The following is a 93,152-nucleotide window of genomic DNA, read 5'->3' on the forward strand; positions in this document are numbered from 1 at the left end:
ATTTAAATTCTCAATTAAGGTTTTTCCAAATGGATTACTGATGGTTAAATTCTTAAAGATCACGTCAGTTTCATGTTCGTGTAAATGCGAAGTAGATTGACGGTTTGCCATATCAATCGCATAACTAAAGCCCGTTAAACGATCTAATGTGGCTTTGTATCCAGCAAAACCATCGTAAGAATTACGGAAAAACGAAAGATTTGAATGCAACTTACCAAATACTTGTAGCGTTTGCATCAGATCGCCGAGTTTAATTTGCTTCTCGAAATAACGCCCCACTTGAATTAACAAAGGGAACACCACGGAAACTTGGCTGACCACTAAGTTAAAACCAGAGAATTTTAAGGTTCGATAAACAATATCCCACATGTTATTGATCACTGCGCCAAATTGTTTATAAAGTTGGCTACTCTCAACTTTCTCACCCGCATAAAATGCCACACTTTCCGCATATTCTTTGATGCGAATTAAAGAATAACGATAGTTAGCGTTTAAGCGTTCGTTGACGAAATTCAGCATAATTAACGGACGCCCTAAACGGAATGCAATCGCGGTAGTGATAATCACATAAGCAAATACCAAGAACACCATCATGCGTGGAATTTCAGTACCCAATACCATCATTGGTCCCGCTAATCCCCACAATAAGATCGTATAAGAAATCATAGAGGTGACGGCATCAATCACCCCAGTACTTAAAGAGAGCGTAGTTCGCACATAGGATTGCACATCTTGTTGAATACGTTGATCGGGGTTATCTAAGTTAGCGGAAACATACTGCGTTTTATAGTACGCGCGATTATTCATCCATTTATCCACTAGCTGACCATTCAACCATTCGATCCAATCAATAGAAAAACGTTGCTCTAAATAATAACTCAGCAATGCGGCAATGACTGAGCTTGTCGCAATCACACAAAACAGCACCATTTGATCCCAAAACACAGGTTCATTAAATTCCTGCAAGGATGTGTACATATTGTTATACCACTCAGAATGCACCAAGCTAATACGCACACTGACTAATGTCATCGCCACAATTAATAAGAAAAATAGCAAAGGTTTAATACTTCGACGTGGTGAAAGATACCCGCCCGCAAATTGCCAAAATTGTTTACCCCAGTGGGTAAAACGGACTAATAAGAAAATACCAAAGCTAAACACAACAGCCGTCATCGCTAATGTTTTTACTATCCATAAAAGCGAATTAATGGCCTCTTGAGCGTAATCCATAATCAACCTATAAAATCAAAAAAGTGCGGTCATTTTAGGCGGTGTTTATTTTTAAGCAAGAAAAAATGTGATGGAGATAACATTTTTTGACTTTGTCACAAGCGGGTAAGAAATCAAGTTGATATAATCCAAAATAGTTAAATTTTTAATAAATTAGAGGTCGGTATGAGTGAAACTGCGATTACCATTAGTTTGCTTGCCCTCGTTGCCGTGATTGGCCTATGGATCGGGCATTTTAAAATTAAAGGTGTAGGTCTGGGTATTGGGGGCGTGCTATTTGGGGGTATTTTCGTCGCCCATTTTACCACCCAATATGGCATTAAATTAGATAGCCATACATTACATTTCGTGCAAGAGTTCGGCTTAATTCTGTTTGTTTATACGATTGGTATTCAAGTGGGGCCGGGCTTTTTTGCTTCCTTACGAAAATCAGGCTTAACCTTAAATGGGTTAGGCATTTTAATCGTTACACTTGGTGCAGTGGTGACAATTCTTATTTATAAGCTTGCGGATATTCCTCTTGATGTGGCGCTTGGTATTTACTCTGGAGCAGTTACCAATACCCCATCTCTCGGTGCGGGTCAGCAAATTCTTTCTGAATTAGGCATGTCGCAAACGACGTCTAACATGGGGATGGCCTATGCAATGGCTTATCCTTTTGGGATTTGTGGTATTTTGCTTTCTATGTGGCTTATTCGTCTTTTCTTTAAAGTTAAAGTGGATGAAGAAGCGGCAAATTTTGAAAAAGAAAGTGGTCACGATAAAGAAGCGCTCAAAAGCATGTCTTTGAAAGTCACCAATACTAATCTCAATGGCATCCATTTGATTGAGATTCCTGGTTTTGATGATGAAGATGTCGTATGCTCTCGCTTGAAACGAGGTGAGCTCGTCATTGTGCCTAAAGCGGATACAGATGTTCAACTTGGCGATATTTTACATTTGGTCGGTAATCCTGAAGGCTTGAAAAAAATGCACCTCATTATTGGGGAAGAAGTAGATATCCCTGTAGCAAGCTTGAGTGGCGAAATTCGTTCTGAACGCGTGGTCGTGACAAATGAAAAGGTTCTAGGAAAACAAATTCGTCATCTTGGCATTCATCAAAAATACGGTGTCGTCATTTCACGTTTAAATCGTGCGGGCGTGGAACTGGTACCAACTGCACATACCACCCTTCAATTTGGTGACGTATTACACATGGTGGGAAAAACTGACATTCTCAACCAAGCTATTTCAGTAATCGGGAATGCCAAACAGAAACTGCTACAAGTGCAAATGCTGCCGGTATTTATTGGGATTGGCTTAGGGGTATTACTCGGCTCCATTCCTTTCTATATTCCAGGCTTCCCTGTAGCATTAAAATTAGGGCTAGCAGGTGGACCATTAGTCGTCGCATTGATCTTGGCTCGAATTGGCTCTATCGGTAAACTCTATTGGTTTATGCCACCAAGTGCTAACTTAGCTTTACGCGAAATTGGTATTGTGCTCTTCCTTGCTGTAGTGGGTTTAAAATCTGGGGGTAGCTTTGTGGACACACTCACCAATGGTTCCGGTCTTGAATGGATGGGCTACGGTATTTTCATTACTCTTGTACCATTAATGATTGTAGGTATCATTGCACGTTTATATGTAAAATTAAATTATCTTTCACTTTGTGGCCTATTAGCAGGTTCGATGACGGATCCACCAGCGCTTGCTTTCGCCAATGAACTGAAAGAAGGAAGCGGTGCCGCTGCACTCTCCTATGCGACAGTCTATCCACTTACAATGTTCTTACGGATTATTTCACCGCAATTATTAGCCATTCTTTTATGGGTTTAATACCCTCTAAAACTTGGGGCAGAATAACTGCCCCAAGTTTTATTACTAAGCACCGTTACAACCATAAAACAATTCAAATAAAATCTGCTCCAAGCCTACCCCTTTCCCTCATTCAATGATAGAATTCATCGCTTTATTTAAATAGGAAAAGAAATGTCATTAGTTGAATTTGTAATTGATAAACTCGATGATTTAAAAGGCACCGAAATTGTGCATTTTGATGTAAAAGGCAAATCATCGATTACTGAAAATATGATTATTTGTACCGGTACATCTAGCCGCCAAGTCGCCGCTATGGCCGATAACCTTATCGCAGAATGTAAAAAAGCCGGTTATGAAACCTTTGGTGAAGAAGGTCGCAATACCGCAGATTGGATCGTGGTTGATCTCGGTCAAACCATCGTTCACATTATGCAGCGCGATGCACGTGAAATGTATCAATTAGAAAAACTTTGGGCATAAAGTGCGGTCAATTTTGACGGTGTTTTGAAAGGGAAAAGGATGAAAATTACATTAATTGCAGTGGGAACGAAAATGCCGGCTTGGGTTACCACCGGATTTGAAGAATACCAACGTCGTTTTCCTAAAGACATGCCTTTTGAACTCATTGAAATCCCTGCAGGCAAGCGTGGAAAAAATGCGGATATTAAACGCATCTTAGAGCAAGAAGGCAAAGCGATGCTCGCAGCTTGCGGAAAAGGCAAAGTAGTCACATTAGATATCCCAGGCAAACCTTGGACAACACCACAACTTGCTGAGCAATTAGAGGGTTGGAAAAATGATGGTCGTGATGTGTGCTTACTCATTGGCGGACCTGAAGGTTTATCCCCTGAATGCAAAGCGGCAGCAGAACAAAGTTGGTCACTGTCACCACTCACACTGCCCCATCCATTAGTGCGTGTTGTCGTGGCAGAAAGTTTATACCGTGCGTGGTCACTGACGACAAACCACCCCTATCACAGAGAATAACGTATTACATTACCGATGAATTTAAAAAAATTCTTTTCTGCACCAACCAATGAACCGATCCGCGATAAAAAAGCGGAACGGAACTTGTTTGCGCGTCGGACATTGGTGGCATTCATCGGTATTTTAGCCCTAAGTGGCGTGCTATTTGCCAATATTTACCATCTTCAGGTGGTGAATTACGACATGTACCAAACTCGCTCTAATGGTAACCGTATTAAATTGCTTCCGCTTCCTCCTACTCGCGGATTAATTTACGACCGTTACGGCGAATTACTGGCTGAAAACCTCACCTTTTTCGGTTTATATATCGTGCCGGAAAAAACGGAAAATTTAGACCACACTTTTGAGGAATTGCGCTATGTTGTGGGACTCACAGATGAAGACATTGAGCACTTCAAAAAAGAGCGTCGTCGTGGTACTCGCTATACGCCGATTTTACTCAAGCCTAGCCTAACGGAAGAACAAATTGCCCGTTTTGCGGTAAATCAGTATAAATATCCAAGCCTTGATGTACGTCCTTATTTCAAACGAAATTACCTATATGGCGAAGCCATGACTCATATTTTGGGTTATGTTGGACGCATTAATGACCGAGATGTTGAGCGCCTAAAAAAAGAAGAAAAATTTGCTAACTATTCCGGTTCTACAGACATGGGGAAACTGGGTATTGAACGTTATTACGAAGAACAACTCCATGGTACAACCGGTTTCGAAGAGGTTGAAATTAATAACCGTGGTAAAGTTATTCGTAAACTACGTGAACAACCCGCCACCGCGGGGAAAAGTATTCATCTGACTATCGATTTTACTCTTCAACGCTATATTATGTCGCTCCTTTCAGGTCAAAAAGGCGCTGTTGTCGTGCTTGATCCAAAAGATAATAGTGTATTAGCGATGGTTTCAACACCAAGCTACGATAATAATTTGTTCGTCGATGGCATTTCTTCTAGTGATTACAAACGTTTACTCGAAGACCCTACTCGACCACTTTACAGTCGTGCGACACAAGGTGTGTACCCGCCTGCCTCTACGGTAAAACCATTCGTTGCTGTTGCGGCATTAACTGAAGGGGTGATTACTCCTAATACCACAATTTTTGACCCAGGTTACTGGACATTACCAAACTCAACAAAGCGTTTCCGAGATTGGAAAAAAACAGGGCATGGTTATACGGATTTAAACAAAGCCATTACTGAATCATCGGATACCTTCTTCTATCAAACCGCCTTTAATTTAGGTATTGATCGTTTCTCCATGTGGATGAAACGTTTTGGGTTTGGTATGCCGACAGGTATTGAAATTCAAGAAGAAGCCACGGCCAATATGCCGAGTAAAGAATGGAAACAAAAACGTTATAAAAAACCGTGGGTGCAAGGCGATACAATCTCTGTAGGGATTGGTCAAGGTTATTGGACAGCAACACCATTACAAGTGGCAAAAGCAACCTCTATTGTGGTCAATAACGGTAAAATTCATACGCCACATTTAATGAAATCAGTTGAAGGTGCCACCATTGAGCCGTATCAAGACCCGCTTTTATATGAAGATATTACCGAACCGAAACAAGCTTATTGGGATGCGGCTAAGCGCGGCATGTTCAATGTGGTGAATTCAGGTGCAGGGACTGGACGAAAAGCCTTTATCGGCACGAATTACCACGTAGCAGGGAAATCGGGTACCGCACAGGTATTCAGCTTAAAGGAAAACCAAAAATATAATGCAGCGGGATTGAAAAAAGAATTACATGACCATGCTTGGTTTACGGCTTATGCGCCTTATGAAGATCCGAAATTAGTTGTGACGATTATTTTAGAAAACGCGGGTGGTGGTTCAAGTAATGCAGCACCAATTGCACGTCAAATTATGGATTTCTATTTGAATAAACGCTTGCCACAAATTGAACGTCAAGAAAATGCTGAAAAAGAGAAAAAGACGAACCAAACTGATTTAGATGCGCCAGCACTAGAATCTCAACCAAGTGAGAATGAATAATGGAAGAAAAAGTGCCTTTATGCTTGCGATTATGGCAACGCTTACATATTGATTTTTTATTATTTATTGGATTAGCCGCTATTACAGCTTATGGCATGCTTGTGCTTTATAGTGCATCAGGCGCCAGTGAAGTCATGTTCCAAAATCGTATTATTCAGGTCATATTAGGTTTTGCCGTGATGATGATTATGGCGCAACTTCCCCCTAAATTTTATCAGCGACTCGCCCCTTACTTATATTTGGTGGGTTTTATCATGCTGATTTTGGTTGATGCTATCGGTACAACCAGTAAAGGGGCACAACGTTGGTTAGATCTTGGATTTATTCGCTTTCAGCCTTCTGAAATTGTCAAACTCGCGGTACCATTAATGGTTGCGGTATATTTAGGTAACCGTCCGCTACCACCGAAAATGAGTGAAACCTTTATTGCTATCGCCATGATTATTGTGCCAACTTTACTTGTGGCTATTCAACCAGACTTAGGTACATCAATTCTGGTTAGTGCATCGGGCTTATTCGTGGTATTCTTAGCAGGGATGAGTTGGTGGCTTATTCTTGCTGCAGTAGTTGGATTAGCAGCATTTATTCCTATCATGTGGATGTATTTAATGCATGACTACCAACGCATGCGTGTATTAACCTTACTTGACCCCGAGAAAGATCCACTTGGGGCAGGTTACCATATTTTGCAATCCAAAATTGCTATCGGTTCAGGCGGTATATCTGGCAAAGGATGGATGCAAGGGACACAATCCCAATTAGAATTTTTGCCTGAACCACACACTGATTTTATTTTTGCCGTGATGAGTGAAGAACATGGAATGGTCGGTTTTCTTATTCTGATGGCAATTTATTTGTTTATTATTATCCGTGGCTTAATAATTGCGGTAAATGCAGAAACCTCTTTCGGGCGTATTCTTGCTGGTGCAACCACACTGATATTCTTCGTTTATGTCTTCGTGAATATTGGTATGGTGAGTGGCATTTTGCCTGTTGTAGGGGTGCCTTTACCACTCTTTAGCTACGGCGGTACCTCATATGTCGCCATCATGGCAAGCTTTGGTTTAGTGATGTCCATTCATACTCACAAACCTCGCTTTATGAAAGGGAACTAATTTCCCTTTTGGCTTTCTTATGAAGAGCACCGATAATCTTGAAAGTAATAAGTATGACATTAAAAAATATCTTAAAAACGACCGCACTTTTCACCTTGATAAGCAGCTCAAGTTTTTCTGCTTTTGCCGATACGCAAAAAATGTATGGTATTCAAGGGGATTCGCTGTCGATTACTACGACCGTTCAAGCGCCACAAAGCTATGAAGTGAATGGTAAAACATATACCACACAAGGTGATGAGGCAAAGTCCTATTCAAAAGAAGGGACAGCAAGTTATTACCACCATAAATTTAATGGTCGTAAAACAGCTAATGGTGAACGCTATGATTCGGCACTTTTCACTGCCGCACATAAAACCTTACCTTTGAATTCTTATGCGGTTGTTACAAACTTACATAACAATCGCAAGGTGATTGTGCGAATTAATGATCGTGGTCCGTTTAGTGAGAAACGTATCATTGACTTATCTCATTCTGCCGCAAAAGAATTAGGCCTTATTGCTCGTGGTACAGGGCAAGTAAGAATTGAAGCTTTACATGTGGATCACAAAGGTCAAATTTCAGGTGCGGGAGCAAAAACGCTTGCCAAGCATGCTAAAACGCAAGAAGCCAGTGAGCGTTTAGTCGTCAATAAAAATAGCGAAAAAAAAAATCAAAACTTAGACAGCACAAACGATGCAAAAACTGTTTTCAAGCTAAAACTACTCGCGCTGTCGTCAAAAAGCCAAGCAGAAAGCATCATCACAAAACTCGCGTTAGATGACATCAAAACGGAAATTAACCAAAATGGGCAAAACTATGAAATCCATTTTGGCCCATTAGCGGATCAAGCGGATATTAATCAATTAAAAACAAAATTACAAAAAACGATCAATGGGCAACCCGTAATCGTTTATACTTATAAAAACCAATAAGCTATTAAAGGAAATGCTATGTTAAAACAATCTGCAAAATTGAAAAAAATTGTACTCTTCTCGGGATTAATAGCAGCGTCAACATTTGCTGCCGCTGAAGATATTCAATACGGTATCGCAGTACCGGAAGTGAATGCGCAAACTTATGTTTTAATGGATTACAATTCTGGTGCGGTACTTGCATCACTTAACCCAGACCAACGTCAATACCCTGCTTCATTAACAAAAATGATGACTAGCTACGTAGTTGGTGCAGCATTAAAACAAGGTAAAATCCATAATGAAGATATGGTGACAATTAGCGAAAGCGCTTGGGGTAGAAATTTCCCTGATTCGTCAAAAATGTTCTTAAATTTAAATCAACAAGTGTCAGTGGGTGATTTAAACAAAGGGATTATCATTGTTTCTGGTAATGATGCCTGCGTTGCTGTAGCTGAACATATTTCGGGTACCGTGGCTAACTTCGTTGATACCATGAATAAATATGTTCAACAATTTGGCTTAAAAAATACTAACTTCACCACACCACATGGTTTAGACGATCCAAACCAATATTCAACTGCACGTGATATGGCGATTATTGGTGCACATATCATTCGTGATTTACCGGAAGAATATAAAATCTACGCAGAAAAAGATTTTACTTTCAACAAAATCAAACAACCTAACCGTAATGGCTTATTATGGGATAAAACCATTAACGTTGATGGTATGAAAACCGGACACACAAGCCAAGCAGGTTATAACCTTGTCGCATCAGCAACAAGTCCAAACAATATGCGTTTAATTTCTGTTGTCATGGGTGTACCAACCTATAAAGGCCGTGAAGTAGAAAGTAAAAAACTCTTACAATGGGGTTTTGCTAACTTTGAAACCTTAAAAACTCAAAAAGCAGGTGAAGAAATTTCAAAACAATCTGTTTACTACGGTGATAAAGGTGACGTTAAACTTGGTGTATTAGAAGATGGTTTTATCACTGTGCCAAAAGGTAAACAAACTGACTTAAAAGCACGTTATGAATTAGATAACAAATACTTACAAGCACCTTTAGCAAAAGGTCAAGTGGTGGGTAAAATCGTTTATCAATTAGATGGCAAAGATGTCGCTACCGTAAATCTTCAAGCATTAGAAGATGTACAAGAAGGCGGCTTCTTAGGTAAAGGTTGGGACTGGTTAGTGTTAACAGTTAAAGGATTATTTGACTAAACACCTTGAAAATTAACCGCACTTCCCCATTTATATCACATCAATAAATTCGTAAGGTGTGTGAATTTAGCTGATTCACGCACCTTATTCTTAAATTAAGGAAACAACATGGCAACCGAAAACGATTATGAAAAACTAAAAGAAGTAATGGAATTCCCCGCTGCAATGACATTTAAAGTCGCAGGTGTTAACCGTGAAGGTTTAGCGCAAGACATCGTAGCAGTGATACAAAAATATTTACCGGGTGATTATATTCCAAAGGAAAAACGCAGTAGTAAAGGCACGTATAATTCAGTTTCGATTGATATCGTCGCGCAAAACTTTGAGCAAGTAGAAACCCTTTACAAAGAACTTGCAAAAGTTGAAGGCGTCAAAATGGTTCTCTAAGATGAGCAATACTGATTTAATTGTCCGTCAATTAGGATTACAAGATTATCAGGAAATCTGGCATAAAATGCAGGAATTCACGGATAATCGAAATGCAGAAACCACCGATGAAATTTGGCTAGTTGAGCATCATCCTGTTTTCACACAAGGCCAAGCTGGCAAACCGGAACACTTATTACAACGCAGTGATATTCCTGTTGTACAATCGGATCGTGGTGGTCAAATTACCTACCATGGTCCTGGTCAGCAGGTCATGTATGTGCTCATTGATATTAAACGTCATGAACATTTAAATGTTCGCCAATTAGTGACTGCACTTGAACAATCTGTTGTAAAAACCCTTGCAGACTATGGTATTGAAGGTTATCCCAAACCCGATGCACCTGGTGTGTATATTGATGGCAAAAAAATCTGTTCATTAGGTTTACGCATTCGAAAAGGCTGCTCTTTCCATGGGCTTGCGTTTAATATCAATATGGATCTCAATCCTTTCCACTACATTAATCCTTGCGGCTATGCAGGGCTTGAAATGTGTCAGCTTGCTGATTTTATCGGTAAAGAAGAGGCAACACTTGACAAGGTTTCCCCAAAATTAATTAAACACTTTGCCGAACTTTTGGGCTATAATGTTACAAATTTATAACATTCACTTTTATAACACATTTAAAAATGCCTGAATCAGGCATTTTTCTTTAGGAAAGAACAATGTCAACGCCTTTTAAAATGGAACGCGGTGTGAAATACCGTGATGCAGCCAAAACATCAATTATCCCTGTTAAAAACATCGATCCTAATCAAGAATTATTGAAAAAGCCGGAATGGATGAAAATCAAATTGCCGTCTAGCTCATTAAAGATCGAGACCATCAAAAACGGGATGCGTCGTCATGGGCTACATTCTGTCTGCGAAGAAGCGTCTTGTCCAAATTTACACGAGTGCTTTAACCATGGTACAGCAACCTTCATGATTTTAGGGGCGATTTGTACTCGTCGTTGCCCTTTCTGTGACGTTGCACATGGTAAACCATTACCACCCGATCCGGATGAACCACGTAAATTAGCTGAAACTATCCAAGATATGAAGTTGAAATATGTGGTGATTACCTCTGTAGACCGTGATGATTTACCTGATCGTGGTGCAGGTCATTTTGCTGAATGTGTAAAAGAAGTGCGTGCATTAAACCCTGGCATCAAAATTGAGATTTTGGTTCCTGATTTCCGAGGACGTATTACTCAAGCCTTAGAAAAATTAAAAGACAATCCACCAGATGTGTTCAACCACAACTTGGAAAATGTGCCACGTTTGTATAAAGAAATTCGTCCGGGCGCTGATTATCAGTGGTCCTTAAAATTACTTCATGATTTCAAAGAAATGTTCCCAAACATCCCAACGAAATCAGGTTTAATGGTTGGATTGGGTGAAACCAATGAGGAAATTCTTCAAGTGATGGAAGACTTACGTGCAAACGGCGTAACCATGCTTACACTGGGTCAATATCTCCAACCAAGTCGCCATCACTTACCGGTTGCACGCTATGTGCCACCAGCCGAATTTGATGGGTTCCGTGATAAAGCCAACGCAATGGGCTTTGAACACGCAGCCTGTGGCCCATTTGTTCGTTCTTCCTACCATGCTGATTTACAAGCAAGTGGTGGATTAGTGAAGTAATCAAAAACAGATAAAAAAATGACCGCACTTTGAATCTCAAGTGCGGTCATTTCTTATATTATCCTTTCAACTAGTCAGTTGCTGCTGGCTTATCTTCTTCACCCTCATCAGTCTCCATCATGCTTTCTTGACGAAGATCTTCAAGGGTGCGACCATTAATTAAGTAGCCATTTTCCGTTTTTTCCACTCTAGAAACGTAATTATCACCTTCTTCCACAAATTCTCGGTGAAGTTTTCCATCATGTTTCACAAAGCTACTTAAATATTGCCAAAAGTATGAATTTTCCTTAATGGCTAAGGCTTTTTCATTTTGATCATCAAACAACATTTTACTTAATGTCAGATTAAATGTGCCTTCAATATTATCTGGAATCATGTCTGATGAATCATCTTCGGGCACTTGGGGCACAATACCACTCACTTCCAATTTAACTGGATAAGCATTGGTCTCCGGATAAGTATTAAGATTCAAATTCAACGTTGCATTATCAACGATTAAATCAAGCTCTTTCCATGAGTTTTTGATGTATTTATCAAATGTGGCTGACGTTAAATGCGTGCTGCATAAGGCCCCATAAAACGGCGCTGAGCAAAATCTTGCTGATAAATGCGCTTTGCTGTGATTAATTTTAAATGGTGCATCAACCGCTAATTTTTCAAATTGGAACCCTGCACTTGGATAACTGGCTTTATTCGCAGACAATGTGATATGTTCATTATATTGATCATTGTCTAGTGTTTCCGTCTTATCACTGGCTGATACCTCATCAAGCACTAAATCGGCCATATTAAATGATTTTAAGGCTGCCTCAATATTGGTTTTGCCACTAAATTCTTTCACCCATTTATCTTTGGCATTCAAGAAGTCTTTATTGTCTTTTGATGGTGCCTCTTTCTCAGCAAAAGCATCTAATAAAAACGGTACAAACGCCAATTCGTTTGCCACGTTGTAATCATCTAACTGAATATTAACTTTACCGCCTTTAGCTTCCCATTTACGCTCTTCATCGGCAGGGGTTTGCTTCACACTATCAACATTCAGTTTAAAATCTACATTAGCCTTGGTTAAATCCGTATTCGCCAACTTAAGTTCAAGACCGGCATTTTGTAAGTTAAAGTAAGGTTGATTATTTTTAGGCACATTGACAGAAAGCACGGATAATGAACCATCAAAACGATCGTTTTGTGTAAAAATTTTCGTTAACAAATTGACGCCATCTTTAATGTCTAGTGAGCCATCACTTAATTTTTTAAATTCATGATGAAAATTGACTGCACTTGGCACGCCATTTTGTTTAATCAATAAATTCAAACCACCAGCTGTTGCTTGGCTTTCTTCTGTCGTACGGCTTTTATTGGCAATACGTAAAATATCACTACTGAATTTCGTACTCAGATCACGCTTATCTGCCTCACCTGATTTCACGTCAAAGTGGTACGTCGCATTTTTCATATAAACATGGGTGTTTTCGCCATTTAACAACGCCACTTCGGCATTTTTCGCGGTTAAGTCAATACTTGATAGATCGTATTGATTTGCGCCGACAGGTACTAGATGAGCTTCACCTTCAATTTGTTCCAGTTTAGTGTCTTTATCGTAATTAAAGCCACTTAAGGTTGTTTTCAGCTCAACTTCTTTATTTTTTAAGAAATTAAGACCGATAGAAAGGTTTTGGGACTTATTCGCAAAATCACGGAATTCCGTCAAAATATCAGACTGTAAATAATCCCCTACCGGCGAAAATTTACTATTAATCGTGTTTTTATCAATCGTGATATTTAATGTTTTATTTAATTGACGAACTAATTGATCAGATAACTGAGACTCCGCTGTAATGAAGAAAGGCAGCGCCGTGAGCTTAGTTGAAATCACATTTGTGGTTTTCGCATCACTATCTTTTACACTAAAGATCAACTCACGAATAAAAAAGTTTTTCGCGGTTTGCGTCACATTCAATGTTGCTTGGTTATCCAAAGAATAAGGGAAATTTTTTAACACCAGATCGATTTTATGATTGGTGTAAAATTGTGCGCCGATCCCAAGTGCCACTGCGATAGCCGAAATCGTCAATGCTATTGTTCTTTTCTTGCTCATAATGTCCCCAAATACGATCTCAATTTACGATCTCAAAATCCTTTTGAAAAATTAACCGCACTTTTATCTTCAAAGTGCGGTCAGTTTCCAGTCTATTTTAGCCTAAGATTTTATCTAACTCTTGGCTTACTTCTTCCACTTTTTGAGTACCATCTAAACGGAAATATTGCGTATTACCTGCTTTTGCTTCAGCTTGGTAATAATCAATTAATGGGCTGGTTTGTTTGTGGTAAACCGCTAAACGATCTAACACAGTTTCTGGTTTATCATCCGCACGGATAATTAAATCTTCACCCGTTACATCGTCTTTACCTTCCACTTTTGGTGGGTTGTAAACGATGTGATAAGAACGGCCAGATGCTTGGTGTACGCGACGACCACTCATACGTTCAACGATCACTTCATCCGGTACATCAAACTCTAAAACGTAGTCAATTTTCACGCCAGAATCTTTTAATGCATCCGCTTGTGGAATCGTACGTGGGAAACCATCTAATAAGAAACCATTTGCACAATCTGGTTGAGAAATACGATCTTTTACTAATGCAACGGTTAATTCATCCGGTACTAATTTCCCTTCATCCATTAATGCTTTTGCTTGTTTACCTAATTCTGTCCCCGCTTTAATCGCTGCACGGAACATATCCCCTGTTGAAATTTGTGGGATGCCAAACTTGTTCATAATAAATTGTGCTTGTGTGCCTTTTCCTGCACCTGGTGCACCTAAAAGAATAATTTTCATACGAATCTCCAATAAATAATAGACCTGTTTAAAATACCGTTAAAGCCTTGTTTGGTCAAATGATTTTGCTGTTAATTTTGACCGCACTTTATTTTATTTTAAGCTTTTTCATTTCCTTTTTCATTCCATGGCGCCACCCAGAATAAACAAATCATTCCTGGGATAGCGAGGAATAAACAAATCCAGAAAAAATGATAGTAACCTACTGCTTTGACCAAGTAACCCGATAACATACCAAGCCCTTTACTCGGTAAAGCAGAAAGACTGGTAAATAAGGCTAACTGAGTGGCAGTATAAAGCGGATTGGTTTCACGAGCCATAAAAGCAACAAAGGCAGCAGTGCCCAGACCAACACCGATATATTCCCCCGCAATCACGAAACCTAATTTCCAAAGTTCAGCTGCACCGATTTGGTCAAAATGCCCAAATGCAGCTAACCAAATAAATCCACCAATAGTGATTAATTGGATAAAACCAAATACCCATAATGCGCGGTTAATGCCTAGGCGCAACATAATCACGCCCCCCACGAGACCGGCAGAGATACTTGCCCAAAGTGAAGTGCTTTTTACCACCAACGCAATATGCTCTTTTTCAAAGCCCATGTCATAGACGAATTTAGTTTGTAACGTAGTAGCAAACGAATCACCAAATTTATACAAGAACAAAAAGAGTAAAAAACCGATGGCTTGGGCGACACCTTTGCGTTGGAAGAACTCTTTCAAGGGTATCCAAAACACCATATAGAAAGGTTGCTCACGATCGACCTGTGCAATCTGCGGTTCTTTCGCTAAAAAGAGCGTCATAAATATGCCCGCTAACATACAAAGTGCGGTCAATAAAAAGACGGTTTCCCATGGATAAATCGTCGCTAAATAAAGTGAGAGTCCCCCAGGAATTAAACCTGCAACACGATAAGCATTGATATGGATGGTGTTTCCCAATCCTAATTCATTATCGGTCAAAATTTCACGGCGATAAGCATCAAGCACAATATCTTGTGTCGCAGATACAAAGGCAATAAATGTCGCAAGTTTAGCCACTGTTCCCAACTGTGCCACAGGATCAAACTGACTAATCGCATAAAGCGAAATCAGCAAAATCACTTGAGAAATCAATAACCAACTACGACGACGCCCTAAAAAATGCGGAAAATAGCGATCTAATAACGGTGCCCATAAAAACTTCAAACCATATGGCACCATCACCCCTGTCAATGCACCGATTAATTCAACGGAAAGCCCTTTATCTGTCAGCCATACCGGCAACATTTGCAATAACACAAAAAGTGGTAAACCTGAGCTAAATCCAGTGAAGACACAGATCAGCATTTTGCGGGTAAATATTTGACTAGAAAGGGATTGTTCTGACATAAAGTGCGGTTATTTTTGAGCGTGTTTCATCTGATTAAAATATTAAGGGCGGAATGATACTCCGCCCAACAAGAGTGAGATTAATCTCTGTATCCTTTCGGATTATTTTTTTGCCAATTCCAGGTATCTTTCATCATTTGCTCAAGGCCTCGCTCAGCTGTCCAATTTAACTCTTTTGCAGCAAGACTTGGATCGGAATAGCATGTTGCAATATCACCAGGGCGACGCGCAACAAGACGATACGGGATTTCGATATTGTTCGCTTGTTCAAACGCTTTCACCATATCAAGCACAGAATAACCCGTACCTGTACCCAAGTTATAAATGTGTAAACCTGCGTCATTTTCATGGCGATTTAATGCTTTTAAGTGACCAATCGCTAAATCCACCACATGGATATAATCACGTACCCCTGTGCCATCATGAGTATCATAATCGCTACCAAACACCGAAAGTTGTGGTAATTTACCAATGGCAACTTGGCTAATGTAAGGTAATAGATTATTTGGAATGCCGTTTGGATCTTCACCAATCAAGCCGCTTGCATGCGCACCCACTGGGTTGAAATAACGTAAGATTGTCATACTAAATTGCGGTTCAGCTTTTGCAACATCGGTCAGGATTTGTTCCACCATGTATTTAGATGTACCGTAAGGGTTGGTTGTACCGCCCACTTTGCAGTCTTCTGTGATTGGAATAATTTCTGGATCACCATAAACCGTTGCAGATGAACTAAATACAAAGTTCCACACGCTTGCTTTTTTCATTTCTTGAATCAAAACAATCGTGCCTGACACGTTATTCATATAGTATTCAGCTGGCTTTTGAACACTTTCACCTACAGCTTTTAAACCCGCAAAATGGATGACCGATTGAATGCTATTCTCAGCAAAGATTTTTTGTAATAAAGCACGATCTAAAATATCGCCTTCATAAAATTTTACGTCTTTGCCAGTGATTTCTTTGACACGTTCTAAAGATTTTGGGGAGGAATTGCATAAATTATCCAATACCACCACTTCTTTATTTGCATTTAATAATTCCACTACAGTGTGTGAACCGATATAGCCTGCGCCACCCGTTACTAAAATAGCCATGAGTTACTCCTTAATCATTTTGTTCGCGAATTATAACATTGATTTCGACGATACATAAATTTATCCCCTCTTTTGACCGCACTTTGGTGTGATCGTTGTCACAGAATAAACATTTTTCTGTAGGAATTTGATTTGGGTCATTGAAGCGCCTCACGATGAAGCGAATAATAGCCTGCGAAAATCAAAAAGATAAAGGAAGACAATATGAAACCTCAAACACTTCAAAAAACCGCACTCGCACTACTCGTTGGTTGGTATGCCGCCAATGCAGCCGCTTATTCTGAACAAGGCCAAGTCGGTAATACCAAAAGTTGGGAAAGCGCTGAATACCTCAAAGACTGGGGCTTAACCTCAATGAATGCCTCCACGGCTTATGCTCTTGGCTTTAATGGTTCAGGCGTAAAAATCGGCGTGATGGATTCAGGTGTGCTATTAAACCACCCTGAATTTCAAGACGGTCGAATCCACGTTGTAAAAACGGAAGGGACTTATAGTAAAGATGGCATGCGTTATCCCGATGCATCGGTAGGAAATGGTCCAATTAATAAAAATGAACCGGTAAAAAACGGTAAACGCAATTTCGATAAAACAGATAATGGCATCTTCACTAAAGGTGAAGCCTTCAATATTGACGGGGCATGGCATAAATATACCAATGATGCGCACGGTACGCATGTTGGCGGTACAATGGCGGCAAGCCGTGACGGCAATGAAATGCATGGTGTAGCATTCGGTGCTAACCTCTATTCTGCCAATACTGGTGGTAACGACAACATGACCTATGGCCCAAACCAAGACTATAGTTTCTTCTTACAGGGCTACTCTGCCCTAGCAGATGCCGGTGCCAAAGTAATTAATAACAGTTGGGGTTCAAACCGTCGTGTTAATTCATCCTTTGCCGGTGCCTTAGGCTATAAACCCAAATATGATTGGCGTGATGTGCCTGAATATGGCGTGCAATATTATGATGTACCCAAAGCACCTGAGCCAATTTCCAGTCCTGCGGCACATATTTATTTAAGTAACTTAGGCGAAGCTGAAAAAGCTTATTATCAATTTGTCACCAGTGGTGAGAAAAACTTTGTTGATGCAGCTTATGAAGTGGCAAAAAATAAACAAGTAATTCAAGTTTTTACAGCAGGTAACCGTAGTATGATGGCGGAATCCTTTACACGTGCGATGTTGCCTTATTTTAGACCTGATGCAGAAAAATACTGGGTAAACGTCACGGGGCAAGTGGGTGGTGAAGGCTATCCGAATGATTCGAATGACGATGTGAGTGATGAAAAAGCAGGCGCAGATATTCAAGAATTTAACCTCGCCGGCCATTCAAAATGGTGGACGATTGCGGCGCCATCCGCCAATATCTATTCCTCCTACATTCAATTACAAGACAACAATACTTATGGTAACCCTATTTACAAATCAGCTGGTGGTACTTCAATGGCTGCCCCTCACGTAAGTGGTGCATTAGGTGTCATCTTTTCTCGCTATCCATACATGACAACCGATCAAGCGCGCGATGTCATGCTCACTACGGCACGACAAACTACGCTTCGTAAAGGGCTTGAAGGTAAACCATTAGAACGTTGGGAAACTGAACAAGGTGTACCAAGCAACGTTTGGGGTTGGGGGATTTTAGATCTTGGCAAAGCGATGTTTGGCCCAGGTCAATTCTTAGGAAACATGAAAATCAACCTCAATCAAAATGATGTTTGGTCAAATGATATTAGCGATAAAGCCATCAAAGCACGTCAAGTCGAAGATCAAGCTGAAGCCGCCACTTGGGCTACACACAAAGCAGAATTACAAGCATTAATGCAAAATCGTGCAGGCGCGACAGCTGAAGAAAAAGCTGAATATCAAGTAGGTTTAGCACGTGAAGCCGCTCGTAATGAACGTGCTACACAAGGCTATGTCGGTGCATTAACTAAAAATGGTTCTGGCACCTTAACCCTCACCGGTAATAACAGCTTCACTGGTGAAATTACTGTGAATGAAGGTCAGCTTTCAGGGTTAAATCAATCTCTTGGTTCAGCACAACAAGTCATCATAAAACAAGGTGCAACATTGGAAGTGTTACCGAAAGCGGAAGTCACTAAACCAAGTGAGCATGGATTTGTTACCGAAACCTTAACCAGCACCGCAAAAACAGTCACTGCGACAGTGGAAAAAGGTGGTCGTTTCTTACTGAATAATGGTATTGCTAACGTCAATGCCACCTTTGCAGCGGGTTCTGTTTTAGTGCCAAATAAATTTGATGAAGAAATTCTGCCTCAATTACAACAAGATCCACAAAAAGCAGTTTCCGTGCAAGGTACTGGCTCATTTGTGGGGGCTGAAAATGCGCTAGTTGAAACACCTCGCACTTATGATTTCTTTGCGGTTAAAAATGAAAGTAATGCAAATACGTTGAAAGTGACCGTTCAGAAAAAAGCCCTTTCATCGGCGGCGACGACTGAAAATGAAGTGGCTATCGCCAATGCCTTAGATGCAGCAACAAATAGTGCAACGTATCAAAGTCTTATTTGGGGAACAAAAGAGAATGCTCGCCAAGCCTTTGCTAGTTTAAGCTATGATGAAGATCTCGCTGCCGAACAACACAATGTGTTAAATGGCTTATTACTTCGTCAGCAACTTGCCCAACCTAGTGCAGTAAGAGCACAACTTAATACCGGCACACAAATTTGGACAAGTGGCACCTTCACCCACTTCAGCACGGATAGTTTAAGCAGTCATGCGTACAATCAACTTGTGGGTATTGATGCGACCATTGATACAAACAAACATGTAGGTGTATTTGTTGGTTCAACACAAAATAGCCACAAAATTGACCGCACTTCGAAAGATCGTGCCGTGCATTTAGGCTTAACAGCTGAACATCGTTTCAACGTGTTAACACCGAAAATTGGCTTTATTCAAAGCTGGGATAAACACGAACAACGTGCTGAATTTGCACAAGGGGTGAAAAGCCATAGCCAAACACAAAATGTCTTTGCTGAACTTGCCTACACAGGCTTAAAAGGCGAACATTTTGCGCTTGAACCTTATGCTGGCGTAAGCTATATGCACATCAAAAACAAAGGTGTGACAAAAGGCGAAGTGCAATTAAAAGACAACAATCGTGATTTAATCGTCACCTCTGTAGGTTTACGTCCATCCATTCCATTTGCAATTGGTGGCGTTCAATTAAATCTATTAGGTGATGTGGCTTATCATCGTTTCCATAAAGATAAAGCCGCTGAAGGCAGCTTGGTTATCAATAATCAAGGCATAGCAAATCTTTATGGTAAAGAATTGAAAAATGTCGTCACGACAGGTGTGGCATTACAAGCTCAATTTACACCAGTATTGAGTGTGAAAGTCGGCTATCAAGGTGCTTACAACCACGATACGAAAGCGAATAATGTTAATGCGGAATTACGTTTCTCATTTTAATGATATTCAATAAGACAAAAAGTGCGGTCAGTTTTCGAGAGGTTTTAAAACTCTTGGAAAATTGACCGCACTCTCAACCATTAAATTCTACGAATATTTTTTCATTAATTCATAAATTGGTTTTAAATTAGGCTCATTCTCTGTAGGTTTATAACTTTCAAGAATGGTTTCATCCTCATTTACTAAGTAATGCACATTTGCCCCTTTTTGAAGCATAAGCTCTAAAACATCCAATCTATCGGGGATATATCCAATCATAGACAAAGGGATTAAACCATCTTGGTTCGGTAAATTAGGATTTGCTCCTGCTTTGAGCAGCGCTATCGCCGCCTCAGCATTTTTACTTCGTAATGCATAATGCAAAGGAGTCATTCCGTACATATCTTGCGCATTAATCTCCACTCCATGTTTTATATAAAACTCCACAACCGACAACGGAGCCGCACAAATTAAATTACACTGGTGTAGCCAATTCCATTTATCTGCCGATACATAGTGAATATCTAACTTTTTACTTATAAAGAAAATATCTTCCAGCATTGCGATATTTCCTTCTCCATCTGCTATCGCAACAAGCATCTTAGGGTCATCTTTATATTCTTCATATAAATTTGTCATATTAGTTTCCTCTTTGTTTTAAAAACAATTCCATATTCTCTTTAATTTTTTGAATATCACCATTTCCCGACATTTCATTTCTATGACTTCGATTTTCAGAACGATTCTCTAATCTAAAATTCTGCAGTCTAGCGTTAACGTAATCATTAAATTCCTATCTTGTTAAGCCCAATTGTTTAGCAGCCTCTTCTAATCTTCTATGCTCCCATCCTGGAATATGCCCTATATCAAACGGACCATTCACTATTTCACCTGTGTCTTTATGAAGTAATACATTATCTGAAACCTGCTCATATTGCGAAAGAATATTTTTTCTTATAGTGAATAAAAACAAAAGGCATCAATCTGATGCCTTTTAAATTCATTAACATGAAAAATTAACGTTCATTCCAACGTTTGATTGATTCACGAATCACTTCTTTCGCCTCTTCTACATCGCCCCAGTGAGTCACTTTAGTTGAACCTGGTTTTTTCAATGCTTTGTAGTTATTGAAGTGGAATTCAATTTGTTTGATTAATTGCGCAGGCACATCTGCAAGGCTGTTGTATGCATTGCCGGTATCGCGATCATCTGCTGGTACACAAACGATTTTATCGTCCACTTCGCCATCATCAACGAATTTCATCACACCGATTACTTTTGCTTCAAGGAATACACCAGTTGCAAGTGGTTGGCGAGTTAATAATAAAACATCTAACTCATCGCCATCTTCGTCTAAAGTTTGTGGAATGAAACCATAGTTAGTTGGTTTTGCGAAGATCGCTGGCTCAACACGGTCTAATTGGAACGCGGCAACTTTACGGTTCCATTCGATTTTGTGGCAGCTACCTTCTGGAATTTCATTTACCACATTGATAATACCAGCATCTACATCGCCTGGCGTTAAAATTTGATTAAAATCAGCCATTGTTTTTCCTTTTTTGATTGCGTTAAAAACTCTCAGAGTATAGCAGTTTTTAGCCGATAAAAAAATATGCGAAAAACATCCTCAAAAGCGACCGCACTTTTCCATCCAACTTCTATAAAACAATTACGCAAACGTTTACTTTTAAATGATTTACTATAAAATAGCACATCTTTTTGATTATTAACCTAGGGGACTTTATGTCAAGTTTAGAAAAAACCTTTGAACTCAGTAAACGCGGTTCAACGGTTCGTCAAGAAATCATTGCGGGTTTAACCACCTTCTTAGCCATGGTGTATTCCGTAATTGTTGTGCCTAAAATGCTTGGTGATGCAGGCTTTCCGGCAGAATCTGTCTTTATCGCAACCTGTTTAGTGGCGGGTCTTGGATCGATTTTAATCGGCTTTTGGGCAAATGCACCAATGGCGATCGGTTGTGCCATTTCATTAACTGCTTTTACCGCATTTAGCTTGGTGATTGGTCAACATGTTTCTATTCCTGTGGCATTAGGTGCCGTATTCCTCATGGGTTTGGTGTTCACCTTAATTTCTGCAACAGGTATTCGTTCATGGATCTTACGTAACTTGCCATCAAGTATCGCACACGGTGCAGGGATCGGGATCGGCTTATTCTTACTCTTAATCGCCGCAAATGGCGTAGGCTTAGTGGTCGGCAACCAAGCGGGTTTACCGGTTAAATTAGGTGATTTCACTTCGTTCCCTGTAATGATGTCTTTAATTGGCCTTGCATTCATTATCGGCTTAGAAAAAATGAAAGTGAAAGGCGGGATTTTATGGGTCATCATCGCGATTACTATCGTTGGTTTAATCTTCGATCCAAACGTAACATTCAATGGCCAAATCTTCAAAATGCCAACCTTTGGTGAAAACTCACTTTTCTTACAATTAGATCTCCAAGGTGCATTACAACCTGCCATTTTACCGATTGTCTTTGCGTTAGTGATGACGGCTGTATTTGACGCAACAGGTACTATTCGCGCAGTTGCAGGACAAGCTGACTTATTAGACAAAGACGGACAAATCATCAACGGTGGCAAAGCTTTAACCTCTGACTCCGTAAGTAGCTTATTCTCAGGTTTATTCGGTACTGCACCAGCCGCCGTTTATATCGAATCTGCAGCAGGTACAGCCGCAGGCGGTAAAACCGGTATCACCGCTATCGTAGTCGGCGTATTGTTCTTATTAATGTTATTCTTCCAACCACTTGCATTCTTAGTGCCAGGTTACGCAACTGCCCCGGCATTAATGTATGTGGGCTTATTAATGTTAAGCAATGTGAGCAAATTAGACTTCGATGATTTCGTGGGCGCAATGAGCGGCTTAGTTTGCGCGGTATTCATCGTGTTAACGGCAAACATCGTAACGGGTATCATGCTTGGCTTTGCGGCATTAGTGATTGGTCGTATCGTGAGTGGCGATGTGAAAAAACTCAACATTGGCACAATCATTATCGCCGTTGTACTTGTCGCATTCTATGCTGGCGGCTGGGCGATTTAATTAAATATCATCATGATAAGGCGAACGAATAGTTCGCCTTTTTTATTTCTAGCCTAAAAAACAATCGAAAAACCAACCGCACTTTTACTTTACAAATCCCTAAATCCGCCTAAAATACAGGCCTTTAATACGGCTTGCCAAAAGCAAGCTACTGACCTGAAATCAGACAAGAGAACATTATGACAACCCCATTTAAACCTGAATTACTCTCCCCTGCGGGCTCCCTCAAAAACATGCGCTACGCTTTTGCCTATGGCGCAGATGCTGTTTATGCAGGCCAACCACGTTACAGCTTACGTGTACGTAACAATGAATTTAATCACGCCAATTTAAAAATCGGCATCGATGAAGCCCATGCGCTTGGCAAAAAATTCTATGTGGTAGTGAACATTGCACCGCATAACTCTAAACTCAAAACCTTTATCAAAGATTTACAACCAGTGATCGACATGGGTCCTGATGCCTTAATTATGTCTGACCCAGGCTTAATCATGTTGGTGCGTGAAAACTTCCCGGATATTGATATTCACCTTTCTGTACAAGCGAATGCGGTAAACTGGGCAACCGTCAAATTTTGGAAACAAATGGGGCTAACTCGTGTGATTTTATCGCGCGAATTATCCATTGAAGAGATCGCTGAAATTCGCCAACACGTGCCCGATATCGAACTCGAAATTTTCGTACATGGTGCGTTATGCATGGCATATTCTGGCCGTTGCTTGCTTTCTGGCTATATCAACAAACGCGACCCAAACCAAGGCACTTGCACTAATGCTTGCCGTTGGGAATACAAAATGGAAGAAGGCACCACTGATGAAGTGGGCAACATCGTGCCAAAAATCGACCCTGCTCAACAAATCGAAGTGAAAAATGTGGCGCCAACCCTGGGTGAAGGTGCAGTAACAGATAAAGTCTTCCTTTACACCGAATCACAAAAGCCAGATGAGCAAATGACCGCGTTTGAAGATGAACACGGCACTTACTTTATGAACTCGAAAGATCTGCGTGCCGTACAACACGTGGAAAAATTGACCGCACTTGGTGTTCATTCTTTAAAAATTGAAGGTCGTACTAAATCCTTCTATTACTGTGCGAGAACCGCACAAGTTTATCGCAAAGCGATTGATGATGCAGCTGCAGGCAAACCATTTGATGAAAGCTTAATGGATACCTTGGAATCCCTTGCTCATCGTGGTTATACCGAAGGATTCTTACGTCGCCATACGCACGATGAATACCAAAATTACGAATACGGCTACTCTATCTCTGAACGCCAACAATTTGTCGGTGAATTTACTGGTAAACGTAATGAACAAGGTATGGCTGAAGTGGCGGTGAAAAACAAATTCTTGCTTGGTGATGAAGTGGAAATGATGACTCCACAAGGCAACATCGTCTTTAAAATTGAAAAAATGCTCAATCGTAAAAATGAAAATGTGGAGGCCGCACTTGGCGATGGCCACTTTGTCTTTTTAGATGTGCCACAAGACATCCAACTTGATTATGCATTGTTGATGCGTAACTTGGTCAACACCAACACACGCAATCCACACAACTAATTTGTTAAAAAAATGTTGCATTTGTTAATAAATGTACTATAATACATTCCATACCTGATTTGTTAATTCAACAACTCATAGTATGACTCCAAATATTTTGCCCTTTCACCTTTTTGAAAGGGCTTTTTTTATGTCCTAAAAAGACACTCCAAAATGATATAAAACACTCCATTCTTAAAATTAATTAACTTCATATTATTTATCGAAAAATATCTAAAAAATTATCATTGACATAAAAATAAGGTTAGGAGTAAATTAAGCAACTATAATTAAAAATAGTCATATATAATGGATTATATTATATTTACAAAATTTCCATGCTACGCCTATTCTGCAAAGGTAAATTCAGTAAATATATTCCTCCTATCTTCTGTTTTTTTTATGATTTGTTTGTATTGATGTAACAATATACTATCGATTATTAACTCAATAAGAATAAGCACTTCTCGAAGGCTAATTAGAAAGCAACGAGCAAGGCTAAGAATAAAATAGATAAACTAAGGAATGAAAATGCAAGCAAGAATTACATTTTATAAAATCAATCGTTGTGGGCTTTACACTCGTTCAAGAAACGGCACCGCTTTACAACCTAAGTTTTTAGGTACAAAAGAATTATTAGCTGATTTAAGTCAATGGGCAATCGGCAAGACATTAGCTCACACTGATGTATTTAAAAACTCCCAAAATCAAGGCTTCTGCACCTATTTGGCAGATATAAAGTCAAGCACACACTCCACAATATTAGTTGTGTGGAATCAAGTACCATATACCGACGCTGGCGTCTTATCTTTACCGAATAATTCTACCGTAGGTAGCATTCAACAGGCAGATGCAAATTCCATTATGGCAGATTCGATTCCTGGATATCCTACCTACTTTTGGTTTATTCCTAGTTTAAATGTGTTTGCAACGATTTGTTTTAGTACTATTGTGAATGGTCGTGCGGCAATGGAAAGCTACATAAAACAGTTTATGAAATTATATTCGCAGCACGTTGTTAAAGAATTAGACCAGCAAACAAATACACTTGTTGTAAAGGGATACTCAAAAGATCCAACAGACCCACAAGAAACTGTATTCAAATATCCACCTGTATTTTCTTCACATCTTTATCCTTTACCACAAGGTTTAGATGTACTAAAAAATAAAGCCCCTGAAATAAAGAAAATCACGAAAAAAGCAACTGCTGAATACAGAACTAAAATAAGTAAAAGCCTATTTCAAAAGGCATTAGGAGCATTTAAAGGTATTCAGCGAAATCCTATGGCTTCAGATGTATTTACCGTAAAAACAGAAATATCAATGTCTAACGGCTTAACCGCTAAAGAAGTGCAAACTCTCTATGATGAATGGAGAAATGATGTAGGTTCTTTGCATTCACTTGATTATGGTTTTGTGATTGATAATGAACAATTTTGGTTTAGCCACGCCTTGGCTAAATGGGAAGGTGATCTTGCTCTTTCATTTACTGAACAAAATTCATTTGCTAATATAGGTTTATTACTTTCTGAACTAGAAAGTAAAAAATCAACTATCTTATCAATTATTAGCTAAATGACACTATGTGAAAAAATCGTTCTTGGTATATCACTAACGTTCTCCGTTATAGCGGCATGCTTTGTGGGCGATAAAATAACATTCTCTGAACAATGGGGACTTTACGAAACACTACGCACGACTGCTTCAATTATTTTTGCAGTAGTTGGGGCGTGGTTCGCAATTGTCTATCCAGAAAAACTTAGAGCACCATTTAGAGAAATGAGTTCTAATCAAGCAAATTCGGATACTCGTTTTGGCTCATTGTTTTCACCAATAGTAAATTCTACCGTGATCTTATGCTTGATTTTATTTATCGGTATCTTAGCTCCTGTGTTAAAACAAATTCCAATCTTGCTAGAATATAAAGGTTATTTACGTGCAGTAAGTTTTGGTTTGTTGTGTTGTTTAACTTTTTGGCAAATTTGGACTGTATTTATTACTTTAATACCTGCAGATATGTTGAAATATCAATCTGAAGTTGATATAGCAAGACAAAATAATATCGACCATTTAATGGGGCGGCGTTAGTTGATTTTATAAACAAGTTTAAAACCAGCTATTATCTATCATGTCTACAACATTCCCCCTTGTTTTTCCCCCTTATTAGCTCTAGACTATGCCCCATTTTTAGCTTTCATGATTTACAATTATGCGTGTTTCTGACTTTCATTTTGACTTACCTGATGAGCTGATTGCTCGTTACCCTAAAGAAGATCGCTCTTCTTGCCGTTTGCTACAGCTTAATGGTGAAAACGGGGAAATTTCTCACCGCACTTTTACCGATGTATTGGATTTAATCGACGAAGGTGATTTGTTGATTTTTAACAATACGCGCGTGATCCCTGCTCGTATGTTTGGTCGCAAAGCCAGTGGCGGGAAAATTGAAGTGTTGGTGGAACGTGTTTTAAGTGAACATCATTTCTTAGCGCATATTCGTTCATCAAAAGCCCCGAAAGAAGGCGCAGAATTATTTTTAGGCGAAGATAAACTGGGTGAAAATAAGGGCGTAAAAGCGATTATGGTAGGGCGTCAAGATGCCCTTTTTGAAGTGGAATTAGCGGATAAAAGTCGCAATGTGCTTGATGTGTTGCAAGAAATCGGTCATATGCCTTTGCCGCCTTACATTGATCGCCCTGATGAAGAAGCAGATCAAGAATGCTATCAAACCGTGTATAACAAAGTGCCTGGTGCAGTGGCTGCGCCAACGGCTGGCTTGCATTTTGATGATGAGCTTTTACAAAAATTACACGAAAAAGGCGTTAATTTTGAATTTGTAACTTTACATGTGGGCGCCGGTACATTCCAACCCGTACGTGTTGAAAATATTGAAGATCACATTATGCATGCAGAATATGTGGAGCTTTCTCAAGAAGTCTGCAATGCCATTATTGAAACGAAAAAAGCGGGCAAACGTGTCATTGCTGTGGGGACAACATCAGTGCGTTCTGTCGAAACCGCTGCCCTATCTGCGGAAGAAAATGGCAACCCAGATTTAATTGAACCTTATTTTTCTGATACGTCCATTTTTATTTACCCGGGCAAATCATTCCGTGTAGTGGATGCGTTGATTACCAACTTCCACTTGCCAGAAAGTACATTGATTATGTTGGTGTCTGCCTTTGCTGGCTTTAGCCACACCATGAATGCCTATAAAAGTGCGGTCGAAAATCGCTATCGTTTTTTCAGTTATGGCGATGCAATGTTCATTACCAAAAATCCCAATGTGAAAGGCTTAGAATAAGTGGTTTGACTTATTTTCAACCAACTCATAAAATACCTATCAAGAAGCCTGTACTAACAGGCTTTTTTATTGAACAACAACCTACGAACTGTTTATTCGTTGAGGAAAGAAAATGAAATATGAATTAGATAAAACCAGCGGCAGTGCGCGTCGTGGTCGCTTGGTGTTTGAACGTCCACAAGGCACGTTCACCGTTGAAACCCCCGCATTTATGCCAGTGGGGACTTATGGCACGGTAAAAGGCATGACACCAGAAGAAGTGCGTGCGACGGGTGCTGAAATTTTATTGGGTAATACCTTCCATTTATGGCTTCGTCCAGGCCAAGAAGTCATGCGTAAACACGGTGATTTACATGACTTTATGCAATGGCATCGTCCGATTTTGACTGACAGTGGCGGCTTCCAAGTATTCAGTTTAGGTAAATTACGTAAAATAACCGAAGAAGGCGTGAAATTCCAAAACCCAATTAACGGTGAGCGCATTTTCCTTTCACCTGAAAAATCCATGGAAATTCAATATGATTTAGGTTCTGACATCGTGATGATTTTCGATGAATGTACGCCTTATCCTGCGACTTTTGATTATGCGAAAAAATCCATGGAAATGTCTCTTCGTTGGGCAAAACGCAGCCGCGATCGCTTTGATGAATTAGGCAATAAAAATGCGCTATTCGGTATTATTCAAGGCGGCGTATTTGAAGAATTACGCAAAGTATCACTAGAAGGTTTAGTGAATATTGGCTTTGACGGTTATGCGGTGGGCGGTTTAGCGGTAGGCGAACCAAAAGAAGACATGCACCGTATTTTAGAATACATCTGCCCACAAATTCCAGCTGACAAACCGCGCTATTTAATGGGCGTGGGTAAGCCAGAAGATTTAGTGGAAGGCGTGCGTCGTGGCATTGATATGTTCGACTGTGTAATGCCAACCCGTAACGCTCGTAACGGTCATTTATTCGTGACAGACGGCATTGTCAAAATCCGTAATGCAAAATATCGTGATGATACGAGCCCGTTGGATCCAGAATGTGATTGCTATACCTGTAAAAACTACACCAAAGCGTATTTATATCATTTAGATAAGTGTGGTGAAATTTTAGGTGCACGCTTAAATACCATTCACAATTTACGCTATTATCAACGTTTAATGGCGGAAATTCGCCAAGCTATCGAAGACGATCGTTTTGATGATTTTGTGGTGGAATTCTATGCTCGCATGGGCAAACCTGTTCCCCCATTACAATTAGCAGATAAATCATAATTGATGAAAGTGCGGTAGAAAAGTGATTCGTTTTTTGACCGCACTTTTTAACAAAGGAAACCTTATGCAAATCCTTGAACCTCAGCAATTTGCCACTTGGAATGAGCCGATTGATATGCTTTACGCCTGTCATAGCAAGGTGAAACGCTTTTGTAAGCAGCTCACCATTCTTCCAGGCTATTTAGAAAAGAATGACGTGAATCAAGCCGTATTAAATGATGTGAAAACCATTTTGCAGTATTTTAATCACGCGGCGCCACTTCATCATGATGATGAAGAAAAAGATTTTTTCCCTGCTTTAATTGAAAAAGCGCCTCAAGCGAAAGAATCGGTAGATGAATTAGAACGCCAACATGTTACTTTGCATGAAAATTGGGCAAAGCTTTCGGAGCAGCTGGAAGAATTGATTGCAGAGAAACGCACTGATGTAGATGAAAGGCTGATTACGCTATTTGTAGCAAGTTATGATAGACATCTTGCCCTTGAAGAGCCGCTATTTGAGCTTGGTAAGCAATATTTATCCGCAGAACAACTCACAGCTATGGGCAAAATTATGTTTGCTCGTCGCCAAGCTTAAACCATGAAATATCAATTAAATTTGACCGCACTTTCCTGCCCGATTCCGCTTTTAACGGCGAAGAAGGCTTTGGCAAATTTAGCGACGAATGATGAATTAGTTTTGCAATTAAATCGTCAAAGTGCGGTGGAAAATTTTGTTGTTTTTTGTGAAGAAAATCAATGTGAATTAGTGGATCAACATTGGCTTTCCGAACAAATCTTCGAAGTTTGCTTGAAAAAAATCAATTAATCCAAAAATTCTCGTTGTTATTGCCTTCCTCGGCTTTTACTGAATGCCGTTTTATGGTATTTTACGCACACTTTTAACTTTTCATTTTATAAGGAAAACACAATGGAAGCACAAAGCCCAATGTCCACGTTATTTATTTTCGTGATCTTCGGTTTAATTTTTTATTTTATGATTTACCGCCCACAAGCGAAACGTAACAAAGAACACAAAAAATTAATGTCTGAATTAGCGAAAGGCACTGAAGTATTAACCGCTGGTGGTTTGATTGGTAAAATCACTAAAGTCACTGAAGGTGCTGAAATTGTTATCGCTTTAAACGATACTACTGAGATCACGATTAACCGTAACTACATCGTTTCAGTATTACCGAAAGGTTCTGTAAAATCTCTCTAATTTAAATTCCTAAAGGGAAAACTATGTTAAATCGTTACCCATTATGGAAGAATCTAATGGTGATCCTTGTGGTCGCCATTGGTGCTTTATACTCTCTTCCAAATATCTATGGTGAAGATCCTGCGGTGCAAATTTCCGGTACACGCGGACAACAAGCAGACACCACCGCATTAACTGAAGTACAAAATGTACTGAAAGAAAATAACCTTCCAACCAAATCTATCGTTCTTGAAAATGGCTCCATTCTTGCCCGTTTCACCAACACAGATGACCAACTTCTTGCCAAAGATAAAATTGCAGAAAAACTAGGCAACAACTACACCACGGCATTAAACCTTGCACCGGCAACACCGGCTTGGTTAAGCAGCATTGGGGCTAACCCGATGAAATGGGGTTTGGACTTACGTGGTGGTGTACGCTTCTTAATGGAAGTGGACATGAATTCTGCGCTTGCTAAACGTCAAGAACAGTTACAAGACACATTACGCAACGAATTACGTAAAGAAAAAATTCAGTTTACGGCGATTAAAAATGGCGACAAATTTGGTACAACGGTCACATTAGAAAACGCAGACCAAATGTCAAAAGCAGCGCGTATTATTCGTCAGTTACACCCAACATTAGACGTGTCTGACATTGGTGACAACACCTTAAACCTTGCCCTTTCTGAAGCGGCATTAACAGAATCACGTAACTTAGCGATCGAGCAAAACTTAACGATTTTACGTAAACGTGTCGCTGAATTAGGCGTAGCTGAAGCGGTTATCCAACGTCAAGGTGCTGAACGTATCGTAATCGAATTACCGGGTGTTCAAGATACTGCGCGTGCAAAAGAAATCTTAGGGGCAACCGCAACACTTGAATTCCGCATTGTGAATTCGTTGGTGAACCCAGAATCAGCAGCGCGTGGTATGTTGCCTTCTGACACAGAAATCAAATATGACCGTCAAGGTAGACCTGTTGCACTTTACAAACGAGCGGTATTGGGTGGTGAACATATCATCAACTCAAGCTCGGGTTTAGACCAAAACACCAGTACGCCACAAGTAAGTGTAACCTTGGATAGTGAAGGCGGCGAAATCATGTCGCAAACGACCAAGAAATATTACAAAAAACCGATGGCAACCTTGTATGTAGAATACAAAGATAATGGTAAAAAAGACGAAAATGGCAAAACCATTTTAGAGAAAAATGAAGAAGTGATTAACGTCGCAACAATTCAAGGCCGCTTTAGTTCTAACTTCCAAATTACGGGTGTAAGCAGTTCTGCAGAAGCACAAAACCTTTCTATGTTATTAAAATCAGGTGCATTAATCGCACCAGTGCAAATTGTTGAAGAGCGTACAATCGGTCCTTCTCTTGGTGCACAAAACGTAGAACAAGGTATCAATGCAAGCTTCTGGGGCTTAATTGCCGTCATTGTCTTCATGCTGATTTACTATAAAATCTTCGGTATTATCGCAAGCTTTGCATTGGTTATTAATATCGTTTTATTAGTTGGTTTAATGTCTATCCTACCAGGTGCAACACTCACTATGCCGGGGATTGCGGGTATCGTATTAACCCTAGGGATGTCGGTGGACGCCAACGTACTTATTTTTGAGCGTATCAAAGAAGAGATTCGTAATGGTCGTCCAATCCAGCAAGCCATTAACGAAGGTTATAATGGTGCATTCACCTCTATCTTCGATGCGAACTTAACCACAATTTTAACGGCAATCATTCTTTATGCTGTGGGTACCGGCCCAATTCAAGGCTTTGCAGTAACCCTTGCATTAGGTGTGGCAATTTCAATGTTTACAGCAATTACCGGAACACGTGCTATCGTGAACTTCCTATACGGTGGTAAACGTATTGAAAAATTATCAATTTAGGTAGGATAAGATGAGATTATTTGCAAAAGATAAAAACGGACATTTTATCCGTGAAGTGAATGGGATTAAATTGCCATTCCCTCTCACTGAATTTATGAAAGTGAGATTTGTAGGGTATGCATTTTCCGCAATTTTAATGGCGATTTCCCTCTTCTTCATTGTGACAAAAGGCTTCAACTGGGGCTTGGATTTTACCGGTGGTGTGGTATTTGATACTCACTTCTCACAACCGGCTGATTTAGAAAAAATCCGTGGCACATTAAATCAAAACGGGATTGCAAGCCCGATTGTACAAACAACCGGTTCTGTACAAGACGTGATGATCCGCTTACCAGCTGATAATAACGATTCTGCTATTGGTGATCACGTTAAAAGCATGCTCCAAACGATTGATCCTAATATTCATATTAACAGTATCGAATTCGTCGGTCCAAACGTTGGTGAAGAACTGGCTCAAGGTGCGGTTTATGCGACCCTTGCGACCTTGGCAATGATGTTAATTTACGTGGGTTCACGTTTTGAATGGCGTTTAGGTTTTGGTGGTATTGCCTCACTTGCGCATGACGTGGTGATTACACTCGGTGTATTCTCTGCATTACAAGTCGAAATGGATTTAACCTTCGTGGCGGCGATTCTTTCCGTTGTAGGTTATTCTATCAACGATAGTATCGTGGTATTCGACCGTGTGCGTGAAAACTTCCGTAAAATTCGCCGTGTAGAAACTATCGATATTATTGATATTTCCTTAACGCAAACCTTATCGAGAACCATCATGACATCTCTCACAACGCTTCTTGTTGTGATTGCCTTGTTCTTCTTTGGTGGTCCATCAATTCATAACTTCTCATTAGCGTTATTAATTGGTATCGGTTTTGGTACTTACTCATCAATCTTTATCGCGATTGCGATTGCTTATGATATCGGCCTACGCCGTGAACATATGATTCCACCCAAAGTGGATAAAGAAGTAGATGATTTACCTTAATCTATTAAACATCAGATAAAAAGAAAGCCACCATAACGGTGGCTTTTTTATTGCTAAAATTATGACATTTTATGACTGCACTTTAGTCGTTTACATCACCTAATAAAGCCGCATATTTCTTCGTTGATTCAGAGCTTTCCAAGGTAATTTTAAACGCCATTGTTAATGGCACTGAAAGTAACATACCGACTGTACCGAGCAACCATCCCCAGAAAAGCAACGAAAAGAATACGACCAAGGTAGAAAGCCCTAAAGTTTTTCCCATCATTTTTGGTTCAATAATATTACCAATCACAATATTTGATGCAATGATACCAGCTGTCACGCCCATACCCACACCAAATCCATTCAGCAATAACGCTTGGACAACAATCGGCACGGCTGCAATAATCGAGCCAATATTTGGAATGTAATTTAATAGGAAGCTTAAGGTTGCCCATAAAATCGCATATTGGACATCCATTACATCCAACAAAATCCACGTCGAGACGCCGGTAAGCAAACTAATCACCGTTTTCACACCAAGATAACTAATCACACCATCTAAAATACGATCGATGTGATGTTCTTCCGCGACAACATCATGTTCATTATCACTTAAAACTAAAGCAAGTTTATGCTTCATGGTTGGTGCTTCAAGCAGCATAAAAATCACCGCTAAGATCAACACAAAAACATTCGTCACCACGCCAGAAAAGTTTAATAACAAACGGCTCACAAAGTTCATGATCACACTTGGATCAAAATGCTCCATAATGGCTTCGCGAGAAATCACAATCGGCAATTTCAGTTTTTGAGCTAACGCCATGACGTCATTTATACGCTCTGAAAGTAGCACTTTATATTGCGGAATAGAACGTGTGAATTCCTGCACGCTGCTGTTAATTAATCCCGCCAGGAAAAAGAATACGATTAAAATTAAGATAAACAACAAGGCTATGGCGATGCCATGTGGCACTTTGCGTTGTGTCATCGCTTTAATCACTGGCGAACAAATAATGGCGATAAATAATGCCAATAAAAAAGGCACGACAATCTCCGCCGCCAGTTTAATTCCCGCAAACACAATCACTAAAGCCGCCATTGCGACTAAAGTGCGGTTAAAATTTAAGTTTTTTTCCACTAAATGGCTTCCTCATTTTCTTCGCCTGTACGAACACGGATCACGCGTTCTACATCATAAACAAAGATCTTCCCATCACCGATTTTACCTGTTTGGCAAGTTTCAACGATGGTTTCAAGGCATTGCTCAAGTAAATCATCCGGCACGACAATTTCCATTTTTACTTTAGGCAGAAAATCTACCATATATTCCGCACCACGATAAAGCTCCGTATGCCCTTTTTGACGACCAAAACCACGGACTTCAGTCACGGTCATTCCACTGATACCAATATCAGATAAATTTTCACGCACATCATCTAATTTAAACGGCTTAATAATGGCTTCGATTTTTTTCATCTTATTTCTCCAAATTTTCACGGCGTGCGGCTTTCGGGCGGAAGCTCGCAATCACTTCTGGTTTCGTATCAATATAAATACCGTCTATTAATTGCAAGCAGTAAGGCACCGCACTAAAAATCCCTTTCACTAAGACTTTACCTTGCTCATCTTTCACGCCTTCTAAGGTTTCTTTGATGGCTTTTGGCTGACCCGGTAAATTCAAGATGAGACTGTTTTTACGAATCACACCAACTTGACGAGATAAAATCGCTGTTGGCACAAAATGTAAACTCACTTGACGCATTTGCTCACCAAATCCAGGCATTTCACGATCGGCTACTGCTAACGTGGCATCAGGTGTCACATCACGTTTTGCCGGACCTGTACCGCCCGTTGTGAGCACTAAATGACAATGGTGCTCATCCACTAATTCTTTCAGCGTTTGTTCGATTAATGGTTGCTCATCTGGAATTAATCGCGTTTCCACTTCAAAAGGATCCACCAACGCTTGCTCTAACCATTGTTGTAATTCTGGAATCCCTTGATCTTGATACACACCACTTGATGCACGATCTGATACTGAAACCAAACCAATTTTTAAAAGTGCGGTCATTTTTTTCCTCATTTTTATACGCAATACACAGCGTCATTCTACCCTATTTTATCTTTTACCAAAGCATAAAAAAGCCATTTAGCTTTCACTAAATGGCTTTCATTTTACAAATTATTGTCTGGCTTGAACTTTGCCATCCACATAATCCACTGTGACCACTTTACCTGGTAATAATTGACCAGATAGAACTTGTTGTGCCAAGCTGTTTTCGATCTCTTGTTGGATTGCACGTTTTAATGGACGCGCCCCATAAATTGGGTCGTAACCCACTTCACCAATGAAATCTAATAAAGCTTCAGTAAACACTAATTCGTAACCACGAGTTTCCATACGTTTTGCTAAACGTTCTAATTGGATACTTGCAATCGCACGGATGTTATCTTTACCAAGTGGGTGGAATACCACAGTTTCGTCAATACGGTTGATGAATTCCGGACGGAAATGTTGGCTCACCACTGACATCACTAAGGCTTTCATTTCACCATAGCTTTCGTCTTTACTACCTTGGATCAAATCAGAACCCAAGTTAGAGGTCATAATCACCACCGTGTTACGGAAGTCCACAGTACGGCCTTGACCATCAGTTAAACGACCATCATCCAATACTTGTAACAAGATATTGAATACATCCGCATGGGCTTTTTCCACTTCATCAAGCAAAATCACCGAATATGGACGACGACGTACAGCCTCAGTTAAGTAACCACCTTCTTCATAGCCTACGTAGCCTGGAGGCGCACCCACTAAACGAGATACGCTGTGTTTTTCCATAAACTCTGACATATCAATACGCACCATCGCATCTTCGCTGTCAAAGAGGAATTTCGCTAAAGTTTTGCAAAGCTCAGTTTTACCTACACCAGTTGGACCTAAGAATAAGAAAGAACCAATTGGGCGGTTAGGATCTGAAAGCCCTGCACGGCTACGACGAATTGCGTTCGCGACGGCATCAACTGCTTCTTCTTGACCGATCACACGTTTGTGCAATTCTTCTTCCATGCGTAAGAGTTTTTCTTTCTCACCTTCCATCATTTTAGAAACTGGAATGCCGGTTGCTTTAGAAAGTACTTCCGCAATTTCTTCATCTGTCACACGATAGCGTAATAGGCTCATTTCTTTGCCTTCACCGGTTTCAGCGGCAGCAAGTTGTTTTTCCAATTCTGGAATACGACCGTATTGAAGCTCAGACATTTTGCTTAAATCGCCAGCACGACGTGCTTGCTCCATTTCAGTTTTCGCTGCATCTAACGCTTGTTTGATGTGTTGAGAACCTGAAAGCGCTGCTTTTTCTGACTTCCATACTTCTTCAAGCTCAGCATATTCACGTTCTTTGTCAGAAAGTTCTTTTTCTAACATTTCTAAACGTTTACGGCTTGCTTCGTCTTCTTCTTTTTGTAACGCCTGTTGTTCCAATTTTAATTGGATGATACGGCGTTCAAGACGATCGAGCGGCTCAGGTTTAGAGTCAATTTCCATACGGATACTAGAAGCCGCCTCATCGATTAAGTCGATGGCTTTATCCGGCAATTGACGATCGGAAATATAACGATGCGAAAGTGTTGCCGCTGCCACGATTGCTGGGTCAGTAATATCTACATGGTGATGGATCTCATAACGCTCTTTCAAACCACGTAAGATCGCAATGGTATCTTCCACACTTGGCTCATCCACAAAGACTTTTTGGAAACGACGCTCAAGTGCAGCATCTTTCTCGATATATTGACGATATTCGTCTAACGTTGTTGCACCCACACAGTGTAATTCACCACGTGCCAAACTTGGTTTTAATAAGTTACCTGCATCCATCGCACCGTCAGTTTTACCTGCACCAACCATGGTATGGATTTCATCAATAAAGAGGATCACTCGACCTTCTTCTTTTGCAAGTTCATTTAATACCGCTTTTAAACGTTCTTCAAATTCACCACGATATTTTGCACCTGCAATCAAGGCCCCCATATCTAAAGAAAGGACTCGTTTATTTTTCAAGCCTTCTGGCACTTCACCATTGACAATACGTTGTGCCAACCCTTCCACGATAGCGGTTTTACCTACACCTGGCTCACCGATTAATACTGGGTTATTTTTGGTACGACGTTGTAATACCTGAATGGCTCGACGAATCTCTTCATCACGGCCAATCACCGGGTCGAGTTTGCCGCTTTCAGCACGAGCTGTTAAATCAATTGTATATTTTTCAAGAGCTTGTCTACTTTCTTCTGCATTTTGATCGTTCACGCTTTGTCCTCCGCGAATATGTTGAATCGCTTGTAAAATTTGTTCTTTTTTCGCACCACATTTTTTCAAAATGTCATTTAATGCGCCACGCTCTTCAAGAGCTGCTAATAAGAACAATTCACTGGAAATAAATTTATCTTGTTTTTGTTGTGCTAATTTGTCACATAAATTCAATAAGTTGAGTAATTGACGAGAAATTTGCACGTCTCCGCCATTACCTGACACTTGTGGCAATTTATTCAACTCTGCGTTTAATTCATTACGTAATAACGCCACATTCACGCCACTTGCTGTCAAAATCGGTGCAATTGAACCGTCTTGTTGATTTAAAAGTGCGGCCAATAAATGCACTGGTTCGATAAACTGATTATCTTTACCAAGCGCTAATGACTGTGCTTCACCGAGTGCTTGTTGGAATTTAGTGGTAAATTTTTCAATATTCATATCTTATCTTCTCCTGCATAAAATCCTTGGGTCATACCCTTTATGAGTAATTAAATAAGACCCTTTTTTGGGATTTCAAGAGAAAAAATAGACTATTTTTAATTTTTTCTATCAAACTTTACGTCTTGATAGGTTTAAGCAACTAAGATTTGATGAAGTGGCACGTCCCACGCTTCTGTTGGAAGCTGTTCGACTTGCTGACATTGATGGGCTAATCCCACGGGGATAAAAGAAGATTTCTGCCAATGTTGTAAAGTGCGGTCATAAAAACCGCCCCCCATACCAAGGCGATTTCCTTGTTTATCAAACGCGACGAGTGGCGTAAAAAGAATATCTAATTCATCCAAAGGCAATATGTTTTGCACATTGAGTTTAGGCTCCCAAATGCCAAATTTATTTTTCAGCATCGGTGTATCTGGCAAATAACGTAAGAATAAAAGATGGTTAGAATTGAAAGGGTGTAATACCGGCAAATAAACGTGCTTATCTTGTGCCCAAAGAGTTTTAATAAGTTTATCTGTGGAGACTTCACCATCAAAGGAAATATACAAGGCAATATGCTGCGCATTTCGCTCTTCAATTAATGCAAGCGCTTGTTGAGTGATGGAATCTTCCGCTTGTTGTTGCTGAAGTGCGGTCAAATTTGCTCGTGTTTTACGAATTTGTTGACGGAGTTGATTGCGAAGCGTTTGCTGTGTTGATTTCATTCGATTGGAAAGAATGGATTTTAAAGGAAGGTCCCAGAGTGCCGCTACGAGTAGTAGTCCTTGAACCCGACGGTCCAAGGAAACCGGTAAGGCCATTTTTAGGTTTCTTTAGTCCAATGACAAAGTCAAAGGTCAAGCCTACACACCAATGGCGGGAAACCGATTTATAAAGTTCTAAGTATCGGCTCAGGGACATAACCCATCCACGAACACCCCAGGAAATCTTTTAAATTTATACTAGCTCAATTTGATTGGTTTGACTAGCCTTTATTTGAATAATTTTGCTTATTCAAGCACGTCCCACAAGGGACGGGATTATTTTTTAACCGGTTGAATTAAATCAGACTCTTCCGGTTTTTTCACATCTGCAAACTGTTTATCTTTATTCGCATCGATGACTTGTTGAGTTTGACTTGCTAATTGTTGTAACCCCATCTTGTCATAGGCTTCTTTCATTAAGAATAAACCTTCGTAAGTCGCTTTTGCATCTGGATATTGTTGTAACATACCCACTACACGATTTGATACCGCCACCCACGCATCACGTTTTGCATAGAATTTCGCAATTTCTAATTCATGACGAGCTAATGAATCTTTGATGTATGCCATACGTGCTACTGCATCTTGTGAATATGGACTATTTGGGAACGCACGCACTAAGCTTTGGAAGTTAGAAAACGCCGTTTTCATTGAAGTTGTTTCACGCGTTGCACGATCGATACCAAAGAAATCTTGGATCATGTTATCGGCAGTTGCTAGGTTCGTTAAACCCGCCATATACACTGCATAGTCACGGTTCGGACTTTGTGGGAATTGGTGTAAATAGTTATCTACGGTTACCAACGTTGCGGTGTAATCTTGCGTTTTATAGTTTGCATAAATTAAATCAAGCATTGCTTGCTCTTGGTAAGTACTACCAGGGAAACGCTCTGTCGCTGCTTTTAAATAACGAATCGAGTCAGAATAGCTCCCTTCTTGCAATGCTGCAGCCCCTTTTGCATAAAGATCATCAACAGAAGCTTGCTCTACTTCTTTATTACCACTGCTACAAGCTGCAATAGCGAATGAGGTCAATGCAATAAGTGCAAGAGATTTTATTTTACGCATTCTTTTTTCCTTAATTTTTACGAAAATCAATAAATAAGTTACAATTAACGAATATTGTATAGAACATTACACAATAAGCCAACTTTTTAAATTTTTAGATGGATTTTTTATGCCACAAATTACCTTAACGGCTGAAATTCAGCCCGAACAAATGGGACAGCGTTTAGACCAAACCCTCGCAGAGTTGTTCCCAGAATATTCCCGTTCACGTTTAAAAACCTGGATTGAAGCAAAACAGGTAAAAATGAACGGTAAAATTGCCGATATTCCACGTGCAAAAGTTTATGGCGGAGAGCAAATTGAAATTTCGGTAGAAGTGGAAGATGAAAACCGTTTTGAGCCACAAAATATTCCACTCAATATCGTTTATGAAGATGACGATATTATCGTGATTAATAAACCTAAAGATCTTGTGGTTCATCCTGGTGCAGGCAATCCAAATGGCACGGTACTTAACGCACTACTCTATCACTATCCACCTATTGCCGAAGTACCACGTGCAGGGATTGTGCATCGTTTAGATAAAGACACAACGGGTCTCATGGTTGTCGCTAAAACCATTCCTGCACAAACCAAACTCGTACGTGACTTACAAAAACGTAAGATCACTCGTGAATACGAAGCCGTCGCCAGTGGTATTATGACCAAAGGTGGCACAGTAGATCAGCCAATGGCTCGCCACGCGACAAAACGCACATTGATGGCGGTTCACCCCATGGGTAAACCAGCTGTGACGCACTATCGCATTATGGAAAATTTCCGTAATTACACGCGTTTACGCTTACGTTTAGAAACGGGTCGTACTCACCAAATTCGTGTGCACATGGCACATATTGCACATCCATTATTAGGTGATCAAACTTATGGCGGCCGTCCTCGTCCACCTAAAAATGCAAGCGAAGCCTTCACTGAGGTGCTACGCAATTTTAAACGCCAAGCCTTACATGCGGTTATGTTGCGTTTAGCTCACCCGATTACGGGAGAAATGATGGAGTGGTATGCGCCATTGCCGGATGACTTTGTCGAATTACTTCATGCCTTAAAAGCGGATTACCTCGAACATGAAGACGAATTGGATTATTAAGATGAAAACCATTGTTCCAAACTGGAATGTTCCACCACATATCCAAGCTTTTACAACCACAAGAGAAGGAGGCGTAAGCCTGCTGCCTTTCGATAGTTTCAATTTGGGTGATCATGTCGAAGATGATAAAAGTGCGGTCAAAACTAACCGCACTTTACTGGTCGAAAAATTTAATCTGCCACATTTCCCGTTGTTTTTAACTCAAACGCACAGCACTCGTGTAATTACGGTGCCTTATGAGGGCAATGATTTAGAGGCTGATGCGGTTTACACTAATCAACCGAACCATGTATGTTTGGTGATGACGGCTGATTGCTTGCCAGTTTTATTCACCAATAAGCAAGGGACTGAAGTGGCAGCAGCCCATGCGGGCTGGCGTGGACTCTGTGATGGTGTATTAGAAGAAACCGTGAAATGTTTCCAATCTGCCCCCGAAGAGATTATTGCGTGGTTTGGGCCTGCTATCGGCCCTAATGCATTCCAAGTTGGTAAAGAAGTAATTAAGCAATTTATGGCTTTTGACCCGATTGCAGAAATGGCTTTTCGACCCGATCCGAATGAATCCGGAAAATACCTCGGCAATCTTTATCAAATTGCTACTCAACGTCTCAACAAATTAGGTATTACCCAAATTTACGGTGGGGAGCATTGCACATTCAATGAAAAAGAGAGCTTCTTTTCCTACCGTCGAGATGGCAAAACTGGCCGAATGGCGAGTCTGATTTGGATAAAAAAATAAACCTATCAATACAACAAACCGCACCTTAAAGTGCGGTTTATTTTTGGCTTATTCTGAACAGTTTTCGAACCAACTTTCTAAAATCAAGCAAGCAGAAATCCCATCTACTTTGCCTTTATTGAGAGCACGATAACCGCCACGTTGGAAAATTTCATCTCGCGCAGAAACCGTCGTTAAGCGCTCATCTTGCAGTTCTACTTTGATACCGAAACGACCATTTAAGCGGTTGGCAAATTTTTTCGCACGAAGTGTTAAATCTTGCTCGGTACCATCCATATTTAAAGGCAATCCCACCACAATAACATCAGGCTTCCAGTCTTTTAAGCATTTTTCAATAGCATCCCAATTTGGAATCCCATCTTGCGCTTTAAATGCAGGTAATGCTTGCGCTGTACCCGTGATACTTTGCCCGACTGCACAACCGATGCTTTTTGTACCGAAATCAAATGCAATTGCCGTGATGCCCATTAACTGTGCCCCACTTGTGAAAAGACAAAATTATGAGGATTAATCCCTAATAATTGATTCGCGGCAGAATAACGATCTTCATAAATCGTTTCAAATAAAATGGTGTCTGAAGCAGGTGCCACTAACCACGCATTATCTGCAATCTCTTGTTCTAATTGTCCTGCTCTCCAACTTGCACAACCGAGCGCAACAAGATATTTTTCGGGCGCATCCTCTGAACCAAAGGTTTCTACAATATCTGCCGAAGTGGTCAGAAACATCTCATCGGTAATTTTATAACTATGCTCAAATTCTTTCGCGGTTTTCTTATGCAGAATAAAACCACGCTCAGAATGCACTGGACCACCCGCAAGTACAAGTTCATTGCTAAAAGTGCGGTCATTTTTCATCATAAAATTCATTTTTGAATACAACTCAGCAATGCTTAAATCGGTGGGTTGATTAATCACTAAACCCATCGAACCTTGCTCATTATGCTCACACATATACACCACGGTATTTTGGAAATAATCCTCCAACTGAGGCATCGCAATTAAAAATTGCCCTTGTAAATCCATCATTATCCCAAATCTCCAAAACAAATTTGCAACGCACTAATCGCCGCTAAAGAGGCTGTTTCTGTACGTAACACACGCTTTCCTAATAAAATTTCAGTAAATCCTTGTTGTTCAGTTTGAGCGATTTCTTGAGGTGATAAACCGCCTTCTGAACCAATAAGCAAACGAACCCCTTCTTTTGGAATAGAAGGCAAGGTTTTAATAGAATATTGGGCTCTTGGATGTAAATTCAATTTCAGCGCACCATCATTTTCTGCACACCAATCTTGTAATTTCATTAATGGACGAATTTCTGGTACAACATTACGGCCACATTGTTCACAAGCCGCAATGGCAATTTTTTGCCATTGTTGGATTTTCTTATCCATACGTTCACCATCCAACTTCACGCCACAGCGTTCTGACCATAATGGTGTAATCACATTCACGCCTAACTCTACGGATTTTTGAATGGTAAATTCCATTCGATCACCGCGTGAAATAACCTGCCCTAAATGAATCGACAAATTCGACTCTTTATCACTTAATTCACAACCAAGAATTTCCACTTTAACGGCTTTTTTGCTCGCTTCAATAATTTTCGCTGGATAAATATGATTACTTCCATCAAATAATTCAATTTGCTCACCTTCTGTCATACGAAGTACACGCCCTGCATGATTAGCCGCATCCTCTGAAAGTTGGCAAGTAGATTGATTTTTAAGGGATTCTGGATGATAAATTCTTGGAATACGCATAATATTGAGTCTTTGATATAAGGAAAAAGTGCGGTCATTTTCAACCGCACTTTTAATATTATTCTGTTGCTAAATCTTTTGGCAAACTTTCTAAAATGGCTCGCCAGTAGGCGGAGGTAACTTGCTTGTGTTTACGAATACATTCCACCACTAAATCAGATTGACCTTTTTCACAAATATCACGCAATTCTACATAAAAATCATGTGTCACTTGGCGATGTTTTTCGTCACTAAAGAATAGCAAACCAATTTTATGATAAACCCCACGTAAACTATTGAAAATTAAACGATAGAAAGGTTTATTCGCCATTACGGTAAACTGACGGAATAAGGCATAGTCAAATTCCATATAGCTCTCTGCGGTATTTTCTAATGAATCTAGCTCCTTAAACAAAGCAACAGAAGCTTTAGGCGAATTTTTTACGGCTTCATAAATATAAGATTCAGACATACGACTACGCAACGAAAGCATATTTTCAATGATTAACGGCGCACTTTGACGATCTAAAGTAATTAAGGTTTCAATAATGCTTGGACCAGCTGTATCCCAAATATTATTGACTTTTGTCGGCTTGCCGTGTTGAATGGTAAGCCAGCCATCACGGGCCAAACGCTGCAATACTTCGCGTAATGTGGTGCGTGTTACACCAATTTTATCAGCTAAATCACGCTCAGAAGGAAGATTGGTGCCTGCGGGAAATACATTATCCCAAATACTTCTAACAATATATTCTTCGGCAAGAGCGGCTGGGCTTTGAGCCCGTAAAAGGGTATTATCTGTTTGCATGAGTATGAAATAAATATAAAAAAATCTAAAAAGATCAAAAAAATGTGATTTATTCAATAAATCTTCAACTGATCTATTATCCTTTAAAGCAGTATATATTACAATGACAGGACTATAAAAAAACGGAGTTCGATATGACTTACACACAAGCATTCATGAAAAACTTTCTGGGCGCAAGTCCAGATTGGTATAAATTAACCATTATTGCCTTCTTGGTAATTAACCCGGTTTTATTCTTTTTTGTTAGTCCATTTTTTGCAGGCTGGCTACTAGTTGCAGAGTTTATTTTCACGCTAGCCATGGCATTAAAATGCTACCCTCTTCAACCAGGTGGTTTATTAGCATTTGAGGCTATTGCCATTGGCATGACGAATGCCGAACATGTTAAAGCGGAGATCGTGGCAAACTTTGAAGTGGTTTTACTTTTAATCTTCATGGTCGCCGGTATTTATTTTATGAAGCAACTTTTGCTTTATGTCTTCACCAAATTATTAGTGCGTATCCGTTCTAAAATCGTCCTCTCTTTAGCATTCTGTTTTAGTGCAGCATTTCTTTCAGCTTTCTTAGATGCACTAACTGTTGTGGCTGTAATCATTAGTGTTGCCATGGGTTTCTATGGGGTTTATCACAAAGTCGCATCAGGTAAAACACTACAAGATGCGGTTGATATTTCCGATGATAACAAAATTAAAAATCACGAAACTCTCGAAAAATTCCGCTCTTTCTTACGTAGCTTAATGATGCATGCCGGTGTGGGTACTGCACTCGGTGGTGTAATGACCATGGTAGGTGAACCACAAAACTTAATCATTGCAGAACAAGCTAAATGGAATTTCATTGAATTTTTCTTCCGCATGGCTCCTGTGACAGTCCCTGTATTTATCTGCGGATTACTCACTTGTATTTTAGTCGAAAAATTTAAAGTATTCGGTTATGGTGAAAAACTACCAGAAGATGTATGGAAAATCTTGGCTGATTTAGATCGCGAAAATGCACAAAAGATGTCTAAACAAGATAAGATTCGTCTTTCTGTTCAGGCAGTTATCGCAGTTTGGTTAATCTTAGGTTTAGCCTTCCACTTAGCGGCTGTCGGCTTAATTGGTTTAAGCGTGATTATTCTTGCAACAACCTTTACTGGTGTAACAGACGAACATGCTATTGGAAAATCATTCCAAGAAAGTTTACCGTTCACTGCATTATTAGTCGTATTTTTCTCTATCGTTGCGGTGATTATCGATCAAAAACTCTTTGCGCCAATTATTCACTTCGTATTAAGTTCTGAAGAGAAAACACAGTTAGCGCTATTCTACGGTTTCAATGGTTTACTTTCTGCGATTTCTGATAACGTATTCGTAGCAACGGTTTATATCAATGAAGCGAAACATGCCCTTGCGACAGGCGCAATTGCACCGCACCAATTTGAATTACTTGCGGTAGCAATCAATACAGGGACAAACTTACCTTCTGTTGCGACACCAAACGGTCAAGCCGCGTTCTTGTTCTTATTAACATCATCGCTTGCACCGTTAATTAAACTTTCTTATGGTAGAATGGTCTATATGGCATTGCCTTACACCATCGTATTAACGCTAGTCGGTTTCTTTGCTATCGAATTTATCCTACCTGAAATGACAATTTGGCTTGCAAACCTTGGCTTAATTATTCCAATTTAATGAAACATAAGGAGAGAGAATGCTCGACTTTTTTAAGCAATTATCCCTTAAACGTTCAGCGTGGATCTTTTTGGCATTTACTGCATTTGCCTTAGAATCGACCGCACTTTACTTTCAATACGGCATGAGTTTGCAACCTTGTGTACTTTGTGTTTATGAGCGTTTAGCTGTTGTAGGGTTATTTATTGCTGGTCTTATCGGCGCCTTAGCCCCTAGTTCGCTTATTGTCCGCATTCTTGCTCTTATTGTGGGTTTATTTAGTGCAATCAAAGGATTAATGATCTCCATTCGTCACCTTGATTTACAAATGAATCCGGCACCGTGGAAACAATGTGAATTTATACCAAACTTTCCGGAAACGTTACCATTTCATAAATGGCTACCTGCGGTGTTCAATCCAACAGGTAGCTGTAATGAAAGCCAATGGTCACTTTTCGGCATCACAATGGTACAATGGTTGGTATTTATTTTCGCTGTCTATGTCATTGTGTTGGGATTAATTACACTTTCACAAGTGAAGAAAAGTCGAAATCGACGCCTCATTTTTAAGTAGTCAAATTGCATACTAAAAAGCCTAGAGATATTCTCTAGGCTTTTTTATTACTGAAAGTCATTCTGCGCTCAATGTTATTCAAGAAAGAAATAGCAATATGGCATTAAGATTAACCAAATAAATGCACTGAACACAACGACAAATTTGAAACTAAAGTGTTTGGTTTTATGACGAAAGCGTTTCATCCCGCAATAAACACCAATAAACCCACCAAGAAGGCTTAATAGAAAAAAAGTATTTTCAGAAATTCGCCAGCCGTGACGAACCGAACGGATTTTATCTTTCCACATTAAAAAATAAGCGGCGATATTTACCGCCGCTAGCATCACAAATAAAAGCTGAATCAGCATTATGCGTAAACTGGAAGACGTTTGCAGATTGCCAATACTTTTTCTTTGGTTGCTGCAATCACTTGCTCTTCGTTTTCTTTGCCTAATGCATCTAATACATCACACATCCAGCCGGCTAACTCACGACAGTCTTGTTCATTAAAACCACGACGAGTCACTGCTGGTGTACCGACACGAATACCAGAGGTCACAAATGGTTTTTGTGGGTCATTTGGTACTGAGTTTTTATTCACCGTGATATTCGCTTTACCTAACGCAGCATCAGCCGCTTTACCGGTTAAGCCTTGTTTGATGAAGCTCACTAAGAATAAATGGTTTTCTGTACCATTTGAAACCACGTCATAACCGCGTTGTTTAAACACTTCCACCATTGCTTTCGCATTTTTAATTACGTTTGCTTGGTATTCTTTATAAGCTGGTTCTAACGCCTCTTTGAAACATACTGCTTTCGCGGCAATAATGTGAACTAATGGACCACCTTGGTTTGCAGGGAAAACAGAAGATTGTAAGCGTTTATAAAGCTCTTCATCACCGCAAGAAGAAAGGATTAAACCGCCACGTGGACCACCTAAGGTTTTATGGGTAGTTGTTGTGACAACATGTGCATATGGTAATGGGTTTGGATATAAACCTGCTGCGATTAAACCTGCAACGTGTGCCATATCCACAAATAAATACGCGCCTACTTCATCCGCGATTTCACGCATTTTTTTCCAATCTACCACTTGAGAATAAGCAGAGAAACCTGCCACAATCATTTTTGGTTTGTGCTCTAATGCTTTTTGACGGACATCTTCATAGTCAATTAAACCATCAGCCGTAATACCATAAAGCACAGAATTATAGATTTTACCGGAGAAGCTCACTTTCGCCCCGTGGGTTAAGTGACCACCGTGTGCTAAATCCATCCCTAAAATGGTATCGCCCGCATTGATTAATGCACCATATACCGCCGCATTAGCTTGTGAACCAGAATGTGGTTGTACGTTTACATAATCCGCACCAAACAACTCTTTAGCACGATCAATCGCTAACTGCTCTACAATGTCTGCGTACTCACAACCGCCGTAGTAACGTTTACCTGGGTAGCCTTCAGCATACTTGTTAGTAAACTGTGAACCTTGCGCTTCCATTACGCGTGGGCTCGCATAGTTTTCAGATGCGATAAGCTCGATATGCTCTTCTTGACGACGATTTTCGCCCTGAATGGCTTGCCATAGAACCGGATCGTAATCAGCGATGTTCATACTTTTTTTAAACATTGTGTTTTCCTCGTTGTTTGAATTATTTGTGTATAGTTTACCTGTTTCCAAGTAAAAACTTAATCAAAAATTTCGATCATATTTTTCATTATTACAATGAAAAACATTCATTTATCTAAATCGAGCCTTTTTCTTTCACTAATTTCTCAATTAGTTTAACTTCTTTTGTTTTCTCGCCAGCACCCAGTTTACGGCATTGGCTGGTTTCTTTCGTATATGTATTAAAATTGGTCATCCTTGTTAGGCTTTTCATTTTAATCTTCATATCCAAATGATTACCGCAGTTATTACAAGGTGAAACAAATTCCTTATCTAATTCTTTAAATTCTGGAGATTGTTCAATAATTTTCGCGACTTGTGGTGAATGGGCGGTTTTAAATAGACGATCCGTAAAGTCATAACTTAACTTACCATCACTTGCCTGCCATTTAGCTTTAGCTTGCAATAAATAACGCATCCAGCCTTCTTTTGTATCAATCTGTGAAATACCACGTAGAAGCACAGTTTGATCTGCGTGATAGGTGACATAATCAAAATGCTCTACAGGTAAAGGAGATTTGGCTGCAGGTTTTACATGGCAAATCCAATCGCCCACTAAGGCTTTTTCCTGTTCAGTTTGTTGATGCGCCGTTGCACATCCTGATAACAATACAGCGATAAGACTACTTAATACTAATTTTCTCATCATAACTCTCCTTTTATTAATCAGATCCCCGCACCTAAAAATAAAGTGCGGTTGAAATCGTATTTGTTTTTCTTAATCGACCCTATTTCTTTACAAACCACTTATTCAATAACTGAATGTCCTTGTCATTCTCTGTTACTCGTCGGCAGGTCGCATAATCCTTACCGAGAATAAGTTGATTGCCATTTTTTTTCAACTCAATTGGCATATCTGTATGATTGGCAGATTTACTATAAAATGCAGCCAGCTCTTCTTTTTCTTGTTTTTGTAGGGCTTTATTTTGCTTGATGACTTTAGCCACATTTTTACTATGAGCCGGTACCATAGAACGATTGATAAAATCAAAACTCAAGACATTATTTTGAGCAACCCATTTCACCTTGCCTTTGGTTAAATAACGAATTGTGCTTTCTTTATCTAATTCGATACTCGAAATACCTCGCAACATACCTGTTCCATCAGATTTCAAGACAAAATGATCTAAACGATCATAAGTTTGTTTATCTTTCGTCGGGATAGTATGACAAATCCACTCGCCATCTAATGTTGAACTTTGTGAGACATTTGAAGCCCCCGAGCAACCTGTTAATAATGTAGCAACAAGGCTACCTAATATTAATTTTCTCATGAGATACTCCTTTTATTGACAGTAGGGATAACGTTGTTCACAATTTTCGTTTAATCAGGAATGTGTAAAAGGCGGCAGTTACATAAATCATCACTTTCAAATTCTGATATTTCACCTGCAACCTTATTCGGAATGGGAAATAAACGCACAGTTAGTGGTTTATTTAAGCGAAATGCCATCGTTCCCGTATCGCGCATAATAGCGGCAATGCTTTCTGCCTTGACATCTCCCGCCACTGGGACTGTGTCTAAACCGATACCACATACTGCACTATAAGTCAGTAAAGCACGGATATCAAAATAGTGTTTTTGTGTACCTTCGGCTAAACCTAAATCTTCTGTCACCGCCAACATTAATCCAGAAAACCCAACCAATGGCACACGTTGGATTGATTTAAACACTTTTGTCAGTAAAGCAGAAACCTCGACTGAACCAGCCGCACCAAAATAGGGCAATCCCATTAATTCATAAATTTTTGTCATGGATGCACAATTTTTCGATGGTGCCGCCGAACTATCAATGCCTGCAAATTCAAATTCACCTGATAATTTGACCGCACTTAACATCTCTAATACTTGATCTACATGATATTGCAGGGCTTGCGACATAGCCTGATAACAATCAGCATAAAATTGATTATGAGGCGATTTTGGCACAGATTTTAATACTTCGACTAATAAATCGGGTGTTTCTAAACCAATGACAAAACTGTTTGGTAAATGACTTAGATGATAACCAGCGGGGAAATAAGGAATAAATGGCTTGCAGTTAAAATTCACCGTAAAGTTAAAATTACCTTCGCCACGTGGTGTGATATTTGCAATTCGTTGTACGGCATAAACAGATTGCTCAATAAGTTCATTATCTAACACGCCATTTTCATCTAATGGCACATTGACACAAGCATTACACAAGTCGCCATAAGCGGCGATTAACTCTGGTAATAAAGCAATTTCCTCTTTATTTCTCGCCGCGCCTATTGCAAATCGAAGACGGATTCCACTTTCATTAAATTTATTCAATAATTCCGTTAAATACTGCAAATCTGCTTTTGCTGTCTGCAAATTGGTTAAATCCAAATATTCACCAAAGGGATTGGTAATCACTCGAATCGATTGCAAGGTATAACCTGCTTTCTGTACAGCAGGTAATAACAAATCCACATCACGTTTCACCGAATAAAGTGCATCTTCCCATTGCGTTTTATCTTTATGTAACGTTAGAAAAAAACTGATTGTGCGAAGACGACATAATTCTTTATTTTTATAATCCATTCGATCCCTTAACATTAAATGTCGTTATTTTTGCTGCTCACGTTCAACAGCACGATAGCCAATATCTCGACGATAAAAACGTCCAGACCATTGAATTTGCTCAGCGAGTTTTAAGGCTTTTTGTTGCGCTTCAAATACACTTTCGCCTAACGCAGTCACACAAAGCACGCGACCGCCGTTCGTGACTAACTTGCCTTCTTGTTCTGCAACGCCCGCTAAGAAAACTTTCTCATTTTCGACCGCACTTTGTGGCAAACCGGTGATTTCATCGCCCTTGCGATAATCGCCTGGATAGCCTTCAGCCGCCAAAACAATCCCTAAGGAAGATTTTGGATTCCATTGGGATTTCACTTCGTTCAATTTACCATCGCAAGCTTTAAGACAAAATCCTACCAGATCTGATTCAAGACGTAGCATGATCGGCTGGGTTTCTGGATCGCCAAAACGACAGTTAAATTCGATCACTTTCGGCTGACCATTCGGCATAATCATTAATCCTGCGTATAGGAAACCTGTGTAAACATTGCCTTCCGCTGCCATGCCATTGACTGTTGGATAAATCACTTCTCGCATAATGCGCTCATGAATTTCTGGTGTCACCACTGGGGCTGGTGAATATGCCCCCATACCACCAGTATTCAAACCAGTGTCGTTTTCACCCACGCGTTTATGATCTTGACTGGTTGCCATAGGTTCGACGTTTTTACCGTCCACCATGACGATAAAGCTGGCTTCTTCGCCATCTAAAAACTCTTCAATCACCACTCGGCTACCCGCTTCGCCAAAGGCATTGCCAGAAAGCATATCACGCACAGCGTCTTCCGCTTCTTGCAATGTCATTGCAACGATTACGCCTTTGCCCGCCGCCAGACCATCTGCTTTTACGACAATTGGCGCACCTTTCTCACGCAAGTACGCCAATGCAGGTTCTACTTCGGTGAAGTTTTGATATTCTGCCGTTGGGATTTTATGACGCGCGAGGAAATCTTTGGTAAATGCTTTTGAACCTTCCAATTGTGCAGCCGCTTGAGTTGGGCCAAAAATTTTTAATCCAGCTGCACGAAATGCATCAACCACACCAATTACTAGCGGTGCTTCAGGGCCAACAATGGTTAATCCAACTTGCTTATCTTGAGCAAATTTCACTAAGGCAGGGATATCTGTCGCAGAAATATTCACGTTTTCTACTTTTTGTTCTAATGCTGTACCCGCGTTGCCCGGTGTGACGAAAACTTTGTCCGCTAATGGAGATTGTGCAGCTTTCCAAGCCAAGGCGTGTTCACGACCGCCATTTCCGATGATGAGGATGTTCATGTTATAGTCCTTACGTATGCCTAATTTAAAAAAGTGCGGCTATTTTTTCCTGTAATTCCCCCTCTTTTGTAAAGAGGGGGCTAGGGGGAGATTTAAACGATATTGAATTTAGTATGAGCTTGAGATCACTTCTGCCAAATCTCCCCTTCCCCTCTTTGCTAAAGAGGGGGATAGTTAGATAAATTAATGTCTAAAATGACGCATTCCAGTTAATACCATCACCATATTATGTTCATCCGCGGCATCAATAACTTCTTGATCGCGCATTGAACCACCTGGATGGATAACACATTGAATCCCTACTTTCGCCGCCGCATCAATACCGTCACGGAATGGGAAAAACGCATCAGATGCCATCACACAACCGGCTACGGTTAAACCTTCATCCTGTGCCTTAATCCCTGCAATCTTCGCAGAATATACGCGGCTCATTTGGCCTGCACCAATGCCGATAGTTTGATTGTCTTTGGCGTAAACAATGGCATTCGATTTCACAAATTTCGCCACTTTCCAGCAGAATAATAAGTCTTTTAATTCTTGTTCAGTTGGCTGACGTTTACTTACCACTTTTAAATCATCCACGCCAACCATGCCTAAATCCGCATCTTGTACTAATAAACCGCCGTTTACACGTTTGAAATCTAGACGTTCAGAACGTGATGTCCATTCACCACATTCAAGTAAACGAACATTTTTCTTACGTTTCACCACTTCTTGCGCTTCAGCTGATACTTTCGGCGCAATAATCACTTCAACAAATTGGCGCTCCACGATTTCAGTCGCTGTTTTTTCGTCTAATTCACGGTTGAAAGCAATAATGCCGCCAAATGCAGAAGTTGGATCGGTTTGGTAAGCGCGGTTGTAGGCTTCTAAAATATCTTTACCTAAAGCCACACCGCATGGATTTGCGTGTTTAACGATCACACAAGCCGGCTCATCAAATTCTTTCACGCATTCAAGTGCTGCATCGGTGTCAGCAATATTATTGTAAGACAAGGCTTTACCTTGTAATTGATGAGCGGTGGCTACGCTTGCTTCTTTCACATTTAAATCAACATAGAAGGCTGCATTTTGATGGGAGTTTTCGCCGTAACGCATGGTTTGTTTGCGCACGAAGTTAAGGTTTAAAGTACGTGGGAATTGACCGCACTTCGCATTTGCGTCTTCTTCCTCTGCTACATGATACGGTTTCACCATTTGTCCAAAATAGTTGGCAATCATAGAATCATATTGAGCGGTATGTTCAAATGCTTTAATCGCCAGGTCAAAACGAGTTTCAAGTGTTAGGCTGTTGTGGTGTTTATCCATTTCAGCAAGAATGTTGTTAAAATCATGATTATTCACCACGATCGCCACATCTTTATGATTTTTCGCTGCAGAACGCACCATGGTTGGTCCACCAATATCGATATTTTCTACTGCGTCTTCTAACGTACAATTTGGTTTAGCCACGGTAGCGGCAAATGGATATAAATTCACGACGACCATATCAATGCCTTCGATGCCATGTTGCTGCATGATAGCGTCATCTGTACCACGACGGCCAAGAATCCCGCCATGTACTTTTGGATGTAAGGTTTTCACACGACCGTCCATCATTTCAGGGAATCCCGTATAATCAGACACTTCTGTTACCGGTAAACCATGTTGTTCCAATAATTTTGCGGTACCGCCTGTGGAAAGTAGTTTTACACCACGCTGTACTAAGCCTTGAGCAAATTCTACGATACCAGTTTTATCAGAAACACTCAGTAAAGCCTGACGAATTGGACGATCTGTCATTACATTTTCCTTTCATTAAATGGTTAAAAATAAGCGGGGGGAATTATAGCGCAAACGTTTGCGTTTATATAGAAAAAATTTTTCTGGTAAGCTCACTTAAAAGTGCGGTGATTTATTTAATCTATTTTAAAAACAAAAAGGCCCGCGAAATGCGGGCAACAAATGAATGAGATAATTGATTAACGTTTGCGATTGTCTAGAGAAAATGCGCCAGCACCCGCAAACACAAAATAGAAGAACACGAGAGAGTAAAGTAAAGCAAGTTCACCACCGTTCGCGATTGGGAAAAATAAATTCCCTTTACCTGCAGCGTGCATAAAGAAATACGCATAAGCCATTTGACCTGAAAGGATAAATGCCGCAGGACGAACAAATAAACCCAAAATTAATAGGATTGAACCAACAATCTCGATTACTCCACCAACAATCATCAGTGGATCGCCCACTGCGCCGTTACCGCCCGTCATCGAAATTGGGAATTCCCAGAATTTCGCTGTGCCGTGTAAAATAAACATATACGCGGAGACGATACGTAATAAAGCTAAAACATACGGAGAGTATTTTTCTAAGTTTTTCATAAAGTTTTCCTAATAAAAATAAAAAGTGATTTGAGAACGGGGTGTATATTAATGATTAACTCGAAGCCAAACAATACCTCAAATCGAAAAGGACTTTTTACTATTAGGAAATAATTTTACGCTTTACTGATTTTCTCAATCCATTGTAAAAACTCAACGGGCGGCATGAATCCGTTAACACGACTCCCCTCAATTTCTTTTCCATCTCGGTTAAAGAACAAAATAGTCGGTAAACCTAACACTTTATATTTTGTCATTAAAGCACGGTTTTCTTCGGAGTTTTTTGTCATATCAACCTGAAGAAGCAGCATGTCGCCAAAGGCTTTTTGTACACTAGGATCGCTGAATGTCTCTTTTTCAAACTCTTTACAAGCGACACACCAATCTGCATAAAGATCGAGCATCACAAGCGGTTTATTATTTTCAGCAAGTGCTTGTTGCAATTCAGCTTCGCTTTTCACTTGTTTAAATTCAACATGAGAAACCGCCTTATTTTCGACCGCACTTGGTGCTGGGCTTTCACCCCAAACCCAAGTTTGAAGCGGTTTAACACTAATCATGGCTGCCACTAAAAAGAGAATTCGGAATACCCAACCGGTGCCATTTTTCGGCATTTGGAACGCAAACCAAATGAAAAATGCGGTACCCAGCATCGCCCATAATCTTGGTGTCCATTCATCCGGCAAAATACGAGAAATTAAGAATACTGGTAACGCGAGCATCACAAAGCCAAAGAGCTTTTTAACGGTTTCCATCCACATGCCTGATTTAGGCAGGATTTTATTCCCGAATAAAGTGATTAAAATCAGCGGTACGCCCATGCCCAACGCAAGCAAATAAAGCGTGATCGCGCCAGTGAATAAATCCCCACTCTGCGCCACATAAAGCAATGCGCCAGAAAGCGGTGCTGATGTGCAAGGTGAAGCCACAAGCCCCGCAATCATCCCCATTAAGAACACGCCACCAAAGGCTCCAGCTTTTTGCTGTTGGCTAAGTAAAGACAGTTTTGTTTGTAAGGAACTTGGGAGCTGTAAGGTAAATACACCGAACATCGACAACGCTAACAAGACAAAGATGATTGATAAGCCAATCATCACGTAAGGATGTTGCAACGCTACTTGGAATGGCAAACCAATTGCCGCCACAATTAAGCCTAACAAGGTGTAAGTCAGCGCCATCCCCTGTACATACACAAAACTTAATGCAAAGGCACGCCACATATTAGGACGTTGATTTTGACCAATTACTATCGCTGAAAGTAACGGCAGCATTGGCAACACACAAGGGGTAAAAGCCAAACCTAAGCCCAATAAGAAAAAGCCAAATACGGCATATTTGTTATTAAATAAGCTTTCCGCTAAACGATCTTGCTCTGCTTTAGGTTGTGCGGAAAGAGCGGTCGATTTTTCTGATGTTTTTTCAGTATTGGCGATCTGTGCAACCGGCAAATCCGCCACTTTGATTTCTTTCACTTCAGGCGGATAACAAAAGCCCGATGTACAACCTTGGTAAGCAATTTCAACCACATCTTCGGCTTTTAATGGCGGGTGGCTTGCTTTAAAAATAGCTTGCACGGGCTTTTTGAAAATCTTCATTAAGCCAAAATAAGGATCGTTATAATCTTCAGGTGAAATAGAAAATGTCGGTACATCAAATGATGAGGTTTCCTCATGGTTGAGCTTCACAGAAATTTTCTCTTGATAGAGATAATACCCTTCTGCTATCGACCAATTAACGATCACATTTTCTTGATTCTCGCTTTTTGCAGCTGAAAATTGAAAAGCGTCATCCACAGGTAAGAAAGCCGGTTTCTTATCAAAAAGACCGGCTTGAGTGGAAAGTGCAGTAAAAATAAAAAATAAAAAAAGAAGAATTCGCTTCATCATAAAGTCCCAACTATTGTTCCTACTAAAATTCTAGCATAGATCAAAAGAATGTTAATAATTTATGACTTAGATCATAAAATTAAATGTAATTTAAACAATGACTGCACATTTCTGTTGTTACAGCAATGTTACAATTATAGAATATGCCCATAACGAAGTATAACAAGGAGCAATGAATGGCTACCCCAAAAATTCTCATCGTGGAAGATGAAGCGGTAACCCGTAATACGTTAAGAGGAATTTTTGAAGCTGAGGGCTATGAGGTATTACAAGCACAAGATGGTGCGGAAATGTATCGTCAGTTAAACTCAGAAACGGTCAATCTCATCGTATTAGATATCAACTTACCTGGTAAAAATGGTTTATTACTGGGGCGTGAATTACGTGAAAAAACACCTATCCCTCTGATTTTTCTCACGGGGAGAGATAATGAAGTCGATAAAATTTTAGGTTTAGAAATCGGAGCCGATGATTATCTCACTAAGCCATTTAACCCAAGAGAACTCACCATTCGTGCAAGAAATTTATTGCATCGTACCATGACATTAAATGGCAAAGAGGCCCATTTACAACGTGAGAACTATCGTTTTAATGGTTGGACACTGGATTTAAATAGTCATAATTTAATTACACCTGAAGGCACTGAGTTTAAGCTACCGCGTAGTGAATTTCGTGCCATGTTGCATTTCTGTGAAAACCCAGGAAAATTGCAAACTCGCGAAGAATTATTGCTAAAAATGACAGGACGCGAATTAAAACCACAAGATCGTACTGTGGATGTAACAATTCGCCGCATTCGGAAACATTTTGAAGATCATCCTAATACACCAGAAATTATTGCTACCGTGCATGGTGAAGGCTATCGTTTCTGTGGTGAATTAGAAGAATAATCGATCATTTAGTAATAAAAGGCTGAATCAAATCAGCCTTTTGTTTTTTGCTATCCACGGCGAGATTCGGTAAAATCAGCGCCAATTTACGATTAATGAACAACGGATAACAATGACCAAGAAGAAAGTCAAAGTCGGCTCCAACACCATTGCGTTAAATAAACGAGCCAGACACGAATATTTTATTGAAGATGAAATTGAAGCCGGCCTTGAATTACAAGGTTGGGAAGTGAAATCAATGCGCGCAGGTAAAGCCAATATCAGCGACAGCTATATCATTTTTAAAAACGGGGAAGCCTATTTATTTGGTGCGACCATTCAACCATTAAGCTTGGCTTCTACTCACGTGGTTTGCGATCCGACGCGTACACGTAAGCTTTTATTGAATAAACGTGAACTGGATAATCTTTTCGGTAAATCAAGCCGTGATGGTTTTACCATTGTTGCCCTTTCTCTTTATTGGAAAGGACCTTGGGCAAAGATCAAAATCGGCCTTGCGAAAGGTAAAAAACAACATGATAAACGTGATGATATTAAAGAGCGTGAATGGAAAGTGGCGAAAGAGCGTATTATGAAAAACGCGCACCGTGGATAATTCCCCCTCCAAACAGACAAAATGCCTTTCACCCGAAAGGCATTTTTCTTTTTCTCAATATGAAAAAAATTCTCATGGTTATGAATAAAATTATATTGATAATCATTCTTTTTTGAATTAGTATCTTCGCCCAATTCTTTTCGTTATATAAGGAGCTCTAATGAAAAAAGGCATTCACCCTGAAAATTATCGTACCGTTTTATTTTATGATTCCAACGCGAAACAAGGCTTTCTGATCCGTTCTTGTGCTAAAACTAACAACACCATGAAATGGGAAGATGGTAATGAATACCCTGTATTTATGTGCGATACTTCATCTGCTTCCCACCCGTTTTATACCGGTAAAACTCGTCAAATTGGTAACGAAGGTCGTGCAAGTGAATTTGCAAGCCGTTACGGTAAATTTGGCGCATTTAAATCAAAATAGGAATATTCAATGAAAGTATTATCTTCACTCAAAAGCGCAAAAAACCGTCCTGGCTGCAAAATTGTTCGTCGCCACGGTGTCGTTTATGTTATTTCGAAAACCAACCCTCGCTTTAAAGCGCGTCAAGGTGGGAAAAAGAAAGGTTAACCCCAATAAAAAAGAGCGGTCAAATTTCCGCTCTTTTTTTCATTTAGGCATTAAGGTTTGTAAATAAACTCAACACCTTCTTCATCTTCTTCGTCCCAATCATCCCAGTCGTCATCTTCATCATCAAATTGATGTTCAGCGAGCTGTTCTTGATGGTAGTCTTCCCATTTGAATTTCACTTCTTCTGGTTTATTTTCTTCGACTTCCGCATCACGCGGATTCGCTTCAATGAAATCCATAATATCACGACAAAGTGGCGGCACATTTTTACCCGTTGCGGCAGAAATAAGGTGATACCCTTCTTCCCAACCAAGACGTTCGGTAATCTCTTGAGCACGTTCATGCGCCTCTTCTTCAGTCATCGTATCAATTTTGTTGAAGACTAACCAACGCGGTTTATCTGCCAATTTTTCGCTATATTGGAATAATTCTGACTCGATGATCGCAATATTATCTGCAGGATCGGATTCATCAATAGGATTAATATCCACTAAATGAATTAACACACGACAACGTTCCAAGTGTTTTAAGAAACGAATCCCTAAACCTGCGCCATCCGATGCACCTTCAATCAATCCAGGAATATCTGCCACCACAAAGCTATGGCTCTCATCCACTTTCACTACGCCTAAACTTGGCACTAAAGTGGTAAATGGATAATCAGCGACTTTTGGTTTTGCGGCTGAAACGGCGCGAATAAAAGTGGATTTACCTGCATTTGGTAAACCAAGCATCCCGACGTCCGCAAGAAGCATCAATTCTAATAATAAATCGCGTTTTTCCCCTGGTGTACCCATGGTTTTTTGGCGAGGTGCACGGTTCACTGAAGATTTGAAACGCGTATTACCTAAACCATGATAACCACCTTTCGCTACTAGCATTTTGGCACCATGCTTTGTTAAATCGCCAAGCACTTCTTTGGTGTCATTATCAATTGCACGCGTTCCCACCGGCACACGTAACGTAATGTCTTTACCGCGACGACCGGTACAATCTGAGCTATGGCCATTTTCACCTCGCTCTGCAGCAAAACGTTTCGTAAAGCGATAATCGATCAAAGTATTTAAGTTTTCGTCTGCAACCAAATAGACATCTCCGCCATCACCGCCATCGCCGCCATCTGGACCGCCTTTTGGGATAAATTTTTCACGGCGGAAACTTACACAACCGTTTCCACCATCCCCTGCTTCCACACGAATCAGGGCTTCATCAATAAATTTCATAAAAACTCTCCAATATTTAACCGCACTTTATTTTGATTGCGGTAATAACTTATGTCCGATTGCCGACAAAATTGCTCCGCATACTACAACAAACGCCCCAATATAGCTAATCATATTTAATTCTGGCGCGGCAAAATTCTTAGGGCTCACATAATGGGCAAGATGGGCAAAGAAAATGGTAAAGAGTGGTACTAAGGTTATCACTACGCTTACTTTAGAAACCTCCCAACGATTAAGTGCCTCAGCATAAGCCCCATAACCAAATAACGTATTCAAGCAGCAATAAACAAAACAACCGAATGCAAACGGGGTGAGGTTACTCACTTGTGAAAATTCAGCAACAGGTGTAAAGACTAAAAGACAGCCGAAATACATCATTAATAAAATTTGTTGCGAACTAAAACGGCGGAGCATGAGCTTTTGTGCCATACCATAAGCAACCCAAACTAATGAGGCGGTAAGGCTTAATAAGACGCCCATTAAATAACCACTCTCTCCTTTAAACACCTCAAGCTTATCATTGAAGAAAAGCACCAACCCAGCCAATAACAAACCTAAACCAATCTTTTGATGTAATCCGAGCTTTTCTTTAAAGACAAAAATACCGCAAATTAACATACCAAAAGAAGAAAAATGAATAAAAATTTGGGCTGAAGAAGGATCGATAAAATTAAGTGAGCTATTAAATAAAAAGAAATTACCCGCTAACCCCGCTACACCGATGAGTACAAGCCAAATAAAACGACCACCTTTCGAAAATTGTGGTAATTTTTTCTTGTAACCTAGCAGAATAAATAGTGCAAGAGAAGCTACCGCAAATCGATACCAAACGATCGTTTGTGGTGTCATCACTGATAGAACCTGTTTTAACGCAATAGGTAAAGATCCCCACGCCATTGCCGTAATTAAAGCGAAGAGAAAACCTAAAAGCGGTTGTTGTTTCATGATATCTTCCTTTATTTTACTAAAGTGCGGTTAGGAATTAAGATAAATTTCGACTAAGAAATATCAAGATAAGCAATAGTGCCAGAATAACAAATGTGATTGATGATTGTAAATTACTGATAAAAAAGAAAACGCCCCACAGATAATGCGGGGCGTTTAAAAATCAGATGTAAAATTATTCAGTTACAATACTTACGTATTTACGGCTTTTCTCGCCTTTAACTTCAAATTTTACTTTACCGTCAGCAGTAGCAAATAAGGTGTGGTCACGACCCATACCTACGTTGTTACCTGCGTGGAATTTAGTACCACGTTGACGTACAATGATGCTACCTGCTAATACAGATTCGCCACCGAAACGTTTAACACCAAGGCGTTTAGCTTCAGAATCACGACCGTTACGAGTTGAACCACCAGCTTTTTTAGTTGCCATCTACTTGATCTCCTCTGAAATTATGCTTGAATCCCAGTGATTTTCACTTCTGTGAACCACTGACGATGACCTTGTTGTTTACGGCTGTGTTTACGACGACGGAACTTAACGATTTTAACTTTATCGCCACGACCTTGTGCCACAACTTCAGCCACTACTTTCGCGCCAGCTACTACTGGTGCACCAATTTTAACATCTTCACCATTAACGACCATCAACACTGAGTCGAACTCAACTGTTGCGCCAGTTGCAAGTTCAAGTTTTTCTAAACGAACTACTTGACCTTCGCTCACACGGTGTTGTTTACCGCCACTTTGGAAAACTGCGTACATAAATACTCCGCTATAATTGTGCTTCTCCGTTACTATTTTCGGTCCGCACTTCAAAATTCATATAAATAGGTCGCAAATTCTACGGAAAAAACAACTCGATCGCAAGCACTTATTTGCAATAAAATAAAAAAAAGCGCTTTTCCTCGAGTTTAATTTCAGAAACCCTGAAAAATCGGGTAAAATTCACCGCACTTTTCTTTTATATACACAACCATCGAACCAAATGAAGATGAACAAACAAGATTTAATGGATATGCATGCAATCCAAGCATTAACAGATGCGGATATGCAGAAAGTCAACCAAGCCATTTTAGCACAAATTAACTCCGATGTGCCGATGGTTAATCAGCTTGGTTTTTATATTGTGCAAGGTGGCGGAAAACGTATTCGACCACTTATTGCGGTTTTAGCGGCGCGTGCATTAGGCTACGAAAGCGATAAAGTGGCCACTTGTGCTACCTTTGTAGAATTTATTCACACCGCTTCTTTATTACATGATGATGTGGTAGATGAATCGGATATGCGTCGTGGTCGAGCAACGGCAAACTCAGCCTTTGGTAATGCGGCTAGCGTATTAGTGGGAGACTTCATTTATACTCGCGCATTCCAATTAGTGGCACAGTTACAATCGCTAGATATTCTTCGTATTATGGCGGACGCCACCAACGTGTTGGCGGAAGGTGAAGTTCAACAATTAATGAACGTGAACGATCCCGATACCACAGAAGAAAGCTATATGCGTGTGATTTATAGTAAAACGGCACGCTTATTTGAGGTGGCGGCACAATCTGTTGCAATTGTTGCAGGTGCTGAAAAATCAATTGAAACCGCATTTCAAGAATATGGTCGTTATCTTGGTACCGCATTCCAATTAGTAGATGACGTGCTAGATTACAGCGCAAACGCTGCAGCATTAGGTAAAAATGTGGGTGATGACCTCGCTGAAGGTAAACCAACTCTTCCTTTATTACACGCAATGCGTCACGGTAATCCACAACAAGCCGCGCTTATTCGTGAAGCCATTGAACAAGGCGGAAAACGTGATGCGATCGATGACGTACTTGCAATTATGACAGAACATAAATCTCTCGATTACGCAATGGAGCGCGCAAAACAAGAAGCTCAAAAAGCGGTTGATGCCATTGCATTATTACCTGAAAGCCAATACAAAAAAGCCTTAATTTCACTGGCTTATTTATCGGTAGACCGAACTTATTAATATGACTGAAGAACAAATTCAACCGCAAAGTGCGGTCGATTCTCAACCTAAATTTCAAAAAACACGTAAACAAAAAGTGCGCAAGGATCCCAATGCGCCTTTTATTCGTGAAAAACTCGAATTACCCGAAGGACATAATAAGTTACTTCTCCACTCCTGCTGCGCGCCTTGCTCAGGTGAAGTGATGGAAGCCATTTTGGCCTCGGGTATTGAATTTACGATTTATTTTTACAACCCGAATATTCATCCATTAAAAGAATATTTAATTCGTAAAGAAGAAAATATCCGCTTTGCCCAAAAATTTGGGATTCCGTTTATTGATGCTGACTACGATCGCCAACAATGGTTTGATCGCGCAAAAGGTATGGAATGGGAACCTGAACGTGGCATTCGCTGTACCATGTGTTTTGATATGCGTTTTGAAAAAGCCGCTGAATATGCTCATGAAAATGGTTTCCCTGTATTTACTAGCTGCCTTGGTATTTCTCGCTGGAAAGACATGGAGCAAATTAATGGTTGTGGTCACCGTGCGGCTGAAAAATATGATGATGTGATTTATTGGGATTATAACTGGCGTAAAGCTGGTGGATCGCAACGCATGATCGAAATCAGTAAACGTGAACGTTTTTATCAGCAAGAATATTGTGGCTGTGTTTATTCTTTACGAGACAGCAATAAATGGCGTGAAGAAACGGGGCGACAAAAAATTGAAATTGGTAAACTCTATTACACGCCCGATTAAAAAACACATAAAAAAAGAACCGCACTTTCAACATGCGGTTCTTTTTTATTTAATCTACGATGGTACGCCCACCTAATGCATTCTCTAAAGAATGATCTAACTGCTGAATTCGCGTACATAACACGTTTTCAATCTGGGCATTTTTATTTTTTTCTTGGGTTAATTCAAAACTTAAATTCAAGGCAACAATAGAAAGCACACGGTCTAATTGCAATAAACCTGTACGCTCTTTCATTTCAGACACTTGAAGATCTAAATTACGCGCCGCTTGACGCAAAATCTCTTCTTGTTCTGCAGGGACATTCAAGCGCAGCACTTGCCCTAATACAACAACTTCAACCAGTTTTAATGACATGTTATTCCCTTATGTTGAATGCTCAAGTAATCCTATTATGCCACAGCCAAACGCCTTCGTCATAATTTTTACGTTTAATTGACCGCACTTTATCCGTTCGCCCCATTTCGCAATTTACGCTATAATGCGACACTTTTCATTATTTTTGAACGGAATATTTATGCCAACTATCGCTCCTAATCCATTAGTCCTAGTGGACGGTTCATCTTATTTATATCGTGCTTTTCATGCTTTTCCGCCGCTCACCAATTCTGCTGGCGAGCCGACTGGTGCTATGTACGGTGTGTTAAATATGCTCAAAAGCCTGATTTCACAAGTGCAACCGAGCCATATTGCGGTGGTTTTTGATGCGAAAGGTAAAACCTTCCGTGATGAAATGTTTGAACAATATAAATCCCATCGTCCACCGATGCCGGATGATCTACGCAAACAAATTCAGCCATTGCACGATATTATACGTGCCCTTGGCATTCCTCTCTTAGTCATTGAAGGTGTGGAAGCCGATGATGTCATCGGTACCTTAGCGGTAGCGGCTTCCAAAGCGAATCAAAAAGTTTTGATCAGCACCGGTGATAAAGATATGGCGCAACTAGTGGATGACAACATTATGTTGATCAATACCATGAATAACACCTTATTAGATCGCGAGGCCGTGATTGAAAAATACGGTATTCCGCCAGAACTCATTATTGATTACTTAGCGCTAATGGGCGATAGCGCCGATAATATTCCAGGCGTAGCTGGTGTGGGGGAAAAAACGGCTCTCGGTCTCTTACAGGGTATCGGCAGTATGGCAGAAATTTATGCCAACTTAGACAAAGTGGCTGAATTGCCAATTCGTGGGGCAAAAAAATTAGGTGATAAATTATTGGCTGAAAAAGAAATGGCCGACTTATCCTATCGTCTTGCCACAATCAAAACCGATGTCGCTCTCGATATCACTCCGGAACAACTTACCCTTGGTGCAAGCAATAACGATCAACTTACCGAATATTTCGGCCGTTATGAATTTAAACGTTGGCTCAATGAAGTGATGAATGGTGCTGATTCCATCACCAATAACAGCGAACAACCGACTAAAATTAATCATTATAAAGCCACACCTGCGCTTGCTCAAGACAATAGCGATGAATCATTGCCGGCAATTCAAATTGATCGTAGCCGTTATGAAACCTTACTCACTGAAGCAGATTTAAATCGTTGGGTGGAAAAACTCAAGCAAGCTAAACTTTTTGCCTTAGATACTGAAACCGATAATTTAGATTATATGGCTGCCAACTTAGTGGGTATTTCTTTTGCGTTAGAAAACGGTGAAGCAGCTTATTTACCGCTGCAATTAGATTATTTAGGTGCGCCGAAAACCCTTGAAAAAACAACCGCACTTGCTCTGTTAAAACCGGTTTTAGAAAATCCTGCTATTCAAAAAGTCGGGCAAAACTTCAAATACGATCTCACCATCTTCGCCCGTAATGGCATCGATGTGCAAGGTGTGGCTTTCGATACTATGCTCGAATCCTACGTGCTTAATAGCACGGGGCGTCATAATATGGACGATCTGGCGAAACGTTATTTAGGGCATCAAACAATCACTTTTGAAGAGATTGCAGGCAAAGGTAAAAATCAGCTGACTTTTAACCAAATTCCGTTAGAAAAAGCCGCCGAGTACGCGGCAGAAGATGCTGATGTGACAATGAAGTTGCAACAAGTGCTATGGGAAAAACTCTCTAAAGAACCCACTCTGGAAAAACTCTTTAAAGAAATGGAATTGCCGTTGTTAGGTGTACTTTCCCGTATGGAACGTCGTGGTGTCTTAATTGATAGCGATGCGCTATTCCTACAATCCAACGAAATTGCTAACCGTTTAAGTGAATTAGAAGAACAGGCCTATGTCTTGGCGGGACAGCCATTTAATTTAGCCTCTACCAAACAATTACAGGAAATTTTGTTTGATAAATTAGGTTTGCCGGTTATTCAAAAAACACCAAAAGGCGCGCCATCCACCAACGAGGAAGTATTGGAGGAACTGGCATTTAGTCATGAATTACCGAAAGTGTTGGTAGAACATCGTGGTCTCAGCAAACTAAAATCCACCTACACTGATAAATTGCCGCAAATGGTAAATCCGCAAACTGGTCGAGTGCATACTTCCTACCATCAAGCGGTGACAGCCACCGGTCGTCTTTCATCAAGTGATCCGAATTTACAAAATATTCCGATTCGTAATGAAGAAGGTCGTCGTATTCGTCAGGCATTTATTGCGCGCGAAGGCTTTACTGTTGTGGCAGCCGACTATTCGCAAATCGAGCTACGCATTATGGCGCACCTATCACAGGATCAGGGCTTAATTAATGCCTTTACCCAAGGCAAAGATATTCACCGCTCTACTGCGGCAGAAATCTTTGGTGTCTCACTAGATGAAGTGACTTCCGAACAACGTCGTAATGCTAAAGCGATTAACTTCGGGTTAATTTACGGTATGTCAGCCTTTGGCTTATCGCGTCAACTCGGTATTGGCCGTGCCGATGCTCAGAGCTATATGGATTTGTATTTCAAACGCTATCCGGGCGTACAAACTTTTATGCACGATATTCGCGAAAAAGCCAAAGCCCAAGGCTATGTAGAAACCCTATTCGGCCGTCGTTTATATCTGCCAGATATTAACTCTTCTAATGGTATGCGCCGTAAAGCAGCCGAACGTGTCGCGATCAATGCACCAATGCAAGGCACAGCCGCAGACATTATCAAACGTGCCATGATTCAATTGGATCAAAAACTACAAAACGATCCCGATATTGAGATGATTATGCAAGTGCACGATGAATTGGTGTTTGAAGTGCGGTCAGAAAAAGTCGCGTTTTATAGCGAGCTCATCAAAACACAAATGGAAAGCGCGGCTGATTTAGTGGTGCCATTGATTGTAGATGTGGGTCAAGGTACAAACTGGGATGAGGCTCACTAACAAATTTAGTCATGAATAAAGTTATTAGAAGTCACCTATTTACGGCTGAACGCGCTTGGGGAGCCCTTGATATTACCAATATGAATGGCATTTCCGTGCGTCTTCACTGGACAGATAAACCTTACAAATGGCATATCAATGACGGTGAAGAAGTCTTTGCTGTCATGGATGGTACGGTGGAAATGCGCTACAAAGAAGAGGGCCAAGAGAAAGCCGTATTACTCCATACGGGTGATATTTTTTATGCGGATATCGGTACCGAACATGTTGCTCATCCACAAGGCGAAGCACGCATATTAGTCATAGAGAAAGAAGACAGTATTTAATAAATTAAAAGAATTTTATGAATCAAGAAAGACTCAACGAAATCGAAAAACCATTAATTCAAATTGTAGAACGCGATGTCGTTCCTGCACTTGGCTGTACTGAACCTATCTCTCTGGCGCTTGCAGCAGCAACGGCAGCTAAATATTTAGGCAAAACACCTGAACGTATTGAAGCCAAGGTGTCACCAAACTTAATGAAAAATGGATTAGGCGTTGCGGTACCTGGAACAGGCATGGTGGGCTTGCCTATTGCCGCGGCGATTGGTGCTTTAGGCGGTGACCCAGGGGGTGAATTAGAGGTATTAAAACACATCACACCAGAACAAGTTTCACAAGCCAAAGCGATGCTTGATAAAAAGCTCGTTAATGTCGATATTCATCAAACCGATCATATTTTATACTCGGAAGCCGTGTTGTTTGCGGATAATGACCGAGTGAAAGTAGCCATTCAAGATCAACACACAAACATCATTTTAATTGAAAAAAATGGCGAGGTCATTTTTGAGAAAGAACACGATGAATGCGCTGATTGCGATCCTTATGATATTTTCAAACAGGTGAGCGCACGTGAAATCTTTGAATTTTCTTGTGAAGTTGAGCTCGATAAAATCCGTTTTATCGGACAGGCTGCCGCGCTCAACCGTGCGCTGTCTAACGAAGGATTACGCGAAAATTACGGTTTACATATTGGCAGAACGTTACGCAAACAAGTTGGTAGCGGTTTAATGTCGGATGATTTGCTCAGCAAAATTATGATCGAAACCACTGCCGCCTCCGATGCCCGTATGGGCGGAGCTACATTGCCGGCAATGAGTAATTCCGGCTCAGGTAACCAAGGTATTGCTGCGACTATGCCCGTAGTTGTGGTCGCCGATTATTTAAACGTGAGTGAAGAAAAACGTCTCCGCGCCCTCTTCTTATCACACTTAATGGCCATTTATATCCACAGTAAATTACCCAAACTGTCTGCCCTTTGTGCAGTAACCACTGCCTCAATGGGAAGCTGTGCGGGTATCGCCTATTTACTTACGGGGAAATTTGAAACGGTAAGTATGGGGATTTGCAGTATGATCGGCGATATTAGCGGAATCATCTGTGATGGCGCATCCAATAGCTGTGCAATGAAAGTGTCCACCAGCGTGGCTTCCGGCTATAAATCAGTACTCATGGCTATGGATGAAACCCATGTTACGGGTAACGAAGGCATCGTTGAACACGATCTCGATCGCACTATCGACAATCTATGCTCAATTGCCTCTAAGAGTATGCACCACATTGATCGCCAAGTGATTGAAATTATGGTGAGTAAACCCTGTCCTTAATAGCGTGGTAACTTACGATAAAGTGCGGTCAGAAAAACATACCAATTTCTGACCGCACTTTTTTATATCAAAAAAACATATTTTCTAGCTAAAAGTTATTGGCGTTATCTTCTTCTTTTTTTAGAAAATACTGCCCTACTTAGTTCTAAAAAAAAGGAATATTTATGCTTTTAACCGGATTACTTTGCGGAATTTTACTCGGATTTGTGATGCAGCGTGGGCGTTTTTGTATTACCGGCGCATTTCGCGATATGTATGTCACCAAAAATAACAAAATGTTTGTAGCCCTTCTATTGGCGATTACCGTGCAATCCATTGGTTTCTTCCTCTTAAAAGAAATCGGTGTTTTAAATGTCGATCCAGCTGAAAATTTTGCCTTTTTAGCGGTGATTATCGGTGCCTTTGTATTTGGTATCGGCATTGTTCTTGCTGGCGGTTGTGCGACAGGTACATGGTACCGTGCGGCAGAAGGTTTAGTCGGTAGTTGGGTCGCGTTATTCACTTATATGTTATTAAGTGCCATCATGCGTACCGGTCCATTAGGTGAATTCAATAAAACTTTACGCAGCATCAATATTGAACAGCGCAACATTTACGATACATTCGGTATTTCCCCTTGGTGGTTAGTGGCACTATTAACTTTAGTGACAGCCTTTTATGTATACAAACATCTCAACAAACCAAGCGTAAAAGTCGCAGCATTAAAACCAAAGAAAACAGGACTTGCCCACTTATTATTTGAAAAACGCTGGCATCCATTTTTCTCTGCCGTATTAATCGGATTAATCGCTCTTGCCGCTTGGCCACTCAGTGTCGCTACGGGTCGTGAGTTTGGACTTGGGATCACGGGTCCATCAGCCAATATCATGCAATTCCTCGTTACTGGCGACGGTAAATTTATTAACTGGGGCGTATTCTTAGTTTTAGGGATTTTTATCGGGTCATTCATCGGCGCTAAAGCAAGCAATGAATTTCGTGTCCGTGTACCGGATGCTACCACGATTCTACGCAGCGGACTCGGCGGTATTCTTATGGGTATTGGTGCAACCCTTGCAGGTGGCTGTTCTATCGGTAACGGTCTAGTCGAAACTGCCTTTTTCTCTTGGCAAGGTTGGGTCTCATTGCCCTTGATGATTCTCGGCACTTGGGTAGCCGCCTACTTCACTATTATCCGTCCACAACGTTTAAAATTAGCAAAAGCATCATAAGGAGCTTATATGATCGTTAAATTACCTACACTTGGCCTTGTTTGTCCATTTCCTCTCGTTGAAGCTAAGGAAGCCATGGCTAAGTTAAATAAAGGCGATGGTCTAGAAATTGAATTTGACTGCACACAAGCCACTGAAGCCATTCCCGCTTGGGCGGCTGAAGAAGGTTATGAAGTCACAAACTTCGAGCAAATTGATGATGCCAAATGGTCAATTACGGTGATTAAATAATAAAAAAGTGCGGTCAGAAAAACACTCAAATTTCTGACCGCACTTTTGCTTTAATGAATTGAAATAATTAAATTAACTCTACCGGTACTTTCACCACAAGTTTTTTCACGAAACTTGATTTGCCGTTTACAGTGCAGCCTGGTTTATGAGGTTCATAAGGGAAAAAGACGGCAAACATTTTTGGCAAAAGTGTTACGGTGCTTTTATCTTCAATTTGTGGGGTAAGTTGGTAATCATCGGCATCACGATATTCATCGTATAAGCTGAGGTTTGGATAAGTCGCGCTTACTTCAACATTCTCTTCACCTCGAATAAGTAATTGAATATCTAGATATTTATGATGAAGTTCAGCTTGTTTGCTATCCGCTTCAACCGTATCAAATTCCATGACATTCATATAAACTTGCTCGCTTAAATCATGACGACCATTTTCTAATGCTTCAAGATCTAAGGTATTGAGATGATCGCAAATGTCCGCGATAACTTTTGGTAAACCCACTTTGAAATTTGGGTTATTTAATGCACTGATAATCATAGTGTCTCCTTACGTATGTATTTGTATGAGAATATGATAACAAGTTGCTTATATTAAATAAAGTTACCAATAAATTTAAAACTCTGTATAATAAGCGAGCTTTATTTTCTGTATTAGCGTGCGGCTATCAAAAGAGATTTTTAAACGCCCAAAGTGCGGTCATTTTTTCGAAAGATTTCTTTTGCTAGTCGCAATCTGGAAAATAAAGCTTTGTTTTAAATATTATTTTGAAGGAAAACATTGTGAATCCAATTGTTAAACAATTTAAATACGGTCAACATACCGTTACTCTAGAAACCGGCGCGATTGCACGTCAAGCAACCGCTGCGGTCATGGCAAGCATGGACGATACCACGGTATTCGTGACTGTTGTGGCTAAAAAAGATGTGAAAGAAGGTCAAGACTTCTTCCCATTAACCGTAAACTACCAAGAGCGTACTTATGCGGCGGGTAAAATCCCTGGTGGTTTCTTCAAACGTGAAGGTCGTCCATCTGAAGGCGAAACCTTAATCGCACGTTTAATCGACCGTCCAATTCGTCCATTATTCCCAGAAGGTTTCTTCAACGAAATCCAAGTTGTGGCAACTGTAGTTTCTGTAAACCCACAAATCAGCCCTGACTTAGTGGCAATGATCGGTGCTTCTGCAGCATTAACCTTATCTGGTGTACCTTTCAATGGTCCTATCGGTGCAGCACGTGTTGGTTTTATCGACAACCAATTCGTATTAAACCCAACTATGGCTGAACAAAAACAAAGCCGTTTGGACTTAGTTGTTGCTGGTACTGACAAAGCCGTATTAATGGTTGAATCTGAGGCTGATATTTTAACTGAAGAACAAATGTTAGCGGCGGTAGTATTCGGTCATCAACAACAACAAGTTGTGATTGAAGCAATCAAAGAATTTGCAAAAGAAGCAGGCAAACCGCGTTGGGATTGGGTTGCGCCACAACCAAACACAGATTTAATCAACAAAGTAAAAGCGATTGCAGAAGCACGTTTAGGCGATGCATACCGCATTACTGAAAAACAAGCACGTTACGAACAAATCGATGCGATTAAAGCGGATGTGATTGCACAAATCACAGCTGAAGATGAAGAAATCAGCGAAGGTAAAATCGTGGATATTTTCACCGCACTTGAAAGTCAAATCGTTCGTGGCCGTATCATTGCAGGTGAACCACGTATTGACGGACGTACCGTTGATACCGTTCGTGCATTAGATATTTGCACTGGTGTATTACCTCGTACTCACGGTTCTGCAATTTTCACTCGTGGTGAAACGCAAGCATTAGCCGTAGCGACTTTAGGTACTGAACGTGATGCACAAATCATTGATGAATTAACGGGTGAACGTCAAGATCACTTCTTATTCCACTACAACTTCCCTCCATACTCTGTAGGTGAAACCGGTATGATTGGCTCACCAAAACGTCGTGAAATCGGTCACGGTCGTTTAGCAAAACGCGGTGTAGCGGCTGTTATGCCTAGCCTTGCTGAATTCCCGTATGTAGTGCGTGTTGTGTCTGAAATCACTGAATCTAACGGTTCTTCTTCTATGGCATCTGTATGTGGTGCGTCTTTAGCATTAATGGATGCGGGCGTTCCAATCAAAGCCGCTGTTGCGGGTATTGCAATGGGATTAGTGAAAGAAGAAGAGAAATTTGTGGTTCTTTCAGATATTTTAGGTGATGAAGACCACTTAGGTGATATGGACTTTAAAGTGGCCGGTACACGTGAAGGTGTCACCGCACTTCAAATGGATATCAAAATTGAAGGTATCACCCCTGAAATTATGCAAATTGCATTAAACCAAGCAAAAGGTGCACGTATGCACATTCTTGGCGTAATGGAACAAGCAATTCCTGCACCACGTGCAGATATTTCTGACTACGCGCCGCGTATTCACACCATGAAAATTGATCCGAAGAAAATCAAAGATGTTATCGGTAAAGGTGGTGCAACTATCCGTGCATTAACTGAAGAAACCGGTACTTCTATCGATATCGATGATGATGGCACTGTGAAAATTGCTGCAGTAGATAGCAGTGCAGCGAAAAATGTGATGGCACGTATTGAAGAAATCGTTGCTGAAGTTGAAGCGGGCGCAATTTACAAAGGTAAAGTAACTCGTCTTGCTGACTTTGGTGCATTCGTCGCTATCGTTGGAAATAAAGAAGGTTTAGTTCATATTTCTCAAATCGCCGAAGAGCGTGTAGAGAAAGTGAGTGATTATCTTCAAGTGGGTCAAGAAGTAACGGTTAAAGTGGTTGAAATCGATCGTCAAGGTCGTATCCGCTTAACCATGAAAGATCTTGCACCAAAACAAGAAACTGAAGCAGAATCTGCACCTGCAGAAGATATTTCAGAAGAACAAGAATAATCTCACAGGGTGTGTGAATTTAGTTTACACACCCGTTTTGATTATCAAACTAACTTATAAAACAATGCAATATTTTCGGTTATTCCGTTTTCTAGTTTCATTATCTAGCCTAAGTCTGACTTTATTTATTTCCGGTTGTGTGCAATCGGGAAACGTGTTTGTCGCACCAAATAAAGTCGTACTCGCGGATCAAACGCCGAATACGCACTTCGAGCAAGAAGTGATGATTACCCGAATCGGGCAAGTTTTATTAGTTGGTAAAATGAGTAATGAAGAACGAGCGACGCTTCACTTTGAACGTGGCGTTTTATATGATTCCCTCGGTTTATGGGGCCTCGCACGTTATGACTTTACACAAGCCCTTGCGTTACAGCCAAAGATGGCTTCCGTTTATAATTACTTAGGGCTTTACTTACTGCTTGAAGAAGATTACGACAGCGCATTAGAAACCTTTAATGCGGTGTTTGAGTTGGATCCAAGTTATGACTATACCCACCTTAATCGTGGTTTAAATTTTTATTACGTCGAACGCTATAATCTTGCTGAAGACGATTTGATGAAGTTTTACGAAGCCGATACCAAAGATCCCTATCGCGTACTCTGGCTCTATTTGAACGAACAAAAATTAAAACCACAAGAAGCCCATGCCAACCTTGTTGAACGAGCTAAAGGGCTATCTAAGGACTTCTGGGGAACCAATATCGTTCAATACTATTTAGGTAATATTTCTGTGAGTGACTTGCAAGAGCGGGCAACCAAATTTGCAGAAAACTCGCAACAATATGCAGAAATATTAACCGAAACCTACTTTTATCTAGCAAAACAAAAACTCAATTTGGGGCAAGTTGATGAAGCGGCGGCTTTATTCAAACTTGCTATTGCGAATCAGGTGTATAACTTTGTTGAGTATCGTTTTGCCGTGTTAGAGCTGATGAAATTGAAACCGGCTCAAACTGAAGACGAAAAAGAAGAAAAAAGTGCGGTCACAAAAACTGCTGTTTTTTAGACTTGCCTCTTTCTTTTGTAACAAATAAACCTGAAAGCGAAATTGAGCTTTCCTTACTTACATTCGAGTATTTTAATGACAGACAAAATCACTTTTAATGATTTAGGCTTGCCTGAATTCATTCTAAAAGCCGTTTCTGACCTTGGTTTTGAAACACCTTCGCCAATTCAACAAGCTTGTATTCCTGCTCTTTTAGAAGGCAGAGATGTACTGGGTATGGCACAAACCGGTAGTGGTAAAACTGCCGCATTCTCTTTACCTATTTTGGCAAAAATTGATCCTGCCGCAAAACATCCACAATTATTGGTGATGGCACCAACGCGTGAACTTGCCATTCAAGTTGCGGATGCTTGTGAACACTTCATGAAATATGCAAAAGGCATCAACATCGTGACCCTTTATGGTGGTCAACGCTATGACATTCAATTACGTGCATTAAAACAAGGTGCACAAGTTGTTGTAGGTACACCGGGTCGTATTTTGGATCATATCCGTCGTAACACATTAAATCTTTCTGAGTTAAGAGCTATCGTACTTGATGAAGCCGATGAGATGCTTCGCATGGGCTTTATTGATGATGTAGAAACTGTTATGGCTGAATTACCGGAAGAGCACCAAACGGCCCTTTTCTCAGCAACCATGCCTGAGCCAATTCGTCGTATCACAAAACGCTTCATGAACAATCCACAAGAAGTGAAAATCAAAGTAAATAACGATAATGCACCGGATATTGAACAAAATTGTTGGTATGTTCAAGGTTTCCGTAAAAATGATGCGTTATTACGCTTCTTAGAAGTGGAAGAGTTTGATGCGGCAATCATTTTTACCCGTACTAAAACAGGCACACTTGATGTGACCGAATTATTAGAAAAACACGGTTTCCGTGCTGCGGCATTAAACGGTGATATGACTCAGCAATTACGTGAGCAAACCTTAGATCGCTTACGTAATGGTAGCCTTGATATCGTTGTTGCAACCGATGTGGCTGCGCGCGGTATTGATATTGAACGAATCAGCCTTGTAGTGAACTATGACATCCCGCTTGATGCAGAGTCTTACGTTCACCGTATCGGCCGTACCGGTCGTGCAGGTCGTTCTGGTCGTGCATTGTTATTCGTTGAACCACGTGAACGCCGTTTACTTCGTAATATCGAACACTTGATGAAAAAACCAATCAATGAAGTTGAATTACCAAATCATGAAGTGTTGCAAGCCTGTCGTCGTAAAAAATTCCAAGACAAGATTACCAAACAATTGGAACATCATGATCTTGAAATGTATCGTAGCCTATTGGAAGATTTATTTACCGCGGATCAGGATCAAGAAGATATTGCTGCAGCGATGTTGATGTTGCTTCAAGGAAAACAAAAACTGATTCTTCCACCTGATCCTCCGATGGATAAACGTCGTCGTGACCGTCATGATCGCGGTGATCGCCGTGAAAACCCACGTTCAGCTGAACGTCGTGGTGAACGTAAAGGCTACGGCACACCACAGCCGATGGATTTATATCGTATCGAAGTAGGTCGTGCAGATGGTGTAGAAGTGCGTCATATCGTAGGTGCGATCGCAAATGAAGGTGATATTAACAGCCGTTACATTGGCCATATCAAACTTTATGATGACTACTCTACCGTTGAATTACCACAAGGTATGCCAAAAGAATTGCTTCAACAATTCGGTAAAACTCGCGTTTTAAATAAACAAATGCAAATGAGCTTTATGGGCGCAGCACAGTCAGACAACAGACGTGGTGGCAATGACTTTGGTGGAAAAGGTCGCCATAATGAACGTGGAGACCGAGACCAAGATCGCTTCCGTGGTGAACGTAATGGTGAGCGTCGTCAACGTAAATTTAACGATAAAAATGACCGCACTTTTAACGAACGTGGTCGCCGAGATCGCCAACGTTAATCCTTATTTAACAGCCCCTTGAAGTAAAAGGGGCTTTTTTATTGTCTTAATTCTCGTTACAATCGTCTCTTATCTCAATTTATAAGGTTTATCTATTGAAAGGTCTATTTTTACGTATTATTGCTGCTTTTGCATTATTACTTTGGGCAATTGATATGGTCTTCCCTTGGCAAAAAATTATGCAATCGGAGCAAAACCCTTACACCACGATCAAAAATCGTGGTAGCCTGATTGTCGGCACCATTAATAATCCCATTTACTATTTTATTGGGAATGAAGGCGAATCAGGCTTGGAATACGAATTAGCAAAAAACTTTGCTGATTATTTAGGGGTTCGCTTACAAATTAAAACCTTAGAAAATAACGATCAACTTTTTAATGAATTAGAGAACAATAATATTGATATCGCCGCTGCGAATCTTTTGTTCCAGCCTCAACGGGCAGAAAAATTTCAGTTAGGGCCATCTTATACTTCCGCCTCTTGGCAGCTTGTATATAAAAAAGGTGAAAATCGCCCGAAAGATTTAGCGCAAGTCCAGCAAGAAATTATTATTTCTGCGGGAGAAGACTTAGAAAAATTATTATCCCTTGCACAGAAAAAACTTCCTGCACTTAAATGGCAGAATAACAAGCAATTAACCCAAGAGGAATTATTAATTCAAGTGGCGGAAGGCAAAATTCCTTATACCATTGCAAATAGTATTGATGTGGCAGCAGCACAACAAATTCGCCCTAACTTAGCAATTGCATTTGACTTAACCGATGAAATGACCGTGCATTGGTATCTTTCCAATCAATCCTATAATGAGCTACAAGCAGGCTTATTGGATTTTATGAATAATGCCATGGAAACGGGATTAATTGATCGTATTGAGGAAAAATATTTCCGCCATATTACTGCCTTTGATTATGTAGATACTCAGGCTTATTTAGAGGCGGTTGAAAAAATTCTGCCTCAATATCAACCGCTCTTTGAAAAATACAAAGGGAATTTAGACTGGCGATTATTAGCAGCGGTGGCCTATCAAGAATCGCATTGGGACCCTTATGCCACCTCTCCAACTGGCGTACGTGGAATGATGATGCTCACCAAAGATACGGCTGTGCGGATGAATATTAATAATCGCACGGATGCCGAACAAAGTATTAAGGCAGGATCAGAATATCTGCATTGGCTACTCGATCAAATGCCAGACAGTATTCCAGAAGAGGATCGAATTTGGTATTCTTTAGCAGCATATAATATGGGATTAGGGCATATTTTAGATGCTCGTCGACTAACTAAAAAATTAGGTGGCAATCCTGATAACTGGTTAGATGTAAAAAATAATCTTCAACTATTATCGGAAAAGCGTCATTATTCAAATTTAAAATATGGCTACGCTCGCGGCTATGAAGCCTATCAATATGTCGAGAATATTCGCCGTTACATGAACAGCATTGTGAATTATCATCGCGTTCAAGAAAACCAAGCGACTGCAACAGAGTAAGTGCGGTCAGAAAAAGCAACGTTTTATTGAACTCAAAGAAAACAAGGAGAAAAAGATGTTAAAAAGAAAAACTTTTTTAAAGAAAAAAGCATCAAGAGATATCTCTGCTTCACGCAACTTGCGTTTAAGACGCTTAAAACACCGTAAAGCAAAACAATTCCAACGACATGCATTACAATTAGTGATTCAAGATATCTAAAAAAGGGCGAACATCATGTTCGCCCTTTTATTATTTGTTATTAGATATTATTGCTTAATACCACCGAATGCACCACGAGACTGATCTGCTTCATTCGTAAATAAGCCTGTCATTTCTTGTGCATTTTCACCAAAGAAACCTCCTTGGGTTTTAATGCCATTTACTTCACCAGCAAAGCTATTACCCGTAATTTTACCGCCAAAGTTCATTCCTGGTACGAAATTAGGTTTTTCTTTGATATTAATATCAATAACTTTGTTAGCAAAATCTGCTGTAGCAGTCATTCCAGTTCTTTGACTATCATCTCCATCTTTCTTATAAGCCGCACCGCCATCGTACTCTACTTTGCCTGCTGTCGGGATTTGTGCAAGTGCTGTTGGATTTCCTTGAGCGTAGAAATATTGATTATCAGTTAAATTATCAAAATATGTACCAAATGCACTAGATTGAAAATCAGAATTACTTAAAATACTCTGCCCCTCTTTTACCATATGATATGGGTCACGGTATTCTTCGTCAAAGCCTTCTGGATCTATATTAGCTCTTCTAACAACAGATATATACACAAATTTACCGTCTTTATCTCTAATTGCTAGATCACGAATATCATTTGTTAATGCAGAATTTAGCTCATTTTTTGCAAGATTTATTGTGCCACCAGAAATAGCATCTTTCATTTCTCCACTAATACCACCAAAGATCTTATCACTCAATGGAATTCGTGCCTTTTCATCAGCTTTTAGATTTTCTAGTTGCTTTAATCTTTCCTCTGCAGCTTTTTTGGCTTCCTCTGCTGATTTTTGGGCTTCCTCTGCAGCTTTTCTCTCGGCTTCAGCCGCTTTTATCGCAGCTTCAGTTGCTTTTTTCTCTTCTTCAGTTTGATTGCCATTGCTTTGAACTACCTTGATTGCCACTTCTGCTTTTTTTATAGACTCATCTGCTTTTTTCACAGACTCTTCTGCTTTTTTCAAAGAGTCCTCGGCTTTTTTTGTAGCTGCTTCAGCTTTCTTATTCGCTTCTGTGATTCTTTGATTTAATTCAGTCTCAACTTGGCGAATCTGCTCAGAATTATCTGAGCCACCTTTTGAACTAGAAGAACAAGCACCTAATGCCATAACACAGGAAAGCGCAATGATGGAAAGTTTAATTTTGTTCATAAAAGGATCCTTATTATCTTGTTTTTTTTAGACTAAATGATGACTTTGCACAATTTAAATGAAATGAAAATAATTTTCAATACCATTGTAAGATTTATTTAAATTTTGTAAACTTTGCTCCAGATTCTACTAAATCAAAATAATATTTCAGGTAAAAATATGATTCATAAATTTCCACTTTCTTTAGGTGCACTTTGTGTCGCTTTTGCTGTGCACGCTTATGCAGAAGAGCAAACTACATTAGATACAATTACTGTTGATGCCAATGCTTCTGAGGTCAAAGCAAATCAAATAAAAAAAACGCGTAAAGCAATTCAAGAAGAACTGATTTCAGATAACTATGACTTAGTTCGTTATGCTACTGATGTTGGCATTAGTGATAATGGCCGTCGTAACAAAGGTTTTGCAATGCGTGGCGTTGAAGGAAATCGTGTTGGTATCAGTGTTGATGGCGTCAATTTACCCGAATCAGAAGAAAATTCACTATATGCACGTTACGGTAATTTTAATAGCTCTCGTCTAAGTATCGATCCAGAATTAGTACAGGGTATTGATATTATGCGAGGAGCAGATTCTTTCAATTCAGGTAGTGGTGCGATAGGAGGTTCCGTTAACTATCGAACCTTAGGTGCTGATGATATCATTCTACCAAATAAAAAATGGGGTGTATTGCTTAAAAATGGTTATGCCAGCAAAAATAGTGAATGGACGCATACTTTAGGGGTTGCTTATAAAGATGACAAATTTGATGCAGCCTTACTCTATTCCTATCGCCATGGATATGAAATGAAAAGCCGTGGAAAAGGTCAGGATATCGTAGGTAACGCTCGCGGTATCCCAGACCCATCACATCATAAAAACCATAGCTACTTAGCTAAAATCGGTTATTTTATTACTCGGACACAACGTGTAAGTGCATCATTTAATGCACAAAAAGCAAATAACTTTGTTGATGAAAAATCTTACCAGCTGGCAGGGCTCTGGCGTGAATCCAATGATATAAGTAAACGCTATAATGCCAATATTGCCTACGAATATTTTCCAGAAAACAGTAAATGGTTAAGTTACCTAAAAACTGAATTAGATTTTCAAAAAACAAATATTGGTTCAGAAAACTACAAAGGTGGATATCGCTATAATGCTGATTTTACTGCATATTCAGGAAAAGATTTAATCGAAATTCAGGATACCAGCATGAATAGTCGCTTTATGAGAGCCTCTCTGCGAGCCGAGCTCATGCCATGGGAAACTAGATTTGGTATCCATCAATTTACGCTAAGAACCGGTATTTCACAAAAAGATTTTGATAATCGTAATGAGCATGAATATCCAAATATAAATACTGACGGCAGCAGTGCAAAAGATAGTGAATCAATTCAACACCCTGTCAGAACCCGTTCATTCTTTGCTCAATTACAAGACAATGTGATATGGAATGATATCTTTTCAAGTCAATTAGGAATTCGTTATGATTGGGATGAATTAGTGCCACAAGATTTAAAAGCTTTTTGTAGAGCTTGCAGCAGTAAACCTGCATCAAATACCTTCCAAAGTTTAAGTGGCTCATTTGGATTAGATGCTCAGCTTAATGATATTTGGAAAATAGGCTATAACATTTCTACTGGTTTCCGTATTCCAACTGCTTCAGAAATGTATTTCTCTTTCGAACATCCTGCCGGTAACTGGATACCAAACCCTGATTTAAAAGCAGAACAAGCACTAAATCAATCTATTTATATTCAAGCTGACCACCAGTTAGGCTCATTTGGATTAACGTTTTATCATACTCGTTATAAAAACTTCTTAACTGAGCAAGAATCAACGTATAAAAAACGTAACCCGTATTACAATGCCTATAGTGCAAGTTATGGTCAACAAGCTTATTACACAACAATCGCTCAGAAAGCAGTTAACATCGACCGAGCTCGTATTTCTGGTGTGGAATTCACGAGTAAAATTAATTTAGATCAGATTATTTCAGCTATTCCGCAAGGTTGGAAATTTACAGCAAATCTCGGTTATGCCAAAGGGAAACTTAATGGCACTGAAGCAAGCTTACTCTCCATTCAACCTATTAAAGTGATTTTAGGAATTGGCTATGAAGATCCAAATGATCGCTGGGGAGTTAACGTCAAAGCTAGCTATCTTGGCGCGAAAAAAGCAAAAGATGCCCAAATAGTACAATACTCAACCAACTTTGTTAGAGAAGTAAAAACTTACCCTTATCTTAATAATTCTGCTGTGCTATTTGATCTGTATGGTTTCTATAAAATCAATCAAAATATCACGCTACGCGCGGGACTTTATAACTTATTCAATCGTAAATATCACACTTGGGATACCCTACGTGGTATTAACAAAATAAGTACGACTGATTCTGTTGATAAAGAAGGAAAAGGTTTAGAGCGTTTTTATGCGCCTGGACGTAATTTTGCCGCATCTGTTGAAATTCGTTTTTAACCCATTATTCCAATAAAAAAGGGCGAACATCGTGTTCGCCCTTTTATTTACTCATTATTCTCGATTTTAAAAAGAATCTTTCAAACGCTCATCTGCTCGGCGGGATTCGCCTTTATGTTGAAGTTTATTTAATTGACGTTCTAATTTTTCTTCGACTTCATTGATCGCTTTATACATATCATCAGCCGTTGCAGTGGCTAACAGATTACCTAATGGAGTTCCAATTGAAGCCTCTACAGAAAAGCCGTTTGGTACTTTACTTAAAACAAAATGCGGGCTAATCAGTTGAGTGTGCCATTTCTCTAATTTTGCAAGTCTTCCCTCCACATGTTCACGAATTGCAGGAGTGATTTCCATTTGTTTACTTGTGATATTGAGTGTCATAGCATTTACCTCTTTTGCTTAAATGAACCCTTCGGTTCCGTTCATCTTTAGTAACAACATATCGACCTTGAACCACTTTTTCAAGTGCTTTTAGGTAAATAAAAAAACAAATGTTCAAAAATATGATCGGGATCTAATTTCTGAAAAAATGTGATTTCATTTCCGTGTAAACTTGTTATGATGTAAAGCTGTAAACAACAAAGGGAAGCACTCGGCTTCCCTTTTCTTTTTATGAGATAAATTAGGCTAATTCATCTTGATCATGTTGCGTTGCTTTTAAACGTTCAAAGTAATCTTTGGTTTCTGAAATAATCTCTTTGCGTAAACCAATTAATGCAACTAAGTTCGGGAAGGCCATTAAACCATTCACAATATCCGCTAAGATCCAAATTAAATCTAAAGTCAGGAATGAGCCTGCCCCAACCAGAACAATAAACACGAAGCGATATACTTTAATACCACGGATACCAACTAGGTAAAGGAAACAACGTTCACCGTAGTAACACCAACCTAAAATTGTGGTAAAAGCAAAGAATAATAAGCCAACGGTTACAATCGTTGCACCGATTGATGTGCCTAAACCCTGTGCAAAAGCATAGTTAGTCACGCTTGCGCCTGAAAGCTCAGGATTACTCCATGCTCCCGTAATCACAAGCACTAAGCCCGTCATCGTACATACGATGATGGTATCTAAAAATGTTCCTGTCATTGAGATTAAACCTTGGCGAACAGGCTCTTTCGTTTGTGCCGCAGCAGCTGCAATAGGCGCACTCCCTAAACCAGATTCATTTGAGAAAATACCACGTGCCACACCTGATTGAATCGCTTTCATCACGGTAAAACCAACTGCTCCGCCTAAAGCTGCTTGTGGATTAAACGCACTCTGAATAATTAATGCAATTGCAGTAGGCAATTTGTCGTAATTAACGATTAAGATGATAATTGAAGTCGTTACATAACCAAGCGCCATAAAAGGCACAATGACTGCAGATGCTCTCGCAATACGTCTTACCCCACCGAGAATAATCATGGCGACCAATACGGTCACCACTGTTGCAGTAATCACAACAGGTACATTAAAGGTGTCTTGCATTGCATATGTAATCGCATTCACTTGAGGGAAAGTACCGATACCGAAGAAGGCCACCAACACCCCAAATAGCGCAAATAATTTCGCTAACCATTTGATACCAAGACCACGTTCAATGTAGTACATTGGCCCACCAGCCATAAAACCATATTTATCGCGTACACGATATTTCACAGCAAGCAAACATTCTGCATATTTGGTTGCCATGCCTAATAATGCAACCAACCACATCCAAAAAATTGCGCCTGGGCCACCCGCTTGTACTGCGGTAGCTACGCCGACGATATTCCCGGTCCCGATAGTTGCGGCCAATGCCGTACAAAGTGCCGCAAAAGAAGACACATCCCCTTTGCCTTTATTCGCACCACGAGCAAATAAATAACCCAAGGCACGAGGCAAATAACGAATTTGTAAGAAGCCTAAACGAAGGGTGAGATAAAGTCCTGTTCCGGACAAAAGAATAAGTAGGGGCGGTCCCCATATAAAGCTACTAATAGCCGATAAGATTGTCTGTAATGACATTGATGATTCCTCGTCGCTTAAAATACAAATAAACTCGACAAGGAGACAAGAAGAATCCCGATAGAAATATTTTTGATAATACGGATTGTCTTTTGCCCCTGTCCTTTTGCCTGAGCGTTTGGAAAACAATCGAAAAGTCGACCGCTCTTTTGCGCCTTCGGCGTCCATTTACATCAATAAATGCAATGGATCTCTCCAAGGGTTCGTCCAGTAACAGTCCCTGCAATCTTGCAATTGCGCCTGAAAGATTTTACCTCGTCGGCGTAGGGGCAATTCCCTACTCTCCAGCTACCTTCTTCCGAACTCACTTTTTACGTTTTATTTTTTATCGCAAAAAGTGTTGCGAATTTTAGCAAACTTGAAAGGCTAACTCAATGGATTGACGAAAAAAGGCTTAGATAACAAGGTGAAAGCAGATAAAAACAAAGTGCGGTCAAAAATTTTCTTATTTTTTGACCGCACTTTTTTTAAATCAAAAAAGAAAGGCAGGTAATGACCTGCCCTTATCTATTTTTATAATTATAAAATCTCTTTTACTTTTGCCACCACGTTATCTACAGTGAAACCAAAGAGTTTGAATAATTGATCCGCAGGTGCTGATTCGCCGAAGCTATTCATGCCCACTACACGACCTTCAAAGCCAACGTATTTATACCAGACGTCCGCAATGCCCGCTTCAATCGCAACACGTTTGGTTACCGCTGCAGGTAATACGCTTTCACGGTACGCTGCATCTTGTTTGTCGAAACGGTTAGTGCTTGGCATAGAAACAATACGTACTTTTTTACCTTCAGCAGTCAATACATCTGCTGCTTTCACTGCTAATTCCACTTCAGAACCTGTCGCAATGAAGATTAACTCAGGTGTTCCCTCACAGTCTTTTAATACATAAGCACCACGTTTAACTGCATCTAATTGTGCAGAAGTGCGGTCCATTTGTGCTAAGTTTTGACGGGTAAAAATCAACGCACTTGGGCCATCTTGACGTTCAACCGCTTGTTGCCATGCGATAGCTGACTCCACTTGGTCACAAGGACGCCATGTTTCAAGATTTGGAATTAAGCGTAATGAGGTGGTTTGCTCAACTGGTTGGTGAGTTGGACCATCTTCGCCTAAACCGATCGAGTCATGAGTATAAACGAATAAAGCACGTTGTTTCATTAATGCCGCCATACGCACCGCATTGTGTGCATATTCGTAGAACATTAAGAAGGTTGCGCCGTAAGGAATGAACCCTCCGTGTAAAGCAATACCATTCATAATCGCTGACATACCGAACTCACGCACACCATAGTTAAGGTAGTTACCACCTACGTTTTCGTGTGCACGAATTGGTTTAGAACCGCTCCATAACGTTAAGTTAGAGCTTGCTAAGTCTGCAGAGCCACCTAAGAATTCAGGTAATACATGTGCATAAGCTTCGATTGCATTTTGTGATGCTTTACGGCTTGCAATACTTGCAGGGTTGGCTTGTAATTTTTCAATGAACGCTTTAGATTCTGCTGCCCAATTTGCTGGTAATTCACCGTTTACACGACGTGTAAATTCTGCAGCAAGTTCAGGATATGCTTTTGCATAAGCGGCAAATTTTTCTTCCCAAGATTTTTCTGCTGCAGCGCCTTTTTCTTTCGCAGACCATTCTGCATAGTACTCAGCCGGAATTTCAAATGGACCATATTCCCAGCCTAGTGCTTTACGAGTTAATGCGATTTCTTCATCACCTAATGGTGCACCGTGACAATCATGAGAACCTGATTTATTTGGTGAACCAAAACCGATGATAGTTTTACAAATAATTAAAGTTGGTTTTTCTTTTTCTGCTTGAGCAAGAATGGTTGCAGCGCGAATTTGTTCTGCATCGTGACCATCCACATTGCGGATTACTTGCCAGCCATAAGCTTCAAAACGTTCTGCCGTATCATCACTGAACCAACCATCAACATGACCATCAATCGAAATATTGTTGTCATCGTAGAATGCGATTAATTTACCAAGACCTAATGTACCTGCTAAAGAGCAAGCTTCATGAGAAATCCCTTCCATTAAACAGCCATCACCTAAGAACACATAAGTGTGGTGGTCTACGATTTCATGGCCTTCACGGTTAAATTGACCTGCTAATGTTTTCTCAGCAATCGCCATACCCACTGCATTAGTGATACCTTGGCCTAACGGACCCGTTGTGGTTTCAACACCTGGTGCATAACCATATTCTGGATGGCCTGGGGTTTTAGAATGTAATTGACGGAATTGTTTTAAATCTTCGATAGAAAGATCGTAGCCTGTTAAATGTAATAAGCTATAAATCAACATTGAACCGTGGCCGTTAGAAAGCACAAAACGGTCGCGATCAGCCCATTTAGGATTGTTTGGGTTATGTTTTAAGAAATCACGCCATAGTACTTCAGCGATATCCGCCATTCCCATTGGTGCACCTGGGTGGCCTGATTTTGCTTTTTGTACTGCATCCATTGATAGCGCACGAATTGCGTTGGCGAGTTGTCTACGAGTTGCCATGTTTTTCTCCTATCTAAATAATTCCGAGTATTCTAACCTATTTACTGATTGACTTGAGCAATATCTGCAATTTTATTTACCTTGATCAAATTCTACGACGACGTTGATGAAAACGCTGGCTACTCGATTTACCTTGTAAATTAACTACCGTTTTAGTTTCCACTGGTTTTCGATATGTTCGACGATAATGACTTAAAAAATAATGAATGGAACTGGCAAATAACGCGCCTAATAAAAAGACCACGACAATTTCACCATATAAGCGGTGAAAGACTTGATTGATTTTGTTCTGTGTTGTTTGAGCATATTGGGCGTCAAACGTCACACGCAAAAAGCCACGAACGGCATTATTGGAAGCAGAATAAATTGGCTCAACAATTTGCTGTGTTGAAAACTCACCTTCATTTTTATGTTCTAGGCCAAGTTGTTCACGAAGATTGCCAGTATTGGTACTTTGTGCCAATTCCTTGCCGTTATAATCATAAATGGTCGCATCGAGTACAAAGTTTTCTTTAACTAAATTATCTAAATTTTCGACGAGCTGATCGGATTTCGCATTATTAGTTAATAAAACTGAAAATAAATTGGCTTGCTGACGAACCAAAGTATGCGATAAATTCGCTACTTGATTCACACTTGAAAGCTGTGAACCAATCTTAAATTGTTTCACACCAAACAAAATCACCGCCATGGCACCGATACAAAGCAGCACGATGAGCCCAAACATCAGTGATTTTTGAAGTTTTTCTTTAATTAATTGCACGTTGTTTTTCCATTTTTTCGCCAAGATCGGCTAGAATAGATGAGTATTCACAATTTACAGGATTTTCTATGCAAATTCAAAACCTTGCAAGTATTACCCAAAAATATCCCCAATTCCCCACCGCACTTTCGTCTGATTTGCCTCATTCCAATGAAACGCATGCGTTTATTTTATACGGCACAACCCTGAATTTAGCCAAATTATTCGAATTCCAACAAAAGTGCGGTCAGTCTTTCCAGTGTTTTGATGCATGGAACGTTGAAAAAAATACCGTTGTCCTTTTAAAAGGCAAATGGCTAGCCGATTTTATTGCCCATGCTCATGACCTGCAATTAGACATCGCCAAACTGGATTTTGATGCAAAATTATCAGAAAAAGGTTTATTGGTAATGGATATGGATTCTACTGCCATTCAAATTGAATGCATTGATGAAATTGCTAAACTGGCTGGCACGGGTGAATTAGTTTCTGCCATTACTGAAAGCGCAATGCGTGGCGAGCTTGATTTTGAACAAAGTTTGCGCCGTCGAGTGGGAACACTTAAAGGCGCGCCAGAAACTATTTTGCAACAAGTGCGTGAAAAATTACCGTTAATGCCTGGCTTAATTGAAACCATTAAGACATTACAACAACATGGTTGGAAAACCGCCATTGCTTCTGGTGGTTTTACCTATTTCGCCGATTATTTAAAAAGTTTATTAAACCTCGATTTTGCGGCGTCTAATCAATTTGAAATTATTGATGGCACGCTTACCGGCAATGTAAAAGGTAGCGTAGTCGATGCGCAATACAAAGCGAATACCTTGCAAAAACTCGCTGAAGAATACAACATTCCACGACAAAATACCCTTGCTATTGGTGATGGCGCTAATGATTTGGCGATGATGAATGTCGCCGGATTAGGCGTGGCATTTCATGCCAAACCGAAGGTGCAACAACAAGCGCAAATTGTGGTAAACTTTGCTGACTTAACCGCACTTTTATGTCTTTTAAGTGCAAATGATCGAATTTAATTCATTTTGGGAGAAAATTTATGCCATCTTTTGACATCGTATCTGAAATTACTATGCACGAAGTACGTAATGCGGTTGAAAATGCAAACCGCGTATTAAGTACACGTTATGATTTCCGTGGCGTGGAAGCGGTCATTGAATTAAATGAAAAAAGCGAAACCGTGAAAGTGACGACTGAATCTGATTTCCAATTAGAGCAATTAATTGAAATCTTGATTGGCGCATTTGTAAAACGTGGTATTGAGCATAGCTCATTGGATATTCCAACAGAGAGTGAACATCACGGCAAACTTTACACCAAAGAAATCAAATTAAAACAAGGGATTGAAACAGAGATGGCGAAAAAAATCACTAAATTAGTGAAAGATTCCAAAATCAAAGTTCAAACTCAAATTCAAGGTGAACAAGTACGCGTAACCGGTAAATCACGTGACGATTTACAAGCCGTTATTCAATTGGTGAAAGGCGCTGAATTAGGCCAACCATTCCAATTTAATAACTTCAGAGATTAATTTAATGAAAAAATATCTGTGGGTATTTTTGGCTGCCGTTCCACTATGTTCGTTCGCAAATGAGAATGCCATGAATCTCGGTGATAGCGTCATTGATGTTGTAAAATGTGAAAGCACCAAAGGGGAAAAACTTTGGGTCGCGCTAAATAATCTTAAAACATTCACTTACATGAAAAACGATGTGAATGTGGCTGATCAAACGATAGATAATGCTTACTTACAAGCTTATGCCACAGAAGCGACTCTTTTTCTTCCACCAACAGAAAATAATCAGTTGTGGACGATAATAAAAGAGAGCGCCGCAGATAAAACGGGCATCAATCAAGTTACTATCGATTTGCGTAATGAGAAAGGTAAGCTAATTTCTCATGCAGCTTGCAAACGAAATGACGAGACTTTTTCATTATTAATGGAATCGAGTTTCGATATAAAAGAGCCTACTGATAAAATCCTTGAATTAATGGATCCACTTCCACAATAAAAACTAAGGGGCAGTCAAAGATGCCCCTTCAAAAAAAGTTGTACGAGATAATGAAGAGGGTCTAAGCAAACCGGCAGAGCCAAATAATAGCTGTCGCTGAGTGAACGAAAGCTAGTAGTTATAAACAACAAGCATATACAAGGCCTGAATAAATAGACTTAGTTCGCAGAAACAACATAAACATAATACTTATCAAGGCAAAATTTCCCCGTATTTGGAGCAAACTAAATGATAAGTGGCTGACGGATATATCACAAAATTTAAAATAGAAAGACGAGAAAGTCTACTTCTCACTAATTTTAGGTTGCTTTAATAATGAGTTTATTACTTATGGGTTAAGTTATCGTTCACATACTATTAGTGCAAAAAATGCCGTTACAAACGTTATTAAAACTGCCCCCAAATGCTCATCTAATATTAAATTCAGAACAAAGAATTCATTATCAAATGCCTAATCATCAACACTTATTAGTGAAAAATGAGATTTGTCAAAGTATGTCGAAAAAAGGGCATTGCTTGGATAATGCAGCAATAGAAAGTTTTTCTGGAGGAATGAAACCTTTTTCTCCCCAAAAACTTATGCTGTGAAACCTGAATTTGTAATGTCTAATCTGGAGTTTGATGAATTTATTGCCAAAAACTATGTGAGCTTGATGGATTATGTTATCTATCGATTGTTCTTCGGTGCGAAAACAGAACGTACCATCTCACAGTAAAATCGATAATACATTACACAGTTTTTAGACCTAACTTTATTGTAAGAGCAAGTAAGAGTAACATTTATGCGTAAAACTGTTCAAGTTTCTGAGAAAATAATTAATATTTAAATTGATCTTATTCAATTGCTCGAGTACTATGTTTCTCATTTAACTATTATAACTATGAGCGAATATCATTTTGAAACAGTCAATGATGACGTTCCCTATATTTATGCTGATTTTATTATCGTAAATGTTACTTATATGGCAATATTTTCTGATGATCAAGATGCGTTATCTTTCTTCACTGATAATGAATCTAATTCGGATATTATTAAATTGATTAAAGATAAAAAGACCTATTCCATAAAATTTGCCGTAAAAGAATATATTGAAAATGGTAACGTTGATTTGTATGCACCACCATTGGAACATAAATTTGGTAAGACAGAAATCAAAAAATTAAAAAAGCATCTTGAAAAGTTAATGTATAAACATTATCAATTATTCAAGCCAGATTGTTATGTATTTATCGCAGAAAGGGAATCTCTCGCCAGAATGTATAACAAAATGTGTTGTAATCCTAGTGATTTTATGGCAGACTTTAAACCAGCTGTAAAGTTAGGCAGAGAAAATAATTGCTTTGTCATAAAGACCCCATCTTACTAAGGAGTAATTGAAATGACTGCAGCACAATTTAAACGTCAGCAATTAGAGAAGTTCCGTAACGCTTATAAGAAAGCGAAAGAAAATGGTACAACAAAAGCTATTCAATAGTTAGATTTTTAGTATGAAAAAGCCGCTTGTCGTACTAGCTACAAGCGGTTTTTTTATGGAAGAAATTTATATCCTGTAGTTATTTAAATCCAAATGAACTAGTCAACAGACAAAATATTTTATCTCTGAAAATGAGGGCGTTATGTGGGGTTTATTTACCTGACCAAATTTTTACCGAATGTTGCTTTCATGGCAAAACGCACTCCTGATGATATAGAGTTAGAATACTTACGCCGAACAGCAAAATGTTAGAGAGCACAATATCTTATTGCTAAAACGTCGACTTCGACTTAATTTACAGGCCTTTTTAAAAGATTACCACCTTAAAAATGGCTATAACGAACAAATGAGTTATGCGCAAATAAACTCAAAGTCTGCCATACAAAACCAAATGCTTAGCTTCTTTGCGTGCAACGATTTTACCATTGAACTGGCTGACGGATATCACTGAATTTATATGTCTTTAATTATGAGCTTATTACTTACCGAATTTAATCTCTATCCGAATGGTATATTAGTGATAGAAAAGCTGCCGAAAGTACTCACCTGATATTACATTTATACCAAAGAATCCACTATCAAACGCCTAGCTATCAATCCTATTAGAGAAAGATAGGACTGTCAAAATATGTCGATAAAAAGTATTGTTTGAATAATATAGCCATAGAAAGTTTTGGAATAGTTCAAGAACACAACATTTTTGACCGCTCTTTTGATTTACGCTAATTAAGCTAATCTCGCTTTTGCTTCTGCAATTGCTTCTGCCACACGAAGTGGTGAAACCCCACCTTTCGCACAACGTTTATCTAAACAAGATTGTAGTGAAAGAATGTCATATACATCATCCCCTACCACATCACTGAATTGACGGAATTCAGGAATGGTTAAGTCTTCCAAGGCTTTTCCTTTTTCAATGGCATAAACCACGGTTTCACCGACAATATGGTGAGAATCACGGAATGGTACACCTTTTGCTACAAGATAATCCGCTAACTCTGTTGCATTTGAGTAGCCTTTTAATGCGGCTTCGCGTGTACGGTCGGTATTCACTTTTAATTCATCTAGTACAAAAGTCGCCATATCTACGCAATCTTGCCAGGTATCTAACGCATCAAAGATCCCTTCTTTGTCTTCTTGCATATCTTTGTTATACGCTAACGGTAAACCTTTTAATGTCATCAACATACCAGTTAATGCGCCCATTACACGACCAGCTTTACCACGAATTAATTCACAAGCATCCGGATTTTTCTTTTGTGGCATTAAAGATGAACCTGAAGTCACACGATCTGATAACTCCACAAAATTCGCTTCACCACTGTTAAAAATAATCATATCTTCTGCGAAACGAGAAAGGTGCGCCATACTTAAAGAAGCTGTTGAAAGTAATTCCACAATATGGTCACGATCAGAAACGCTATCCAAACTATTACGCGTCGCAAAAGCAAAACCAAGATCGGTAGCTAATTGTTCACGATCGACTGCATACGCGGTGCCTGCAAGTGCACCACTACCTAATGGGCAGCTATTCATGCGTTTATAAGCATCAGTGAGACGTGAATAATCACGCTCAAACATTTCCACATAAGCCATACACCAATGGGCAAAAGTGATGGGTTGAGCACGTTGTAAATGAGTATAACCCGGCATCACCGCATCTTGCGTATTTTCCGCAGTTTGCACCAAGTGGCGTTGAAGATTACGAACAGACTCTTGTAACTCGATTACACGCTGTTTGCACCACATTTTGATATCGAGTGCAACTTGGTCATTACGGCTACGACCCGTGTGTAATTTTTTGCCTAAATTACCCACTTTATCGATAAGTTTACTTTCTACCCAGCTATGAATATCTTCTGCATCATCTTGTAAAATCGCTTGTGGATTTGACCGCACTTCGATTAATAATTCATTTAAGGCAACTTCTAGCTGTTGTTGCTCTTCAGCACTTAATACACCAACATTTACTAAGGCTTTAGACCAACCAATGGAGCCTTCAATATCTTGTTCTGCCAAGCGATAATCAAAACGCAGGCTATCATTAAAATCTTTAAAACGTTTATCTGCCGCTTGTGTAAAACGACCACCCCAGAGAGCCATAGGTTATCCTTCTTTTAACTTTAAAATCGATTAATTATTCAATTATTACGCATAATTAATCAATATGCAATAATAATCTCTTCATGATCTGTTATTTTACCCTGTTTTTTCTAACAAAAACTAGACAGTATTAGATTTTAGTGGTAATTTACGCACCATTCTTAAGGGCATTGCCCACCATTCAAACATTTCAGTGTTATCAACTCTTATTCGTTCCAACATTATTAATTATGCATCTTACAGAACTTAAAAATACGCCTGTTTCTGATCTTGTGAAACTTGGCGAAGAACAAATGGGTTTGGAAAATCTTGCCCGTTTACGTAAACAAGATATTGTTTTTGCTATTTTGAAACAACACGCAAAGAGCGGTGAAGATATTTTTGGCGGCGGCGTGTTAGAAATTTTACCCGATGGTTTCGGTTTCTTACGCTCTGCAGACAGTTCCTACCTTGCTGGTCCTGATGACATCTACGTCTCTCCAAGTCAAATTCGTCGCTTCAATCTTCAAACTGGTGATAAAATCGAAGGCAAAATCCGTCCACCAAAAGAAGGTGAACGCTATTTTGCACTTTTAAAAGTCGACCAAGTCAACGATGACAAACCTGAAGTCTCTCGTAGCAAAATCCTTTTCGAAAACTTAACCCCATTACACGCCAATTCTCGCTTAAGAATGGAACGTGGTAATGGCTCAACTGAAGATTTAACCGCACGTATTTTGGATTTAGCCTCTCCAATTGGTAAAGGTCAGCGTGGTCTTATCGTGGCTCCACCAAAAGCCGGTAAAACCATGTTGCTACAAAATATTGCACAAAGCATCACGCACAACTACCCTGAATGTGAACTTATTGTGCTTTTAATTGATGAGCGTCCAGAAGAAGTAACAGAAATGCAACGTTCAGTAAAAGGTGAAGTGATTGCCTCTACCTTTGATGAACCAGCCGCTCGTCACGTTCAAGTGGCTGAAATGGTTATCGAGAAAGCAAAACGTTCTGTAGAGCACAAAAAAGACGTGGTGATTTTACTCGACTCTATCACTCGTTTGGCACGTGCTTATAACACCGTTACGCCAGCATCAGGTAAAATTCTTTCTGGTGGTGTGGATGCAAATGCTTTACATCGTCCAAAACGTTTCTTTGGTGCCGCCCGTAACGTAGAAGAAGGTGGTAGTTTAACCATTATTGCAACCGCACTTGTTGATACCGGTTCAAAAATGGATGAGGTTATCTTCGAAGAATTTAAAGGTACTGGTAACATGGAATTACATCTTTCTCGCAAAATTGCAGAAAAACGTGTGTTCCCAGCGATTGACTTCAACCGTTCTGGTACGCGTAAAGAAGATTTACTTACCACACCAGATGAATTACAAAAAATGTGGATTCTTCGCAAAATCCTTAACCCAATGGGTGAAGTGGAAGCGATGGAATTCCTCATCGACAAACTTATGGTGGCGAAAACCAACGATGAGTTTTTTGAAATTATGAAGCGGTCTTAATGTTGACCGCACTTAAAAACAAAAAAGGCTTGGAAAACCAAGCCTTTTTTATTTGCGAATTATTCGCCCAAACGCTCTTTAATACGAGCTGATTTACCTGAACGTTCACGTAAGTAGTAAAGTTTAGCTTTACGTACTGCACCTTTACGT

The 93,152-nt window shown here is 39.9% G+C and carries 87 protein-coding genes, 1 other RNA gene and 1 riboswitch (1 of these 89 only partly in view); of the genes, 48 read left to right on the forward strand and 40 right to left on the reverse strand.

Features of this window, described 5'->3' with window-relative positions; all coding sequences use genetic code 11:
* Positions 1 to 1,233 carry the 5' portion of an ABC transporter ATP-binding protein/permease gene (locus tag ADA56_RS04450; RefSeq protein WP_049369505.1) on the reverse strand. 558 nt of this gene lie to the left of the window's left edge, so the window shows 1,233 of its 1,791 coding nt (coding positions 1-1,233); the start codon lies at positions 1,231 to 1,233; its stop codon lies off the left edge, out of view.
* 165 nt (positions 1,234 to 1,398) lie between these two features.
* Here ADA56_RS04450 and ADA56_RS04455 point away from each other — a divergent pair, with 165 nt between their 5' ends.
* From ADA56_RS04455 to lipA, 10 genes are all read left to right on the forward strand, one after another.
* A complete protein-coding gene (locus ADA56_RS04455) occupies positions 1,399 to 3,051 on the forward strand; it encodes a putative transporter (protein WP_049369506.1) in 1,653 nt (550 codons plus the stop codon).
* 153 nt (positions 3,052 to 3,204) lie between these two features.
* Entirely contained in the window at positions 3,205 to 3,513 is a 309-nt protein-coding gene (rsfS, locus tag ADA56_RS04460) for a ribosome silencing factor (RefSeq protein WP_049367137.1), read from the forward strand.
* A gap of 39 nt (positions 3,514 to 3,552) precedes the next feature.
* The gene (rlmH, locus tag ADA56_RS04465) at positions 3,553 to 4,020 is read left to right on the forward strand and encodes a 23S rRNA (pseudouridine(1915)-N(3))-methyltransferase RlmH (RefSeq protein WP_005695494.1); all 468 of its coding nucleotides are present in this window, start codon (positions 3,553 to 3,555) and stop codon (positions 4,018 to 4,020) included.
* 15 nt (positions 4,021 to 4,035) lie between these two features.
* Entirely contained in the window at positions 4,036 to 6,012 is a 1,977-nt protein-coding gene (gene mrdA / locus ADA56_RS04470) for a penicillin-binding protein 2 (RefSeq protein ID WP_049369507.1), read from the forward strand.
* The gene (gene rodA / locus ADA56_RS04475; protein ID WP_049364923.1) at positions 6,012 to 7,127 is read left to right on the forward strand and encodes a rod shape-determining protein RodA; all 1,116 of its coding nucleotides are present in this window, start codon (positions 6,012 to 6,014) and stop codon (positions 7,125 to 7,127) included. Before mrdA ends, rodA begins: the two co-directional genes overlap by 1 nt.
* 53 nt (positions 7,128 to 7,180) lie before the next feature.
* Positions 7,181 to 8,041, forward strand: a complete 861-nt coding sequence (locus ADA56_RS04480; RefSeq protein ID WP_005699977.1) for a septal ring lytic transglycosylase RlpA family protein — start codon at positions 7,181 to 7,183, stop codon at positions 8,039 to 8,041.
* 18 nt (positions 8,042 to 8,059) lie between these two features.
* Positions 8,060 to 9,247, forward strand: coding sequence for a D-alanyl-D-alanine carboxypeptidase family protein (locus tag ADA56_RS04485; RefSeq protein ID WP_049369508.1), 1,188 nt, complete (start codon positions 8,060 to 8,062; stop codon positions 9,245 to 9,247).
* Positions 9,248 to 9,355: 108 nt separating this feature from the next.
* On the forward strand, positions 9,356 to 9,634 hold the full coding sequence (gene ybeD / locus ADA56_RS04490) for a DUF493 family protein YbeD (RefSeq protein WP_049369509.1): 279 nt from the start codon (positions 9,356 to 9,358) through the stop codon (positions 9,632 to 9,634).
* 1 nt (position 9,635) lies between these two features.
* Positions 9,636 to 10,277 carry a lipoyl(octanoyl) transferase LipB gene (lipB, locus tag ADA56_RS04495; protein ID WP_049369510.1) on the forward strand — a complete coding sequence of 214 codons (642 nt, stop codon included), beginning with the start codon at positions 9,636 to 9,638 and terminating at the stop codon, positions 10,275 to 10,277.
* A gap of 62 nt (positions 10,278 to 10,339) precedes the next feature.
* Positions 10,340 to 11,302 carry a lipoyl synthase gene (gene lipA / locus ADA56_RS04500; protein WP_049369511.1) on the forward strand — a complete coding sequence of 321 codons (963 nt, stop codon included), beginning with the start codon at positions 10,340 to 10,342 and terminating at the stop codon, positions 11,300 to 11,302.
* Between the two features lie 70 nt (positions 11,303 to 11,372).
* Here the strand turns inward: lipA and ADA56_RS04505 are convergent, their stop codons facing one another.
* The 4 genes from ADA56_RS04505 to galE form a co-directional block, all read right to left on the reverse strand.
* Positions 11,373 to 13,397 carry a hypothetical protein gene (locus ADA56_RS04505; protein ID WP_049369512.1) on the reverse strand — a complete coding sequence of 675 codons (2,025 nt, stop codon included), beginning with the start codon at positions 13,395 to 13,397 and terminating at the stop codon, positions 11,373 to 11,375.
* Between the two features lie 97 nt (positions 13,398 to 13,494).
* Positions 13,495 to 14,139, reverse strand: a complete 645-nt coding sequence (adk, locus tag ADA56_RS04510; RefSeq protein WP_049369513.1) for an adenylate kinase — start codon at positions 14,137 to 14,139, stop codon at positions 13,495 to 13,497.
* Positions 14,140 to 14,237: 98 nt separating this feature from the next.
* On the reverse strand, positions 14,238 to 15,512 hold the full coding sequence (locus ADA56_RS04515) for an MFS transporter (protein ID WP_049369514.1): 1,275 nt from the start codon (positions 15,510 to 15,512) through the stop codon (positions 14,238 to 14,240).
* Between the two features lie 80 nt (positions 15,513 to 15,592).
* Complete coding sequence (galE, locus tag ADA56_RS04520; RefSeq protein ID WP_049369515.1) at positions 15,593 to 16,609, reverse strand: UDP-glucose 4-epimerase GalE; 1,017 nt, start codon at positions 16,607 to 16,609, stop codon at positions 15,593 to 15,595.
* A gap of 204 nt (positions 16,610 to 16,813) precedes the next feature.
* Between galE and ADA56_RS04525 the strand changes: the two genes are divergently transcribed.
* Positions 16,814 to 20,047: a S8 family serine peptidase gene (locus ADA56_RS04525; protein ID WP_049369516.1), complete on the forward strand. Its 3,234-nt coding sequence runs from the start codon at positions 16,814 to 16,816 to the stop codon at positions 20,045 to 20,047.
* An 87-nt stretch (positions 20,048 to 20,134) separates the two neighbouring features.
* On the opposite strand, the gene ADA56_RS04530 is transcribed toward ADA56_RS04525, so the two are convergent.
* Together ADA56_RS04530 and ADA56_RS04535 are read right to left on the reverse strand one after the other, a co-directional pair.
* Positions 20,135 to 20,665, reverse strand: coding sequence for an ankyrin repeat domain-containing protein (locus ADA56_RS04530; RefSeq protein ID WP_049369517.1), 531 nt, complete (start codon positions 20,663 to 20,665; stop codon positions 20,135 to 20,137).
* A 377-nt stretch (positions 20,666 to 21,042) separates the two neighbouring features.
* On the reverse strand, positions 21,043 to 21,573 hold the full coding sequence (locus ADA56_RS04535; RefSeq protein WP_005695476.1) for an inorganic diphosphatase: 531 nt from the start codon (positions 21,571 to 21,573) through the stop codon (positions 21,043 to 21,045).
* 197 nt (positions 21,574 to 21,770) lie between these two features.
* On the opposite strand from ADA56_RS04535, the gene ADA56_RS04540 reads away from it, so the two are divergent.
* From ADA56_RS04540 to secF, 11 genes are all read left to right on the forward strand, one after another.
* Positions 21,771 to 23,087, forward strand: coding sequence for an NCS2 family permease (locus ADA56_RS04540; protein ID WP_005695475.1), 1,317 nt, complete (start codon positions 21,771 to 21,773; stop codon positions 23,085 to 23,087).
* Between the two features lie 179 nt (positions 23,088 to 23,266).
* A complete protein-coding gene (gene yegQ, locus ADA56_RS04545) occupies positions 23,267 to 24,646 on the forward strand; it encodes a tRNA 5-hydroxyuridine modification protein YegQ (RefSeq protein ID WP_005695474.1) in 1,380 nt (459 codons plus the stop codon).
* Between the two features lie 510 nt (positions 24,647 to 25,156).
* Entirely contained in the window at positions 25,157 to 26,200 is a 1,044-nt protein-coding gene (locus ADA56_RS04550) for a hypothetical protein (protein ID WP_049369518.1), read from the forward strand.
* A gap of 66 nt (positions 26,201 to 26,266) precedes the next feature.
* Positions 26,267 to 26,713 (forward strand): hypothetical protein, encoded by a 447-nt coding sequence (locus ADA56_RS04555; RefSeq protein WP_053086266.1) that lies wholly within the window; start codon positions 26,267 to 26,269, stop codon positions 26,711 to 26,713.
* 121 nt (positions 26,714 to 26,834) lie between these two features.
* Positions 26,835 to 27,926: a tRNA preQ1(34) S-adenosylmethionine ribosyltransferase-isomerase QueA gene (queA, locus tag ADA56_RS04560; RefSeq protein ID WP_049369519.1), complete on the forward strand. Its 1,092-nt coding sequence runs from the start codon at positions 26,835 to 26,837 to the stop codon at positions 27,924 to 27,926.
* 112 nt (positions 27,927 to 28,038) lie between these two features.
* On the forward strand, positions 28,039 to 29,187 hold the full coding sequence (gene tgt, locus ADA56_RS04565; RefSeq protein ID WP_049369520.1) for a tRNA guanosine(34) transglycosylase Tgt: 1,149 nt from the start codon (positions 28,039 to 28,041) through the stop codon (positions 29,185 to 29,187).
* A gap of 64 nt (positions 29,188 to 29,251) precedes the next feature.
* Positions 29,252 to 29,764, forward strand: a complete 513-nt coding sequence (locus tag ADA56_RS04570; protein WP_049369521.1) for a hemerythrin domain-containing protein — start codon at positions 29,252 to 29,254, stop codon at positions 29,762 to 29,764.
* A 3-nt stretch (positions 29,765 to 29,767) separates the two neighbouring features.
* Complete coding sequence (locus tag ADA56_RS04575; RefSeq protein WP_049369522.1) at positions 29,768 to 29,995, forward strand: sulfurtransferase TusA family protein; 228 nt, start codon at positions 29,768 to 29,770, stop codon at positions 29,993 to 29,995.
* Between the two features lie 102 nt (positions 29,996 to 30,097).
* On the forward strand, positions 30,098 to 30,388 hold the full coding sequence (gene yajC / locus ADA56_RS04580; protein ID WP_005695468.1) for a preprotein translocase subunit YajC: 291 nt from the start codon (positions 30,098 to 30,100) through the stop codon (positions 30,386 to 30,388).
* A 23-nt stretch (positions 30,389 to 30,411) separates the two neighbouring features.
* Positions 30,412 to 32,262: a protein translocase subunit SecD gene (gene secD, locus ADA56_RS04585; RefSeq protein ID WP_049369523.1), complete on the forward strand. Its 1,851-nt coding sequence runs from the start codon at positions 30,412 to 30,414 to the stop codon at positions 32,260 to 32,262.
* A 10-nt stretch (positions 32,263 to 32,272) separates the two neighbouring features.
* The gene (secF, locus tag ADA56_RS04590; RefSeq protein WP_005697896.1) at positions 32,273 to 33,247 is read left to right on the forward strand and encodes a protein translocase subunit SecF; all 975 of its coding nucleotides are present in this window, start codon (positions 32,273 to 32,275) and stop codon (positions 33,245 to 33,247) included.
* A gap of 82 nt (positions 33,248 to 33,329) precedes the next feature.
* Here secF and ADA56_RS04595 read toward each other — a convergent pair whose 3' ends face one another.
* The 7 genes from ADA56_RS04595 to ADA56_RS04620 form a co-directional block, all read right to left on the reverse strand.
* Positions 33,330 to 34,370, reverse strand: coding sequence for an AI-2E family transporter (locus tag ADA56_RS04595; RefSeq protein ID WP_049369524.1), 1,041 nt, complete (start codon positions 34,368 to 34,370; stop codon positions 33,330 to 33,332).
* Entirely contained in the window at positions 34,370 to 34,708 is a 339-nt protein-coding gene (gene glnB, locus ADA56_RS04600; protein ID WP_005697836.1) for a nitrogen regulatory protein P-II, read from the reverse strand. The genes ADA56_RS04595 and glnB overlap by 1 nt, the downstream gene beginning before the upstream one ends.
* Position 34,709: 1 nt before the next feature.
* The gene (mog, locus tag ADA56_RS04605; RefSeq protein WP_049369525.1) at positions 34,710 to 35,303 is read right to left on the reverse strand and encodes a molybdopterin adenylyltransferase; all 594 of its coding nucleotides are present in this window, start codon (positions 35,301 to 35,303) and stop codon (positions 34,710 to 34,712) included.
* A 111-nt stretch (positions 35,304 to 35,414) separates the two neighbouring features.
* Positions 35,415 to 37,985, reverse strand: coding sequence for an ATP-dependent chaperone ClpB (gene clpB, locus ADA56_RS04610; protein WP_049369526.1), 2,571 nt, complete (start codon positions 37,983 to 37,985; stop codon positions 35,415 to 35,417).
* A gap of 134 nt (positions 37,986 to 38,119) precedes the next feature.
* Positions 38,120 to 38,692 (reverse strand): 5-formyltetrahydrofolate cyclo-ligase, encoded by a 573-nt coding sequence (locus tag ADA56_RS04615; RefSeq protein ID WP_049369588.1) that lies wholly within the window; start codon positions 38,690 to 38,692, stop codon positions 38,120 to 38,122.
* 26 nt (positions 38,693 to 38,718) lie between these two features.
* Positions 38,719 to 38,916: non-coding RNA, 6S RNA (gene ssrS, locus ADA56_RS09620), on the reverse strand.
* A gap of 91 nt (positions 38,917 to 39,007) precedes the next feature.
* Positions 39,008 to 39,799, reverse strand: coding sequence for an outer membrane protein assembly factor BamD (locus ADA56_RS04620; protein WP_049369527.1), 792 nt, complete (start codon positions 39,797 to 39,799; stop codon positions 39,008 to 39,010).
* 109 nt (positions 39,800 to 39,908) lie between these two features.
* On the opposite strand from ADA56_RS04620, the gene rluD reads away from it, so the two are divergent.
* On the forward strand, positions 39,909 to 40,883 hold the full coding sequence (gene rluD / locus ADA56_RS04625) for a 23S rRNA pseudouridine(1911/1915/1917) synthase RluD (protein WP_049369528.1): 975 nt from the start codon (positions 39,909 to 39,911) through the stop codon (positions 40,881 to 40,883).
* Between the two features lies 1 nt (position 40,884).
* Positions 40,885 to 41,622, forward strand: coding sequence for a peptidoglycan editing factor PgeF (pgeF, locus tag ADA56_RS04630; RefSeq protein WP_049369529.1), 738 nt, complete (start codon positions 40,885 to 40,887; stop codon positions 41,620 to 41,622).
* Between the two features lie 48 nt (positions 41,623 to 41,670).
* On the opposite strand, the gene ruvX is transcribed toward pgeF, so the two are convergent.
* Genes ruvX through fadR form a run of 4 tightly spaced genes read right to left on the reverse strand, consistent with a single transcriptional unit; the run spans position 41,671 to position 44,171 of the window.
* Positions 41,671 to 42,090, reverse strand: coding sequence for a Holliday junction resolvase RuvX (gene ruvX, locus ADA56_RS04635; RefSeq protein WP_049369530.1), 420 nt, complete (start codon positions 42,088 to 42,090; stop codon positions 41,671 to 41,673).
* Positions 42,090 to 42,650, reverse strand: a complete 561-nt coding sequence (locus tag ADA56_RS04640) for a YqgE/AlgH family protein (protein ID WP_049369531.1) — start codon at positions 42,648 to 42,650, stop codon at positions 42,090 to 42,092. The genes ruvX and ADA56_RS04640 overlap by 1 nt, the downstream gene beginning before the upstream one ends.
* On the reverse strand, positions 42,650 to 43,384 hold the full coding sequence (gene rsmE, locus ADA56_RS04645) for a 16S rRNA (uracil(1498)-N(3))-methyltransferase (RefSeq protein WP_049369532.1): 735 nt from the start codon (positions 43,382 to 43,384) through the stop codon (positions 42,650 to 42,652). Before rsmE ends, ADA56_RS04640 begins: the two co-directional genes overlap by 1 nt.
* Positions 43,385 to 43,442: 58 nt before the next feature.
* Complete coding sequence (gene fadR, locus ADA56_RS04650; protein ID WP_049369533.1) at positions 43,443 to 44,171, reverse strand: fatty acid metabolism transcriptional regulator FadR; 729 nt, start codon at positions 44,169 to 44,171, stop codon at positions 43,443 to 43,445.
* Positions 44,172 to 44,305: 134 nt separating this feature from the next.
* Between fadR and nhaB the strand changes: the two genes are divergently transcribed.
* Both nhaB and dsbB read left to right on the forward strand, forming a co-directional pair.
* On the forward strand, positions 44,306 to 45,844 hold the full coding sequence (gene nhaB / locus ADA56_RS04655; protein WP_049369534.1) for a Na(+)/H(+) antiporter NhaB: 1,539 nt from the start codon (positions 44,306 to 44,308) through the stop codon (positions 45,842 to 45,844).
* Between the two features lie 19 nt (positions 45,845 to 45,863).
* On the forward strand, positions 45,864 to 46,397 hold the full coding sequence (gene dsbB / locus ADA56_RS04660) for a disulfide bond formation protein DsbB (protein WP_049369535.1): 534 nt from the start codon (positions 45,864 to 45,866) through the stop codon (positions 46,395 to 46,397).
* A 74-nt stretch (positions 46,398 to 46,471) separates the two neighbouring features.
* Here the strand turns inward: dsbB and ADA56_RS04665 are convergent, their stop codons facing one another.
* From ADA56_RS04665 to ADA56_RS04705, 9 genes are all read right to left on the reverse strand, one after another.
* Positions 46,472 to 46,747, reverse strand: coding sequence for a DUF1294 domain-containing protein (locus tag ADA56_RS04665; RefSeq protein ID WP_049369536.1), 276 nt, complete (start codon positions 46,745 to 46,747; stop codon positions 46,472 to 46,474).
* Positions 46,747 to 48,009: a serine hydroxymethyltransferase gene (gene glyA / locus ADA56_RS04670; protein WP_049364889.1), complete on the reverse strand. Its 1,263-nt coding sequence runs from the start codon at positions 48,007 to 48,009 to the stop codon at positions 46,747 to 46,749. Before glyA ends, ADA56_RS04665 begins: the two co-directional genes overlap by 1 nt.
* 115 nt (positions 48,010 to 48,124) lie before the next feature.
* Positions 48,125 to 48,697 (reverse strand): hypothetical protein, encoded by a 573-nt coding sequence (locus ADA56_RS04675; RefSeq protein ID WP_239658986.1) that lies wholly within the window; start codon positions 48,695 to 48,697, stop codon positions 48,125 to 48,127.
* Between the two features lie 79 nt (positions 48,698 to 48,776).
* Positions 48,777 to 49,322, reverse strand: coding sequence for a hypothetical protein (locus tag ADA56_RS04680; protein WP_049369538.1), 546 nt, complete (start codon positions 49,320 to 49,322; stop codon positions 48,777 to 48,779).
* A gap of 50 nt (positions 49,323 to 49,372) precedes the next feature.
* Complete coding sequence (locus ADA56_RS04685; protein ID WP_049369539.1) at positions 49,373 to 50,596, reverse strand: DUF711 family protein; 1,224 nt, start codon at positions 50,594 to 50,596, stop codon at positions 49,373 to 49,375.
* 24 nt (positions 50,597 to 50,620) lie between these two features.
* Positions 50,621 to 51,910, reverse strand: coding sequence for a phosphoribosylamine--glycine ligase (gene purD, locus ADA56_RS04690; protein ID WP_049369540.1), 1,290 nt, complete (start codon positions 51,908 to 51,910; stop codon positions 50,621 to 50,623).
* 183 nt (positions 51,911 to 52,093) lie between these two features.
* Positions 52,094 to 53,692, reverse strand: coding sequence for a bifunctional phosphoribosylaminoimidazolecarboxamide formyltransferase/IMP cyclohydrolase (purH, locus tag ADA56_RS04695; RefSeq protein ID WP_049369541.1), 1,599 nt, complete (start codon positions 53,690 to 53,692; stop codon positions 52,094 to 52,096).
* Positions 53,693 to 53,871: 179 nt separating this feature from the next.
* Positions 53,872 to 54,270 (reverse strand): DoxX family protein, encoded by a 399-nt coding sequence (locus ADA56_RS04700; RefSeq protein ID WP_049369542.1) that lies wholly within the window; start codon positions 54,268 to 54,270, stop codon positions 53,872 to 53,874.
* A gap of 116 nt (positions 54,271 to 54,386) precedes the next feature.
* Positions 54,387 to 56,153, reverse strand: a complete 1,767-nt coding sequence (locus ADA56_RS04705; RefSeq protein ID WP_049369543.1) for a protein-disulfide reductase DsbD — start codon at positions 56,151 to 56,153, stop codon at positions 54,387 to 54,389.
* 179 nt (positions 56,154 to 56,332) lie between these two features.
* Between ADA56_RS04705 and arcA the strand changes: the two genes are divergently transcribed.
* From arcA to ykgO, 4 genes are all read left to right on the forward strand, one after another.
* Positions 56,333 to 57,046: a two-component system response regulator ArcA gene (gene arcA, locus ADA56_RS04710; protein WP_049369544.1), complete on the forward strand. Its 714-nt coding sequence runs from the start codon at positions 56,333 to 56,335 to the stop codon at positions 57,044 to 57,046.
* A gap of 112 nt (positions 57,047 to 57,158) precedes the next feature.
* A complete protein-coding gene (gene smpB, locus ADA56_RS04715) occupies positions 57,159 to 57,641 on the forward strand; it encodes an SsrA-binding protein SmpB (RefSeq protein WP_014064114.1) in 483 nt (160 codons plus the stop codon).
* Positions 57,642 to 57,801: 160 nt separating this feature from the next.
* A complete protein-coding gene (locus ADA56_RS04720; protein WP_014064115.1) occupies positions 57,802 to 58,068 on the forward strand; it encodes a type B 50S ribosomal protein L31 in 267 nt (88 codons plus the stop codon).
* 9 nt (positions 58,069 to 58,077) lie between these two features.
* Positions 58,078 to 58,215, forward strand: coding sequence for a type B 50S ribosomal protein L36 (gene ykgO / locus ADA56_RS04725; RefSeq protein ID WP_005695435.1), 138 nt, complete (start codon positions 58,078 to 58,080; stop codon positions 58,213 to 58,215).
* 50 nt (positions 58,216 to 58,265) lie between these two features.
* On the opposite strand, the gene cgtA is transcribed toward ykgO, so the two are convergent.
* From cgtA to rplU, 4 genes are all read right to left on the reverse strand, one after another.
* The gene (cgtA, locus tag ADA56_RS04730; protein ID WP_005697855.1) at positions 58,266 to 59,438 is read right to left on the reverse strand and encodes an Obg family GTPase CgtA; all 1,173 of its coding nucleotides are present in this window, start codon (positions 59,436 to 59,438) and stop codon (positions 58,266 to 58,268) included.
* A gap of 27 nt (positions 59,439 to 59,465) precedes the next feature.
* A complete protein-coding gene (locus tag ADA56_RS04735) occupies positions 59,466 to 60,383 on the reverse strand; it encodes a DMT family transporter (protein WP_049369545.1) in 918 nt (305 codons plus the stop codon).
* 175 nt (positions 60,384 to 60,558) lie between these two features.
* Complete coding sequence (gene rpmA / locus ADA56_RS04740) at positions 60,559 to 60,816, reverse strand: 50S ribosomal protein L27 (protein ID WP_005539872.1); 258 nt, start codon at positions 60,814 to 60,816, stop codon at positions 60,559 to 60,561.
* A 20-nt stretch (positions 60,817 to 60,836) separates the two neighbouring features.
* Positions 60,837 to 61,148 carry a 50S ribosomal protein L21 gene (rplU, locus tag ADA56_RS04745; protein WP_005695431.1) on the reverse strand — a complete coding sequence of 104 codons (312 nt, stop codon included), beginning with the start codon at positions 61,146 to 61,148 and terminating at the stop codon, positions 60,837 to 60,839.
* A 229-nt stretch (positions 61,149 to 61,377) separates the two neighbouring features.
* Between rplU and ispB the strand changes: the two genes are divergently transcribed.
* Both ispB and ADA56_RS04755 read left to right on the forward strand, forming a co-directional pair.
* On the forward strand, positions 61,378 to 62,367 hold the full coding sequence (gene ispB, locus ADA56_RS04750) for an octaprenyl diphosphate synthase (protein ID WP_049369546.1): 990 nt from the start codon (positions 61,378 to 61,380) through the stop codon (positions 62,365 to 62,367).
* Between the two features lies 1 nt (position 62,368).
* The gene (locus ADA56_RS04755; protein WP_049369547.1) at positions 62,369 to 63,109 is read left to right on the forward strand and encodes an epoxyqueuosine reductase QueH; all 741 of its coding nucleotides are present in this window, start codon (positions 62,369 to 62,371) and stop codon (positions 63,107 to 63,109) included.
* Positions 63,110 to 63,158: 49 nt separating this feature from the next.
* Here ADA56_RS04755 and ADA56_RS04760 read toward each other — a convergent pair whose 3' ends face one another.
* A complete protein-coding gene (locus ADA56_RS04760) occupies positions 63,159 to 63,464 on the reverse strand; it encodes a cell division protein ZapA (protein ID WP_005695425.1) in 306 nt (101 codons plus the stop codon).
* A 160-nt stretch (positions 63,465 to 63,624) separates the two neighbouring features.
* Here ADA56_RS04760 and polA point away from each other — a divergent pair, with 160 nt between their 5' ends.
* The 5 genes from polA to ADA56_RS04785 all read left to right on the forward strand — a co-directional run bounded on the left by polA (position 63,625) and on the right by ADA56_RS04785 (position 69,510).
* Positions 63,625 to 66,423 carry a DNA polymerase I gene (gene polA, locus ADA56_RS04765; protein ID WP_049369548.1) on the forward strand — a complete coding sequence of 933 codons (2,799 nt, stop codon included), beginning with the start codon at positions 63,625 to 63,627 and terminating at the stop codon, positions 66,421 to 66,423.
* 11 nt (positions 66,424 to 66,434) lie between these two features.
* Positions 66,435 to 66,749 carry a cupin domain-containing protein gene (locus tag ADA56_RS04770; RefSeq protein ID WP_049369550.1) on the forward strand — a complete coding sequence of 105 codons (315 nt, stop codon included), beginning with the start codon at positions 66,435 to 66,437 and terminating at the stop codon, positions 66,747 to 66,749.
* Between the two features lie 17 nt (positions 66,750 to 66,766).
* Positions 66,767 to 68,071 carry a serine dehydratase subunit alpha family protein gene (locus tag ADA56_RS04775; RefSeq protein WP_005700039.1) on the forward strand — a complete coding sequence of 435 codons (1,305 nt, stop codon included), beginning with the start codon at positions 66,767 to 66,769 and terminating at the stop codon, positions 68,069 to 68,071.
* A gap of 164 nt (positions 68,072 to 68,235) precedes the next feature.
* On the forward strand, positions 68,236 to 69,279 hold the full coding sequence (locus ADA56_RS04780) for a YeeE/YedE family protein (RefSeq protein ID WP_049369552.1): 1,044 nt from the start codon (positions 68,236 to 68,238) through the stop codon (positions 69,277 to 69,279).
* 9 nt (positions 69,280 to 69,288) lie between these two features.
* Positions 69,289 to 69,510, forward strand: a complete 222-nt coding sequence (locus ADA56_RS04785) for a sulfurtransferase TusA family protein (RefSeq protein WP_005631077.1) — start codon at positions 69,289 to 69,291, stop codon at positions 69,508 to 69,510.
* Positions 69,511 to 69,577: 67 nt separating this feature from the next.
* On the opposite strand, the gene nanQ is transcribed toward ADA56_RS04785, so the two are convergent.
* Complete coding sequence (nanQ, locus tag ADA56_RS04790) at positions 69,578 to 70,045, reverse strand: N-acetylneuraminate anomerase (protein WP_014064125.1); 468 nt, start codon at positions 70,043 to 70,045, stop codon at positions 69,578 to 69,580.
* Between the two features lie 242 nt (positions 70,046 to 70,287).
* Here nanQ and pnp point away from each other — a divergent pair, with 242 nt between their 5' ends.
* The 5 genes from pnp (at position 70,288) to ADA56_RS09850 (ending at position 77,035) form a co-directional block, all read left to right on the forward strand.
* Positions 70,288 to 72,426: a polyribonucleotide nucleotidyltransferase gene (gene pnp, locus ADA56_RS04795; protein WP_049367217.1), complete on the forward strand. Its 2,139-nt coding sequence runs from the start codon at positions 70,288 to 70,290 to the stop codon at positions 72,424 to 72,426.
* A gap of 64 nt (positions 72,427 to 72,490) precedes the next feature.
* Positions 72,491 to 73,432, forward strand: a complete 942-nt coding sequence (gene nlpI, locus ADA56_RS04800) for a lipoprotein NlpI (protein ID WP_049369589.1) — start codon at positions 72,491 to 72,493, stop codon at positions 73,430 to 73,432.
* Positions 73,433 to 73,507: 75 nt separating this feature from the next.
* Positions 73,508 to 75,346: a DEAD/DEAH box helicase gene (locus ADA56_RS04805; protein WP_049369555.1), complete on the forward strand. Its 1,839-nt coding sequence runs from the start codon at positions 73,508 to 73,510 to the stop codon at positions 75,344 to 75,346.
* Positions 75,347 to 75,441: 95 nt separating this feature from the next.
* A complete protein-coding gene (gene mltF, locus ADA56_RS04810; protein WP_049369557.1) occupies positions 75,442 to 76,836 on the forward strand; it encodes a membrane-bound lytic murein transglycosylase MltF in 1,395 nt (464 codons plus the stop codon).
* 55 nt (positions 76,837 to 76,891) lie between these two features.
* Positions 76,892 to 77,035, forward strand: coding sequence for a hypothetical protein (locus ADA56_RS09850; RefSeq protein WP_005697833.1), 144 nt, complete (start codon positions 76,892 to 76,894; stop codon positions 77,033 to 77,035).
* A 47-nt stretch (positions 77,036 to 77,082) separates the two neighbouring features.
* Here the strand turns inward: ADA56_RS09850 and ADA56_RS04815 are convergent, their stop codons facing one another.
* Positions 77,083 to 78,192 (reverse strand): transferrin-binding protein-like solute binding protein, encoded by a 1,110-nt coding sequence (locus tag ADA56_RS04815; RefSeq protein ID WP_049369559.1) that lies wholly within the window; start codon positions 78,190 to 78,192, stop codon positions 77,083 to 77,085.
* A 159-nt stretch (positions 78,193 to 78,351) separates the two neighbouring features.
* On the opposite strand from ADA56_RS04815, the gene ADA56_RS04820 reads away from it, so the two are divergent.
* Entirely contained in the window at positions 78,352 to 80,652 is a 2,301-nt protein-coding gene (locus tag ADA56_RS04820; protein ID WP_049369561.1) for a TonB-dependent hemoglobin/transferrin/lactoferrin family receptor, read from the forward strand.
* 66 nt (positions 80,653 to 80,718) lie between these two features.
* Here ADA56_RS04820 and hpf read toward each other — a convergent pair whose 3' ends face one another.
* From hpf to ADA56_RS04840, 4 genes are all read right to left on the reverse strand, one after another.
* Positions 80,719 to 81,036, reverse strand: a complete 318-nt coding sequence (hpf, locus tag ADA56_RS04825; protein WP_049369563.1) for a ribosome hibernation-promoting factor, HPF/YfiA family — start codon at positions 81,034 to 81,036, stop codon at positions 80,719 to 80,721.
* Between the two features lie 241 nt (positions 81,037 to 81,277).
* Positions 81,278 to 82,648, reverse strand: a complete 1,371-nt coding sequence (locus ADA56_RS04830) for an alanine/glycine:cation symporter family protein (protein ID WP_049369565.1) — start codon at positions 82,646 to 82,648, stop codon at positions 81,278 to 81,280.
* 88 nt (positions 82,649 to 82,736) lie between these two features.
* A riboswitch (glycine riboswitch) is annotated at positions 82,737 to 82,857 on the reverse strand.
* A 310-nt stretch (positions 82,858 to 83,167) separates the two neighbouring features.
* Positions 83,168 to 85,165, reverse strand: a complete 1,998-nt coding sequence (gene tkt / locus ADA56_RS04835; RefSeq protein ID WP_049369567.1) for a transketolase — start codon at positions 85,163 to 85,165, stop codon at positions 83,168 to 83,170.
* An 85-nt stretch (positions 85,166 to 85,250) separates the two neighbouring features.
* A complete protein-coding gene (locus tag ADA56_RS04840; protein ID WP_032804031.1) occupies positions 85,251 to 85,928 on the reverse strand; it encodes a YtjB family periplasmic protein in 678 nt (225 codons plus the stop codon).
* A gap of 68 nt (positions 85,929 to 85,996) precedes the next feature.
* Here ADA56_RS04840 and serB point away from each other — a divergent pair, with 68 nt between their 5' ends.
* From serB to ADA56_RS04865, 4 genes are all read left to right on the forward strand, one after another.
* On the forward strand, positions 85,997 to 86,941 hold the full coding sequence (serB, locus tag ADA56_RS04845; RefSeq protein ID WP_049369568.1) for a phosphoserine phosphatase: 945 nt from the start codon (positions 85,997 to 85,999) through the stop codon (positions 86,939 to 86,941).
* Between the two features lie 20 nt (positions 86,942 to 86,961).
* Positions 86,962 to 87,453 carry a YajQ family cyclic di-GMP-binding protein gene (locus ADA56_RS04850; protein ID WP_005695407.1) on the forward strand — a complete coding sequence of 164 codons (492 nt, stop codon included), beginning with the start codon at positions 86,962 to 86,964 and terminating at the stop codon, positions 87,451 to 87,453.
* Positions 87,454 to 87,457: 4 nt separating this feature from the next.
* A complete protein-coding gene (locus tag ADA56_RS04855) occupies positions 87,458 to 87,934 on the forward strand; it encodes a hypothetical protein (protein WP_239658987.1) in 477 nt (158 codons plus the stop codon).
* Between the two features lie 881 nt (positions 87,935 to 88,815).
* A complete protein-coding gene (locus ADA56_RS04865) occupies positions 88,816 to 89,301 on the forward strand; it encodes a hypothetical protein (protein WP_049369570.1) in 486 nt (161 codons plus the stop codon).
* A gap of 834 nt (positions 89,302 to 90,135) precedes the next feature.
* Here the strand turns inward: ADA56_RS04865 and argH are convergent.
* A complete protein-coding gene (gene argH, locus ADA56_RS04870) occupies positions 90,136 to 91,509 on the reverse strand; it encodes an argininosuccinate lyase (protein ID WP_049369571.1) in 1,374 nt (457 codons plus the stop codon).
* A gap of 230 nt (positions 91,510 to 91,739) precedes the next feature.
* Here argH and rho point away from each other — a divergent pair, with 230 nt between their 5' ends.
* A complete protein-coding gene (gene rho / locus ADA56_RS04875) occupies positions 91,740 to 93,002 on the forward strand; it encodes a transcription termination factor Rho (RefSeq protein WP_005695393.1) in 1,263 nt (420 codons plus the stop codon).
* 59 nt (positions 93,003 to 93,061) lie between these two features.
* Here the strand turns inward: rho and ADA56_RS04880 are convergent.
* Positions 93,062 to 93,152: 50S ribosomal protein L19 (locus ADA56_RS04880; RefSeq protein WP_049369572.1), on the reverse strand; the 91-nt coding region annotated here is incomplete at its 5' end.

Source organism: Parahaemophilus parainfluenzae, assembly GCF_001055095.1.
Taxonomy (GTDB): Bacteria; Pseudomonadota; Gammaproteobacteria; order Enterobacterales; family Pasteurellaceae; genus Haemophilus_D; species Haemophilus_D parainfluenzae_Z.

Bases quoted from the DNA above. Each gene is read 5' to 3' on its own strand.
- ADA56_RS04640 (WP_049369531.1), bottom strand. From the start codon at position 42,650: ATGATGGATTTACAAGGGCAATTTTTAATTGCGATGCCTCAGTTGGAG.
- ADA56_RS04540 (WP_005695475.1), top strand. From the start codon at position 21,771: ATGTCAAGTTTAGAAAAAACCTTTGAACTCAGTAAACGCGGTTCAACG.
- ADA56_RS04850 (WP_005695407.1), top strand. From the start codon at position 86,962: ATGCCATCTTTTGACATCGTATCTGAAATTACTATGCACGAAGTACGT.
- ADA56_RS04780 (WP_049369552.1), top strand. From the start codon at position 68,236: ATGCTTTTAACCGGATTACTTTGCGGAATTTTACTCGGATTTGTGATG.
- galE (WP_049369515.1), bottom strand. From the start codon at position 16,609: ATGGCTATTTTAGTAACGGGTGGCGCAGGCTATATCGGTTCACACACT.
- rplU (WP_005695431.1), bottom strand. From the start codon at position 61,148: ATGTACGCAGTTTTCCAAAGTGGCGGTAAACAACACCGTGTGAGCGAA.
- ADA56_RS04505 (WP_049369512.1), bottom strand. From the start codon at position 13,397: ATGAGCAAGAAAAGAACAATAGCATTGACGATTTCGGCTATCGCAGTG.
- hpf (WP_049369563.1), bottom strand. From the start codon at position 81,036: ATGACACTCAATATCACAAGTAAACAAATGGAAATCACTCCTGCAATT.
- queA (WP_049369519.1), top strand. From the start codon at position 26,835: ATGCGTGTTTCTGACTTTCATTTTGACTTACCTGATGAGCTGATTGCT.
- ADA56_RS04805 (WP_049369555.1), top strand. From the start codon at position 73,508: ATGACAGACAAAATCACTTTTAATGATTTAGGCTTGCCTGAATTCATT.
- glyA (WP_049364889.1), bottom strand. From the start codon at position 48,009: ATGTTTAAAAAAAGTATGAACATCGCTGATTACGATCCGGTTCTATGG.
- ADA56_RS04755 (WP_049369547.1), top strand. From the start codon at position 62,369: ATGACTGAAGAACAAATTCAACCGCAAAGTGCGGTCGATTCTCAACCT.
- rsfS (WP_049367137.1), top strand. From the start codon at position 3,205: ATGTCATTAGTTGAATTTGTAATTGATAAACTCGATGATTTAAAAGGC.
- argH (WP_049369571.1), bottom strand. From the start codon at position 91,509: ATGGCTCTCTGGGGTGGTCGTTTTACACAAGCGGCAGATAAACGTTTT.
- ADA56_RS04720 (WP_014064115.1), top strand. From the start codon at position 57,802: ATGAAAAAAGGCATTCACCCTGAAAATTATCGTACCGTTTTATTTTAT.
- nlpI (WP_049369589.1), top strand. From the start codon at position 72,491: ATGCAATATTTTCGGTTATTCCGTTTTCTAGTTTCATTATCTAGCCTA.
- ADA56_RS04760 (WP_005695425.1), bottom strand. From the start codon at position 63,464: ATGTCATTAAAACTGGTTGAAGTTGTTGTATTAGGGCAAGTGCTGCGC.
- ADA56_RS04525 (WP_049369516.1), top strand. From the start codon at position 16,814: ATGAAACCTCAAACACTTCAAAAAACCGCACTCGCACTACTCGTTGGT.
- fadR (WP_049369533.1), bottom strand. From the start codon at position 44,171: ATGCAAACAGATAATACCCTTTTACGGGCTCAAAGCCCAGCCGCTCTT.
- ybeD (WP_049369509.1), top strand. From the start codon at position 9,356: ATGGCAACCGAAAACGATTATGAAAAACTAAAAGAAGTAATGGAATTC.
- nhaB (WP_049369534.1), top strand. From the start codon at position 44,306: ATGACTTACACACAAGCATTCATGAAAAACTTTCTGGGCGCAAGTCCA.
- ADA56_RS04485 (WP_049369508.1), top strand. From the start codon at position 8,060: ATGTTAAAACAATCTGCAAAATTGAAAAAAATTGTACTCTTCTCGGGA.
- ispB (WP_049369546.1), top strand. From the start codon at position 61,378: ATGAACAAACAAGATTTAATGGATATGCATGCAATCCAAGCATTAACA.
- adk (WP_049369513.1), bottom strand. From the start codon at position 14,139: ATGAAAATTATTCTTTTAGGTGCACCAGGTGCAGGAAAAGGCACACAA.
- ADA56_RS04675 (WP_239658986.1), bottom strand. From the start codon at position 48,697: ATGATGAGAAAATTAGTATTAAGTAGTCTTATCGCTGTATTGTTATCA.
- ADA56_RS04480 (WP_005699977.1), top strand. From the start codon at position 7,181: ATGACATTAAAAAATATCTTAAAAACGACCGCACTTTTCACCTTGATA.
- clpB (WP_049369526.1), bottom strand. From the start codon at position 37,985: ATGAATATTGAAAAATTTACCACTAAATTCCAACAAGCACTCGGTGAA.
- glnB (WP_005697836.1), bottom strand. From the start codon at position 34,708: ATGAAAAAAATCGAAGCCATTATTAAGCCGTTTAAATTAGATGATGTG.
- mog (WP_049369525.1), bottom strand. From the start codon at position 35,303: ATGACCGCACTTTTAAAAATTGGTTTGGTTTCAGTATCAGATCGTGCA.
- secF (WP_005697896.1), top strand. From the start codon at position 32,273: ATGAGATTATTTGCAAAAGATAAAAACGGACATTTTATCCGTGAAGTG.
- ADA56_RS04570 (WP_049369521.1), top strand. From the start codon at position 29,252: ATGCAAATCCTTGAACCTCAGCAATTTGCCACTTGGAATGAGCCGATT.
- ADA56_RS04775 (WP_005700039.1), top strand. From the start codon at position 66,767: ATGAATCAAGAAAGACTCAACGAAATCGAAAAACCATTAATTCAAATT.
- mrdA (WP_049369507.1), top strand. From the start codon at position 4,036: ATGAATTTAAAAAAATTCTTTTCTGCACCAACCAATGAACCGATCCGC.
- ADA56_RS04735 (WP_049369545.1), bottom strand. From the start codon at position 60,383: ATGAAACAACAACCGCTTTTAGGTTTTCTCTTCGCTTTAATTACGGCA.
- ADA56_RS04615 (WP_049369588.1), bottom strand. From the start codon at position 38,692: ATGAAATCAACACAGCAAACGCTTCGCAATCAACTCCGTCAACAAATT.
- ADA56_RS04550 (WP_049369518.1), top strand. From the start codon at position 25,157: ATGCAAGCAAGAATTACATTTTATAAAATCAATCGTTGTGGGCTTTAC.
- ADA56_RS04680 (WP_049369538.1), bottom strand. From the start codon at position 49,322: ATGAGAAAATTAATATTAGGTAGCCTTGTTGCTACATTATTAACAGGT.
- ykgO (WP_005695435.1), top strand. From the start codon at position 58,078: ATGAAAGTATTATCTTCACTCAAAAGCGCAAAAAACCGTCCTGGCTGC.
- rsmE (WP_049369532.1), bottom strand. From the start codon at position 43,384: ATGCGTATTCCAAGAATTTATCATCCAGAATCCCTTAAAAATCAATCT.
- tkt (WP_049369567.1), bottom strand. From the start codon at position 85,165: ATGGCAACTCGTAGACAACTCGCCAACGCAATTCGTGCGCTATCAATG.
- rpmA (WP_005539872.1), bottom strand. From the start codon at position 60,816: ATGGCAACTAAAAAAGCTGGTGGTTCAACTCGTAACGGTCGTGATTCT.
- rho (WP_005695393.1), top strand. From the start codon at position 91,740: ATGCATCTTACAGAACTTAAAAATACGCCTGTTTCTGATCTTGTGAAA.
- serB (WP_049369568.1), top strand. From the start codon at position 85,997: ATGCAAATTCAAAACCTTGCAAGTATTACCCAAAAATATCCCCAATTC.
- ADA56_RS04815 (WP_049369559.1), bottom strand. From the start codon at position 78,192: ATGAACAAAATTAAACTTTCCATCATTGCGCTTTCCTGTGTTATGGCA.
- ADA56_RS04620 (WP_049369527.1), bottom strand. From the start codon at position 39,799: ATGCGTAAAATAAAATCTCTTGCACTTATTGCATTGACCTCATTCGCT.
- ADA56_RS04515 (WP_049369514.1), bottom strand. From the start codon at position 15,512: ATGTCAGAACAATCCCTTTCTAGTCAAATATTTACCCGCAAAATGCTG.
- lipA (WP_049369511.1), top strand. From the start codon at position 10,340: ATGTCAACGCCTTTTAAAATGGAACGCGGTGTGAAATACCGTGATGCA.
- ADA56_RS04820 (WP_049369561.1), top strand. From the start codon at position 78,352: ATGATTCATAAATTTCCACTTTCTTTAGGTGCACTTTGTGTCGCTTTT.
- cgtA (WP_005697855.1), bottom strand. From the start codon at position 59,438: ATGAAATTTATTGATGAAGCCCTGATTCGTGTGGAAGCAGGGGATGGT.
- ADA56_RS04705 (WP_049369543.1), bottom strand. From the start codon at position 56,153: ATGAAGCGAATTCTTCTTTTTTTATTTTTTATTTTTACTGCACTTTCC.
- yajC (WP_005695468.1), top strand. From the start codon at position 30,098: ATGGAAGCACAAAGCCCAATGTCCACGTTATTTATTTTCGTGATCTTC.
- ADA56_RS04530 (WP_049369517.1), bottom strand. From the start codon at position 20,665: ATGACAAATTTATATGAAGAATATAAAGATGACCCTAAGATGCTTGTT.
- ADA56_RS04785 (WP_005631077.1), top strand. From the start codon at position 69,289: ATGATCGTTAAATTACCTACACTTGGCCTTGTTTGTCCATTTCCTCTC.
- ADA56_RS04665 (WP_049369536.1), bottom strand. From the start codon at position 46,747: ATGCTGATTCAGCTTTTATTTGTGATGCTAGCGGCGGTAAATATCGCC.
- ADA56_RS04770 (WP_049369550.1), top strand. From the start codon at position 66,435: ATGAATAAAGTTATTAGAAGTCACCTATTTACGGCTGAACGCGCTTGG.
- rluD (WP_049369528.1), top strand. From the start codon at position 39,909: ATGCCACAAATTACCTTAACGGCTGAAATTCAGCCCGAACAAATGGGA.
- ADA56_RS04455 (WP_049369506.1), top strand. From the start codon at position 1,399: ATGAGTGAAACTGCGATTACCATTAGTTTGCTTGCCCTCGTTGCCGTG.
- yegQ (WP_005695474.1), top strand. From the start codon at position 23,267: ATGACAACCCCATTTAAACCTGAATTACTCTCCCCTGCGGGCTCCCTC.
- ADA56_RS04685 (WP_049369539.1), bottom strand. From the start codon at position 50,596: ATGGATTATAAAAATAAAGAATTATGTCGTCTTCGCACAATCAGTTTT.
- secD (WP_049369523.1), top strand. From the start codon at position 30,412: ATGTTAAATCGTTACCCATTATGGAAGAATCTAATGGTGATCCTTGTG.
- polA (WP_049369548.1), top strand. From the start codon at position 63,625: ATGCCAACTATCGCTCCTAATCCATTAGTCCTAGTGGACGGTTCATCT.
- smpB (WP_014064114.1), top strand. From the start codon at position 57,159: ATGACCAAGAAGAAAGTCAAAGTCGGCTCCAACACCATTGCGTTAAAT.
- ADA56_RS04700 (WP_049369542.1), bottom strand. From the start codon at position 54,270: ATGAAAAACTTAGAAAAATACTCTCCGTATGTTTTAGCTTTATTACGT.
- ADA56_RS04865 (WP_049369570.1), top strand. From the start codon at position 88,816: ATGAGCGAATATCATTTTGAAACAGTCAATGATGACGTTCCCTATATT.
- nanQ (WP_014064125.1), bottom strand. From the start codon at position 70,045: ATGATTATCAGTGCATTAAATAACCCAAATTTCAAAGTGGGTTTACCA.
- ADA56_RS09850 (WP_005697833.1), top strand. From the start codon at position 76,892: ATGTTAAAAAGAAAAACTTTTTTAAAGAAAAAAGCATCAAGAGATATC.
- ADA56_RS04830 (WP_049369565.1), bottom strand. From the start codon at position 82,648: ATGTCATTACAGACAATCTTATCGGCTATTAGTAGCTTTATATGGGGA.
- tgt (WP_049369520.1), top strand. From the start codon at position 28,039: ATGAAATATGAATTAGATAAAACCAGCGGCAGTGCGCGTCGTGGTCGC.
- rodA (WP_049364923.1), top strand. From the start codon at position 6,012: ATGGAAGAAAAAGTGCCTTTATGCTTGCGATTATGGCAACGCTTACAT.
- rlmH (WP_005695494.1), top strand. From the start codon at position 3,553: ATGAAAATTACATTAATTGCAGTGGGAACGAAAATGCCGGCTTGGGTT.
- purH (WP_049369541.1), bottom strand. From the start codon at position 53,692: ATGACAGATCGTCCAATTCGTCAGGCTTTACTGAGTGTTTCTGATAAA.
- ADA56_RS04575 (WP_049369522.1), top strand. From the start codon at position 29,768: ATGAAATATCAATTAAATTTGACCGCACTTTCCTGCCCGATTCCGCTT.
- ruvX (WP_049369530.1), bottom strand. From the start codon at position 42,090: ATGGGCATCACGGCAATTGCATTTGATTTCGGTACAAAAAGCATCGGT.
- purD (WP_049369540.1), bottom strand. From the start codon at position 51,910: ATGAACATCCTCATCATCGGAAATGGCGGTCGTGAACACGCCTTGGCT.
- dsbB (WP_049369535.1), top strand. From the start codon at position 45,864: ATGCTCGACTTTTTTAAGCAATTATCCCTTAAACGTTCAGCGTGGATC.
- ADA56_RS04535 (WP_005695476.1), bottom strand. From the start codon at position 21,573: ATGGCTGATTTTAATCAAATTTTAACGCCAGGCGATGTAGATGCTGGT.
- pgeF (WP_049369529.1), top strand. From the start codon at position 40,885: ATGAAAACCATTGTTCCAAACTGGAATGTTCCACCACATATCCAAGCT.
- arcA (WP_049369544.1), top strand. From the start codon at position 56,333: ATGGCTACCCCAAAAATTCTCATCGTGGAAGATGAAGCGGTAACCCGT.
- ADA56_RS04855 (WP_239658987.1), top strand. From the start codon at position 87,458: ATGAAAAAATATCTGTGGGTATTTTTGGCTGCCGTTCCACTATGTTCG.
- lipB (WP_049369510.1), top strand. From the start codon at position 9,636: ATGAGCAATACTGATTTAATTGTCCGTCAATTAGGATTACAAGATTAT.